This is a genomic window from Streptomyces sp. NPDC052052, from assembly GCF_040680455.1.
GTDB lineage: Bacteria > Actinomycetota > Actinomycetes > Streptomycetales > Streptomycetaceae > Streptomyces.
In genome coordinates this window covers 128,021-235,092 of record NZ_JBFAWU010000012.1, presented here as the reverse complement: position 1 = coordinate 235,092, position 107,072 = coordinate 128,021, and the positions used below count along the sequence as shown (strand labels likewise).

Here is a 107,072-nt window from a genome sequence, read left to right as displayed (position 1 = left end):
GTGGGGTGATGGCCTACCAAGGCGACGACGGGTAGCCGGCCTGAGAGGGCGACCGGCCACACTGGGACTGGCACCACCGGCCGTCTCCCGTGCGGGTCGTCCCTGCCCCGGCAGCACGGTTCTGCAAGGTCCCATACGGCCAGACGGCGCGGCCCCAGCTCGCAGTAGGCTTCGGCGCGAGAGCCGGAGCCCCTGACCGATGGGGACACACCTGCCGAGGAGCGCCCCGCATGAGCCTGACCCTGAGGACCATCAGCCGAGAGCAGCATCTGGCGTACATCCAGAATCTGCCTGCGGCGAGCCACATGCAGGTCCCGGCATGGGCCGATGTCAAGGCCGAGTGGCGCTCGGAGAGTCTGGGCTGGTTCGACAAGGACGGACAGCTCGTCGGCGCCGGTCTGGTGCTCTACCGGCAGCTTCCCAAGATCAAGCGCTATCTCGCCTATCTGCCCGAGGGCCCGGTCATCAACTGGTACGCCCCGAATCTGAACGAGTGGCTGCAGCCGATGCTGGCGCATCTCAAGCAGCAGGGCGCCTTCTCCGTGAAGATGGGTCCGCCGGTCGTCATTCGCCGTTGGGACGCGGCCGCCATCAAGTCGGGCATCCAGGACCCGGACGTCAAGCGTCTGCGGGACGTCGAGGCCACCCACATCGAGCCGCGCGCCTTCGAGGTCGCGGACCGGCTGCGGAAGATGGGCTGGCAGCAGGGCGAGGACGGCGGCGCCGGTTTCGGTGACGTGCAGCCCCGCTACGTCTTTCAGGTACCGCTGGCGAACCGGTCGCTGGAGGACGTCCACAAGGGCTTCAACCAGCTGTGGCGACGCAATATCAAGAAGGCCGAGAAGGCCGGCGTCGAGGTCGTCCAGGGCAGTTACGCGGATCTCGCCGAGTGGCAGCGGCTCTACGAGATAACGGCGGAGCGCGACCGCTTCCGTCCGCGTCCGCTGGGCTACTTCCAGCGCATGTGGACGGCGCTCAACAACGAGGACCCCAACCGGATGCGTCTGTACTTCGCCCGGCACGAGGGCGAGAACGTCGCGGCGGCGACCATGCTGATCGTCGGGGGGCACGTCTGGTACTCGTACGGCGCGTCCGCCAACCACAAGCGTGAGGTCCGGCCCTCGAACGCGATGCAGTGGCGGATGCTGCGCGACGCGTACGCCATGGGCGCCACCGTCTACGACCTGCGCGGCATCTCCGACTCGCTGGACGAGACCGACCACCTCTTCGGTCTGATCCAGTTCAAGGTGGGCACGGGCGGGCAGGCCGCCGAGTACCTCGGCGAGTGGGACTTCCCGCTCAACAAGCTGCTGCACAAGGCGCTGGACATCTACATGTCACGTCGCTGACACGCGTCGCCGACAGGCGTCGCCCGGTGACGAAACCGGCTTCATTGGTTTCAATGGGGACTCCGAGTCGGCGCAGCATCCGGCAGAGCCCTCCACGGGTTCCGCGGCCGGCGTTCCGACAAGCTCCGCACACTCCGACACCCCAGCCACCAGAAAGGTTCCGGACGGCCATGGCGCTCTCCCTCTACGTCGACACCGCGCGCTGGCGGGCGCACCAGAAATCCGTCCTCGACCAGTTCCCCGGCCTCGTCCCGGTCTGCAAGGGCAACGGATACGGCTTCGGTCACGAGCGGCTCGCCGACGAGGCCATCCGCTTCGGTTCCGACATGCTCGCCGTCGGCACCACCTATGAGGCGGCCCGCATCAAGGACTGGTTCAGCGGCGATCTCCTGGTCCTCACCCCGTTCCGCCGGGGCGAGGAGCCGGTGCCGCTGCCCGACCGCGTGATTCGTTCCGTGTCCTCCGTGGACGGGGTGCATGCCCTGGTGGGCGCGCGGGTCGTCATCGAGTGCATGAGCTCGATGAAGCGCCACGGAGTCAAGGAGGAGGAGCTCGGGCAGTTGCACGCCGCCATCGAGGACGTACGTCTCGAAGGCTTCGCCCTGCATCTGCCGCTGGACCGCGCGGACGGCTCCGACGCGGTCGAGGAGGTCATCGGCTGGATGGACCGGCTGCGTGCGGCCCGGCTGCCGCTGCACACCATGTTCGTCAGCCATCTGCGCGCCGAGGAGCTGGGCCGGCTCCAGCAGCAGTTCCCGCAGACCCGTTTCCGCGCCCGCATCGGTACCCGGTTGTGGCTGGGCGATCACGAGGCGACGGAGTACCGGGGCGCCGTCCTGGACGTCACGCGCGTCGCCAAGGGCGACCGTTTCGGCTACCGCCAGCAGAAGGCCGCTTCGGACGGCTGGCTGGTGGTCGTCGCGGGCGGTACGTCGCACGGCGTGGGGCTGGAGGCTCCGAAGGCCCTGCACGGTGTGATGCCGCGGGCCAAGGGAGTCGCCAGGGCGGGTCTGGCCACCGTCAACCGGAACCTGTCGCCGTTCGTCTGGGCCGGCAAGCAGCGCTGGTTCGCCGAGCCCCCGCACATGCAGGTGTCGATCCTGTTCGTCCCCTCGGATGCGCAGGAGCCCAAGGTCGGCGACGAACTGGTGGCCCATCTGCGCCACACCACCACCCAGTTCGACCGCCTGGTCGACCGGTAGTCCGACCGTCTCGTCGGCCGGTCACCACGCGCTGGGGCTCTTCCGGGGGCCCTGCCTCCGGAAGCGCCCGGCTCAGTCGACGGCCGGGTCATGCGGCGCGCCCCATTCCACCCGCGGTCCCTCGACCGCGGGTGCGGCGTGCCGCGCCGGATGGGCAGCCCGCCCCAGCACGAACACATCCTCGGCCCCATCGAGCACACCGCCGGACGGATCGTCGCTGCCGTCACGCCGTACGACGTCCCGTTCCGGCATGAGAACGTCCCGTACGACCACGGCGCAGAGGTACAGCGTGCCCAGCAGGTGCAGGGCGATCGCCAGGTGGTAGCCCTCCGCGGGCAGTCCCTGGTGCTTGTCCCCGCTCGTCGTGTACGCGAGGTACATCCAGATGCCCAGGAAGTACATGACCTCGCATGCCTGCCAGATCAGGAAGTCGCGCCAGCGCGGCCTGGCCAGGACGGCCAGCGGGATCAGCCACAGCACGTACTGCGGCGAGTAGACCTTGTTGACGAGGATGAAGGCGGCGACGACGAGAAAGGCGAGCTGCGCGAAGCGCGGCCTGCGCGGTGCCGTCAGCGTCAGCGCACCGACAGCGGCGCACAGCACGAGCGTCGCCAGGGTCGAGACGGTGTTGACGGTCGCGACCTCGAAGCTCTTTCCGGTGCGCTGGGTGATGATCAACCAGAACGAACCGAAGTCGATGCCCCGTTCCTCACTGAAGGTGTAGAACTTCTTCCACCCCTCGGGGGCGAGGACCATCACCGGCAGATTCACCACCAGCCAGGACATCGCCGCGCCGAGCGTCGCCGAACCGAACTCCCGCCACTTGCCCGCACGCCAGCACAGCACGAAGACCGGCCCCAGCAGGAACACGGGGTAGAGCTTGGCGGCGGTGGCGAGCCCGATGAGGATGCCGAACGCCAGCACCCGTCCCCTGGACCACATGAGCATCGCCGCAGCGGTCAGCGCGACAGCCAGCAGGTCCCAGTTGATCGTCGCGGTGAGCGCGAAGGCCGGCGCGAGGGCGACCAGCAGCCCGTCCCAGGGGCGGCGCCGGTGGGTACGGGCGACGCAGACGGCGATGACGACGGCGCAGATCATCAGCATGCCGGCGTTGACCATCCAGTACAGCTGCTCACGGTGCTGGAGGGATCCGCCCGGTGTCAGCCAGGACGCAACCTGCATGAACGCGCCCGTCAGGACGGGGTACTCCAGGTACTGCATGTCGCCGGGCAGCCGGTCGAAGTACGGCAGGAGACCGTCGGAGAAACCACGGGCGGCATACAGATGCGGGATGTCCGAGTAGCAGGCGTGGGTGTACTGCGAACCGGCGCCCCTGAACCACGCCCAGTTGTAGCAGGGCAGCTTCTGCACCATGCCCAGCGCGAACATCCCGAGGGCCACCAGCGCGACGACGGCCACGGGCGTCAGTGCCGTGCCGCCGATCCGCGACCGGCGCCCCGACCGGCCGCCGATGAGCTCGCTGCCGGCCTCGGCGACCTCGTCCTGGTGCGTGGGCCGTACGACGGGCAGTTCCCGGTGCACACTCGTGTCTTCTGCGCTTGGCATGCCGCACATCCTGCCGTACGGGGCTGTGGAAACGGCGAGGGCCGCCGCACCGTGTGGTGCGGCGGCCCTCAGGACGCGGCCGGTCTGCCCGGCCGGGCAGGCATCAGCCCGTCGAGCCCCCGAAGAGGCCACCGTTGCCGTTGCCATTGCCATTGCCGTTCCCGTTGCCGGGTGGCGAGGTGGATGTCGTCGGAGTACTGCTGGCCCCGTCGTTGCCCCCTCCGTTCGAGTTGCCGGAGTTGGTTCCGCCGTTGTCGCTCTGGCAGTTCCAGTCCCATGCGTTACAGGTGTCGCTGGGCTCGGGCTCGGGCAGGGACGGGCTCATCGTCGGCATCTCCGGCACCGTCGGGGACGGCGACGGCGACGCCGTCACGCTGGGCGTCGGCTTGGGGCTCGACGCGCCGCCGCCGTAGACCTTCTCACCGATCGGTGTCGCCTTCGGGAAGTTCTTGACCGGCTTGCCCGCCATGGCCTCGGACATGTAGTCGTGCCAGATCTGGGCCGGGAACGAGGCACCGTGGATCGTCTTCTCGCCACCCGTGCCGTACATCTTCTCGAACTTGCGATCCTTGTTCTTCTCGTCGTCGTCCAGTCGGTACATGCTGATGGCCGTGGACAGCTGCGGGGTGTAGCCGACGAACCAGGCCGACTTGTTGTCGTCCGTCGTACCCGTCTTGCCCGCCACTTCACGGCCGGTGAGCTGCGCGGGGGTACCGGTTCCGTGCTCGACGACGTTCTTCAGGACGTCGGTGACGTTGTCGGCGATCTCCGGGTCGAAGGCGCGCTTGGTGACGTCCTTGTGCCGGTAGATGGCCTTGCCCTCGTACTTCACCTCGGTGACCGAGTAGGGATCGCGCTGCTGACCGCTCGCGGCGAAGGTCGCGTACGCACCCGCCATACGGATCGCACTGGGTGAGGAGGTGCCGATGGAGAACGACGGCACATGGGAGTCCGCCATGCTGCTGTCGTCCTTGAGGCCGGCGGCTATCGCAACGTCCTTCACCTTGTCGGTGCCGACGTCCATGCCGAGCTGCACGTACGGGGAGTTGGCGGACCACTGCATCGCCTCACGAAGGGTGATGTTGCCCTTCGACTCGTTGCCGTCGTTGGTCTGCAGCCACTCCTTGCCGTTCTCGTCGGTCCAGACCGTGCCGTCGTAGTTCTTGATCTTCAGCTTGTTGTCGGCGTTGTAGATGCTCAGCGGCGAGACCTTCTGGCGCTGTGAGGCATCCTGGTCCGCGTCGAGCGAGGGATCGCGCTTGCCGTACTCCATCGCTGCCGCCAGCACGAACGGCTTGAAGGTCGAACCGACCTGCGCACCTGTGGGGTTGGCGTTGTTGGTGTAGTGCTTGGTCGCGTCCTGGCCGCCGTAGATGGCCACGATGGCACCGGTCTCGGGATCGACCGAACCACCGCCGAACTGGACGTGGGTGTCCGTCTCGGGGCGCTGCTTCTCATCGATCTTGGTGTCGTAGACCTTCTGGACCGCGGCGCTGAGCTGTTTGACCTTCTTGCGGTTGAAGGTGGTGTGGATCTCGTAGCCGCCCTGGGCGAGCTTCTCCGCCGTGATGCCCTGGTCGTTGTTGTTGAGGAAGTAGTTCTTGGCGAGGTCGACCAGGTAGCCGGTCTGGCCACCCAGCTGGGCGTTCTTCTTCGGCGGCTTGGGCATCGGGAACTCGGTGTACTTGGCGCGCTCCGTGGCCGAGAGGCGCTTGTCCTTCACCTCCTCGTCGAGGATCCACTTCCAGCGCTTCTTGGCCCGCTCGGTGTTCTTCGCCGCGGTCGCCTCTGCCTCATCGATCTCGGGGGCGCCGGCCGGGTCGTAGTAGGTCGCTCCCTTGAGCAGCGTGGCCAGGAACGCACACTCGCTCGGGTCGAGGTCCTTGGCGTCCTTGTTGTAGTACGTACGGGCCGCCGCCTGGAGCCCTGACGCGCCCCGGCCGTAGTAGGAGATGTTGAGGTAGTCGCGAATGATGTCCTTCTTGTCCATCTTGTTGGCGACCTTGAGCGTGATGAAGAGTTCCTCGAACTTCCGGCTCAGCGTCTGTTCCTGGGACAGGTAGGAGTTCTTCACATACTGCTGGGTGATCGTCGAACCGCCCTGGGTCTGGCCGCCGGTGGCCATGTTGTAGAACGCACGGGCGATGCCCATGGGGTCGATGCCCCGGTCGTGCTCGAAGGACTTGTTCTCGGCCGAGATGACCGCGTTCCGCATGGCCGCGGGAATCTGCTCGTAGCCGATGATCTGACGGTTGGTCTCGCCGCCGGTGGCGACCATCTGCGTGCCGTCGTCCCAGAAGTAGACGTTGTTCTGCGCAGTCGCGGTGTCCTTCACCTTCGGCGTGGCCACCATCGCGTACGCGATGCCGGCCAGACCCATGAGGAGGCCGAGGAACCCGATGCAGAGACCCGAGACCAGCTTCCACGACGGCACCCAGCGCCGCAGGCCGTACTTCCCGGCGCGCGGGTAGTCGATGAAGCGCTTCTTGACGGGCCGCTGGCTGCCGCGGCCACGCCCCCGGCCCGGGCCCTCGTATCCGCTGTCGCCTCCGCCACCGCGACGTCGGCCTCCTCCGCCGCCGCTGCCGCCCCGGCCCCCAGCGCCCCGCTGGGCGGCCCGTCTGGCCTCGGCCCGTCCGCCGTAGGGACGGTCCTCACCATACGAACCGGAGGGTGAACCGGACGTTACTCCGCGTGATGGAGCGGCGCGGCGTCCTGAGGACTGCTGGGCGGCTCGTCTGGCCGCTGCACGCCCACCGTCTTGCGGTTGCGGCGTTTTGCGACGGTGCTCGCTCATGGAACGACTACTCCTCGGGCAGGCAAGAACGCCTGGAAGCTGCAGTTGAGATCCGGTCTCCCGAATCGCGGACCCACCCTGCGACAGGCTCGTCCGCAGCGCATCCGACTAGTCCGCGAAGGCTGACGCGTACAGGCGTCTCACGGTTCCCGGTGGTCTGCATGCCGCACAGACTACGCACGGTCAAAACCCTCCTAGGACCGAACTTCACCTCAAACGACGCAAGTCGGTTCCTACGAATTCACGATGTGACGCCGTTCACGATGACTCCCCTTGTCGCAACGCGGCGGCCGATCTATCGTCATGATGTATCGACTCGATACATCAGCTCGACACAACGGCTCGGCGCAGGGCTTCACAGGAGCACCGGAAGAGAAGGAGGCGGAAATGAGCAGACGTTCAGGCATCCTCGAATTCGCCGTTCTCGGTCTGCTCCGTGAATCCCCCATGCACGGGTACGAGCTGCGCAAGCGCCTCAACACCTCGTTGGGGATCTTCCGCGCCTTCAGCTACGGCACCCTCTATCCCTGCCTCAAGACGCTGGTCGCCAACGGCTGGTTGATCGAGGAACCGGGAAGCTCTCCAGCCGCCCTTCCGCCCACGCCCGGCCGTGCGGTCGCACCTGCCTCCTCACTGGCCGGGCGTCGCGCCAAGATCGTCTACCGGCTGACCGCGGAAGGCAGGGAGCACTTCGAGGAACTGCTCTCGCACACCGGCCCCGACTCCTGGGAGGACGAGCACTTCGCGGCGCGTTTCGCCTTCTTCGGGCAGACGGAGCGCGAGGTCCGGATGCGCGTGCTGGAGGGTCGGCGCAGCCGGCTGGAGGAGCGCCTGGAGAAGATGCGTGCCTCCCTGGCCCGCACTCGCGAGCGCCTCGACGACTACACACTTGAGCTGCAGCGACACGGGATGGAGTCCGTGGAGCGCGAAGTGCGCTGGCTGAACGAGCTCATCGAGAGCGAGCGGTCGGGACGGGATCAGCGACGGTCCTCGCCCGGGAGCGAAGCTCAGCAGAACACCGCAGGAGAGACGGACGGCCTGCCCCGGCACCGGGGTGACACCCCGCCGGATCCGTCCGACGACCCCTCGAAGTGAGGTCCCCGCAGATCCGCGGGACTTCATCAGGAACATCCATTACACACAGGGAGCAACCGGAATGGGTTCGGTTCGCGTAGCCATCGTCGGCGTGGGCAACTGCGCCGCCTCGCTGGTCCAGGGCGTCGAGTACTACAAGGACGCCGACCCGGCCGGCAAGGTGCCTGGTCTGATGCACGTCCAGTTCGGCGACTACCACGTGCGGGACGTCGAGTTCGTCGCCGCCTTCGACGTCGACGCGAAGAAGGTCGGTCTCGACCTCGCGGACGCCATCGGTGCCAGCGAGAACAACACCATCAAGATCGCTGACGTTCCGAGCACCGGCGTCACCGTCCAGCGCGGCCACACCCACGACGGCCTGGGCAAGTACTACCGCCAGACCATCGAGGAGTCGGCCGAGGCCCCGGTCGACGTCGTCCAGGTCCTCAAGGACCGCGAGGTCGACGTCCTCGTCTGCTACCTGCCCGTCGGTTCCGAGGTCGCCGCGAAGTTCTACGCGCAGTGCGCCATCGACGCCAAGGTCGCGTTCGTCAACGCTCTCCCGGTCTTCATCGCCGGCACCAAGGAGTGGGCGGACAAGTTCACCGAGGCCGGTGTTCCGATCGTCGGTGACGACATCAAGTCCCAGGTCGGCGCGACCATCACGCACCGCGTGATGGCGAAGCTCTTCGAGGACCGGGGCGTCATCCTGGACCGCACGATGCAGCTGAACGTCGGCGGCAACATGGACTTCAAGAACATGCTCGAGCGTGAGCGCCTGGAGTCCAAGAAGATCTCCAAGACGCAGGCCGTGACCTCTCAGATCCGCGACCGCGAGCTCGGTGAGAACAACGTCCACATCGGCCCGTCGGACTACGTGGCCTGGCTGGACGACCGCAAGTGGGCGTACGTGCGCCTCGAGGGCCGCGCCTTCGGTGACGTTCCGCTGAACCTCGAGTACAAGCTCGAGGTCTGGGACTCCCCGAACTCCGCCGGTGTCATCATCGACGCCGTCCGCGCCGCGAAGATCGCAAAGGACCGCGGCATCGGTGGCCCGATCCTCTCCGCGTCCTCCTACTTCATGAAGTCCCCGCCGGTCCAGTACTTCGACGACGAGGCCCGCGAGAACGTCGAGAAGTTCATCAAGGGCGAAGTCGCCAACTGACGCGACCGGAAACGGTACGGCGACACGGCGGGGCGGCGTGCGGCAACGCGTCCGCCGCCCCGCGCACACGAGGGTCCCTGGGGCATCCACCCGGGGACCCTCGCCGTATGTGACCCTTGATCGCATGCCAGTCGTAGGTGATCTTCGCGTACTCCTGCGCCTTCGGAACTTCCGTCGTCTGCTCGCCGTACGGCTTCTCTCGCAGTCGGCCGACGGCGTCTACCAAGTGGCGCTGGCGGCCCACGTCGTCTTCTCCCCGGAGAAACAGGCATCTGCGGGGGCCATCGCCTCGACGATGGCTGTTCTCCTGCTGCCGTACTCGCTGATCGGTCCCTTTGCCGGTGTTCTGCTGGACCGCTGGCCACGCCGTCAGGTCTTTCTCTACGGCAATCTGCTGCGTGCCGCTCTCGCTTGCTGCACCGCACTCCTGATCCTCGGCTCCGCACCCGACTGGCTTTTCTACACCTCGGCCCTGTGTGTCACCGCGGTCAATCGCTTCGTGCTCGCGGGACTCTCGGCCGCACTGCCGCGCGTCGTCGACCGAGACCGGTTGGTTCTGGCGAATTCGCTCTCTCCGACCGCCGGCACGCTCGCTGCCACGGCCGGCGGCGGTATCGCCGTCATCGTGCGGGTGGTGCTCGCCGATTCCGATGCCGCGGTGGTGCTGCTAGGCGCCGCTCTCTACCTGGCTTCGGCGCTTACGTCCCTGAGCCTGGCCACCGGTCTCCTCGGACCGGATCCGGACGGGCCCCGCATACGCCTGGGAAAAGCCCTGACCATCACGGCACGAGGGCTGGCCGACGGGTTGCGTCATCTGGCGGAGCGGGGGCAAGCAAGCAAGGCACTGGCCGCCATGACCGTGATCCGCTTCTGCTACGGGGCACTGACGGTGATGGTGCTGATGCTGTGCCGGTATGCCTGGTCCGACAGCGAGTCCGAGGGCCTGGCGCTCCTCGGACTGGCGGTGGCCGTCTCCGGGGCGGGGTTCTTCATGGCTGCCCTGGTGACACCTTGGGCGGTGGGACGGCTCGGCCGGTTCCGCTGGATGGCGGTGTGCGCGGCGGCGGCCGCCGTCCTCGAACCCGCGCTGGGGCTGTGGTTCCTCCCCGTGCCGACACTCCTCGCGGCCTTCGTCCTCGGCCTCATCAGCCAGGGGGCAAAGATCGCGACGGACACGGAGGTGCAGACCTCGGTGGACGACGCCTTCCGCGGGCGGGTCTTCTCCCTCTACGACGTCTTGTTCAACGTGGCGTTCGTGGGTGCCGCCGCGGTTGTCGCCCTGATGCTGCCGCCTGATGGCCGCTCGTTCATCGTGGTGATCTGGGTGGCCGCGCTCTACGCAGTCGCTGCCGCGATGCTGTTCCGATGGAGCCGCTCCGACAGGGCGTTCTAGCGCATGTTTCGGCGGCGGGCCGTTTCACGTGAAACACGCCCCCTGCCACAACGGGGCGTGGTCATGTTTCACGTGAAACATGACCACTCCTTGCCTCGTGCTCCTGCCGCTCAGTTCTGTGCGGCCCACCACGCCCTGAGCTTCTCGACCGCCGCGTCATGCCCCAGTGGCCCATGCTCCAGCCGCAGCTCCAGCAGGAACGCATAGGCCTGGCCGATCACCGGACCGGGACCGACCCCCAGGATCTTCATGATCTCGTTGCCATCGAGGTCGGGCCGGATGGCATCCAGCTCCTCCTGCTCCTGCAGCTGCGCAATGCGCTCCTCAAGTCCGTCGTAGGTCCGTGAGAGAGCGGCCGCCTTGCGCTTGTTCCGCGTCGTGCAGTCCGATCGCGTCAGCTTGTGCAGGCGCTCCAGCAGGGGGCCCGCATCACGCACGTACCGACGCACCGCGGAGTCGGTCCACTCGCCGTCGCCGTAACCGTGGAAACGCAGATGCAGCTCCACGAGCTTCGAGACGTCCTTGATCATGTCATTGGAGTACTTGAGTGCCGCCATCCGCTTCTTGACCATCTTGGCGCCCACCACCTCGTGGTGATGGAACGAGACACGGCCGTCCTTCTCGAAGCGCCGCGTCCTCGGCTTGCCGATGTCGTGAAGGAGAGCAGCAAGGCGCAGAACCAGATCCGGGCCGTCCTCCTCCAGGTCGATCGCCTGCTCCAGGACAGTCAGCGAATGCTCGTAGACATCCTTGTGACGGTGATGCTCATCACTTTCCAGGCGCAGCGCCGGGAGCTCCGGCAGCACCTGCTGTGCCAGCCCCGTATCGACGAGCAGGGCCAGCCCCTTGCGGGGGTTGGCGGAGAGCAGCAGCTTGTTGAGTTCCTCCCTGACCCGCTCCGCGGACACGATCTCGATTCGCCCGGCCATTTCCGTCATCGCCGCGACCACGTCGGGAGCGACGTCGAAGTCCAACTGGGCGGCGAAGCGGGCGGCACGGAGCATGCGCAGCGGGTCGTCGGAGAACGACTCCTCGGGGGTGCCAGGAGTACGCAGCACCCGCTCGGCAAGGTCCTCCCGGCCACCGTGGGGATCGATGAAGTCCTTCTGCGGAAGGGCTACGGCCATCGCGTTGACCGTGAAGTCACGACGGACGAGGTCTTCCTCGATGGAGTCGCCGTAGGACACCTCGGGCTTGCGCGAGTTCCTGTCGTACGCCTCCGACCTGTAGGTGGTGACCTCGATCTGGTAACCGTCCTTCTGGATACCCACGGTGCCGAAGGCGATCCCGACCTCCCAGACCGAGTCGGCCCACGGCCGGACGATCTTCAGTACGGCTTCCGGGCGGGCATCGGTCGTGAAGTCCAGGTCGTTCCCGAGCCTGCCGAGAAGCGCGTCCCGGACCGAGCCACCGACCAGAGCGAGACTGAATCCGGCATCCTGGAAACGGTCGGCGAGGTCATCGGCGACCGGGGACACCCGCAGCAGTTCGCTGACTGCGCGGTGCTGCACCAGGGTCAGGGCACGGGAGCTGTCTTCTTTGGCGTTCGACACAACAGAAAAGGGTACGTGCCCGGACCGGCCCGGTCGCCCTGGTTTCATCCCGCTGCAAGACTCCTCCGATCATGGAGCGGACTCCGCAGCACGTCCCTGCCGCGCGCATCGTTACCATGCGGGGACGCAGCAACCGACAACCATCGACACCAGTAGACGACGAGGGACGGGTAGGCGCGTGGCCGAGGCGGCAGACAATCAGGGCATCGGTCCCTCTCCTGCACGCCGGTGGCTGCGGCGCACAGCTTCCCTGATCATCGGGGCACCCCTCGTGGCGGCTCTGCTGGCCGTACCGGCCGCTCCTGCCGCACAAGCCGGCGTGCCCGCCAAGACCCCCACCGGCTCCGAAACGGTCAAGGTCTCGCTGGACACCGTCTCTCCGAGTGCACCGGTGAAGGGCGACACGCTGACCGTCGCCGGCACCGTGACCAACAGGGGCAAGGACACGATCACGCAGGCGCAGGTCGATCTGCGGGTGGGTTCGAGGCTCTTCGGCCGGACGTCGATCGACACCGCTGCCCAGCGCACCGGCTATGTCCCCGGCGGCGACCCCGCCCCGCTCGGCGGCGCCTACACCGTGAAGTTCGCGAAGCTTCGTTCCGGCACAAGCCAGGACTTCACCCTGTCCGTCCCGGTCGACGAGCTGGACCTCGGTGACGACGGCGTCTACCAACTCGGTGTCTCCCTGACGGGACAGACGGCGCACGCTCCGTACGACCATGTCCTGGGGATCCAGCGCACCTTCCTGCCCTGGCAGGAGGAGGAACGTGACTCCAGGACGAAGATCACCTATCTCTGGCCACTCATCGCATCGGCCCATGTCACTGCCGAGACCAACTCCGACGATCAGCAGACACCCGTGTTCGCCGACGACGACCTGGCCGCCGAACTCGCTCCCGGCGGCCGCCTGGAGCAGATGGTCTCGCTGGGCAGTCAGCTGCCTGTGACGTGGGTCATCGACCCTGATCTGCTGGCCGGCGTCGACGCCATGGCGACGGGCTACCGCGTGAAGTCCGGTGACACCACCGTCACCGGCAAGAATCACGCCGTCGCCAAGAAGTGGCTCACCTCGCTGGAGGCCGCCGTCTCCGACAGCAAGGTCGTCGCGCTGCCGTTCGCCGACCCCGATCTGGCGTCCCTCGCGCATCGCGGCAAGAACGTGTCGGGCGCTCTCAGCCACCTGCAGACCGCCACCGAACTGGCCGGGTCAACGGTGCAGACCGTCCTTCATGTGAAGCCGTCGACCGACTTCGCGTGGCCTGTGGACGGGGCCATCGACCCGTCGATCGTCGACGTCGCCACCTCGGCCGGTGCCCACAAGGTGATCGCCCGCAGCGACAGCCTCGAGGAGACCGGCGGTCTGTCGTACACGCCGACCGCGGCCCGGCCGATCGGCGGCGGGACGACCGCGGTGGTCTCCGATGCCCGGCTCTCCACCGCCTTCGAGGGCGACATGTCGAAAGCCGGCAGCTCCACCCTGGCCGTGCAGAAGTTCCTCGCTCTGACCCTCGCCCTGTCCGAACAGGACACCGACGAGGAACGGAGCATCGTCGTCGCACCACAGAGGATGCCGACGGCCGCCCAGGCCCAGTCGATGGCCACCGCCCTGCACGCCCTCGACGACGGACGCTGGACGAAGCCCCTCGGGCTCGTGGAGGCGGCCGAGGCCAAGCCCGACTCGGACGCGACGACCACCATCCCGCGGTCGTCCCAGTACCCGAAGAAGCTTCGCAGCCAGGAGCTGCCCACCCAGGCGTTCCAGGACATCAAGTCCACCCAGGTGTCGCTCAACAACTTCCAGGTCATCCTCACGCAGCCCGAGCGGGTGGTGTCGCCCTTCGGCAACGCCGTCAACCGGTCCATGTCGACCTCGTGGCGTGGCAGGCCGCTGGAGGCCCAGCAGTACCGGGACTCGGTACGCACCTATCTGCAGAGCCTCGTCAACGAGGTACAGATCATCTCGAAGTCGGACGTCACCCTGTCCGGGCGCAGCGCCACGATCCCGGTGACCGTGCAGAACAGGCTGTTGCAGGGTGTGGACCATCTGGTCCTCCGGCTGAAGTCGGAGAACGCGACCCGGCTCAACTTGAACGACGGCGGTGCTGTGGCGGAGCGGCCGATCCGTATCGCCGCCGGGCACAGCCAGTCCGTGAAGTTCGATGCCGCGGCCAACGTCAATGGCCAGGTGCAGATGACCGCACAGCTCTACACCGAGGACGGCACGCCCTACGGCGGAGAGATGCACTTCACCGTGAAGGTCTCGGAGGTCACCCCGACCGTCCTGCTGGTGATCGCCGGCGGGCTGCTGCTTCTGGTCCTCGCGGGCATCAGGATGTACACCCAGCGCAAGCGGGCCAACGCCGATGGCACCGACGGTGACAACGGAGGTGAACCCGAGCAGCCGAGTGACCCGACTCCGGACACCAGTCCGGAAAGCAGGGCTCCATCGGACTCGGGTGAGAAAGTGGAACGTTGAGCAATGTCTGTCGTGGCCGGTCGGTCAGGGACGATGAGGTGGGGTTTCGATGAGCGCGCCGTACGACGGTGACCACGGTCAAGGTGCGGGCAGAGCCGGGTATCCCGGCGGGCCCCCACTGCCTCCCGGGCCTGACCAGATTCCGCCGGCTCCCGATCCGTACCTCCAGGCCGCGTACGACCACGACCCCTACCGGGCCCAGGATCTGTCCGTCCAGGACCCGGTGACCGAGGCGCTGTACGACCGCGCAGCACATCCACCGCCACCGCCGGGCACCTACCAGCAGCCCCAGCCGCTCTATCAGCAGCCGCCCGCGGCGCAGTACGCGCCCGATCCTCGTATCTGGGCTCAGACCCCTCCGCCGGAGCCCGACGGGCCCTCGCGGCACCTGCCTTACGGTGACGACCCGGCGACCACCCAGTTCGTCGGTGTGGACGATCTCGTCGGCGGTTCATACCAGGACCAAGAACAGCCGGATGCCTTCGCCCACCTGTTCCGGGACCAGGAGGGCCCGACGGGCTCCTCCCCCGTTCCGTCCGAGCCGACGCCGACCCCGGCGCCCGCACCGCCCAAATCTGGCGGCCGGGCCTCCGGCCTGCTGAAGTCCAGCGCGGTGATGGCGGCCGGCACGCTCGTGTCCCGGCTCACCGGATTCGTCCGCAGCCTCGTGATCACCGCCGCCCTCGGGGCGGCACTGCTCGGCGACAGCTTCACCATCGCGTACACCCTGCCGACGATGATCTACATCCTCACCGTTGGCGGCGGGCTGAACTCGGTCTTCGTTCCCCAGCTCGTCCGTTCGATGGAGGACGACGAGGACGGCGGCGAGGCGTATGCCAACCGGCTGCTGACGCTCGTGATGGTCGCTCTCGGTGTGATCGTCGCGATCGCCGTGTTCGCTGCCCCCTGGCTGATCCACCTGATGTCGCCGACGATCGCCGGGGACGCGGCCGCCAACAGTGTCGCGGTGACCTTCGCCCGCTACTGCCTGCCGACCATCTTCTTCATGGGTGTGCATGTCGTGATGGGGCAGATCCTCAACGCCCGCGGCAGGTTCGGGGCGATGATGTGGACTCCGGTCCTCAACAACATCGTCATGATCTTCACGTTCGGCATGTTCATCTGGGTCTACGGCACCTCCGCCGAATCCCGGATGGGTGTCCAGACGATCCCGCCGGAGGGTGTCCGGCTCCTGGGCATCGGCACCCTGCTCGGTCTTGTCGTCCAGGCCCTGGCCATGATCCCGTACCTGCGTGAGGCCGGCTTCCGCTTCCGCCCGCGCTTCGACTGGAAGGGCCACGGACTCGGCAAGACGATCAAGCTGGCCAAGTGGACCGTCCTGTTCGTCCTGGCCAACCAGGCCGGCGTCCTGGTCGTCACACAGCTCGCCACCTCGGCGGGCAAACTGTCCGGCAAGGACGGCACCGGCTTCCTCGCCTACTCCAACGCTCAGCTCATCTGGGGCATGCCGCAGGCGATCATCACCGTGTCGGTCATGGCGGCGCTCCTGCCGCGCATCTCCCGGGCCGCCCACGACAACGATCCCGGCGCCGTTCGCGACGACATCTCCCAGGGACTGCGGAACTCTGCCGTCGCCATCGTGCCGGTGGCCTTCGCGTTCCTCGCTCTCGGCCTGCCGATGTGCACCCTTCTGTACTCCTCCGCGGGGACCGAAGCCGCCCGTTCCATGGGCTTCATCCTCATGGCCTTCGGTCTCGGCCTGATCCCGTACTCCGTGCAGTACGTGGTCCTGCGCGGCTTCTACGCCTACGAGGACACCCGGACCCCCTTCTACAACACGGTCATCGTCGCCGCGGTCAACGCGGCCGCCTCGGCCCTCTGCTACGTGGTGCTGCCGGCCCAGTGGGCCGTGGTCGGCATGGCCGCCTCGTACGGGCTCGCCTACGCCGTCGGCGTGGGCATCGCCTGGCGGCGGCTGCGCAACCGGCTGGGCGGCGATCTGGACGGCGCCCACGTCGTGCGCACCTATGCCCGTCTGTGCCTGGCCGCCATCCCGGCAGCGGTGCTCGGTGGCGGTCTCGGTTTCGCCGTTCTCCTGGGCCTCGGCGAAGGTGCCTTCGGTTCCCTCGTCGCGCTGATCCTCGGTGGGGCCGTTCTGCTGGGGGTCTTCTTCGTCGCCGCCAAGCGGATGCGGATCGAGGAGATCAACGGCATGGTCGGCATGGTGCGAGGGCGGCTCGGGCGCTGACGATCATCGACTGCACAACCATCACCGCCCTCTGCGTGTCGTGCATTGCGCCGAAGTGTGGGCACAATTGGCGTGACTGTGCAGAGCTGCTGGCATCGCGCAACGGATGGGGAGGCAGGAACGACGGTGGCGGAACGTAGCACGGCTGCCGTCGACGTGGCCGACAACAGCGGGGATGAACCGCTGGCCGCCAAGGCGGACGAGGCCATGGCCGACGGGACGGCAGAAGCTCAGGACACAACGGGCACGGAGCCGCAGGACACGGACGGTGAGCGCACCAGCACCGAGGACGCCCTGCCCACCCCTGATCTGCACAGCGGACACAAACTCGCCAGACGCTACCGTCTCGAGGAGTGCGTCACCCGTCTGGACGGATTCAGCAGCTGGCGTGCTGTGGACGAGAAGCTGCGCCGCGCGGTGGGCGTCCATCTGCTCCCCGCCGATCACCCCCGAGCCCGCTCCGTGCTGGCCGCAGCCCGGTCCTCCGCCCTGCTCGGCGACCCGCGCTTCGTGCAGGTACTCGACGCGGTGGAGGAGGACGACCTCGTCTACATCGTCCATGAATGGCTCCCCGACGCCACCGAGCTCACCTCTCTGCTGGCCGCGGGGCCGATGGACGCGCACGACGCCTACCAGCTCGTCAGCCAGGTCTCCCAGGCCATGGCCGCCGCGCACCGAGAAGGTCTCGCGCACCTGAGGCTGACTCCCGGCGCGGTGCTGCGCAGCTCGACCGGGCAGTACCGGATCCGCGGCCTCGCGGTGAACGCCGCCCTGCGGGGTATCACCGCCGACCGGCCCCAGCGTGCGGACACCGAGGCCATCGGTGCTCTGCTCTACGCCGCGCTGACCCAGCGCTGGCCGTACGAGACGGACGCCTACGGACTGTCCGGACTGCCCAAGGGAGTGGGGCTGCTCGCCCCCGACCAGGTCCGGGCCGGTGTGCACCGCGGTCTCTCAGAGCTCGCCATGCGTGCGCTGGCCAATGACGGCGCCACGGCGTCCCGCCAGGAACAGCCGTGCACCACCCCGGACGAGCTGGCCAAGGCCGTGGCCGCGATACCTCGCATCCGTCCCCCGGAGCCCCTCTTCACGGCGCCTCCGGAGTACCGGCGCACGACCTACCAGCAGGGCACCTACGGACACCCGCCCGCAGGCCCCGGTGCCGCACCGCAACCCGTGATCGCCGCACCGCCGGCCCCGCTCCAGAGCCGTACGGGCAAGGCCCTCAAGTGGGTGGTGTCCGCACTGCTCATCGCCGCCCTGGGCCTCGGCAGCTGGCAGCTCGCCGAGACGCTCATCAACCGCAGCAAGGACTCGGGGTCCGACGACACCACACAGACCAGCCCGGCGAACGGCGACAACAAGCCTCCGGCCTCGACCGAACCACTGCGCATCGCCGATGCGACGGAATTCATGCCCAGCGGTTCGGGAATAAGCCAGAAGGAGGTCCCCCACGCGGTCGACGGCGACGCCGCCACCGCCTGGATCACCCCTCAGTACCTGGGCTATGCGAACTTTGGCAATCTCGCACCCCGCAAGGACGGCAGCGGCATAGTCGTCGACCTGGGCAGCGTTCAGGACGTCACCGGCATCAAGGCCCAGATGTTCCGCAGTGGACAGAAGGCCGAGGTGCTTGCAGCCGATGCCGGCGCCTCCGCTCCCTCGGCACTCTCGGACTTCCCTCAGCGCCTCACGAAACTGGAAACCGTGGGGACCGAACTGAAGAAGACCTGGGACAAGCCCGTACGGACGCGCTACGTCCTGATCCACATCACCGAACTGCCATCGGACGGAACATCCCATGGCTATCGGGGTGGGATCTCGGAGATCTCGGTACTCGGCTGACGGAGCAGGCCGGTGGGAGTCCATCCCACCGGCCTTTCGCGCTTGTCCGCCCGCTGACGGGCCTGCGATCCCTCTGGCGGACTGCGCATCTCCTGACCTCTGCCCCTGATCACTCGCATCGTGATAGACAGGCGCACCGCGACACACAGAGAGGGGGGAGGGGGAGGTGGCCGCCGAGCCGTCGGAACAACTCAGCGACTCAGACCTCCTCGCTCGCCATGTGGGCGGCGACGCCGACGCTTTCGGCGAACTCGTACGGCGCCACCGCAACCGGTTGTGGGCCGTGGCACTGCGCACTCTGGGAGACCGGGAGGAAGCCGCCGACGCCGTCCAGGACGCCCTGGTATCCGCCTTCCGAGCCGCCCATACCTTCCGCGGCCAGTCCGCCGTCAGCACCTGGCTGCACCGCATCACGGTCAATGCCTGCCTCGACCGGGCTCGCAAGGCGGCCACGCGCAAGACTTCACCGGTCGATGACACCCAACGCCTCGAGCGGCTTCTCGAGCCGCACGAGTCCGCCGAGGCGCCGGCAGAACGCCGGGACCTGCATCGCGAGCTTCTGGCCGCGCTCGCCACTCTCCCCGCCGAGCAGCGTGCCGCCCTGGTCCTGGTGGACATGCAGGGCTACCCCGTGGCCGAGGCTGCGAGGATCCTCGATGTCCCGACCGGAACCGTGAAAAGCCGCTGCGCGCGAGGCCGGGCCCGGTTGGCACCTCTGCTCACCCATCTCCGCAGCGAAGGCCCAGCCGATGAACCCGCCGCGGAAAGGAACCGAACATCGCGTGCGTCCGTCCCACCCGCATCGGGACCGAAGGATGCGGGGACAAGCGATCCTGCCGCAGTGAAGGGCGGAGGTGGGCAAGCATGACCTCAACGACCGACACCACCCGGCACCCGGATGTTTCGGAAATCTCCGACCTCACAGAAGGTCTGCTGTCGGCCCCGCATGCGGCAGAGGTGCGTGACCATGTGGCCGGCTGCGAGCTCTGCGGTGGTGTCCGGACCTCCCTCCTGGAGATCCGTGAACTTCTTGGCACTGTGCCTGCACCACAGGACATGCCCGAGGACATCGCGGGCCGTATCGACGCCGCGCTTGCCGCCGAAGCCCTCCATAACGCAGCACCGGATGGCGCGGCGCATGTTTCACGTGAAACAGAGCGCTCCGCAGTACGGGGGCCGGACGCAGACGCCGGTCCTCCCAGCCGCCGACCCGGCCGCCCCGAAGGACATCCCGGAGCGACCACCGGTCCCGGCCGCCGCCCCGGCCGCCGACCCGGCCGGCGCTCCCGACGCCGCGCGGTCGCACTCGGGGCCGTTCTCGGTGCAGCCATGGTCGCGGTGAGCGTTTTCATGATGCAGAACGTCCAGCCGTCCCAGGAGAGCTCCGCCGCTCTGAAGGCGGCGGACCATAGCTCCAGCTCAGCGGCAAAGGTCTCACCTCCCTTCTCGGAGTCCGCACTCAAGGGGCGGGTCCAGCGGCTTCTCCAGAGCACCGGCACGAAGCCATCGGGTTCAGACGGTGTCCTCGCCGAGGAGCAGACGCCATCCAGCGAGGCTGGATCGACTTCCCCGAGCGACTCCAGCGCCTCCGAATCCCCTCGAACATCCTTCACACCGACCGTGTCGGTCCCTGCCTGTGTGGAGCGGGGCATCGGGCGGAAGACTCCGGCCCTCGCCATGGAAGAAGGCACGTTCGACGGTGTGGACGCCCTTCTCGTCGTCCTGCCTCACCCTTCCGACCCGGCCCTCGTTCAGGCGTATGTCGTCGATGCGGCCTGCGTCCGACAGGAGTCCGCCCAGGAGTCCGTCGCCAAGGGAGAGCTACTGCTGACTCACACCTACCCACGCCCCTGAGAACGACGCCGGACGCCGTCCGGCACGTCGGGAATGCATCCCCCGTAGGATCCGTTGGGTGGGGTGAGAGTCGTTGAATCGGCCCCAGTAGACGTGGACAGTAGGCAGTCTGCAGAGACGAGGAAAGAACCCGTGAGCGACGTCCGTAATGTGATCATCATCGGCTCCGGCCCCGCGGGCTACACCGCCGCCCTCTACACCGCACGCGCCTCACTGAAGCCGCTGGTGTTCGAAGGCGCCGTTACTGCGGGTGGTGCGCTGATGAACACCACCGACGTGGAGAACTTCCCGGGCTTCCCGGACGGGATCATGGGCCCGGAGCTCATGGACAACATGCGCGCCCAGGCCGAGCGCTTCGGCGCCGAGCTCGTTCCGGACGATGTCGTCTCCGTGGAACTCACCGGAGACATCAAGACGGTCACCGATACGGCCGGCACGGTGCACCGCGCCAAGGCCGTCATCGTGACGACCGGGTCCCAGCACCGCAAGCTCGGGCTGCCCAACGAGGACGCCCTTTCGGGACGCGGCGTCTCCTGGTGCGCCACCTGCGACGGGTTCTTCTTCAAGGACCAGGACATCGCCGTGGTCGGCGGCGGCGACACCGCGATGGAAGAGGCGACCTTCCTCTCCCGCTTCGCGAAGTCGGTGACCATCGTCCACCGCCGCGACTCCCTGCGTGCTTCCAAGGCCATGCAGGAGCGCGCCTTCGCCGACCCGAAGATCACGTTCGCCTGGGACAGCGAGGTCGCCGAAGTGCACGGCGAGCAGAAGCTGTCCGGCCTGACTCTTCGGAACACCAAGACCGGCGAGACGTACCAGCTCCCGGTGACCGGTCTGTTCATCGCCGTGGGCCACGACCCGCGCACCGAGCTCTTCAAGGGCCAGCTCGACCTTGACGAAGAGGGCTACCTCAAGGTCGAAGCTCCTTCGACCCGCACCAACCTGACCGGTGTGTTCGGAGCAGGTGACGTCGTCGACCACACCTACCGGCAGGCCATCACCGCGGCCGGCACGGGCTGCTCGGCCGCCCTCGACGCCGAACGCTTCCTCGCTGCGCTCGCCGACGGCGAGAAGGCCGCTGCGACCACCGCCTGATCCACGCCCTACCCACCCCCCAAGAAGTTAAGGAGGTCGCCGTGGCCGGCGCCCTGAAGAACGTGACCGACGCTTCCTTCGACGAGGTCGTCCTGAAGAGCGACAAGCCCGTGCTGGTGGACTTCTGGGCCGCCTGGTGCGGTCCGTGCCGCCAGATCGCGCCCTCCCTGGAGGCCATCGCGGCTGAGCACGGCGACAAGATCGAGGTCGTCAAGCTCAACATCGACGAGAACCCTGACACGGCTGCCAAGTACGGCGTCATGTCCATCCCCACCCTGAACGTCTACCAGGGCGGCGAGGTCGCCAAGACCATCGTCGGAGCCAAGCCGAAGGCCGCGATCCTCCGCGACCTCGAAGGCTTCATCAGCGAATAGAGCCACGGTCCGCTGTTTCACGTGAAACGGGTCCGTCCCTCCGCGTAAGTTCCTGCGGTCGTTGCGCCCCCAGGGGGTGCAACGACCCCTCGGATTCACCCCGGGGATGGGCCCGTTTTCCGTACCCAGGGATGTCTCGAATCACAAGGGTCGCAGCGCCGGCTCCTTCTGGACAGCGCCCAACAACCGGTCCAGTGCCATCTCGACGTCCTCTTTCCAAGAGAGCGTCGTACGCAGCTCCAGTCTCAGCCGCGGGTGAACAGGGTGCGGTCGCACGGTCTTGAAGCCGACAGCAAGAAGATGGTTCGCGGGCAGTACGCAGGCAGGCTTCTCCCACCGGGCGTCGCCGAAAGCCTCGATCGCCTTGAATCCCCGACGCAGAAGATCCTTGGCGACGGTCTGCACCATGACCCGGCCCAATCCCTGCCCCTGGTAGCCGGGCACGATCCAGGCCGTTATCAGCTGCACGGCATCGGGAGAGACGGGACTCGTCGGAAACGCCGTCGAACGCGGTACGTAAGCCGGGGGTGCATAGAGCACGAAGCCCACCGGTACCTCGTCGACATAGACAACACGGCCGCACGATCCCCACTCCAGCAGGACAGCCGAAATCCACGCCTCCTTCTCCAGCTCGGGCGTTCCTGCCTTTACCGCAGCTTCCCCACTGACCGGGTCGAGCTCCCAGAAGACACATGAGCGGCAGCGTCTGGGGACATCAGAAAGGTTGTCCAGTGTGAGCGGTACGAGCCGACGCCCCATGAAGGCTGTTCCTCGCTTCCTTCGCCCGCCGCATCCCCTGCGGAGTCTGTGCACTCCCATCAAGGAGCAGGCCTCCGGTGAACCCTCGGACAGCCTCCAGGTCCAGCTCCGGTGTCGCTGGTCGGCTGTGGCTCACTGATCGCAGGCCCTTCCTTCATCGAGGTGACTCGAGCTGGATGTGCCCTACCAGAACGCATCGTATCCACCCAGACATGAGGCCGACAGCGAGAGAAAGCAAAGGGCGGGCTGTGTTCCGGTACCACGTGAACACAGCCCGCCTGCAATCCGTCCAGCAGGGATCAGCCTTCGTCGCTCTCGCCAGAATCCTCCGAGACGCCCCGATCCATCACGCGCCCCTCACCCGGTGCGAGGCTGCCGAGAATGCGGTTCAGATCCTCCATCGACGCGAACTCGACGACGATCTTTCCCTTCTTCTGTCCGAGGTCGACCTTCACCCTGGTCTCGAAGCGATCCGAAAGCCTGGAGGCAAGATCGGACAGTGCGGGAGAGACCCGGCCGCCGGCCCGGGGCCCCTTGCCCTTGGCGGTGCTCTTGGGCCGGGAGCCCATGAGGTGCACGATCTCTTCAACCGCACGCACCGAAAGCCCTTCGGCCACAATGCGATGCGCGAGCTTGTCCTGCTCCTCCGAGTCCTCCACGGGCAACAGCGCCCGAGCATGGCCGGCCGACAGAACCCCGGCAGCGATCCTCCGCTGCACCGGAGGGGACAGCTTGAGCAGGCGGAGCGTGTTGGAGACCTGCGGGCGAGAACGCCCGATCCGGTCCGCCAACTGGTCATGCGTGCACTTGAAGTCCCTGAGCAACTGGTCGTACGCAGCTGCCTCCTCCAACGGGTTCAGCTGAGCCCGATGGAGGTTCTCCAGCAGCGCATCCAGAAGAAGCTTCTCGTCGTCGGTGGCCCGGACGATCGCAGGGATCCGGTCCAGGCCCGCCTCACGACAAGCCCTCCAGCGCCGCTCACCCATGATGAGCTCATAACGCTCCGGCCCCGTCTTCCGCACCACGACAGGCTGGAGAAGACCCACCTCCTTGATGGAGGTCACCAGCTCGGCCAGTGCGTCCTCGTCGAACACCTCACGGGGCTGACGAGGATTCGGAGTGATGGAGTCGAGAAGTACCTCGGCAAAGTACGCCTCGGCAGTTCCCGTCTGCTCTGCGGCAACTCCGGGCTCCGATACAGGCGCACTCGGCTCCGGAACAACCTGAGCAGCCGTGAGGGTAGCCAGCTTCGCAGCAGCCACCCCTCGCTCTGCCGTCATGACAGACCCCACCCCAGGAGAGATCGGGCCCGCCCCCGTGGACGGCACCTGCTTCTCCTGCGGAGCGGCAGGGATCAGGGCACCCAGCCCACGACCCAGTCCTCTTCGACGCTCACTCACTGGATCCCCTCCGAAATGCTCTGCTGGTTGTTCCCGCGGCCCGTGCGGGCATGCTGGGCCTCGTACTGCACCCCGACACCTCGCAGGGCGATCTCACGCGCCGCTTCCAGGTACGACAGCGACCCGCTCGAACCCGGATCGTAGGTCAGCACGGTCTGCCCGTAGCTCGGCGCTTCGGAGATCCGTACCGAACGCGGGATGCTCGTACGCAGCACCTCCTTGCCGAAGTGGCTGCGCACCTCCTCCGCGACCTGCGAGGCGAGCCTGGTCCTGCCGTCGTACATGGTGAGCAGAATCGTGGACACATGCAGATCGGGATTGAGGTGTCCTCGCACCAGATCCACATTGCGCAACAACTGTCCCAGTCCCTCCAGTGCGTAGTACTCGCACTGGATAGGGATCAGCACCTCGGCCCCGGCGACCAGGGCATTGACCGTCAATAGACCGAGGGAGGGCGGACAGTCGATGAGGATGTAGTCCAGCGGCTGCTCATACGACTGGATCGCCCGCTGCAGTCGGCTTTCTCTCGCCACCAGCGACACCAACTCGATCTCCGCACCGGCGAGATCGATAGTGGCGGGGGCACAGAAGAGGCCCTCGACATCCGGAACAGGCTGCACCACCTCGGAGAGCGGCCTGCTCTCCACCAGGACGTCATAGATGGAGGGGACCTCGGCGTGGTGATCAATTCCCAGAGCCGTGGAGGCGTTCCCCTGCGGGTCGAGGTCGACCACCAGGACGCGCGCACCGTGGAGCGCCAGCGAAGCAGCAAGATTGACCGTCGTGGTCGTCTTGCCCACCCCGCCCTTCTGATTGGCCACCACCATGACGCGCGTCCGCTCAGGACGAGGCAGCCCTTCACCGGCGCGGCCTAGGGCCTCGACCGCCAGCTGGGCCGCGCGACCGATGGGTGTGTCATCCATCGGCGGTGGTGTTTCACGTGAAACACCCTCCCCCGCCGATTCGGTTCGGGGACCGGGGACCGGATCGGTCATCGGTCCCGCAATGTTGGCGTCGGACCGCAAGGATTCACTCTCCTCGACTTCAGGCTCGCAATGAGCAGAGCCTGCCATGCTTTCGGGGTCGTGAACCAGCGAGGCCCGCTCTTCTGTGGATGAATCCACTTCTGTGGAAAACTCCGTAGCCCTGACAGGCCTGCGGTGCCGCGGCGCGGCAGCCGCACGACCGCGGCCGATGATCCCCTGCAGCAGAGAGCGACGTTTCACGTGAAACACGATGCCCCTGCAGCCTAGCTACAGGGGCACGACACTCCGCACGGGGTACGTAAGCCTGCTTATCAGGCATAGCGACACCCACAGGTGCGAACTGTATGTAACGAGTCATTTCACAGCGTGACCAGAGGTGTCAGCGACGACGCCTCGAACGGCTCGTCCTCGCAGCCTTGGCCCTCTTCGCGGCAAACCTCACACCACCAGGGCTCTCCCCCACCACCACACGCACCACCGTGGACATCGGATCGACGACGCCCTCTCCGACGTGCAGCACCTCGGTCTCCACCACACCGAGCTTGCTCAGAGCCGCACGCGCACCAGCAATCTCCTCCTCGGCCGTATCACCCTTGAGCGCCAGCATCTCCCCGTAAGGGCGCAGCAGCGGAACCCCCCAGCCCGCCAGTCGATCGAGCGGCGCCACGGCCCGAGCCGTCACCACGTGAACCGGTTGAAGTGTCCCCAGGACCTCCTCGGCCCGGCCACGCACGACCGTCACGTGCTTCAGGCCCAGCAGTTCAACGACTTCCTGGAGGAAATTCGTCCGCCGGAGCAAAGGCTCCAGCAAAGTGATCTTGAGATCCGGACGTACCAGCGCCAGGGGAATCCCGGGCAGGCCTGCACCGGAGCCCACATCGCAGACCGTGACGTCATCGGGAACGACCTCAGCGAGCACCGCGCAATTCAGCAGGTGCCGCTCCCACAGCCGCGGCACCTCGCGCGGACCGATCAGCCCTCGCTTCACCCCCGCGTCCGCCAGCAGTTCCGCATACCGGACAGCCTCCGGGAAGAACTCACCGAAAACCTCCCGTGCCCCTTCGGGCGCCTGGGGAAGCTCTACCTCCGCCGTCACGGGAACCGTCCTTCCATACCGCACTACCGCACTGTGGGTGGCTGATTATCAGGCTGACAAAGATCGGCCCCGCCTGTGAACAGACGGGGCCGACAGAACAAGAGGTCCGGTCAGGCCGGGAGAACAACGACGAAGCGCTGCGGCTCCTCGCCCTCGGACTCGCTGCGCAGACCGGCGGCCGCCACCGCGTCGTGCACAACCTTGCGCTCGAACGGCGTCATCGGGTCCAGCTTCACCGGCTCACCGGAACGCTTGACCCGGTCCGCGGCCTTGGCACCCAGTTCGGCGAGCTCCGCCCGCTTCTTGGCCCGGAAGCCCGCGATGTCCAGCATCAGCCGACTGCGGTCACCGGTCTCCCGGTGCACAGCAAGTCGCGTCAGCTCCTGGAGCGCCTCCAACACCTCGCCATCGCGGCCCACGAGCTTCTGCAGATCACGAGCCGAGTCACTGATGATCGAAACCGCGGCCCGGTCGGCCTCGACATCCATGTCGATGTCGCCGTCGAGGTCGGCGATGTCCAGCAGACCCTCAAGGTAGTCCGCTGCGATCTCGCCCTCCTGCTCAAGGCGGGTCAAGGTGTCGCTGCCCTCAGCGGCCGTGGAGGTGGTGCCTTCCGTCACTGATGGACTCCTTCTTACTTCTTGGACGGGTGCTTGGGCCGCTGCTGGCCCTTGCCCTGTCCGGACTTGGCTTGGCGTGAGGAGCCGGACGCGGGCTTGCCCGCCGGCTTGGGCTTGGCTTCCTGCGATTCATCCGACTTCTGCAGAGATGCCTTGGAACCCGAATCGGAGGAGCCGGTCTCCTTGGCCCCCGCATGGGCACTGGTCTGACGCTGGGCCTTGGTCTGGCGCTTGGGCTGCTGCCGTCGCTGCGTTGCGGCCTCGGACTCGGCAAGAGCCGTATCGCTCTTGATCACGGTGCCGTCCTCCTGGGCCGCGAAGCCCTGCTTGGCCAGTCCCGTGATGAACTTCCGCTCGATGTCATTGCGATCCGGGCCCTTGGACACGATGCGCTTGATCGTATTGCGCCTGGTCCGGCCACGGACCTCACCGTGGGCGGTGACGCTCTTCAGCAGACGTCCCAGGTAGTTGTCCTGCGCCTTGCTGCCCGGTGTCGGGTTCTGGTTGATCACGTACATCTGCTGACCCATGGTCCAGACGTTGGTGGTCAGCCAGTACACGAGGACACCGACGGGGAAGTTGATACCCATGCCGGCGAAGATCAACGGGAAGACGTACATCAGCATCTTCTGCTGCTGCATGTACGGCGTCTTGACCGTCAGGTCGACGTTCTTCGTCATCAGCTGCCGCTGGGTGAAGAACTGCGACGCCGACATCAGCACGATCATGACCGCGGTGATGACCCGCACGTCGGTCAGCGAGGCACCGAGCGCCTGGACCTCCGCTTCGCTGTTCATGAACTTGGCAGCGAGCGGGGCACCGAAGATGTGTGCCTTCCGGGCGCTGTCGAGCAGCGGCTGGTCGATGACACCGATCGTCTTGCCCGAGGCGATGGCCGAGAGCACGTGGTACAGAGCGAAGAAGAACGGCGACTGCGCCAGGATGGGAAGGCACGAGGAGAGCGGGTTGGTTCCCGTCTCCTTGTACAGCTTCATCATCTCTTCGGACTGACGCTGCTTGTCGCTCTTGTAGCGCTCCTGGATCGCCTTCATCTTGGGCTGGAGCACCTGCATGTTCCGGGTCGACTTGATCTGCTTCACGAAAAGCGGGATCAGGCAGATCCGGATCAACACCACCAGGGACACGATGGACAGGCCCCAGGCCCAGCCCGTGTCATCGCCGAAGATCGCTCCGTACAAACTGTGGAACTGGACGATGACCCAGGAAACAGGCCAGGTGATAAAGCTGAACAGACTGGCAATCGTGTCCACTAATCAGGCTCCTTGAGCATTGGGCGAAGTCTCTGCGGCCGGGCTCGGGGGTCGGGAAACCCGCCCCCGGGGAGGCACATCAGCGGCGGAGTCCCCGCCCTTGCTGCCGCGCATGGCACCGCGCAGCAGTTCATGCCAGCGCGGACGTCTACGTGGTGGAACATGGTCCACACCGCCGGGTGACCACGGATTGCACCGCAGGATGCGCCAAGCAGTCAGCACAGTTCCCTTGATCGCTCCGTGCCGGTCGATCGCCGTATATCCATAGTGGGAACACGACGGGTAGTAACGGCAAACAGGCCCGAGTAGTGGGCTGATTGTCCACTGATACAACTTGATAAGAGCCAGCAGCGGGTACTTCATCGCGCGCCCCCTCCCAGCAGCCGCTGCAGAGCGGCGTCCAGGTCTCGGGCCAGCTGTTCATGGTGGGCGTCACCCGATCCGGGCAGCGCTCGTACGACAACCAGGCTACCGGGGGGCAGCAGGGCCAGCCGCTCGCGGACCAGATGGCGAAGCCTGCGCTTCACCGCTGTGCGCACAACCGCTCCCCCCACAGCTTTGCTGACGACGAAACCCGCACGCGGCGGGGGAGCATCCTCCCCAGTCACGTGCGGGTCCGTGGCACCGCTGCGTAGATGAACGACGAGGAGCGGGCGGCCGGCCCGGCGTCCTCGGCGTACCGCGGTCGCGAAGTCCTCGCGCCGCCTCAGCCGATTCTCGGTAGGCAGCACGTCATGACCTGTAAGCGATCAGGCGGACAGGTTGGCGCGACCCTTGCCACGGCGGGACGCGAGGATCGCGCGGCCGGCACGGGTACGCATACGCAGCCGGAAGCCGTGGGTCTTCGCGCGGCGACGGTTGTTCGGCTGGAAGGTGCGCTTGCTCACTAGGGGGCTCCAGAAATGACTCGTGTGTTGGCGGGACATCGCCTGGCTGTCACCGTGCGCCCACGAGAGACTCGCGTAAACGCCATAGTGCACCGCTTCACAATCACAGATCGTGATCTTTGCCCATCGGAGGCAGGCGGCAGCAGCCATCGACAACTCGACCTGGTCACGGTACGCGGGGCCACGCCATCCGGTCAAACCAGCTGTCCAGCACCCCCCGCCGTGCACAGGCTGTGGACAACAACTTGAACCACCGGGGTCGGCCTGACTACCGTGGCTGAACCCCGGTTCTTTTTCTTCCTGCCTGCCGGTCCTCACCCATCCCGACCCATACCGTCCCGAGAACCACACATTCGTGGGACCAGCGAGAGAGCGTGCCTTGTGGCTGATGTACCTGCCGATCTTGCCGCAGTGTGGCCACGCGTGCTGGAGCAACTCCTGGGCGAGGGCCAGCAGGGGATCGAGCCGAAGGACAAGCAGTGGATCGAGCGCTGCCAGCCGCTTGCGCTGGTCGCCGACACGGCCCTGCTCGCCGTCCCCAACGAATGGGGCAAGCGCGTACTGGAGGGCCGGCTCGCGCCGCTCATCAGCGAGACGCTGAGCCGCGAGTGCGGCCGTCCGATCCGCATCGCGATCACGGTCGACGACTCCGCGGGCGAGCCTCCGAACCCGCCCGCGCCTCCGATGCACCAGTCCCAGCAGCCTCAGCAACATCGCTACCCAGGGCCTCAGCACGACGAGCGTCAGCACAACGACGCATACGACGGATACGGTCACCGGCCTTCCGACGACGGCATACCGTCCGCTCGGCCCGCCTACCCCGACTACCAGCAGCAGCGGCCCGAACCCGGAGCGTGGCCGCGCACTCAGGGCGATCTGTCCTGGCAGCAGCCACGGCTCGGCGGGTTCCAGGACCGCGACTCGTCGGCGGAGCAGTGGCGCGAGCCCTACGGAGGCAGCCGCCCCCAGCAGCCGCAGCACGACTACCGGCCGCAACCGCCCGAGCACCAGGGCTACGAGCAGCAGCGCCCCGAGCGGCACGACCTGCAGGATCCCCAGTCGCAGCACCGCCAGGGCGGAGCCGGAACCGGACGGCCCGGCGGCGGCAGCGGACCGATGGGCGCACAGCCCGCTCCCGCGTCCGGTCCCGGCGAGCCGGCGGCCCGGCTGAATCCGAAGTACCTCTTCGACACCTTCGTCATCGGCGCGTCCAACCGATTCGCGCACGCCGCAGCGGTCGCGGTCGCCGAGGCGCCCGCCAAGGCGTACAACCCGCTCTTCATCTACGGGGAGTCCGGGCTCGGCAAGACCCATCTGCTGCACGCCATCGGGCACTACGCCCGGAGCCTCTACCCGGGTACCCGGGTGCGGTACGTGAGCTCCGAGGAGTTCACCAACGAGTTCATCAACTCGATCCGCGACGGCAAGGGCGACACGTTCCGCAAGCGCTACCGCGACGTGGACATCCTGCTGGTCGACGACATCCAGTTCCTGGCGAGCAAGGAGTCGACGCAGGAGGAGTTCTTCCACACCTTCAATACGCTCCACAACGCGAACAAGCAGATCGTGCTGTCCTCGGACCGGCCGCCCAAGCAACTGGTGACCCTGGAGGACCGGTTGCGGAACCGTTTCGAGTGGGGTCTGACCACCGACGTACAACCGCCTGAGCTGGAGACCCGGATCGCGATCCTCCGCAAGAAGGCGGTTCAGGAGCAGCTCAACGCCCCGCCGGAGGTACTGGAGTTCATCGCCTCCCGCATCTCACGGAACATCAGGGAGCTGGAGGGTGCGCTGATCCGGGTCACGGCCTTCGCGAGTCTCAACCGTCAGCCGGTGGACCTCGGGCTGACCGAGCACGTGCTGAAGGATCTGATCCCCGGTGGCGAGGACTCGGCGCCGGAGATCACGGCAGCGGCCATCATGGCGGCAACCGCGGACTACTTCGGCCTGACGGTGGACGATCTCTGCGGGACGTCGCGCAGCCGTGTGCTGGTGACGGCCCGACAGATCGCCATGTACCTCTGCCGGGAACTGACCGATCTCTCCCTGCCCAAGATCGGCGCACAGTTCGGCGGCCGTGACCATACGACGGTGATGCACGCGGACCGGAAGATCCGTGCGCTGATGGCGGAGCGACGCTCCATCTACAACCAGGTCACCGAACTCACCAACCGCATCAAGAACGGCTGACGCACGACCGGCAGAGCCTCCGCACGCATGGAGGAGGGCGCCTGGAACCCCACGAGGGTCGTCCAGGCGCCCTCCTTTGTTGCCCAGGGGATGCCGGGACCAAGGGGCGGGACGAGATCGTCGTCCCTGAGCTGCCCTGAGCTGCCCTGAGCTGCCCAGAGCTGCCCAGAGCTGAGCTGAGCTGCTCTGCCTCGATCTGCTCCGGGCTTCCAGGCTCTGGCCGGCGCTGCCCAAGGCTTGTCCGCGAGCCTTACGGAGAGTTCGCGAAGCCCTCCGGGTACCTCTGTGAACCCGCTCGATACCCGCCCCGTTGTGCTCTGAAGGCCGTCCCGTGCTTCGGATGCGCTCTCCAGACGCTGGTTCCAAGGCTTCGACGGAGCCGCGGTGTTCGAATACCTGGCGTCGGTGAGCAGTTCTCCACAGATCCAGCGACTTTTTCCCCTCCACAGCCTGGGGATCCAGAAGTTGTCCATATTGCTTCCACAGGGCCGACTGCCGATACTCCATCAGGCCAGGTCAAGACCCTGGGGATTTGTGGTCAACGATGATCCACAGCCTGTGGACAGAGACTTCATCCACAAGACCCCGCTCAGGTTGTCCACCAGCAACCCACAGCTGGGGTCACGTTGTCCCCAGCTTCTGCAGGCTTCTCCACACAGCTGTCCACTGTTCGGCAAGGGAACACCGCTCTTCACTGCGCCGAGTGAAAGGCGTCACACCATGAGGCTCGGTTGGGCTGTGGGGAACCTGGGTAAAGCTGGGGACAGCCCTGGGGAGAAACCCCTCCGTCCTGTGCATCGGGTGTGCAGAACTTTCGTGTGTCCACAGAAGTGCCAGGTTGTCCACGGGTTCCACCCACAGGGGCAGTGGACAAAAAATTGGGCTTGACCTGCGAAAATGACGTTATCCACGGTTTCCACAGGCCCTACTACTACTGCCACCTAGAGTTAGCCCGGAATTCGCTTCGAAGCAGGGGCTGTGCACAACTCGGCGCCGGAACTCTTCGAACCTCTTGTCGCGACTTGACCCCGAGCAGCACCGAGTGTCGGTGCCGTACGTCAGACTGGTCACCGGCGTCCCCCCTCCGTCACGGCGGGAGACCCGATCAGACGACGAAGGCCAGCAGGGCGAGCGAGCAACAGCAGGAGGCGGTTCCGGTGAAGATCCGGGTGGAGCGCGATGTACTCGCGGAGGCAGTGGCCTGGGTGGCCCGTAGCCTCCCGGCCCGTCCGCCGGCGCCCGTTCTCGCGGGCCTTCTGCTGAAGGCCGAGGACGGTGCCCTCAGCTTCTCCAGCTTCGACTACGAGGTCTCGGCCCGGGTCTCGGTGGATGCCGAGGTCGAGGAGGACGGCACGGTGCTGGTCTCCGGCCGCCTGCTCGCCGACATCTGCCGCGCCCTGCCGAACCGTCCGGTGGAGATTTCCACAGACGGTGTGCGTGCCACCGTGGTCTGCGGCTCCTCGCGATTCACACTCCACACCCTTCCTGTGGAGGAATACCCGGCGCTTCCGGAGATGCCGACCGCGACGGGCACGGTCCCGGGCGAGGTCTTCGCCTCTGCCGCCGCCCAGGTGGCCATCGCCGCGGGCCGTGACGACACGCTGCCGGTGCTGACCGGTGTGCGGATCGAGATCGAGGGCTCCACCGTCACCCTGGCCTCGACCGACCGCTACCGCTTCGCGGTCCGCGAGTTCCTCTGGAAGCCGGAGAACCCGGACGCCTCGGCCGTGGCTCTGGTGCCCGCGAAGACCCTGCTGGACACCGCCAAGGCGCTGACCAGCGGTGACACGGTGACTCTGGCGCTGTCCGGCTCCGGTGCCGGTGAGGGGCTGATCGGTTTCGAAGGCGCGGGCCGACGTACGACCACGCGACTGCTCGAGGGCGACCTGCCGAAGTACCGGACCCTGTTCCCCACCGAGTTCAACTCGGTCGCGGTCATCGAGACCGCCCCGTTCGTCGAGGCGGTCAAGCGTGTGGCTCTCGTCGCCGAGCGGAACACCCCGGTGCGGCTCAGCTTCGAGCAGGGTGTGCTGATCCTGGAGGCGGGTTCCAGCGATGATGCACAGGCTGTGGAGCGGGTCGACGCGGTGCTGGAGGGCGACGACATCTCGATCGCCTTCAACCCGACCTTCCTGCTGGACGGACTGAGTGCGATCGACTCCCCGGCCGCCCAGCTCTCCTTCACGACGTCCACCAAGCCCGCCCTGCTCAGTGGCCGCCCGGCCGTGGACGCGGAGGCGGACGAGGCATACAAGTACCTGATCATGCCGGTGCGCCTCTCCGGCTGACCCTCTCTGAGGTCCTGCGACGGCAGCTCCCGACGGGCGGACTCGGTGCCGAGCACGCCCGTCGGTCTGCCTCCGGCCGGGCGTAGGCTCGGCCTCGGGTACGAATCGGCACAACGCTTAAGGAATCTCTGATGGAGCTCGGTCTCGTCGGCCTCGGCAAGATGGGCGGCAACATGCGCGAGCGCATCCGCCGCGCAGGTCACAGCGTCATCGGTTACGACCGCAACCCTGACGTCTCCGATGTCCAGAGCCTCGAAGAGCTCGTGGGCAAGCTGAAGGGCCCCCGGGTCGTCTGGGTCATGGTGCCTGCCGGTGCGCCGACCCAGGCCACCATCGACGAGCTGGCCGGACTCCTCTCACCCGGTGACATCGTCGTGGACGGCGGGAACTCCCGCTGGACGGACGACGAGAAGCACGCGGTCGAGCTGGGCATCAAGGGCATCGGCTTCGTCGACTGCGGCGTCTCCGGCGGTGTCTGGGGCCTGGAGAACGGCTACGCGCTGATGTACGGCGGCGACGCCGAGCACGTGGCGAAGGTCCAGCCGATCTTCGACGCGCTGAAGCCCGAGGGTGAGTTCGGCTCCGTCCACGCCGGCAAGGTCGGCGCCGGACACTTCGCGAAGATGGTCCACAACGGCATCGAGTACGCCATGATGCAGGCCTACGCCGAGGGCTGGGAGCTGCTGGAGAAGGTCGACTCCGTCACCGATGTGCGTGAGGTCTTCCGTTCCTGGCAGCAGGGCACGGTCATCCGTTCCTGGCTGCTCGACCTGGCGGTCAACGCGCTGGACGACGACGAGCACCTCGAAAAGCTCCGTGGTTTCGCCGCCGACTCCGGTGAGGGACGCTGGACGGTGGAGGCCGCGATCGACAACGCGGTGCCGCTGCCCGCGATCACGGCGTCGCTCTTCGCGCGTTTCGCCTCGCGCCAGGACGACTCCCCGCAGATGAAGATGATCGCCGCGCTGCGCAACCAGTTCGGTGGCCACGCGGTCGAGAACAAGAAGTAACCGCAACGAGGAGCGGGCCGGACCGAGACGTCCGACCCGAACTACGGAGCACGGAGCAGGAAGCCGGGAAGGTCGGCGTACACCCATGCATGTCACGCATCTCTCGCTGGCCGACTTCCGCTCGTACGCCCGGGTCGAGGTGCCTCTCGATCCGGGCGTCACCGCTTTCGTGGGGGCCAACGGCCAGGGCAAGACGAATCTGGTGGAGGCCGTCGGCTATCTCGCGACCCTCGGCAGCCATCGCGTCTCCTCCGATGCGCCGCTGGTGCGGATGGGCGCGGAGCGGGCGGTCATCCGGGCCGCGGTGACCCAGGGAGAGCGTGCGCAGCTGGTCGAGCTGGAGCTCAATCCCGGCAAGGCCAACCGTGCGCGGATCAATAGATCGTCGCAGGTCAGGCCGCGGGACGTGCTGGGGATCATACGCACGGTGCTGTTCGCGCCGGAGGACCTCGCGCTGGTCAAGGGGGACCCCGGGGAGCGTCGGCGCTTCCTCGACGAGCTGATCACGGCGCGCGCGCCGCGGATGGCGGGGGTGCGTTCGGACTACGAGCGGGTGCTGAAGCAGCGCAACACCCTGCTGAAGTCGGCGGCGATGGCCCGCAGGCACGGCGGCCGGTCGATGGACCTGTCCACCCTCGATGTGTGGGACCAGCATCTGGGACGGGTGGGCGCGGAGCTGCTCGCGCAGCGGCTGGATCTGATCGCGGCCCTGCAGCCGCTGGCCGACAAGGCATACGCGGATGTCGCGCCCGGCGGCGGTGCCGTGACCTTGGAGTACCGCAGTTCGGTCGGTGCGGACGTGGCGCGGGCCCGCACCCGTGAGGAGCTCTTCGAGCAGGTGATCGCCGCGCTCGCGGACGTCCGGAAGCAGGAGATCGAGCGGGGTGTGACGTTGGTCGGTCCGCACCGCGACGATCTGCTGCTGGCGCTGCGGGGGATGCCGGCCAAGGGGTACGCGAGCCACGGTGAGTCCTGGTCGTACGCGTTGGCGCTGCGGCTGGCCTCGTACGATCTGCTGCGCAGTGAGGGCAACGAACCGGTGCTGGTGCTGGACGACGTCTTCGCGGAACTGGACGCGCGTCGTCGTGAACGGCTGGCGGAGCTGGTGGCTCCGGGTGAGCAGGTGCTCGTGACGGCTGCCGTGGACGACGATGTTCCGGGTGTCCTGACGGGGACGCGGTATGTGGTGTCCGCGGGTGAGGTGACGCGGCTGTGAGCGCCCGCGGTGAGACGTCCGGGTCTTCTTCCGGTGAGCGGCCGGCGACGGAGGGGAAGCCGCCGGAGCCGTCGGGCGTCGATCTGGCGCGGGTCGCGTTGCGCGCGGCGAAGGAGCAGGCGCGGGCACGAGGTGCTGCGGCGCAGCAGAAGAAGCAGGCCAGGCGAGGCGGTGGGCTGCGTTCGGGAGCGCGGGCGGACGGGCGTGATCCGTTGCAGCTGGGTGCCGCGATCAACCGCCTGATCACTGAGCGTGGCTGGGAGACGCCTGCCGCGGTGGGCGGGGTGATGGGGCGGTGGCCGCAGATCGTCGGTGACGACCTGGCCAATCACTGCGTACCCCTGCGGTACGACGAGGATCCGGACGAGCGGGTTCTGACGGTGCAGTGCGATTCGACGGTGTGGGCGACTCAGCTGCGGTTGCTGGCGCCTCAGCTGGTGGCCCGGCTGAACGCGGACCTGGGGCACGGGACGGTGCGGCTGATCAAGGTGTTGGGGCCGGGCGGGCCGCAGCGCAGGTACGGTCCGCTGCGGGCGCCGGGGAGCACCGGGCCCGGCGACACGTACGGCTGATCCCTCCGGTCGGTCCGACCTCTCCGAGCTGGTCTTTTGCCGGTCCACCGGGCCCGAGGGGGCTCTGTTCCGGGGCGATTCACCACCATTTGCCGTCTTCGAGGTGGCACCGTCCGCCGCTTCCTCGTTGTTCTGTACGGGTGATGGAGGGGTGCGGGTGGGGTGGGGTGTCCCGCACGGTAGCGGGAGGTTGACAGGTCGAAGCGCTCAATGCCCGCGTGAGCCTCTTGAGAGCCCTTCCTGAATATGGGGAGTCGTCAGGCTCTGGTTCAGGGCGGCACATGCGTACTCAGGTACCGGCAAGCCCCCATTCGTGTCAGTGCTACCGGTAGACTGGTGGGTAATCCCGCATATTCGCGGGAGTCGTCGATACAAGCCGAACGACGCAGCCGCTCCCGACTGTCCGGAGAACGGCCTGTGCTGTGCCAGAAAGGGCGCTTCGTGGCCGATTCCGGCAACCCCAACGAGAACAATCCGTCCACACCCGGTGAGATCGTCGAGGCGAACGCCTTGGACGAAGCATCGGCCTCCGGCGAGGTCAGCGCCTCGTACGACGCCAGCGCGATCACCGTCCTCGAGGGCCTGGACGCGGTCCGCAAGCGACCTGGCATGTACATCGGCTCGACCGGTGAGCGTGGCCTCCACCACCTCGTGTACGAGGTCGTCGACAACTCGGTCGACGAGGCGCTGGCCGGGCATGCGGACACCATCGACGTCACGATCCTCCCCGACGGCGGTGTCCGTGTCATCGACAACGGCCGCGGTATCCCGGTCGACATCGTGCCGTCGGAGAAGAAGCCGGCGGTCGAGGTCGTGCTGACCGTGCTGCACGCCGGCGGCAAGTTCGGCGGCGGCGGCTATGCCGTCTCCGGTGGTCTGCACGGTGTCGGTGTCTCCGTGGTGAACGCGCTGTCCTCGCGGGTGTCCGTCGAGGTCAGCCGGGACGGCTACCGCTGGAGCCAGGACTACAAGCTCGGTGTGCCGACCGCTCCGCTGGCCCGTAACGAGGCCACCGACAAGTCGGGCACGTCGGTCACCTTCTGGGCCGACGGGGACATCTTCGAGACGACCGAGTACTCCTTCGAGACCCTGTCGCGCCGCTTCCAGGAGATGGCCTTCCTCAACAAGGGCCTGACGATCAAGCTCACCGACGAGCGCGAGTCGGCGAAGGCCACCTCGGGTGCGGAGGTCGCCGAGGTCGCCGAGACCGCCGAGGAGAAGCAGGCCCGCTCGGTCACGTACCACTACGAGGGCGGCATCGTCGACTTCGTGAAGTACCTCAACTCCCGCAAGGGCGATGTCATCCACCAGTCGGTGATCGACATCGAGGCCGAGGACAAGGAGCGTCTCCTCTCGGCCGAGATCGCCATGCAGTGGAACACGCAGTACACCGAGGGCGTCTACTCCTTCGCGAACACGATCCACACGCATGAGGGCGGTACCCACGAGGAGGGCTTCCGCGCCGCGCTGACCACGCTGGTCAACAAGTACGCGCGGGACAAGAAGCTGCTGCGCGACAAGGACGACAACCTCACCGGTGACGACATCCGTGAGGGTCTGACGGCGATCATCTCGGTGAAGCTGGGCGAGCCGCAGTTCGAGGGCCAGACCAAGACCAAGCTGGGCAACACGGAGGCGAAGACCTTCGTCCAGAAGGTGGTCCACGAGCACCTCACGGACTGGTTCGACCGCAATCCCAACGAGGCGGCCGACATCGTCCGCAAGGGCATCGCGGCCGCCACGGCCCGGGTCGCGGCCCGCAAGGCGCGTGACCTGACCCGTCGCAAGGGGCTGCTGGAGAGCGCCTCGCTGCCGGGCAAGCTGAGCGACTGCCAGTCCAACGACCCGACGAAGTGCGAGATCTTCATCGTCGAGGGTGACTCCGCCGGTGGTTCGGCGAAGTCCGGCCGCAACCCGATGTACCAGGCGATCCTGCCGATCCGAGGCAAGATCCTGAACGTCGAGAAGGCCCGGGTCGACAAGATCCTGCAGAACACCGAGGTCCAGGCGCTGATCTCGGCCTTCGGTACCGGGGTCCACGAGGACTTCGACATCGAGAAGCTCCGCTACCACAAGATCATCTTGATGGCGGACGCCGATGTCGACGGTCAGCACATCAACACCCTGCTGCTGACGTTCCTCTTCCGTTTCATGCGTCCGCTGGTCGAGGCCGGGCACGTGTACCTCTCCCGCCCGCCGCTCTACAAGATCAAGTGGGGCCGGGACGACTTCGAGTACGCGTACTCGGACCGGGAGCGCGACGCCCTGGTCGAACTGGGCAAGCAGAACGGCAAGCGGATCAAGGAAGACTCGATCCAGCGCTTCAAGGGCCTCGGCGAGATGAACGCCGAGGAGCTGCGCGTCACCACGATGGACGTCGACCACCGGGTCCTCGGCCAGGTCACGCTGGACGACGCGGCGCAGGCCGACGACCTCTTCTCGGTGCTGATGGGCGAGGACGTCGAGGCGCGGCGCTCGTTCATCCAGCGCAACGCCAAGGACGTCCGCTTCCTCGACATCTGAGTCGGCCGTATCCGCAAGCCGCCGCTCGAAAGGACTTTGACCAGCAATGGCCGACGAGAACACCCCCGTGACACCCGAGCAGGAGCCCGCCGCCGCCGGCGTGGGCATGCGTGTCGAGCCCGTGGGGCTCGAGACGGAGATGCAGCGCTCCTACCTCGACTATGCGATGTCCGTCATCGTCTCGCGTGCGCTGCCCGACGTACGGGACGGCCTGAAGCCCGTCCACCGCCGGGTGCTGTACGCGATGTACGACGGCGGCTACCGGCCCGAGAAGGGCTTCTACAAGTGCGCCCGTGTCGTCGGAGACGTCATGGGTACGTACCACCCGCACGGTGACTCGTCGATCTACGACGCGTTGGTGCGACTGGCGCAGCCGTGGTCGATGCGCATGCCACTGGTGGACTCCAACGGCAACTTCGGTTCTCCGGGCAACGACCCGGCCGCCGCCATGCGGTACACCGAGTGCAAGATGATGCCGCTGTCCATGGAGATGGTCAGGGACATCGACGAGGAGACCGTCGACTTCCAGGACAACTACGACGGCCGCAACCAGGAGCCGACGGTTCTGCCGGCGCGCTTCCCGAACCTGTTGGTCAACGGTTCCGCGGGGATCGCGGTCGGTATGGCGACCAACATCCCGCCGCACAACCTGCGCGAGGTCGCAGACGGTGCGCAGTGGTACCTGGAGCACCCGGAGGCCTCCCAGGAGGAACTCCTGGACGCGCTGATCGAGCGGATCAAGGGCCCGGACTTCCCGACGGGTGCGCTCGTCGTGGGCCGCAAGGGCATCGAGGAGGCGTACCGCACCGGCCGTGGCTCGATCACGATGCGGGCGGTCGTCGCGGTCGAGGAGATCCAGAACCGGCAGTGCCTGGTCGTCACGGAGCTTCCGTACCAGACCAACCCCGACAACCTGGCGCAGAAGATCGCCGATCTGGTGAAGGACGGCAAGGTCGGCGGGATCGCGGACGTCCGTGACGAGACCTCGTCGCGCACCGGCCAGCGTCTGGTCGTCGTGCTGAAGCGGGACGCGGTCGCCAAGGTCGTCCTGAACAACCTCTACAAGCACACCGATCTGCAGACCAACTTCGGCGCCAACATGCTGGCCCTGGTCGACGGTGTGCCGCGCACCCTGTCGATCGACGCGTTCATCCGCCACTGGGTGACGCACCAGATCGAGGTCATCGTCCGCCGCACGAGGTTCCGTCTGCGCAAGGCGGAGGAGCGGGCGCACATCCTGCGCGGTCTGCTCAAGGCGCTGGACGCGATCGACGAGGTCATCGCCCTCATCCGGCGCAGCCAGACGGTCGAGGTCGCGCGTGAGGGCCTGATGGGCCTGCTGGAGATCGACGAACTCCAGGCGAACGCGATCCTGGAGATGCAGCTGCGCCGGCTGGCCGCGCTGGAGCACCAGAAGATCACCGCGGAGCACGACGAGCTCCAGGCGAAGATCAACGAGTACAACGCGATCCTGGTGTCGCCGGACCGGCAGCGGAAGATCGTCAGCGAGGAGCTCGCGGCGATCGTCGAGAAGTTCGGCGACGACCGGCGCTCCAAGCTGGTGCCCTTCGAGGGCGACATGTCCATCGAGGACCTGATCGCCGAGGAGGACATCGTCGTCACGATCACGCGTGGCGGCTATGTGAAGCGCACGAAGACGGACGACTACCGCTCGCAGAAGCGCGGCGGCAAGGGCGTGCGCGGTACGAAGCTCAAGGAAGACGACATCGTCGACCACTTCTTCGTGTCGACCACGCACCACTGGCTGCTGTTCTTCACCAACAAGGGCCGGGTGTACCGGGCGAAGGCCTACGAACTCCCGGACGCCGGCCGCGATGCCCGTGGCCAGCACGTCGCCAACCTGCTGGCCTTCCAGCCGGACGAGCGGATCGCCCAGATCCTGGCGATCCGTGACTACGAGGCCGCGCCCTATCTGATTCTGGCCACCAAGGCCGGTCTCGTGAAGAAGACCGCGCTCAAGGACTACGACTCGCCGCGTTCCGGGGGTGTCATCGCCATCAACCTCCGGGAGGTGGCCGATGGTGACGAAGGCACTCCCGACGAACTCATCGGCGCGGAGCTGGTGTCGGCCGAGGACGACCTGCTGCTCGTCAGCAAGAAGGCCCAGTCGATCAGGTTCACCGCCACGGACGAGGCGCTGCGTCCGATGGGGCGTGCCACTTCGGGCGTCAAGGGCATGAGTTTCCGCGAAGGCGACGAACTGCTCTCGATGAATGTTGTCCGGCCCGGTACGTTCGTGTTCACTGCCACCGACGGCGGGTACGCGAAGCGGACCCCCGTCGACGAGTACCGCGTCCAGGGCCGCGGTGGCCTGGGCATCAAGGCCGCCAAGATCGTGGAGGACCGCGGCTCGTTGGTCGGCGCGCTGGTGGTCGAGGAGTCGGACGAGATCCTCGCCATCACGCTCAGCGGCGGTGTGATTCGTACGCGAGTCAATGAAGTCAGGGAGACGGGCCGTGACACCATGGGCGTCCAACTGATCAACTTGGGCAAGCGCGATGCCGTCGTCGGTATCGCCCGTAACGCCGAGGCGGACCACGAGGCCGAAGAGGCCGAGGGGTCCGAGGACGCCGAGGCTGCGACGGCAGAGGCTGCCGAGAGCACGGTCGAGGGAGATGTCGAAGGCACGTCGCCTTCGGCCGGGGAGCACGAGGAGTAAAGCGTGAGTGGAGCCACGGGCGCCGGTTCGGCTGCTTCCGGAGCAGGAGCGCACGGTGCCCGTGGCCCCGCCACGGACTCCCAAGGGGGCACAGTGACGGACACCCGGGGGCCTCAGCCCCAGTACGAGGGCTACGCGACCGGGCCGTTGCCCGGTGAGCGCGAGCCCGCACCGGGGCAGGCGAGCGGGCCGTACCACCCGCCGCAGGCCTACCCCTCGCCCGCGGGCGGGCCCCAGGGCGGTCGGCCGTACGCCCCACAGGGCGGTACGCAGGAAGCCGGCGCCGCGCAGGGTGCCCGGCGACCGCGGACCGGTGCGCGGACCACTCCGCGTACCCGCAAGGCGCGGCTGCGGGTGGCCAAGGCCGACCCGTGGTCGGTGATGAAGGTCAGCTTCCTGCTCTCCATCGCGCTCGGCATCTGCACGGTGGTGGCGTCCGCGGTCCTGTGGATGGTGATGGACGCGATGGGCGTCTTCTCCACCGTGGGCGGCACGATCAGCGAGGCCACCGGTTCGAACGACAACAGTGGCTTCGATCTCCAGTCGTTCCTGTCGCTGCCGAGGGTCCTCCTCTTCACCTCGGTCATCGCTGTGATCGACGTGGTTCTGGCGACCGCGCTGGCGACTCTGGGCTCCTTCATCTACAACCTGTCGGCAGGCTTCGTGGGCGGCGTCGAGCTCACGCTGGCCGAGGACGAGTAGCGCGCAGGGTATCGATTTTGGGACTGGCCCCGACGTGCGCTAATCTTCAGAGGTCAGCGCGCAGCGCGGCGGGGCTATAGCTCAGTTGGTTAGAGCGCATCCCTGATAAGGATGAGGCCACAGGTTCAAATCCTGTTAGCCCCACAGTGACAGCAGAAGGCCCGGTATCTCCTCGGAGAGACCGGGCCTTCTGCGTGGGGTCGTGTGTGTGGCTGCGGTGGTGTGCGCCTGCGCGGGGAGGCGAGGGGGAGCCGCCTCGTGTTCCTGGTGTGCGGTGCCGCCCCATGGGGCTGCGTACGGCAGGGGACAGGCTCATGTCCTCGCACCGCGAGAGGTCCGGGCGCACGAAGAAGCCCCCGTGTCCGGTGCGAGACCGGTTCCGAGGGCTCGGTGCGTCAGGTGCGGGGCTCTCAGCAGGGCTTTCATGGCGGGAGGAGGGATCCGTCCCCCGCCCGGGCCCCGTGGGCGGCTCGGGTGGTGCCGCTGGTCTTCGCGGCGTCCGTCGTGTCTGCGGACAGATGCCGGGTGACGGGTGAGGAGCCGTGCGCCTCGGCGCGGATGCGCTGCTTCATCGTCGGGGGCAGTGCCCTGTCGCGGGGAAGGGTCCATCGCACCGACGGGGTGGACGCGGTGACCGGGGCGGCACCCGTGTGCTCCTGGTTCGTGGTGCTCGGCTCCGTGGTGCTTGCTTCGGTGGCCGCCGCCGGGGCGCTCATGAAGCCCAGTGCGGCGAGGAGTGCGAAGAGAGCGGTGACGAAGGCGGTCCAGATGTTCCTGGGCTTGAAGGTGCTCATGGCCCCTCGCTTTCGGGTGGTCCGGTTTGCGTACCTTTCTGATGATGTGTACTTAGTTCGTCAATGCAGGGACCGACGCCACCGATCCGAAGATCTTCTGATGAACACCACTCGTATGGTTCAACCGGTTTTGACAGGGCTCCGGGGGACGGCCGCCGCGGCTGGTTGCTTCGGCCGGGACGGCTCTCGCGAGCGGGCGGATGATCGCTCTGTACCGGGCGTGAGTTGGGCCGCAGGCAGGTCACCGAACGATATCGGCCGGTGTGTATAGTCGGGCGGCAGAAGTCCCCTACGTCAAGGAAAGACGAGGTCGCGCGGTGAAGAAGCTTCTCCTGGTCGCACTGGCCGCCATCGGCGGGCTCCTCGTGTACCGCCAGATCCAGGCGGATCGCGCCGAGCAGGATCTGTGGACGGAGGCGACCGACTCCGTGCCCGCAGGTTCGGGTGTGTGAGACAGAACAGCCTGATAACGGGCCCCGGTCGCTGAGCGGCCGGGGCTTCGTGCTGTCGCGGGACCGTGACGCCCGTTCTCGGGGGCACCGAAGCAAAGCCATGGCTTGCGGGAGCAAAACAGCCTGGTTCTCCGGTCGAGGGGACGCGCGGAGCAGTGTGGCGCCGGGGGCGCCGGCGCGCGGCGACGAGCCGGTCGGCCACGCCACCATGCGGGTGCCGCGGCCAGGAAGCCCGACAAGCGGGGCCATTCGAGCGGCGTCCAAGACAGCAGCGGTACGGGCGGGGCAGGATGGACGGGCATCGCGGCCGCTGCCGGGGCGGGCGCCGTGGTGAGCGCGACCGCGGGGCTCGTGTTCCTGCCCGGGCGTCGCGGGCGGGCCGCACCGACGACGAGGGGGAAGCGCGTGATGAGGCAGCCCAACAGGGGCCGGGTGGCGCTGGCCGCGGTCGCGGCGATGTGTGCGGCGGCGGTGCTGCCGGGGCAGGCGCACGCGCAGGGCGAGGGTGCCGCGTACACGTTCGAACCCGGGGCGAAGAAGGTCAGTGGTGCGGAGATCAGCACCGAGGCGTCGGCGCTCACGCCCGGATCGGTCTACCGGAGCTCGATCGAGCCCGGCGAGAAGCTCTATTACCGCCTGGACCTCGACGCGCGGACGAACGCCTACGTCTCGGTGGTGGCCGTGCCCAGGGACGGCGGCCAGGTCGCCTACGGGGACGGGATCTCGGTCAGTATCAGGGACAGCACGGACCGGCAGTGCAGTCAGGAGGACGCCCGGTTCAGGTCGGCGGAGTTCCCGCGGCCGATCGCGGCGTACGCCCACCGGATCGTGGCGGCCAACAGCAGCACCTGCCAGGAGGCCGGGACGTACAACGTCCTGATCGAGCGGGAGAGCAAGGCCACGTCGTCGCCCGGTGCATGGGATCTGGAGCTGCGCCATGTGTCGGAACCGCAGCTGAAGACGCCCGGTTCCCTGCCGACCCGGGCGCCGGAGGACTGGCCGTCGGCCTCCCCCGAGCCGCCCACCGCCGCCCCGCAGAAGCAGAAGCGGTCGGGCGGGAGCAGTTACTACGACGCGACCAGCCTGGACACCGGTGAGTGGACCGACGACATCGCGCCGGGGCAGACCCGCTTCTACCGCGTGCCGGTGGACTGGGGCCAGCAGATCTTCGCCACCGCCGCCCTGAGCAACAGCACGGCCTCCGACGAGTACGTCGGCAACGCGCTGGCGATGTCCCTGGACAACCCGGCCCAGGGCCATGTCGACGACGCGTTGCCGCTGTCCTACGCCGGCAAGCCGGCCTCGGTGTCGCTGGATCCGCTTCCTCCGGTGGCGTACGAGAACCGTTACGACTTCAGTGACAGCGTCAGCGCCATGCGGTTCGCCGGCTGGTACTACCTGTCCGTGTCCCTCAGCCCGAAGATCGCGAACTCCTACGGCGACACGGCGATTCCGCTGACTCTCCGGATCGACGTCGAGGGGCCGGCCGGGAAGACCCCGTACACCGGGGACACCGGGATCTTCTCGGTCACGCAGGACGACAAGGACATGGCGAGGAACGGCCTGAGCGGCCCCGAGGCGGCGGCCGGGAGCGACACCCTGCGGATGGTGGTCGGCGTGACCGGGATCGGCGTGGGGACGGTGCTGGTGCTCGGGCTCGGGGTGTGGACTCTGCTGGCACGGCGTCGCGTGGCGACCGCTGCGGCGGCCCCGACCGGTACGCACGGTCCGCTCACGGGCGGCCCGGCGGACGGCGGTGGGACGCCGTACGGAGGATCGCCGCAGGCCTGGTAGCCGAAGGGGCCGCCGGGTACGACCGAGGGCTCCCGGCGGGCGGGTCAGCCCCGGGCCAGCGCCCAGATGCCCACGGTGAAACTGATCAGCGCCACCACCAGGACCGGGACCGCCACCTTCCGGGGCGGTCCCGGACGCGTCCGCGGGGCCGGTGTGGGAACGGCAGAGAAGTGCGGGGCCGGTCCTGTCCCGGGCGGGGCGGTCTGCGGCTGCCCGGTGGTGTACGCGCGGGTGGGAGCCGGTTCGTGCTGCACGGCGGCCATGGGGGCCTGTGAGAGGTCCGTCGCGTGGAAGGGGGCGGCTGTGTGCGCCGGGAGCGGAGCGGGGGGCGCGGCCGGTTGCACCGGGTGGGGCAGTGACGTGGGTTGCTGCGGAGGCGGAGGGAGATGGAAGCTGCCCGTCTCCGACATCGAGGTCGGCGGCTGGGTGTAGGGCTGCTGGACCGTCGGCCCGGTAGGCGTGTTCGGTTCGGCCGGCCGCGGGGACGCGATCGGCCCGTCGGGACCGAAACCGGCGGGCAGCGGCCCGAGTTGGTCGAAGACCTCCACCGGCTCGTCCTCGGCGCCGGGGTCCGGCAGCATCTCGACCGCGGCCGTCAGCGCCTTGCGCGCGCCGGTGGCGGTACGGAACCGGGCCTGCGGATCGGGTTGCAGCAGCCCCGCCAGGACCTGCCACAGCGGCTCCGGAATCCCCTCCGGGGCACCGGGAGTGCCGTACGCGGCGAAGTGTTCGATGAGGGCCTGCGCGTCGGGCTTCCTGCCCTGCAGCAGATACAGCGCGACGAGGCCCACCGCGAACAGGTCGGCGGGGAAATCGGGTTCCGCGCCCATCATCTGCTCGGGTGCGAAGTAACCGGGCGTTCCGACCACGTAGTTGGTCTCGGTGAGCCGCGGCTCACCCTTGCGCATGGAGATGCCGAAGTCGGACAGGCGCAGATGCGGCCGTCCCGTTCCGGTGGCCTCCATGAGGATGTTGGCGGGTTTGATGTCCCGGTGCACGACGCCCTCCGCGTGCACCGTGGACAGGCCGGAGAGCAGCTGGTCGAGCAGCGTGCAGACGAACCGGGGAGGCAGCGGTCCGTAGTCACCGATGACATGCGCCAGCGAACCACCGCTCACCAGGTCCATGGTGAACAGCACCTTGTCGTCGTCCGCGGCCCAGCTGGCCGGGGCCAGCACATGCGGATGCTCGATCCGCAGCGCCTGCTCGCGGACGAAGCGCAGCAGTGTGTGCGCGTCGCTCTGCTGGAGGACCTTGGCTGCCACGTAACGGCGGCGCCGGTGGTCCCAGGCGCGCCAGACGGCGCCGACCCCACCACGTCCGATCGGATCGATCAGTTCGTACCGACCGGCGAAGACCTCACCCATTGCGCTGCGCCCGCTCCCAGTTCCGGTTCCGGCTCGTGCTCGGCTCTCGGGGGGTCAGTGACCTGATGCCCCGACGGGTCCCAGTGCCGTGGCCGGCACTAGTTCTGGTGTCCTTCGTAGTGCGCCACCGCGTCGGCGGTGCGCCCCGCGCCGTACACCCTGAGGAACTCTGCCAGTTCCGGATGGGTCGGGGCGAGGGAGTCGGCGGCATCGATGATGTCACCGGCGGCCGCGACCGATCGCAGCAGCGACTGGATCTCACGCACCACCCGACGGACGGTCGGGGCGCCGCCGGTACGGGAGGTCTGACCGGAGCTGGTGAGGACGGAGCCGCCCTGGGACTTCTTGATCTCCTCCATGCGTGCGGCGGCCTCTCCGGCGCTGACACTGCCGTCGGCGGCCTGACCGGCCAGTTCCTGGAGGGCCTGGACGCGCTGGACGACCGCGGGGTTGCCGATCTTGGCCCGCTGGCCGCTCATCAGCTGGGAGAGCATGGGGGCGGACAGCCCGAGGACCCCGGCGAGCCGGGCCTGGTTCAGACCGAGATCGTCTATCAGCCGGCGGAAGAGCGCGCCGAGAGGTTCTCCGTACCAAGTGCGCTGAAGCTCCCTGGCTCTTGCCGTTGCCTCTTGCTGAGCTACATCCATGGCGTCTCCCCTTCGCTGCGGCTTCGCTGCTGCGAACCTCGCCGAGCATCTTACGGAGCGTGGTCGCCGACGGGGAGCCCCCATCTTTTTGCAAGATTCCCGGGAGTACCCGGTACTCTGGTCTGCGGCGGTCACCGAGGCGTCAAGGCGTTCGGTGGTGCCCGCTTTTCGGGGCCTTAGCTCAGTTGGTAGAGCGCTGCCTTTGCAAGGCAGATGTCAGGAGTTCGAATCTCCTAGGCTCCACAGACGCCAGAACGGGCGCCGGAAGACCTCAGGGTCCTCCGGCGCCCGTTCTGCCGTACGTACGGGAGCTTGTTCAGCCGCGGTCGTCGAGATCGGTGCCGTCCACCTCGTCCGGGCCTTCCGTGCCCTTGGTCTCCGTGCCGGTCTGCCTGGCCCGGCCCTCCGGGTCGAGCGGGGAAGGCCCGCTGCCGTCGACCGAGGACGTCGGCGACTGGTCGGAGACCTCCGTGGGGGCGGGCGGTTCGACCAGCCAGTCCGGGTTGGCCTGCTTGTCCCACCACCTCCAGGCGGCGTAGCCGGCGGCCACCGCGATGCCGACCACGGCGAACTGCTTGAAGAACCGGCCGGCCGTCGCCCGACGCTCGTGCTTCCTGGCCAGCTGCCGGATCTCCTGCGCGGTGACCGGGCTGCGCAACGCGGCCAGCGCCGCGGCGCTGCGGGCCGAGGCCTCCTCGGCCATGGGCTGGGCGACGGCCATCGCCTGTTCGACGCGCGGCACGGTGAAGTCCGCGGCGGTGCGGGCGGCCCGGCGGGTGCGGAGCGCGGCGCGCTGGGCGGCCTCGTCGACCCTGGGGGGTACATGGGTGCGGGCCAGCTCGATCCGCGGTGCGAGATGGGTGTCGTATCGGACGCGGGCCTGCCGGGCGGCCTTCGACATCTTCGGCGCCAGCCGCGCGCGGGCCTCGCACGCGAGAAGAGCGGCTTGGTCCTTGGCCGAGTCGGCGTAGGGCGCCACCACTTCCGCGGCGTGCTGCACGCTTTCCTTCGCCGAGTCGGTTGCGGCGCGCACGCTGTCGATGCGGGTCACGGGATCCTCCTCCTTGGTGGCGGGTGGATACTCCGCCTTTCCACCCATTTCGAGATCATGCCTGCTGGACGCCCGTCCGGCATGCGGGGCGGGCATACGGGTCATTCAGATGATCAGTGAGGTATTCAGGTCATGTGGTTCAAGGGGAGCTTGCCGACGACAGTGCCGCGGTCAGCCCGCGCCGGTTCGTCACGCGCTTGGACGCATTTGTTCCTGCGGGGAGCGGCACCCCGGGCCTTCGGGGAAGTCGCGGACGGGCGGGACGGTACGGCCCCGGCGAGGGGGGAGGCGGATGGGGCAGGAAGGTGAGCGAGGTGCGTCGGCCGTGGCGGCCGGGCGCCGGAGTGGACGGTCCGTGCGAGGATCGGTGGACCTCACGGAAGACTTACGGAAGGCAGATCGTGGCTGAGCAGCTTTACGCCACCTTGAAGACCAATCAGGGCGACATCGAGGTCCGGCTCCTGCCGAACCACGCGCCCAAGACGGTCAAGAACTTCGTCGAGCTCGCCAAGGGCGAGCGCGAGTGGACGCACCCCGGGACCGGCAAGAAGTCCACGGACCGGCTGTACGACGGCACCGTCTTCCACCGGGTCATCAGCGGCTTCATGATCCAGGGCGGCGACCCGCTGGGCAACGGCACCGGTGGTCCGGGATACGAGTTCGCCGACGAGTTCCACCCCGACCTCAGCTTCAACAAGCCGTACCTGCTGGCCATGGCCAACGCCGGCCCGGGGACGAACGGCTCGCAGTTCTTCGTCACGGTTGCGCCGACCGCCTGGCTGACCGGCAAGCACACCATCTTCGGCGAGGTCGTCGATCCCGCCAGCCAGAAGGTCGTGGACGCCATCGCGGCCACCGCGACCAACGCGCGCACCGACCGTCCGCTGCAGGACGTCGTGATCGAGTCGGTCGTCGTCGAGAACCGGTGACCGCCGCAGTCGTCGTATGACCGCGCTCTGATTCCCTTTCCGGGAACCAACCCCCCTGCTCGTCCGTACTGGTTACATAACGGACGAGCAGGGCCGTGTTGTGCGTGCTGCCGCCACGACGAGCACCGAGGGGACCGGTAAGTGATGGGACCGATGGACCAGCAGCCGCCGGGGGACCAGGACCGGTCCGCCGCGGCGGACGGCGCACTCGCCTGCTACCGCCACCCGGGTCGTGGGACACACATCCGCTGTACCCGCTGCGACCGCCCGATCTGCCCGGAATGCATGGTCAATGCCTCGGTCGGGTTCCAGTGCCCGGACTGCGCCCGCCAGGGAGCCGGTACGGGGCACGGACCGGGTGCCGCCCGGCCGCGCACGATCGCCGGTGCGGCTGTCACGGCCGACCCGCGGCTGATCACCAAGATCCTTCTCGGTATCAACGTCGCCGTGTTCATCGCTGTCTGGGCGAACAGCGCGCTGATCGATGATCTGATGCTGATCGGCCGTGCCACGTTCCACTACGGCGGTCCGCTGGAGGGCGTGGCCGAAGGCCAGTGGTACCGGCTGGTGACGTCGATGTTCCTGCACCAGCAGGTGTGGCACATCCTCTTCAACATGCTGGGGCTGTGGTGGCTCGGCGGTCCGCTGGAGGCGGCCCTCGGCCGGGCCCGCTACCTCTCGCTCTACCTGCTCTCCGGTCTGGCGGGCAGCGCTCTCACCTACTGGCTCGCCGCACCGGTCCAGGGCTCGCTCGGAGCCTCCGGAGCGATCTTCGGCCTGCTGGGGGCCACCGCCGTGCTGATGCGCCGGCTCAACTACGACATGCGTCCGGTCTTCGTGCTCCTCGCGGTGAACCTGGTCATCACCTTCAATCCCTGGGGCGGGATCGCCTGGCAGGCGCATGTCGGCGGTCTGATCGCCGGCACGCTGATCGCGATCGCCATGGTGCACGCCCCTCGCGAGCGGCGGACGCTGGTCCAGTTCGGGGCCTGTGCCCTGGTCCTGGTGGCGGTGATCGCCGTCGTCGTGGCCAGAACGGCCGCACTGACCTGAGCCGAGACCGTCCACACCCCTTCCCGGGGGCTTGGTGGGGGCTTTCTCGGTCAGCTGTCCACAGTGGGTGCCGGATCTTGTGCATTCTGCGGGAACAACCGTGCCCCTTGTCGCTGAGCTGGGGCTTTCCAGCAGCGACAAGGGGCATACCCTCCTCGAACGGAGGAGGTGGCAGTCACATCGGTGTCAACAACCGGTGAGTTATCCACAGATCGTCTGACCTTTTCCCCTGCCTGTGGATAACGCTGTGGGTAACCAGTGTCACGGCACCGGGGCAAGGGCTGCCGGACCAGGCCGTGCCGCGGGGATCACCTTCCCTGCGGTGCTACTTCCACTGCGTGGAGACACCGAAGCCGCCGGCGATGAAGCCGAAGCCGACGACGATGTTCCAGTTCTTCAGCGACGAGATCGGCAGATCGCCGTCGGTCACGTAGAAGACGACGATCCAGGCCAGACCGATCAGGAAGAGCGCCAGCATCACGGGCGCCACCCAGCTGCGGCTGGTCAGCTTTATGTTGGTTGCCTGCTTCGCCGGAGGCGGCGTGAAGTCGGCCTTCTTGCGGATACGTGACTTCGGCACGAGGAACTCTCCTGTCGATGCGCTGCGTGACCGCGCAGGGAACTGTGGCTGGCGCCGGGGGTGGGCGCGAGGGGGAATGTTGCCTCCCCGGGGCGTCCGTTAGCGTAGTGCTTCCGTGGCGCCGAAGGAGATAAGGGTACGTTGAGCAATTCTGCCGACTTCCCCCGAGGACCGGTCCGGCGCATCTTCCGGCACCCGGCCAGAGTGCTCACCGCTGCCGTCTTCGCCCTCGCCGGCCTGATCTTCGTCACCAGCGCCAACACGGCCAAGGGCACCAACCTCCGCACCGACTCCTCGCTGCTGAAGCTCTCCGACCTCATCCAGCAGCGGAGCGGCAAGAACGCGCAGCTGGACGAGGCCAACGCATCCGTGCGCGAGGACATCGACGCGCTCGTCCGCCGCGACGACGGCAGCACCGAGGCGGAGACCGCCCGGCTCAAGGAACTGGAACGGGTCGCGGGCACCACGAAGATCACCGGCCGGTCCGTGTCCGTGACGCTCAATGACGCCCCGTCCAACGCCACCGCCAACCCCGGCTACCCCGATCCGCAACCGAATGACCTGGTCATTCATCAGCAGGACCTGCAGGCGGTCGTCAACGCCCTCTGGGCGGGCGGCGCCCGGGGCATCCAGGTCATGGACCAGCGGCTGATCTCCACCAGTGCGGTGCGCTGCGTCGGCAACACCCTGATCCTCCAGGGCCGCGTCTACTCCCCGCCGTACAAGATCACCGCAGTCGGTGATCCGGACGAGCTCAAGCAGGCGCTCGACGACTCCCCGGCGATCAGCAACTACCTGCTCTATGTGAAGGCATACGGCCTCGGCTGGAAAGTCGACGAGCACGAGGCGGTGACTCTTCCCGGTTACTCGGGCACAGTGGATCTCCACTATGCGGAGCCCGGGGACTAGCACGCTTCTGTGGGGAGGCCGACGAGGTGCCGTTACGACTGGTCGTGAGGACGTTCAGCGAACTCTGCATCACCATCGGCGTCCTGATCCTGCTCTTCGTGGTGTACGTCCTGTTCTGGACCGGTGTGAAGGCCGCCGGTGCGACCGAGGGGCAGATCGATGCCCTGCACGACCAGTGGGCGCAGGAAACGGTGACCACGCCCACCCCCGCGCCGCGAACCTCCCCCGAGGCCGCGGACCCCGCCCCCGCCGCGGCGTACCGCGACGGCAAGCCGTTCGCGATGCTGTACATACCCCGCTTCGGCAAGGGCTGGGAGTGGCCCGTCCTGGAGAACACCCGGGTCAGGACCCTGCAGAAGGGGATCGGCCACTACAGCGGGACCGCCCGCCTCGGTGCGACGGGCAATTTCGCGTTGGCCGGACACCGCCGCACGTACGGGGATCCGTTCAAGGACTTCCCGAAGCTGCGACCGGGGGATGCGGTGGTGCTGACGGACGGGACGACGTGGTTCACGTACCGCATCGACAGGAAGCCCTACCGCACGGTGCCGAGCGACACCCGGGTCATCGACCCGGTGCCCCGCAAATCCGGCTACCACGGGCCCGGCCGCTATCTGACCCTGACCACCTGCGACCCCGAATGGGGCAGCAGCCACCGGTTGATCGCCTGGGCGCACCTCGACGCCACCCAGCCGGTCACCGAGGGCAGGCCGGCGGCTTTCCACAGCTGACCCCTGCTGCCGCCCCCGGCCCTTTAGTCTGGTCCCGTACCGAATGGAGGGGACAGCATGTACGGCTGGATCTGGCGGCATCTGCCGGGCAACGCATGGGTGCGTGCGCTCATCTCGCTCGTGCTGGTGCTGGCCGTCGTCTACGCGCTTTTCCAGTACGTCTTCCCATGGGCGGAACCACTGCTTCCGTTCGGTGACGTGACCGTTGACGGCTCGACCGGATCGGGGGCAGGCCAGTGAGCGCCCGCATCCTCGTCGTGGACAACTACGACAGCTTCGTCTTCAACCTCGTCCAGTACCTCTACCAGCTCGGTGCCGAGTGCGAAGTGCTGCGCAACGACGAGGTGACCACCGCACACGCCCAGGACGGCTTCGACGGCGTGCTGTTGTCACCCGGCCCCGGTACTCCTGAGCAGGCGGGGATCTGCGTCGAGATGGTGCGCCACTGCGCGGCCACCGGCGTCCCGGTCTTCGGCGTCTGCCTCGGGATGCAGTCGATGGCGGTGGCCTACGGCGGTGTGGTGGACCGCGCTCCGGAGCTCCTGCACGGCAAGACCTCGCTGGTGACCCACGAGGGCACGGGCGTCTTCACCGGTCTGCCGTCCCCCTTCACCGCGACCCGCTACCACTCGCTCGCCGCCGAACCCGACACGGTTCCGGCGGAACTGGAGGTGACGGCGCGCACCGCCGACGGCATCATCATGGGGCTGCGCCATCGCGAACTCCCGGTGGAGGGCGTGCAGTTCCACCCGGAGTCGGTGCTGACCGAGCACGGCCACCTGATGCTGGCCAACTGGCTGGCCCAGTGCGGCGACGCAGGAGCCGTCGCGAGGTCGACGGGGCTCGCGCCGGTGGTGGGCAAGGCCGTCGCGTGACCGCACTCCGCCCGGAACCCGACGCGGGACCGGACGGCCCGTACGGGCAAGGAGCGTATGAGGCCGCGGGTGCGTTCGAGGCGGCGGTCGATCAACTGGCGGATCCGCTGAACGATCCGCTGCCGGGGCAGCATGCCTCGCCGTGGTTCCGGACGGGCAACATCCCGTTGCGGGAGCGGGTGGAGGGGCAGCAGCGAGGACGAGGGCTGCACCGGGCGCCGGAGCAGTCGGCGCCGCCCTCGGTACAACGGCCGGCGCAGCCGTCACCTGGGGCGCAGAGGGCCGAGGAGACCCCGCCGGAGTGGTACGACCCGGAGGGCTTCGAACGGGACTGGTACGGGCAGCAGGAGCCCGCGCACGCACACCGGGCGCAGGCCGCCCCTGCTTCCTCCCCGCCCTCCCCGCCCTCCTCGTCCTTCCCGCCTCTCGACGAGACGATCGGTCTGCATACGGCGGATGCGAGGCTCCTGGCCGGCCGGGCGACGTCGGCCCGGCCGCCGGATCCCGGTCCGGAGCCGGTGTACGAGCCGACGCCGGAGCCGGTGTACGAGCCGACGTCGGAGCCGGTGGGCGATGCGGAGAGCTTCGGGGAAACGGACACGGAATCCGGGAGGGCCGAACCGGAACCCCGCACCGGTGGCCGTGCGGAGCGTCGGCGCGCCGCCAAGAGAAGCGGCCGTCGGCGCCCGGCAGCACAGCCGCAGAGCCCGGCGCCGGCCGCGAAGCCGATGTCACGCGTCGAGGCGCGGCGTGCGGCGCGTGCGGCCAAGGACAGCCCGGCCGTCGTCGCCAGCCGGGTCGTCGGAGAGCTTTTCATCAGCCTTGGCGTGCTGATGCTGCTCTTCGTCACGTACCAGTTGTGGTGGACGAACGTGCGCGCCGACCAGTACGCCGGCAAGGAGACACACAAGATCCAGGACGGCTGGGCGAAGGGCGACCGCAATCCGGGCGTGTTCGAGGCGGGCCAGGGATTCGCCATCATCCACATCCCCAAACTGGATGTCGTCGCTCCGATCGCCGAGGGCATCAGCAAGGAGAAGGTCCTGGACCGCGGCATGGTCGGTCACTACAGCGAGGGCACGCTGCGCACCGCGATGCCGTCGGCCAAGCAGGGAAACTTCGCGCTGGCGGGCCACCGCAACACGCATGGTGAACCGTTCCGCTACATCAACCGGCTGCGCCCCGGTGACCTGATCGTGGTCGAGACCCAGGACGCCTACTACACGTATGAGGCGACGAAGACCCTGCCCCAGACATCGCCCTCCAATGTCTCGGTGATCGGCCCGGTACCGTCCGGTTCGGGATTCACCGGGCCCGGCCGTTACATCACGCTGACGACCTGTACGCCGGAATTCACGAGCACGTACCGATTGATCGTCTGGGGCAAGATGGTCGACGAACGACCGCGCAGCAAGGGGAAGCCCGACGCGCTCATGGGCTGAAACATCATCACGACAGGGACGGGTGCGGTGACAGCGAGGACCGAGCACGAAGAGCGGGTCGACAGGCCCGCGCTCCCGCAGCGGCGCGGCGGACGTCATCATGTCGCGAACGTCATCAGTGTCTTCGGTGAACTGCTGATCACCGCGGGCCTGGTGCTGGGGCTCTTCGTCGTCTACTCCCTCTGGTGGACCAATGTGCTCGCCGACCGGGAGGCCACCAAGCAGGGCCACACCGTCCGCGACCGCTGGGCGGACGGACCGGGCGAGCTGGACACCAAGGACGGCATCGGCTTCCTGCACGTTCCGGCGATGAAGAACGGCGAGGTGCTGGTCAAGAAGGGCACCGACACCGAGAACCTCAACGACGGCATCGCCGGTTACTACACCGAGCCGGTGAAGTCGGCTCTTCCCTGGGACAAGCAGGGCAACTTCACCCTGGCGGCACACCGCGACGGGCACGGCGCCAAGTTCCACAACATCGACAAGGTGAGCACCGGGGACGCGATCGTCTTCGAGACCCGGACCACCTGGTACGTCTACGAGGTCTTCAAGGAGCTCCGTGAGACGTCCAAGTACAACGTCGACGTCCTGCTGCCGGTACCGAAGGGATCGGGAGCGAAGAAGCCCGGCCGCTACATCACGTTGACGACCTGCACGCCGGTCTACACCTCGAAGTACCGCTACATCGTGTGGGGCGAGCTGGTGCGTACGGAGAAGGTGGACAAGGACCGTACGAAGCCGGCGGAGCTGCGTTAGCCGATCGGACGCCGGGCCCGAAGTCGCGAGCGAATGCTGTGGCTTCGGGCCCTCCGCTTTCCCGGCGCACCCGAGCACCGGCCCTCCGCTTTCCCGGCGCACCCGAGCACCTGCGATCTGCGGTCGCCGACGCGGTGCCGAACACCACACGGCCCGACGGCAGCAAAGGGCCCCGGTCACCGTCGCGGTGCCGGGGCCCGATGGGTGGTGCGATCGGCCTCAGTGCCCGTTGTTACCTGTGGTCGTGAGGATGATGGGAGTGTTCGCCGGGTCCACCTGGGCACCCGGCTGAGGGTTGATTCCGGTGACCATGGCGTTGTCGTCCGGAGAGCTGCCCGTCGCGAACTGGATGTTCGTGAAGCCGAGCTGATTCAGAGTCTGCCTGGCGTCGGAGACCTTCTTGTTCATGACGTCGGGAACCTGGGCCTGAGGCTGCTGCGGCCCCTTCGAGACCGTCAGGACGATCTGAGCGGTCAGCGGTTGCATCGAGTTGGGTTCCGGGGTCTGCCTGATGACCGTGTTGGCCGTCTTGTCCGAGTCCTCCTCGGCCTTGGAGACGTTCTTGAAGCCCATGGCGTTGAGCACGGCCACCGCGTCGTCGTAGTTCCGGTCGGTCAGGTCCGGCACCTCCCGGCTGGCTTCCTTGGCGACCGTGATCGTGACCTCGGAGTTCTTCTCGGCCTTCGACCCGCCCTGCGGGTTCTGCTCGATGACCGTACCGGCGGTCTTGTCGGACGACTCGACCGCGTTCACCTTCACCGTGAACCCCTTGTCCTCCAGCTCCTTGCGGGCGGTCGCCTCGGTCTTCTCCACGATGCTCGGCACCTCGACCTTCGGCGCACCCGTGGAGACGACGACCGTGATGGTCTCCTTCTGGGACATCTGGTCGTCCGAGGTCGGGGTCTGGCTGCAGATCTTGTCCTTGGGCTGGTCCTCGCAGGGTTCACGCGCGCCGATCTTGAGGACGACGTCGGCGTTCTCCGCGAGTTTTTGTGCTTCCGCCACGGTCGAGCCGACCATGTTCGGCACATCGACCTTGTCGTTGCTGTCGCTGGCGCTGAACACCGCCCGGCCGATCAGGATCGCGCCGATGAGCACCAGGACGCCGGCGGCGACCAGCAGGATCGTCGAGGTGTTGTTCTTCTTCTGGCGGCGGCGGTCCGGGCGGTCGTCGTAGCCGTAGCCGCCGTCGTCCGGGTTGACCGGAGGCAGCATGGACGTCGGCGCGCCGTTCTGGTCCGCGGCGCGCAGGGCGGTGGTCTGCTGGTCGCCGTACCCGTCGTAGCCGCCGTAACCCGGCATACCCATCGCCGCGGTGGCGGCGACCGGCCGGCCGTCGAGGCAGGCCTCGATGTCGGCGCGCATCTCGTCGGCCGACTGGTAGCGGTAGTCGGGGTCCTTGACCAGGGCCTTCAACACGATCGCGTCCATCTCGGGCGTGATCTCGGGGTCGAAGGTGCTGGGCTTCTGCGGCTCCTCCCGGACGTGCTGGTAGGCAACCGCGACGGGCGAGTCCCCGACGAACGGCGGCCGGACCGTCAGCAGCTCGTAGAGCAGGCAACCGGTCGAGTAGAGGTCGGAACGCGCGTCGACCTGCTCACCCTTGGCCTGCTCCGGGGAGAGGTACTGGGCGGTGCCGATCACGGCCGCGGTCTGGGTCATCGTCATACCGGAGTCGCCCATGGCGCGGGCGATGCCGAAGTCCATGACCTTGACCTGGCCGGTGCGCGTCAGCATGACGTTCGCCGGCTTGATGTCGCGGTGGACGATGCCGGCGCGGTGCGAGTACTCCAGCGCCTGGAGGATGCCCACGGTCATCTCCAGAGTGCGCTCGGGCAGCAGCCTGCGGCCGGAGTGCAGGAGCTCCCTGAGCGTCGACCCGTCGACGTACTCCATGACGATGTACGGGATGGAGACCCCGTCGACGTAGTCCTCACCGGTGTCGTAGACGGCGACGATCGCCGGGTGATTCAGCGAGGCGGCGGACTGGGCCTCACGGCGGAACCGGGCCTGGAAGGACGGGTCGCGGGCCAGGTCGACCCGCAGCGTCTTCACAGCTACGGTGCGGCCGAGCCGGGTGTCGTGTGCGAGGTAGACCTCAGCCATGCCACCACGGCCGAGCACCGAGCCCAGCTCGTACCGGCCGCCGAGGCGACGCGGCTCTTCCATAACTGTTCCAGCCCTCTCCGTCAGTCCGGACCGCACCGGCGTGTGGTCCGGCGGTGTGCTGCTCGCGCATACGCTACCGGCCCGGCGCCACCCGATCGGCCCGGAGCCCGGACCTGATATCCGACCGGTATACCCACGCGCAGGTACGGCCGTCGATGTGACGGCTATCACCTCTTGCTGTTGATGACCGCCTTCATCACAGCCTTCGCGATCGGGGCGGCCAGACCGCCACCGGAGATGTCGTCCCGGTTGGCCTGGCCGTCCTCGACGACGACGGCGACGGCGACCGGGGAACCCTTGTCGGTCTTGGCGTAGGAGATGAACCAGGCGTACGGCTTCTCGCTGTTGTTCAGGCCGTGCTGCGCGGTACCGGTCTTGCCACCGACCGTGACGCCGTCGATGAGCGCGTTGGTTCCCGTGCCGTTCTTGACCACAGTCTCCATCATCTGCTGGAGCTTCTGCGCGTTCTCGGCCGAGAGCGGCTGGCTGAGCTGTTCCTTCTCATGGGTGTAGATGGTGTCGAGACTGGGCGCCTGGCGTTCGGCGATCATGTACGGCTGCATCAGCTTGCCGTCGTTGGCGACCGCGGCGGCGACCATGGCCATCTGGAGCGGGGTGGCGCGGTTGGAGGCCTGCCCGATACCGGCCATGGCGTTCTGCGGCTGGTTGTCCTTGGGGTAGACGCTGGCGTCGGCGCGCACCGGGGTGAAGATGTCCTTGTTGAAGCCGAACTTGTTGGCCTGTTCGATCATCTTCTGGTTGCCGAGGTCATCGCTGATCTTCCCGAAGACGGTGTTGCAGGACCACCGCAGTGCCTCCCGGAGTGAGGCGTTCTCGCAGGGGATGTTGCCCTCGTTCTCCAGGTTGCCGGTGGTCAGCGGGAGGCGCCAGGGAAGCGGCGACTTGGTGGGCTCGTCGATGCTGGTGTACAGCCCGTTCTCCAGCGCGGCCGCGGCGGTGACGACCTTGAACGTCGAGCCCGGCGGGTAGGTCTCGCGCAAGGCCCGGTTGAGCATCGGCTTGTCCTTGTCCGTCGAGAGCTTCTTCCACGCCTTGGAGTCCGCCTCGGAGTTGCCCGCGAAGGCCGAGGGGTCGTAGGAAGGGGTGCTGACGAGAGCCAGGATGGCGCCGGTCTGTGGGTCGAGCGCGGCGACGGCGCCCTTCTTGTTCCCCAGTCCCTCGAAGGCGGCCTTCTGGGCGGCGCCGTTGAGGGTGGTGACGACATTGCCGCCCTGCTTCTTCTCACCGGTGAACATCGACAGGGTCCGGTTGAAGAAGAGCCGGTCGTCGTTGCCGGTGAGGATGCCGTCCTCGAGCTTCTCGAGGAAGTTGGCGTCGAACGCCTGCGAGGAGTACCCGGTGACGGGTGCCCACATGGGGCCGTTCTTCCAGACGCGCTTGTACTTGAAGTCGCCGACCTTGGTCTCGACCGAGCCGGTCACCGGATTGCCGTCGACGATGATGTTGCCGCGCTCGTGCGCGTAGCGCTCGATGCGTACGCGGCGGTTCTCGTCACGGCTGTTCAGCTCGTCCGCACGGACGTACTGGAGGTAGTTGGTCCGCACGAGCAGGGCGAGGATGAGGACCCCGCAGAAGATCGCGATCCGGCGGAGGGGCTTGTTCACGGTCGGACCACCTGGGTCATCTCGGCGTCGGAGGACGGGGCGGGGGCCGGCGCGGGGCGGCGGGCGGTGTCGCTGATCCGGATCAGAATGGCGATCAGCGCCCAGTTGGCCAGTACGGACGAACCACCGTAGGCAAGGAATGGCATGGTCATACCGCTCAGCGGGATGAGCCCCATGACACCGCCGGCCACCACGAAGATCTGGATGGCGAAGGCCCCCGACAGCCCGATGGCGAGCAGCTTGCCGAAGGGGTCACGGGCGGCCAGTGCGGTGCGGACGCCCCGCTCGATGATCAGGCCGTAGATCAGCAGGACGGCCATCATTCCGGCCAGGCCCAGCTCCTCGCCGACGGTGGAGAGGATGAAGTCGGCGTTGGCGGCGAAGCCGATGAGATCGGAGTTGCCCTGGCCCCAGCCCGTTCCGAGTGTGCCGCCGGAACCGAACGACATGATGGCGTTCGAGATCTGCTCGCAGGCTCCGTTGGTCGCGTAACAGGAGAACGGGTCCTGCCAGGCCGTCACACGGGCCTGTACGTGTGGCTCGAAGGACGCCACGCCCACCGCACCCACCGCGGACATCAGCAGACCGAAGACGATCCAGCTGGTCCGCTCGGTGGCGACGTACAGCATGACCACGAAAAGGCCGAAGAACAGCAGTGAGGTGCCGAGGTCGGTCTCGAAGACCAGGATCAGAATCGACAGCGCCCAGATGGTGATGATCGGTCCGAGGTCGCGTCCGCGCGGCAGGTACAGCCCCATGAAACGACGGCTGGCCAGTGCCAGTGCGTCACGCTTCACCATGAGGTAGCCGGAGAAGAACACCGCGATCAGGATCTTGGCGAACTCTCCCGGCTGGATCGAGAGCGGGCCGAGACTGATCCAGATCTTCGCGCCGTTCACGGCCGGGAAGAACATCGGCAGGATCAGCAGGATCATCGCCGTGACCATCGAGATGTACGTGTAGCGCTGGAGAATGCGGTGGTCCTTGAGGACCATCAGCACCGCGACGAAGAAGGCAACACCGATTGCCGAGTACAGCAACTGCTTGGGGGCGTCGGGGCTGTAGGCGCCGTACAGGACCTCCGCACGCTGGATCAGCCTCGGCGACTGGTCCAGCCGCCAGATCAGCACCAGCCCCAGGCCGTTGAGCAGGACGGCGAGCGGAAGCAGCAGCGGGTCCGCGTACGGTGCGAACTTGCGCACCACGAGATGGGCGACGCCGCCGAGCAGGATGAGCCCGCCGCCGTATCCGAACATGCCGGACGGGAGCGATCCGTCCATGGCGAGCCCGACGTTGGCGTAGGCGAAAATCGAGATGGCGATGGCGAAGCCCACCATCATCAGCTCGGTGTTGCGGCGGCTCGGCGCGTCGATCGCGCCGATCGTGGTCGTATTGGTGACAACGCTCATGGTGCTGAAGGCCCCCTACGGCTTTACTTCTTGCCGCACTGCGGGACCAGCTTCTTCTCTTCCTCCGAGAGGCTGGGACCAGGAGTGGGACTCGCGGTGGTCGACTTGTTCTTGGCGGCGTCCGAGTCCGTGCCGCTGGCCTGGCTCTCGTCGGCGGCGGCCTTCTCGGCCGCGCGTCGCTGGGCGTCCTTCTTGCAGGCGGACGCCTGGAGGGCGAGTTCACCGATCTTGTCGCGCGCGGCGGCGAGATTGCCTTCGGCGATGGTCGCCTCGACCCGCTTGCGCTGGTAGGGCGGGAGGTACTTGAGTTCGATCTCGGGGTGGTCCTTCTCGACCTTCGAGAGCGAGATCCATGCCAGGTCCTGGCCGATGCCGCGGAACAGCGCGACGTTTTCGTTGTTCGCGCCCACGTAGAACTGGTTCTGGGTCCAGCGGTAGCCGCCGTAGAGACCGCCCCCGACGATGGCGAGCGCGAGCACGGTGTACAGAGACCTCTTGAGCCACCTGCGGCCGCCGCCGGGCTTGACGAAGTCGTCGTCGGTGTACGCGTCGAAGGAGCCGTGCGGCATTCCGCCGTAGCCGTCGTCGCCGCTGCCGGGCGGGCCGAAGCTGCCCGCGGGCGGCGGCACGGGCCGGCCGAGGCCGGCCGCTCGTCCGGCGGGGGTCTGCATGGCGCCGCCGTCGTTCAGCTGGGCGGCCGGGTTCTCGGCGACCGCACCGACGACGACCGGGGTGTCGTTCAGCTGCCCGGCGAGGGTGTCATTGCTGTCGACGTCGAGGACGTCGGCGACGATGCAGGTGATGTTGTCCGGGCCGCCGCCGCGCAGAGCGAGCTGAATCAGCTCCTGGATGGTCTCCTGGGGGCCCTGGTAGCTGGCGAGGGTCTCCTCCAGCGTCTGGTGGGAGACGACGCCGGAGAGCCCGTCGGAGCAGATCAGGTAACGGTCGCCGACCCGGACCTCGCGAATGGAGAGATCCGGTTCGACGTGATCGCCACTGCCCAGCGCACGCATCAGAAGGGCGCGCTGCGGATGGGTGGTGGCCTCTTCCTCGGTGATCCGGCCTTCGTCGACCAGCCGCTGCACCCAGGTGTGGTCCTGGGTGATCTGGGTGAGGACGCCGTCGCGCAGCAGGTACGCGCGGGAGTCGCCGACGTGGACGAGACCGAGGCGCTGGCCGGTCCAGAGGAGAGCGGTGAGCGTGGTGCCCATGCCCTCCAGCTGGGGGTCCTCCTCGACCATCATGCGCAGCTGGTCGTTGGCCCGCTGCACCGCGGTGCCGAGGGACGTGAGGATGTCCGAGCCCGGCACGTCGTCGTCGAGCTGGACGAGTGTGGAGATCACCTCGGAGCTGGCGACCTCGCCGGCTGCTTGGCCTCCCATGCCGTCGGCAATGGCGAGAAGACGCGGGCCGGCGTAACCGGAATCCTCGTTTCCTTCCCGGATCATGCCCTTGTGCGATCCGGCGGCGAAGCGCAGGGAAAGACTCATGCGCACCTCTCCCGTCGGCTCGGGGTACAGCCGGTCTCGAGCCACACTGCCCACCCTCCGGTCGGGAGCCGGGCCGGGTCCGTGTGGTGGACGGCCGCGGCTCGCTCGCTCCGCTCGCTCATTGTCGTACTACTTCCGCAGCTCGATGACGGTCTTGCCGATGCGGATCGGCGCGCCCAGCGGAACAGGTGTCGGGGTGGTGAGTCGGGTCCGGTCGAGATAGGTGCCGTTGGTGGACCCGAGATCCTCGACGATCCACTGGCCGTCACGGTCGGGGTAGATCCTGGCATGCCTGCTGGACGCGTAGTCGTCGTCCAGGACGATTGTTGAGTCGTGGGCCCTGCCCAGAGTGATGGTCTGGCCCTGGAGGGCCACCGTGGTGCCGGTGAGGCTGCCCTCGGAGACGACCAGCTTTGTGGGTGCCCCCCGGCGCTGGCGGCCGGGTTGCTGGCGTTGCTGCGGCGGTGCCGCCGCGTTCTGGCGCGCCTGTGACGGCCGTCCGTCGGCCGTGGACCGGCGTGAGCCGCGCTGTGTGACACGCGTTCCGAACAGGTCGCTGCGAATGACCTGGACGGCCACGATCACGAACAGCCACAGAACAGCCAGGAAACCTAGCCGCATGACCGTCAGGGTCAGCTCTGACATTGCCCCCGCTTCACCCTTCGGCTTGCCGGTAAACGATGGTGGTGCTGCCCACGACGATCCGCGAGCCGTCGCGGAGCGTAGCGCGGGTGGTGTGCTGCCCGTCCACCACGATGCCGTTGGTGGACCCGAGGTCCTGGATCGTCGAGGGCGTTCCGGTCCGGATCTCACAGTGCCGACGCGATACGCCGGGGTCGTCGATCCGCACGTCGGCGTCGGTGCTGCGTCCCAGCACCAGCGTCGGGCGGGAGATCTGATGGCGTGTGCCGTTGATCTCGATCCAGCGCCGCACCTGCGCGTTCGGCAGGGAGCCGGGGCCGGCCGGCGGGTGGCGGTCGACACCGGGTGTGCCGTGCCTGCCGGCGCCCGGCGGCGGTGACGCCGGCATCGGCGGGGCGGAGCTGGGCGGGTAGCCGTAGCCGCCGGAGGGCTGCGGAGACCGCCCTCCCTGGCCCGGGTAGGGGGACTGACTGTGCTGCCCGGGCTGACCCTGCTGGCCCTGGTGCTGTGACGAACTCGATGCCAGGGTGCGGCTGCGTACGCGGTAGAGCCCGGTGTCGAGGTCGTCGGCCTTCTCCAGGTGGACCTTGATGGGGCCCATGAAGGTGTACCGCTGCTGCTTGGCGTAGTCGCGGACCAGCCCGGAGAGTTCGTCGCCCAACTGGCCCGAGTACGGGCTGAGACGCTCGTAGTCCGGGGTGCTGAGCTCGACGATGAAGTCGTTCGGGACGACGGTCCGCTCACGGTTCCAGATCGTCGCGTTGTTGTCGCACTCGCGCTGGAGGGCTCCCGCGATCTCGACCGGCTGGACCTCGGACTTGAAGACCTTGGCGAAGGTGCCATTGACCAGACCTTCGAGACGCTGCTCGAAACGCTTCATGACTCCCATGGGGCACCTCCTCCGTTGTAGTCGTCCCTGTACTGCTTACTGATCGTATCCACGCCTCGGGGAATCGGCTGGTTCCCCTTGTCTGCCCTGTGGATAAGTGTCACCTCCCACACGGATCGTAGAGGCGGCTTCCGGACAGTGTCCCGCACCTGGGATGCACTGAGGAGGAGTGGGGGCGGCCGTTCGGCGTTCCCGGTTCCCGCCTGATGCCCGGTGAAACAACGGATGTGAATCCACCCTCTCCAGCGTGCTAATCTTCCGGATGTCGCCAGGCGCTCACACCAAACGGTGAGAGAATCTGGAAACACCACTCTTGCGCGAGTGGCGGAACGGCAGACGCGCTGGCTTCAGGTGCCAGTGTCCTTTGGGACGTGGGGGTTCAAATCCCCCCTCGCGCACAAGGAAGAAGCCCCACGGACCAACGGTCCGTGGGGCTTCTTCGTTCCCGGGACTGGTTTCACGTGAAACGCCGGGTTCAGGCTGTCTCGCAGGATTATGGGGCTGGTGTGAACCTTGTGAGGCTTTCGTTCCCTGTGAGGATTTCGCGGGTTGGGGGCCTGTGGGAGGCTGTGAGATTTCTCGACCCTCCATGGCTTATGGGGGTCCGCGTCCGGTGTCCGGTCAGTCCTGTGGGGTGATCGTGCCTGTGTTTGCCCGGTTGTAGCGCAGCAGGTACTCAGCGAAATCGGCGAGATCGTCCGTCGTCCAGTCCCCGAGGCGTTCCTGATAGGCGGAGCGGCGGCTGGCCTGGGTCGAGGCGAGCGCCGTGATTCCGGCCTCGGTGGGGTGCAGTACCTGGATGCGGTGGTCGTCCGGGTCCGGGTGGCGCTCGACCAGCCCCAGCTTCTCCAGGGTGCCGATCTGCCGACTGACCGTCGATTTGTCCAGCATGTAGTGCGCGGCCAGATCTGTCGCGCGGCAGCCGTTCTGGTCGTTGATGTGCGACAGCAGTGTGTACGAGACCAGGGACAGCTCCGGGTGGAGGCGGGCTGCCACGGACCGCGCGCGACGTGCGAAAGCGGTCAGTTCGCGCTGGATGACATTCAGCGACTCTTCGCGCCTCTCGGTGGCGTCTGGCACTGATTCACCTTCCGTTTCGCCTTCCTCTCCTTCAGTTGTATAGTACAACCGAATTAAGAGTTGTAAAAGCCAACTACTGGAGTGTTCCGAATGTCGTCAGGCCCGAGTGCGGCCGCCGGTTCCACCGCCGCCGCTCTGCGTCATGTGCTGAGCCATTTCGTCACGCCGCTGGTGATGTGCGTCGGGATGGGGCTCGCCTACCTCGGGGCGTTCCACGCCCCTGAGCCGCACGATCTCCGGGTGGACGTGGTCGGCTCGGGGACGAGCGCGCAGGTGCTCGCGCAGACGCTGCAGGACAAGGGCGACGGGGCGCTGATCGTGCGAACGGTTCCCGATCGCGCGACGGCGGAGAAGCATCTCGGGACCCAGGAGAGCTACGGCGCCTACCTCCCGGGGAAGCACCCCGAACTGCTGGTGGCCGGCGCGTCCTCCGGCACCAGCGCCACGGTCGTGGAGGAGATCTTCACCAAGGTTGCCGCCGGGCAGGGTGATCCGCTCAAGGTGACGGACACGGCACCGACCGCCGACGGGGATCCGACCGGCCAGGGCATCTTCTTCCTGCTGGTCGCGATCAGCATCGGCTCGTATGCGTCGGTCGCGGTGATCGGCGGTGCCGGTGCGGTGCTGGCGCTGCGGATCAGGGCGGCGCTGACGGTCGCCGTTTCTCTCGTGGTGAGCCTGATCGGCGTGGCCTTCGCCGGTCCGGTGTTCGGCCTCGTCGACCACGGTTTCGGCGGTCTCTGGGCGATGGCCTGGCTCTACTCGCTGGGCATTCTGCTGATCGGCGTCGGGCTGCACGTCTTCCTCAAGCGATGGACGACGCTCGGCATGATGGTGCTCTTCGTGATGCTCAACTTCACCACCTCCGGCGGCATCTTCCGGCCGGAGTTGCAGCCCGGAATCTTCGGCGCGCTGCACTCCTTCTGGAACGGCGCGGGCTTCGTCGAGGGTGTACGCAGCCATGTGTACTTCGGCGGACACGCACTCGGCAGGCATGTGCTGGTGCTCGCACTCTGGTGCGTGGTGGGTCTCGCGGTGATGGGTGCGGCGGGGTTGGCCGAGGGGAAGCGGCGGAAGGCCGCCGAGACGTCCTCGGCCGGGAGCATCGGCGCCTCCGAGGCGGGGGGAGCGCAGGAGGCCGGGGGAGCACAGAGAGAGGGACGACACGTCGGGGACGGGGCACGGGCCGGGGCGGACGGCACGGAGGAGCTGGAGGAGGAACTGGAAGAGACCGTCGGCGTCTGACCGGGGCTGAGGGGCGTCCGGCCGGAACCGGGGTGGCCGACCGGGGCGGTGCGGCGTCCGGTCGGGGCCCGCGCGGACGCCGAGCGTGGCGGAGCAGTGTCCGAGTGAGCCGCAACGGGGGTTGCCCACAGGCTGCGAGATGCTGCGGAGAGGCCGCGCAGTGAGTTTTCCACAGGGGGAGACGCCCTCTGGCGGGCGGCGGTACCTTCATCGCAATTGATCTGCGACTGGGCATGGGGCCGGGGTGCAGGGCGATGTGGGGAGGTTGCGCCATGGGGGCAATCGAAGCTGCAGGGCCGGTTCAGCGGGCCGTGGCGGACGATCTGCGCATTCCGGTCGTACCCGGATTCGCGCCCAGGGTGACCGTGGCGGGCCGGGGCCCGCAGCAGTCGCCCAGGCAGGCGGGCAAGGCACTGCGGGAGAGGGTGCCCAGGATCTCCCACACCGTCCTCGACCTTCCGGCCGGGCGGCCCGATGCCGTGCGGGCGATCCAGGAGTCGAGCCGGGGCAGGGTGCCCGAGCTCGCACCGATACGCGTGGGGCGGATTGCCGCGACGCCTTTCGCGTTCCTGCGCGGTTCGGCCGGTCTGATGGCCCATGACCTGGTGGGCACGCCGGTCAGCGGGGTGGGGGCCCAGCTCTGCGGCGACGCACACGCTGCCAATTTCGGGTTGTACGGCGATGCCCGGGGCAGTCTGGTCATCGACCTGAACGATTTCGACGAGACCGTGTTCGGCCCCTGGGAATGGGACCTCAAGCGCCTCGCCACGTCGCTGGTGCTTGCGGGGCGCGAGGTCGGGGCGGACGAGGACACCTGTCGCCAGGGCGCGTACGACACGGTGGGTGCCTATCGGCGGACGATGCGGCTGTTGGCCAGAATGCCTGTGCTCGACGCCTGGAACGCCATCGCGGACGAGGAGTTGGTCTCGCACGCGGATGCGCGGGATCTGCTCGGCACTCTGGAGCGGGTCTCGGAGAAGGCCCGCCGCAACACCAGCGCCCGTTTCGCGGCCAGGTCCACCGAGGGTTCCGGGGACGGTGGGCGTCGCTTCGTGGACGCGCCGCCGGTGCTGAGGCGGGTTTCGGACCAAGAGGCGGCGGCGGTGGCGTCGGGATTCGGCAGCTATCTGGGCACGATCCCGGAGGACCTCCTGCCTCTCCTCGCCCGGTACGCGATCCACGATGTGGCCTTCCGGGTGGTCGGCACCGGGAGCGTCGGCACCCGCTCGTACGTGGTCCTTCTGCTGGATCACCGTGGAGAACCCTTGGTGCTCCAGGTGAAGGAGGCGCGGCCCTCCGTGCTGGCTCCCCACCTGCCGAAGGTCGGGTTCGATGTGCCGGAGGTGGCACATGAGGGGCGCAGGGTGGTGCTCGGGCAGAAGTGCATGCAGGTCGTCAGCGACATTCTGCTGGGGTGGACGACCGTGGAGGGGCGTCCGTTCCAGGTGCGGCAGTTCAGGAACCGCAAGGGCAGTGTGGACCCGGCAGCCCTCGCGGCAGATCAGTTGGACGACTACGGCCGCATGACCGGCGCGCTGCTGGCGCGGGCCCATGCGCACAGCGCCGATCCGCGGCTGATCGCGGGCTACTGCGGCAAGAGCGAAGAGCTGGACGAGGCGGTGGCGGCGTTCGCGGTGACGTACGCGGACCGCACGGAGGCGGACCACGCGGAGCTGGTCCGGGCCATCGCGGCGGGACGGATAGCCGCCGAACGGGACGTGTGAGAGGCGTTGCGCCCACCGCGCGTCCCCGGTGCACGGACGGTGGCCATACGCTGGACGGGTGACCGACGAAGCCGCTGGGGTGCCGACCACCCGGAACGAAGACGACCGGCAGGACAACGACCGGCAGGACGCGTCCTCCGAGCAGCAGGTGCAGGATGCGCAGCACGGAGGGCCGGCCGGGGCCGGATCGGAGACCGGTGTCGCTGCCGGGGCCGATGACGAGGCCGGTCGGACTGTCGGGAGGACCGCCGAAGGGGATCGGCCCGAGGCTCGGCTCGCGAAGGCCGTGCGGGTGGCGGAGCAGGCGCTGATCGAGTTCGAGATCGCGGTGGAGACCTTCCGGGTGGAGGTCGAGAACTTCTCCCGGCTGCACCACCAGAAGCTCGGGCCGATGTACGCCCGCCTCGATGAACTCGACGCGCAGATCGCGGAGGCGCGGGCAGCCAGGACCGGTGACCCCGAGGATCTCCGTAGGGCGCAGGAGGCCCGGGCGGTCGTGATGCCGATGCCGGGTGTCGACGAGCTCTTCCACGACTGGATCGACTCGGACGGACTGTCCCCCGAGGCGGCGGCGATGCTGACCGAGCAGCCCGTCCGACCCCCCAAGCGGATCCGGCCGACCGAGGAGGCGCGCAAGCTCTACCGAGATCTGGCCCGCAAAGCCCACCCGGACCTTGCGCCGGACGAGACGGAGCGGGTGCGCCGCGAGGAGTTCATCACCCGCGTCAACGCCGCTTACGGCCGCGGGGACGAGGCGCTGCTGATGGAGCTGGCACAGGAGTGGGCGGCGGGACCGGTGACGCCGGAGGTGGAGCTCAGCGAGAGCGAGGAACTCCACGCACGGCTGGACTGGTTGACCCAGCGCAAGGAGCTCCTGACGGTGCTTGCCAAGGAACTCGAGGAGAGCGCGATCGGTGCCATGCTGCGCATGGCTCCTGACGATCCGGACCGGCTGCTCGACGAGATCGCCGATCAGTTGCTGGGCGAGGTCGCTCGGCGTGAGACGGAGCTGGCGGGCCTGGTGCAGTAGCGTTCCGGGTGACTCTGGAGCGTACGTACGAGAGAAGGCATGACCCATGAATTTCGCCCCGCTGCCCTCGGTGGATGTCGCGGCGGTTCCGTCGGACGGATTGGTGCTGGACGTCCGGGAGGACGACGAATGGGCGGCCGGGCATGCCGAAGGTGCTCTGCACATCCCGATGAGTGACTTCGTGGGCCGCTTCGGTGAACTCACGGAGGCTGCCGAGGACGGGCGGCGGGTGTACGTGGTGTGCCGGGTCGGTGGCCGTTCTGCCCAGGTCACGCAGTACCTGGTGCAGCAGGGCATCGACGCCGTGAACGTCGACGGCGGGATGCTCGCCTGGGACGGTGCCGGACGTCCGATGGTCACCGACGACGGAAGCCCTGCATTCGTGCTCTGAGCCATTAGTGCTCTGAGCCCGGGTGGCTGCCCGGCCGCTGGCGCATTCGGCTGCCGGTGCGTTCGGCTGTCGGCCTGCCCCGGCCGAGAAACTGGTCGGCCATCTCCACGGGCGCGGGGTCGGGGCGTCAGCCGAGGGGGTGCGCGGCGAGGAGGTCGCCCAGCGCCTCCTCGTGTGCCGCCGCAGGGCCGAGGGAGAGTTCGATCTGCTTCGCCCAGGCGTGGAAACGGTGCAGCGGGTACTCGGTGTCCGCGCCGAAACCGCCGTGCAGATGCTGTGCTGTCTGCACGACCCGACGGACGCCCTCCGAGGCCCAGATCTTCGCCACGGCAACGTCGGCCTCAGCGGGCAGCGCACCGTCGGCCCCGGTCGAAATCCGCCAGGCAGCTTGCCAGAGAGTCGCTTCCATCGCCCGCAGGTCGATGTAACGGTCCGCGGCCTGTACGGCGACGGACTGGAAGGTCGCGATGGGGAAGCCGAACTGTTCGCGCTTGCCGGTGTATGCGCTCGTCATGGCGAGCACAGCCTCGCCCAGGCCCGACGCGAGGGCACAGGTCCCGGTGGTGAGCAGGGAACGCAGCCATTCCCAGGCCCCGGCGGCGTCGATCAGCGCCCAGTTGTCGAGGTGTACCGATTCCAGACGCACCTCGGAGAACGACTCTCCGCTGGTGGAGACCTGTTCGGCCAGAGTGACGCCGTCGTCGGTGGGCCGAATCAGGGCAATGACGGCCCGGTCCACGCCCGTATGGGCGGGAACTGCGATCCAGTCCGCGGTCTGCGCCCACGGCACTCCTGACTGCACCCCGTCGAGCACCCAGCCACCCGCGTCGCCGGCGGTGTTTCCGGGGCTGTCCACGGGCCCTTCGCCGGATCCGGCGAAGCGTTCTTCACCAGGTACTTCGCCGAGCCGGTCGCTCGGTGCGGGGCCCACACGGCGGGCGGTGACGGCGAGCTCGGCCGGATCGTGCCCCGTGCGGCCGTTGGCCCCGACGGTGAGCACCAGCTCGCCCCGGCCGACCCGGGGCAGCAACTCGGCGGCCAGGCCCGCGTCGCCGTAGCGCTGCAGGGCCATCGCGACCGCGCACGTCTCCAGCAGGGGTACCCGGGCGAGCACCCTGGCGGACTCGCGCAGCACCAGGCAGAGCGCGACAGGATCGAGTCCGGCCCCGCCGTGCTCCGGCAGGAGCGTCAGGCTCAGCAGATCGCCTGCCGCGAGTCCGCTCCACAGAGGGCGGTCGATGTCCTCGGCCACCACGCCCGGTACGAGAGCGGGGCTGGGCACGCCGTCGGGTGCAACCCCCGAGAAGACCGCTCTCGCCGCTTCGGTGGCTGCCTGCTGTTCCTCGGTGAAGGTGAAGTCCACTGCCTCGGCCTCCCGCGAACCGCTTTTCCCTTACCCGGATGTGACGGACCGTCAAGATAGAACAGGTTCCAGGAGAAGGGAACAGGAGGAATCGCGGACAGGTGGGTGAACGCCGGGGCGCGGCGAGGGAGCCGGGCGGTCAGCGATCGAAGTCGAGCTGCACCTCCGGAGTGATCGGATGCGACTGGCACGCCAGGACATAGCCGGCGTCCGTCTCTTCGGGCTCCAGCGCGAAGTTGCGATCCATTCGTACCTCGCCCTGGACCAGGAACGCGCGGCAGGTTCCGCACACGCCACCCTTGCAGGCGTACGGCGCGTCGGAGCGGCTGCGCAGCACGGTCTCCAGCAGCGATTCGCCCTCCTGTACCGGCCAGGTACCCGAGCGGCCGTCCAGGGTCGCGGTGAGGCTGCTGTGAGCAGGTGTGTTGACCCGGGCGCGAGCGGGTGTGCCCTCACCGTCCTCCACGTGGAAGATCTCCTGATGGATGCGGTTCCGGTCGACACCCAGGCCGTGCAGCGAGCGTTCGGCCGCCTGCACCAGTCCGAACGGCCCGCACAGATACCAGCCATCCACCTCCGCCACCGGTAGCAGCGCGGGCAGCAGCTCGCTGATCCGGTCCTCGTCCAGCCGGCCGGACGGGAGACCTGCCTGCTGTTCTTCCCGGGACAGCACCGTGACCAACTGGAACCGGTCCGGGTAGCGGTCCTTGAGATCGGCGACCTCGTCCAGGAACATCGTCGAGACCGCCGTACGGTCGCTGCGGATCAGGCAGAAACGGGCATCGGGCTCCCGCTCCAGCAGCGTCGCTGCGATCGACAGCACGGGCGTGATTCCACTGCCTCCGACGATCGCCGCGAAATGGCCGGAGCGCGGGGTGAGCACGAAGCGACCCATCGGGGGCATCGCCTCGACCAGGTCACCGGCGGAGAGTTCCTTCAGCGCGTATGTGGAGAACACACCGCCGTCGACGAGCCGAATCCCCACCCGCAGCACCGGATCCGCCGGTTCCTCGGTGGCCGGTGAGCAGATCGAGTACGAGCGGCGGATCTCCTCGCCGTCGACGCTGTGGCGCACGTTGAGGTGTTGGCCGGGCTTGTGGCGGAAGGTCTCACGCAGTTCGGCCGGAACGGCGAGGGTGACAGCCACCGAATCGTCCGTGAGCCGTTCGATCGCGCGGACCCGGAGCGGATGGAACATCTACAACTCCTTGAAGTGGTCGAACGGTTCGCGACATGTCACACAGCGGCGCAGCGCCTTGCACGCGGTGGAGGAGAACCGGCTCAGCAGCTCCGTATCGGTCGAGCCGCAGTGCGGGCAGCGGACGGAGAGTGTGAGGGGTACAGGACCGCTCGCGGCCGATGCGGCGGTGTGCGGGCGTGGGGGTGCGATACCGAACTCGGCCAGCTTGCGACAGCCTTCCGCGCTGATGTCGTCCGTGGACCAGGGCGGCGAGAGCACGGTGACCACGGAGACGTCCGTCATGCCGCGGTCGTGCAGCACCCGCTCGATGTCCGCGGACATGGTCTCGATCGCCGGGCAGCCGGTGTAGGTGGGGGTGAGACGGACGGTGACCTTGCCGGGCCCGCGTACGTCCACGCCCCGGAGCACCCCCAGCTCGTCCAGGGTCAGCGCGGGCAGTTCGGGATCGGGCACGGAGCCCGCCAGTCGGCGCAGCTCCTCTTCGAGGAGCTTCTCGGTCACCATGACGCCCCCGGGTGGCTGCGATGCAGGTGCTGCATCTCGGCGATCATCCGCCCGAAGGGTTCGGTGTGGATGCCCTGGCGTCCCGCGCCTGCCGTCCATGCTCCGGATTGCGGGCCGGTCGGCGTGGTCAGTGTGGCCTGCCCCAGTACGGCGGTGACGGACTCGAGCCAGCCGCTGTGCAGCGACTGCCAGTCGATCTCCACGCCTTCGACGGGCTGGAAGAGCTCGCCGGTGAACCGCCACAGGGCGTCGACACCGCGCTGCATCCGTTCGTGGCTCTCCGCCGTGCCGTCGCCCAGCCGTAGCGTCCAGTGCTCCGCGTGGTCCTGGTGGTAGGCGACCTCCTTGACCGCCTTCCGCGCCAGTGCCGCGAACGTGCTCTCGCCCGCCGCCAGCTTTTCGTGGAGCAGTCGTTGGTAGGTGGAGAAGTAGAGCTGGCGGGCGATGGTGTGGGCGAAGTCGCCGTTCGGCTGCTCGACCAGCTGGACGTTGCGGAAGGCCCGCTCTTCGCGCAGATACGCCAGCTCGTCCTCGTCCCCGACGAGGGAGAGCAGCACCCGGGCCTGTCCCAGCAGGTCCAGGGCGATGTTGGCCAGGGCGACTTCCTCTTCCAGCACGGGGGCATGGCCTGCCCACTCCCCGAGCCGGTGCGAGAGCACCAGTGCGTCGTCGCCCAGGGCGAGAGCCGCGGTCACAGGTGCTTCACCCCTTCCGGGATCTCGTAGAAGGTCGGGTGCCGGTAGGGCTTGTCGCCGGCAGGTTCGAAGAAGGAGTCCTTCTCGTCGGGTGAGGAGGCGGTGACCTGTGCGGACGGGACGACCCAGATGGAGACGCCCTCGGAACGGCGTGTGTAGAGATCGCGTGCGTTGCGCAGGGCCATGTCCGCGTCCGGGGCGTGCAGGCTGCCCGCGTGGGAGTGGGACAGTCCGCGGCGTGAACGCACGAACACCTCCCACAGTGGCCATTCGGTCGAGTTGCTCATGCTGTCGCCTCCCCGTTTCTTATCGGCTTGTGCTTCTCGGCGTAGGCCGTTGCCGCGGCCCGTACCCAGGAGCCCTCCTCGTGCGCCCGGCGGCGCTGGGTGAGGCGCTGCTCGTTGCACGGGCCGTTGCCCTTGAGGACCTCCTGGAACTCCTGCCAGTCGATCGCCCCGAAGTCGTGCTGCCCACGCTCGTCGTTCCACCGGAGGTCCGGGTCCGGGAGGGTGAGCCCGAGCGCCTCGGCCTGCGGGACACAGATGTCCACGAAGCGCTGCCGCAACTCGTCGTTGGAGTGCCGTTTGATCTTCCAGGCCATCGACTGGGCCGAGTGGGCCGAAGAGTCGTCCGGCGGGCCGAACATCATGAGGGACGGCCACCACCAGCGGTTCACCGCGTCCTGCGCCATTTCGTGCTGCGCCGGTGTTCCGCGGCTGAGGGTGAGCAGCAGCTCGTAGCCCTGACGCTGATGGAAGGACTCCTCCTTGCAGATGCGGACCATCGCCCGGGCGTACGGGCCGTAGGAGCAGCGGCAGAGCGGAACCTGGTTGGTGATCGCGGCACCGTCCACGAGCCAGCCGATCGCACCGACGTCCGCCCAGGTCAGCGTCGGGTAATTGAAGATTGATGAATACCTCTGGCGGCCGGCGTGGAGCTTGTCGAGCAGTTCCTCGCGACCGGCTCCCAGAGTCTCCGTGGCGCTGTACAGATAGAGCCCGTGGCCGGCTTCGTCCTGCACTTTGGCCATCAGGATCGCCTTGCGGCGCAGCGAGGGTGCTCGCGAGATCCAGTTGGCCTCGGGCTGCATACCGATGATTTCGGAGTGGGCATGTTGGGCCATCTGCCTGATCAGTGACGCGCGGTACGCATCCGGCATCCAGTCGCGTGGCTCGATGCGCTCGTCCGCCGCCACCGAGGCATCGAATGCCGACTGCAGATCCTCGTCCACCCCTGGGGGCTTGCCTTGTCCTGCCTGCGCCGTCTGGTCCGCAGTCACTGCCGTCATCCCGGACTCCCTACCGACCGACCGATCGTTCGGTTCACTGTCTTCAATGGTGAGTCGGCGGCCCGTAGGGTGTCAACCCTGTGGATAACTCACCGGGGATCGGCGGGGATCGGGGCGGGATGGATTCGTACAGCGAAAGTGGTGTCGGGAGCGGGAGCGGGAGCGGGAGCGGGAGTGCCGGGTCGGGGGCCGGCCGGCCCGAGGAGGTGCTCTCCGGAGTCGGCCCCGGAGGTTCGGGGGGTTCGGAGGCCGATCCGGCACCCCACGGTGGCATGGCCTCCCTGTCGCGTCCGTATCAAATCGTCGCCATGGGCGCACTGTCGGTGATCGGTCTGGTCGCCTGTGCTCAGCTGGCCATGGTGTTCTTGCACGTCGCGCCCTCGAACACGCTGACCAAGCAGCATGGCGAAGCGGTCGACGAGTGGATCTATCCCGAGTTCGAACAGAACTGGAAACTCTTCGCCCCGAACCCGCTTCAGCAGAACGTGGCCGTTCATGTGCGAGCAGAGATAGCCGGCGGCACCGAAGGCCGCCACACCACTGGCTGGATGAGCCTCTCCAGCGAGGACGGCAAAGCGATACGTGGCAATCCGATCCCCAGCCACATCCATCAGAACGAGCTCCGCCGAGGCTGGGACTTCTATCTCAACTCCCACGACGACCAGAACCAGGCGAACGGCCTGCGCGGCCGGCTCTCCGAGCGTTACATCCGCCGCATCGCCATGCTGCGCCTGAGTGAACACGACTACGGTGGCACCGTCGAGCGCATTCAGATCCGATCCGAGGTGCGCTCCGTCGCGGCGCCCGCATGGAGCGAGGAGAAGATCGGCACGAAGCCGACCTACCGGGTGCTGCCCTGGTGGACCGTGACCTCTGCCGACCTTCCCGAGAACGCCAGGGGGGCGAACAAGTGAGGACGTCCGCCTTCGACCACAAGCTCGCCCACGGCATTCAGCGCATCACCTCCGCAGCTCTGGGCCCGTACCAGAGTGCCGTCATCCGGATCGGTTTCTCCGCCACTTTTCTGCTGTTCCTGCTCCGCGAACTGCCGCACCGCCACGAGCTGTACGGTCCGGACGCACCGTGGCGCTGGGACATGGCACAGCAGCTCATATCGGGCAATCAAGCCTTCACCGTGCTCATGTGGTCGGACAGCACGATCTGGTTCGAGATCGTGTACGGGGTTGCTCTGCTCTCCGCGGCGCTGTTGATGATCGGCTGGCACACCCGGGCCATGTCGGTCCTCTTCATGGTCGGTGTTCTCTCCCTGCAGAACCGCAGCATTTTCCTGGGTGACGGTGGCGACAACGTCATTCACCTGATGTCGATCTATCTGGTGCTGACGCGCTGTGGGCAGGTCTGGTCATGGGACGCGCGGCGCGCGGCGCGTTCGGTGCGTTCGGTCCGTGCAGACCGTCCGACGGACGCGGGCACCGAGGCGGGCATCGGCGCAGGGGCGGGCACGGAGCCCGACGCGGAGGACGACGGTCCGCGTCGTTCGGTACGGGGAGACGCGGCCGGCCCGATTCTCTGGGGGGTGCTCGGCCTGGTGCTGGTCGTGGCCACCTTCACGGACGGCCTCGGCGGCACCTGGTGGCTGCCCGTGCTCTTCTGGGTCCTCTGGGTCGGTCAGGGCGCCTGGTGGGCCGTGAACCGGCGCGCGCCGCACAGTGAAGCGCGCACCCTGTTCGATGTCATCGCCAATCTCGCCCACAATGCGACTCTCGTCGTGATCATGGCTGAGGTCTGTCTGATCTACGCGACGGCAGGGTGGTACAAGATCCAGGGGTCGCGGTGGCAGGACGGCACTGCGCTGTACTACGCGCTCCGGCTCGACTACTTCATGCCCTGGCCCGGACTGTCGGACATCCTGGCGTCCAGCGGGATCATGGTGATGCTGCTGACGTACGGCACGGTCATCGTTCAGGTCGCTTTCCCCTTCACCCTGTTCAACCGCCGGGTCAAGAACACCTTGCTCGTCCTCATGATGTGCGAGCACGCGGGTATCGCCGTGGTGCTCGGGCTGCCCTTCTTCTCGATGGCGATGATCGCCGCAGACTCCGTCTTCCTGCCCACCGTCTTCCTGGTGTGGCTCGGCGGCCGGGCGACCCTCGGACGGGACCTGCTGTTCTCGCGGTTCTCGCGCAGGGGCAAGGTGCCGGGGCAGCGGCGTGCGGTCGATGACGAGGAGGCCCTGCACCACAGAGACGACGGGGGCCATACGCTCGTCGGGTGAGCAGTGAGAGCGGCAGAAGTGGCAGCACAGGCAGTATCGCGGGTACCGGCGGGCGATCGCCGATCGAGGATTCGTCGGCGCGTGAACCTATCGTTGGCGCCGCGTCGGCGACGGAGCCCCTGCAGTACGACGACGGATTCGGGGCGGAGATCGGCGTCGGGCCACATCCGCTTCCCTGGCCGGTGGGCGACCGGTACGACCCCGAGCTGTTGGCGCACGGCGACCGGCGCAACGTGGGCGACGCCTACCGGTACTGGACACGGGAGGCGATCGTCGCCGATCTGGACCTGCGGCGGCACGACTTCCATGTGGCGGTCGAGAACTGGGGCCACGATTTCAATATTGGCTCCGTTGTGCGTACGGCGAACGCCTTCCTCGCCAAGGAGATCCACATCGTGGGGCGGCGGCGCTGGAATCGGCGTGGTGCGATGGTCACCGACCGGTACCAGCATGTGAGGCACCACCCCGACACGGAATCGCTGACCGCGTGGGCGGGGGCGGAGGGACTGCCGATCATCGGGATCGACAACTTGCCTGGGGCCGTGCCGCTGGAACGGACCGAGCTGCCGCGGCGGTGTGTGCTGCTCTTCGGGCAGGAAGGGCCCGGACTGACCGAGGAGGCTCGCGAGCACGCGGAGATGGTGTGCTCCATTGCGCAGTTCGGATCGACGCGGTCGATCAACGCGGGAGCCGCGGCCGCGATTGCCATGCATGCATGGGTGCAGCGCTATGCGGAGATCCCGGAGGCGGGGCGGGAGCCCGGGGCCGGGAGCGGCCCGGGACTCTGAGCGGGCGGGGTGGGCGAAGGCGAGACGTGGGGGGCGCGGTCGCCTGCCGAGCCCGTGCCCGGCCCTGGCCCTTCCCTCTGCCTTGTCCGGGCCGCTCCCTGTCCTGTCCGAGGGAGCGGCCCGGACTCCGCCCCGAACGCGAAGAGAGCAGAGGCGCCCGGGGCATGGAAGGGTCTACGCCTGGCGGCGGACTTCCACCATACGGAACCGGTTTGCGACGAAGGCTCCGTCGCACAGCGCCGCGTTCGCTGCCGGATTGCCGCCCGAGCCGTGGAAATCGGAGAACGCCGCGGTCTGGTTGACGTATACCCCGCCAGTCAGGTTCAGCGAGAGCTGGGCCGATTCCTCCAGGCAGACGTCTTCCACCGCGCGCTCCACCTCAGGTGAGGTGGAGTAGGCGCCTACGGTCATCGCGCCCTTGTCGCGGATCGTGCGGCGGAGCAACTCCACGGCGTCGGCCGTCGAGTCGACCGCTACCGCGAAGGACACCGGTCCGAAGCACTCCGACAGGAAGTGCTCCTCGTCATCGGGCTTGGCGCTGTCCAGTTTCACGACGGCAGGGGTGCGGACCACGGCGTCGGGGAAGTCGGGGTTGACCACCTCTCGAGAGCGCAGGGCGACTTCACCCAGTTCCTCGGCCGCCTCGAGACGCGCCTTCACGTCAGGGTTCACCAGGGCGCCGAGCAGTCCGTTCGCCCGGGCGTCGTCGCCCAGCAGACCGTCGACCGCGGCGGCGATGTCCTCGATGACCTCGTCGTAGGTCTTGTCGCCGGCGTCGGTCGTGATGCCGGCGCGGGGGATCAGCAGGTTCTGCGGTGTGGTGCACATCTGGCCGCTGTACAGGGAGAGCGAGAACGCCAGGTTGGCGAGCATTCCCCGGTAGTCGTCGGTGGAGTCGAGGACGATGGTGTTGACCCCGGCCTTTTCCGTGTAGACCTGGGCCTGGCGGGCATTGGCCTCCAGCCACTCGCCGAAGGCGGGGGACCCGGTGTAGTCGATGATCTTGATCTCGGGGCGCAGGGCGAGGGTCTTCGCAATGCCCTCGCCAGGCCGTTCGGCGGCCAGGGCGACCAGGTTGGGATCGAAGCCCGCCTCGACCAGCACGTCGCGGGCCAGCTGGACCGTGAGCGCCAGCGGAAGCACGGCGCGTGGATGGGGCTTGACCAGGACAGGATTTCCGGTGGCCAGGGAGGCGAAGAGCCCCGGATAGCCGTTCCACGTGGGGAACGTGTTGCAGCCGATCAGGAGCGAGATGCCGCGGGGTGCCGCGGTGAACGACTTGTGCAGCCGGAGCGGGTCGCGCTTGCCCTGGGGCTTGGACCAGTCGGCGTTCTGCGGCGTGCGGATCTGCTCCTCGTACGCATAGGCCACCGCCTCCAGGCCGCGGTCCTGGGCGTGTGGGCCGCCCGCCTGGAACGCCATCAGGAAGGCCTGGCCACTGGTGTGCATCACGGCCTGGCCGAACTCATGGGTCCTGGCGCTGATCCGAGCCAGGATCTCCAGACAGACCAGTGCCCTCGTCTCGGGTCCTGCCGCCCGCCAGGCGGCCATTCCCGCGCGCATGGCCGGAATCAGGACGTCCGGGTCGGCGTGCGGATACTCGACGCCCAGCTCCGGGCCGTACGGAGAGGTCTCTCCGCCGGTCCAGCCGTCGGTGCCCGGTTGGCCGAGGTCGAGCCGGGTGTGCAGGACGGCGTCGAAAGCGGCCTTGCCCTCGGCGGCGCTCAGGCTGCCAGGGGCGCCTCCCTCGCCGTACGCCTTCGGATGCTCGGGGTGCGGGGACCAGTAGGCGCGCGCACGGATCGCGTCGAGGGCCTGGTCGAGCGTGGGGCGGTGCTTCTCGGACAACAGGTGCGGGGAGAGCTCGGCGGCCATGACGGACCAACTCCTCATCGAGCTGGGCAGGGACGGGCGGACAGAGTTAGAGTAACCGAACGATCGGTCGGGACAAGGGGGCCCGCCAAACCTGTGGACAACTCGTAGGGGAGGATCGCGGACATGACCACGGCCAAGCGGGACACGTACACCCCGGAGACCCTGCTCACCGTCGCCGTCCGTGTCTTCAACGAGCGCGGCTACGACGGCACGTCCATGGAGCATCTCTCCAAGGCGGCAGGCATCTCCAAGTCCTCCATCTACCACCACGTCGCGGGCAAGGAGGAACTGCTCCGCCGTGCGGTGAGCCGGGCACTGGACGGACTCTTCGGAATCCTCGACGAGCCGGGAGCGACGCAGGGGCGCGCGATCGAGCGTGTCGAGTACGTCACCCGCCGTACCGTCGATGTGCTGATAGCCGAACTTCCTTATGTGACACTGCTGTTGCGCGTGCGGGGCAATACGCAGACCGAACGCTGGGCCATGGAGCGGCGCCGTGAGTTCGACCACCGGGTGACCGAGCTGCTCAGGGCGGCGGTCAAGGACGGCGATCTCCGCTCCGACATGGACATACGGCTGGTGACCCGGCTGCTCTTCGGGATGGTCAACTCCCTGGTGGAGTGGTATCGGCCGCAGCCGGACGGCGGTGTCGACGAGGAGCGACTCGCGGACACGCTGGTCCGAGTGGCTTTCGAGGGGATGCGGTCCAACCGCTGAGTCGCTGAGCGGTTGGCGGCCGGACGGGTCCGGAGCTCGTTCGCCGGCGTGGTCGCTGCCCTGCGTGCTCCCGGTATCGCGTCCGTTGCCGTGCTGCTCGTGGTGCCGTCCCCGCTCTGTCCGGTTTCCGTCAGGTCAGCTCCGTGGGCCTGGTCGGGCCCAAAGCCAGGTCCGTTTCCTCGAACACCAGAAGAGTGCGAGTGGAGAGCACCTCGGGGATGGCCTGGATTCGGGTCAGGACCAGCTCGCGCAGCGACCTGTTGTCCTGTGTGTGCACCAGGAGCAGGACATCGAAGTCGCCGCTGACCAGTGCGATGTGGGTGGCCCCCGGCAGTGCCTGGAGCTGCTCGCGCACGGTGCGCCAGGAATTCTGGACGATCTTGAGTGTGATGTACGCGGAGGCGCCCTGGCCCGCCCGCTCATGGTTCACGCGCGCGCTGAAACCGCGGATCACGCCGTCGTCGATGAGCCGGTTGATTCGGGCATAGGCATTGGCCCGGGACACATGGACGCGATCGGCCACCGACCGTATCGAGGCACGGCCATCCGTCTGGAGCAGTCGCAGGATGTCATGGTCGATGGCGTCGAGCGGCCGCGCGGGCGGCAGCCGGCCGGGTTCCTCGTCCCCGGCGGCCATTTGTTCAGCTGACATGCGCCCGTGCCTCCCTGTCCTGGACGACCTGTCCCCATCCCAGGCTGTGGAGAACCGTTTGTCCACAGGCTGAAGGTGCCTGTAGCCAAAATGCGCCCGCGACCGAACAATCGGTAGGTGAGGCACACCACATCCGCGCCTCGTGCAGTCTCGACATTTCGATGTATTTCGAACCCTGTCGGCGCCGGATCATCCTCCGATGCCCTCGTACGCCGCTCGAAACCCTTGATGCCAGGAGGTGCTTGTCATGACGGTCCAAGAGCTGCCCGGCGCGGCTGCTTACCGGCCCACGCCGCCCCCGGCCTGGAAGCCGCTCACCGATCCCGCGCCGCTGCTCCCGGACCCCGAGCCGTACCGGGTGCTCGGTACGGACGCCGTGGCCGATGCCGACCCCGAGCTGCTGCTGCGTCTCTACGCGGAGCTGGTGCGCGGCCGGCGGTACAACGCGCAGGCCACCGCACTCACGAAACAGGGCCGGCTCGCCGTCTACCCGTCGAGCACCGGGCAGGAGGCCTGCGAGATAGCGGCGGCGCTGGTGCTGAAGGAGCGGGACTGGCTGTTTCCCAGCTATCGCGACACGCTGGCGGCCGTGGCGCGTGGCCTGGACCCGGTCGAAGCACTGACCCTGCTCCGCGGCGACCGACACACCGGATACGACCCGCGCGAGCACCGCATCGCCCCCCTCTGCACCCCCCTTGCCACGCAGCTGCCGCACGCGGTGGGTCTGGCGCACGCGGCACGCCTCAAGGGCGACGACGTGGTGGCGCTGGCCATGGTCGGGGACGGCGGGACCAGCGAGGGCGATTTCCACGAGGCGCTGAATTTCGCGGCGGTCTGGCGTGCCCCGGTCGTCTTCCTCGTGCAGAACAACGGCTTCGCGATCTCCGTACCGCTGGCCAAGCAGACTGCGGCTCCGTCCCTGGCGCACAAGGCCGTGGGATACGGAATGCCGGGGCGGCTGGTGGACGGCAATGACGTGGCCGCCGTGCATCAGGTCCTCGGCGATGCGGTGGCACGGGCCCGGAGCGGTGGCGGTCCGACGCTCGTCGAGGCGGTGACGTACCGCCTGGATGCCCATACGAACGCCGACGACGCCACGCGCTACCGAAGCGACAGTGAAGTGGAGGCGTGGCGTGCGCACGATCCGATCCTGCTTCTGGAACAGGAGCTGACCGGGCGGGGACTGCTCGGTGAGGATGCGATGAGGGAGGCGCACGCGGCCGCGGAACGGATGGCGGCGGCCTTGCGCGAGCGGATGAACACCGACCCGGTGCTGGACCCGATGGCTCTCTTTTCCCATGTGTACGCGGAACAGACCACGCAACTGCGGGAGCAGGCCGCCCGGTTGCGTGTCGAGCTGGAGGCCGGGCAGGACCGGCACGGCCACGAAGGCGTGGAGGAGGGGCGATGACCACCGCAGCGGCACCGGCCGAAGAACCCAGGGCGAAGGCCCGACCCGCCACCATGGCGCAGGCCCTCGGGCGGGCGTTGCACGACGCGATGGCGGAGGACCCGGCGGTACACGTTCTCGGCGAGGACGTGGGCACGCTCGGCGGGGTGTTCCGGATCACCGACGGTCTGACGAAGGAGTTCGGCGAGGACCGTTGTACGGATACCCCGCTGGCCGAGGCGGGCATCCTCGGCACGGCCGTCGGCATGGCGATGTACGGGCTGCGGCCCGTGGTGGAGATGCAGTTCGATGCCTTTGCCTACCCGGCCTTCGAGCAGCTCCTCAGCCACGTCGCCAAGATGCGGAACCGGACGGGCGGAGCCATGCCTTTGCCGATCACGGTCCGGGTGCCGTACGGCGGCGGGATCGGCGGGGTCGAGCATCACAGTGACTCCTCGGAGGCGTACTACATGGCGACGCCCGGCCTCCACGTCGTCACGCCGGCGACGGTCGAGGACGCGTATGGACTGCTGAGGGCGTCGATCGCCTCCGACGACCCTGTGGTCTTCCTGGAACCCAAGCGGCTCTACTGGTCCAGGGCCGACTGGTCGCCGGACGCGCCGGTGGCCGTGGAGCCCGTCGGGCGGGCTGTCGTCCGACGGCCCGGGCGCAGTGCCACCCTGATCACGTACGGGCCCTCGCTGCCGGTCTGTCTGGAGGCCGCTGAAGCAGCCGTCGAAGAGGGCTGGGACCTCGAAGTGGTCGATCTGCGCTCGCTGGTGCCGTTCGACGACGAGACCGTCGCGGCTTCGGTCCGGCGCACCGGACGCGCCGTCGTCGTCCATGAGTCCTCCGGTTTCGGCGGTCCGGGCGGCGAGATCGCGGCCCGGGTCACCGAGCGCTGCTTCCACCATCTGGAGGCTCCGGTGCTGCGGGTCACCGGGTTCGACATTCCGTATCCGCCGCCGATGCAGGAGCGGCACCACCTGCCGGGCGTGGACCGGGTGCTCGACGCGGTGGCCCGCCTGCAGTGGGAGGCGGAGAGCTGATGCCCCAGGTATGCGAGTTCAAGCTGCCGGATCTCGGCGAGGGACTCACCGAGGCGGAGATCGTGCGCTGGTTGGTGGAGGTCGGTGATGTCGTCGCCATCGACCAGCCGGTCGTCGAGGTGGAGACGGCCAAGGCGATGGTGGAGGTGCCGTGCCCGTACGGGGGCGTGGTGACCGCACGGTTTGGTGAGGAGGGTACGGAACTGCCGGTCGGGGCACCGCTTCTGACGGTGGCTGTGGGGTCCGGGGCGGATCTGGGAGTCATGGGGCCGGTGGGGCCGGGGTCGGACGCGAGGCCAGGCACTGGTTCCGGGGCGGAGGCGTCGACGGGAGGGCCGGACGGCTGCCCTGACAGCGCGGGTTGCGGTTCCGGGGAGACGGAACAGTCGGGCAAGTCGGGGAACGTACTGGTCGGGTACGGGACCGGTGCACCGGCAGCGCGCCGCCGGAGGGTCCGTCCCGAAGCGTTGGCGACGCCTGGTGCCGCACAGACGGCTGGGGCGTCCGGGGCGGCTCCGAATGTGGTGCAGGGGCCGGTGGCCGTCGTCTCCCCGCTGGTGCGGAAACTGGCGAGGCAGCATGATCTCGATCTGCGGCAACTCACCGGATCCGGCCCTGACGGGCTGATCCTGCGGTCCGACGTCGAGTCCGCGATCAAGGCGTCGGCAGCGGGGGCTGCGGTGTCCGCCCAGGCCCCGACCGCGGTCCCGCCGGCACCGGAGCCGATTGCGGCAGTGACCTCGCCTTCACAGGTGCGGTCGGCGTTGGCCGAGAGGGCTGCGGGGCCGGCAGTGGAGCGGATCCCGTTGCGCGGTGTGCGGGGCGCGGTGGCCGACAAACTGGCCCGCAGCCGGCGGGAGATCCCCGATGCCACGTGCTGGGTGGATGCCGACGCCACCGAACTCATGGCGGTCAGGTCCGCGATGAACCGTGCCGGTGGTCCGGCCGCCGGACCCAAGGTGTCGGTACTCGCCCTGCTGGCACGTATCTGTACCGCTGCGCTGGCCCGATTCCCCGAACTCAATTCCGTGGTGGATCCTGAGGCGCGGGAGATCGTGCGGCTGCCCGAGATCCATCTCGGGTTCGCCGCCCAGACCGAGCGGGGGCTGGTCGTGCCCGTCGTCCGGGACGCGCAGGCCCGGAACACGGAGTCGATCGGGGCCGAGATCGCCCGGCTGACCGAGGCTGCCCGGACCGGGAGAATCAGCCCGGCGGAACTGACCGGCGGGACGTTCACGCTGAACAACTACGGGGTGTTCGGGGTCGATGGCTCGACGCCGATCATCAACCATCCGGAGGCGGCGATGCTGGGCGTCGGCCGGATCGTCCCGAAGCCGTGGGTGCACGGGGGCGAGCTGGCCGTACGCCAGGTCGTCCAGCTCTCGCTGACCTTCGACCATCGGGTCTGCGATGGCGGTACGGCAGGTGGCTTCCTGCGCTACGTGGCCGACTGCGTGGAACAACCGGCTGTGCTGCTGCGCACGTTGTAGGAGGAAACGGTCGCGGGCTCCCGTTTCCTGCGCTGGATCCGCGGGATTCGAGGAGGGGGAGGATCGACGGGAGGCTGCGGCCCGCATACTCGGATGCATGACCGTGTATGACGCAATCGTCCTTGCCGGAGGGGCTGCCAGGAGGCTCGGCGGCGCCGACAAGCCCGGAATCCGGGTCGGTGGGCGTGCGTTGCTCGACCGGGTGCTCGCGGCCTGCGCCGGCGCCTCGACCGCCGTGGTGGTGGGCGGGCGGCGCCCCACGGTACGCACAGTGACCTGGACGCGCGAAGAACCACAGGGCGGTGGCCCGCTGGCCGCCCTCGGGGCAGGGGTGCGGCACACCGAGGCGGAATGGGTTGTCGTGCTCTCCGCCGACCTCCCGTTCCTCGGGCCGAGCACGGTCGGAGCACTCCTGGCCGCCGCCGGTGACGGGACGGGGGACGGGGCTCTGTGCACGGATCGGGACGGTCGCGACCAACCTCTCGTCGCCGTCTATCGCGGGGAATCGCTGCGCCGCGAACTCGCGCTGCTCGCCACCGAGCACGGCGACCTGTCCGGGCTTCCTCTGCGGTTGCTGACGAACGAGCTCGACCTGGTCCGGGTGGAGGCCGATCCTCTCGCCTCCTTCGACTGCGACACCTGGGAGGACATCGCGTCGGCCCGTGCCCGGATCAGAGAGCATGGGACCGTGCTGGACGAATGGATCACCGCAGTCAAGACCGAACTGGGCATCGAGCTGGACGTCGACACCGATGTCCTGCTGGATCTCGCCCGTGATGCCGCTCATGGCGTCGCCCGCCCCGCCGCACCGTTGACGACCTTCCTGGTCGGGTACGCGGCGGCGAAGGCGAGCGCTGACAGCGACGGCCAGGAGGCAGTGGCCGAGGCCGCCCGCAAGGCCACCGCGCTCGCCCTTCGGTGGGCGGATGAGAACGAGACGCAATGACAGCTCATGACGGCAGGTCCGACCGGGATCCCGCGGCCGACGCGGCGTCGAAGAGCGGTGGGCCTTCGGCGGCCCCCTCGCCTTCGGTGGCCGACTGCTCCTCGGTTATCGATTCTCCTTCGGTGGCCGACTGCTCCTCGGTGGTCGATTCTTCTTCGGTGGCCGACTGGTCCTCGGTGATCGACTCGCCTCCGGCGGGTCCCTTCGCGCCGACGATCGACCGTCCTCCGACGGCGGACCGAGGACGGAGTCCCAAGGAGCTTCGGGCCTCCGAGGAGGACCTGGCTTTCGAACAGGCCCTCGCCCTGGTCGGGCGTCAGTCATCGAGCCAGTCCGGCTCCACCCGCCGCTCGCGGCCCTCGGACCAGTCCCACGCCGCGGACCAGTCCCATGCCGAGGGCCGGTCCCATGCCGAGGGCCGGTCCCACGCCGAGGGCCGGCCCCGCGCCGAGGATCCCTCCCACCGCGCCGGCTCCCGCTCCTCGGAGCAGGAGGAGCAGGAGCCCACCGACCGGCCCCACTGCGCCGAAAAGCCCGCGCGAGCAGCTCAGCCCATGCCCTCGACGCCGAGCCGGGGCACCGGCCGGCCCCACGGAAGCGACCGGCGCGGACGGGCGACGCCCTGGCGGGAGGCGCGCGCTCTCGCGGCACGATCAGGCCGTGACGCTCCTGCCCGTACCCTGCGGCTTCCGCTGGACCAAGCGCTCGGTCATGTCATTGCCGAGCCCCTGATCGCACTCACCGATCTGCCGTCGTTCGACACCTCCGCCATGGACGGCTGGGTCGTCACCGGACCGGGGCCGTGGATCATCCGCGAAACCGAAAGGGCCGGAAACGACGGGAAGGGCTCCGAGGCCCCGGGCACAGGCCGGCGTCCGGGCCGGGACCTGGGCATCCTCGCCGGGCACAGCGCCCTCGCCGCGCTTCCCGACGGCGAAGCCGTACGGATCGCCACTGGCGCTCGCATCCCGATGGACGCCAATGCCGTCATCCGCAGCGAACATGCCCGCGTGGACGAGGCCAAGGGGCTGCTTCATGCGAAGCAGCAGGTGCATCCCGGGCAGGACATCAGGCCTTGCGGTCAGGAATGCCGCTCCGGGGACCAGCTCCTTCCCGCCGGAGTTCTGGTGACACCCGCTGTCCTGGGGCTTGCCGCGGCCGCGGGGTACGACGAACTCGTCACCGTTCCCCGCCCCCGCGTCGACGTCCTCGTCCTCGGCGACGAACTGCTGACCAGCGGCCTGCCGCAGGACGGACTGATCCGCGACGCGCTCGGCCCGATGATCGGCCCCTGGCTGCGCGCGCTGGGCGCCGAAGTCTCCGCGCCGCAGCGTCTCGGTGACGACGCGGCGGCTCTCCGGCGTGCCCTCACCACCTCCGACGCCGACCTGGTCATCACCACCGGGGGTACGGCCGCGGGTCCCGTCGACCACGTCCACCCGGTCCTCGCCGAGATCGGGGCCGAGCTGCTGGTCGACGGCGTCGCCGTCCGCCCCGGTCACCCGATGTTGCTGGCCAGGCTCGGAGCGGAGAACGGGGAGTCGGGCCCTCATCTGGTCGGACTGCCCGGCAACCCGCTGGCCGCCGTCTCCGGGCTCCTCACGCTCGCCGAGCCCCTGCTCCGTGGGCTGGCGGGTCACACGCCCCGGGCGCCGCACCGGGTGCCCGTACGCCACGAGGTGCACGGGCACCCGCATGACACCCGCCTGGTGCCCGTCGTCCGTCGTGGAGGCGGGGCGGGCGGCGCAGGCTATGCGGGCCGTGCGGGCGGCACCAGGAACGGCATGGGCACCCCCGGAGCCCCCGGAGCCCCCAGAGACACGGGAACCGGCACCGGTGCCGAGTACGTCATACCGCTGCGCTACAACGGTCCGGCGATGCTGCGGGGGATTGCCGCGGCGGACGGGCTGGCCGTCGTGCCACCGGGCGGGGTACGGTCCGGCACCGAGGTGGAGATCCTCGATCTGCCGTGGGCCTCGGCGACGCCGTGGACGGAAGGGTGTTTCACGTGAAACTTCCCGGCCATGATGCGATGGCCAGGCATGCCGACGAGTATGTCGCACCCACACGGGTGTCGCTCCCGCGCAGGGTCACCGAAGGGCCGGCGCGGCAGGTCGCCAAGCGGCTGATGATGGCGTTGATGGTGCTTGCCGTCACGGTGCTGATCGTCTGGCTCGACCGTGGCGGCTATCACGACGCCGCCGACGGCAAGGTCGGCCTGCTGGACTCGGTGTACTACGCGACGGTCACCCTCTCCACCACCGGCTACGGCGACATCACCCCGTACGGGGACGCTGCCCGGCTCACCAATGTGGTGCTCGTGACACCGCTGCGGGTGCTCTTCCTGATCATCCTGGTCGGCACCACTCTCGAGGTCCTCACCGAACGGACCCGGGAGGATTTCCGGCTGAAGCGTTGGAGAACCAACTTGCGTGACCACACCGTTGTCGTGGGCTTCGGCACCAAGGGCCGATCAGCCATCCAGACCTTGCGGGCCACCGGCCTGAAGAAGGAACAGATCGTCATCGTCGACCCGGCGACCAAGGTGATAGAGATCGCCAACGCCGAGGGCTTCGTGGGTGTGGTCGGTGACGCGACACGCAGCGAGGTCCTGCTGCGGGCCGAACTCCAGAAGGCGCGTCAGATCATCATCGCCACCCAGCGCGACGACACGGCGGTGCTGGTGGCCTTGACCGCGCGGCAGCTCAACCGAGGTGCGAAGATCGTCGCCGCGGTGCGCGAGGAGGAGAACGCTCCGCTGCTCCGTCAGTCCGGTGCGGACGCCGTGATCACCAGTGCCAGTGCGGCGGGCCGGCTGCTCGGTCTCTCTGTGCTCAGCCCCAGCGCGGGCACGGTGATGGAGGACCTGATCCAGCAGGGCAGCGGGCTCGATCTCGTCGAGCGGCCGGTGATAAAGGCCGAGGTAGGGAAGAGCGTCCGGGAGACCGACGATCTCGTGGTCAGTGTGCTGCGCGGACATCGGCTGCTCGGATACGACGATCCGGCCGCCAGCCCCCTGCAGTTGACGGACCGCCTGATCACCATCGTGCGTGCCACGAATGAGCCACCGCTGACCCCTCCGCCCACGGGCACGCCACTGCCGTAGCCGGGCCGCGCGCAACCGGTCGCGGTGAGCTCCCGCGGACCGGCAGGGCAAGCCGGTGTCGTGCGCCGGGCCTCGTGCCTCCGGTGTCGCGGGCCGGGCTGCGCCGCCGGCCCAGCCCGGCCCAGCCCGGCCCGCCTCCATGGACGCGGCCCGCCGCACAGGTTGTCCCGAGGCCTGCCGTCGCGACGACATCGTCCGGGACATCCCACGGAGTAGCCTCGCCGCCATGTATGCGATCACGATTCCTGAACCCGGTGGCCCCGAGGCGCTCGTATGGGCCGAGGTGCCGGATCCGGTGGTGGGCGAGGGCGAGGTTCTCGTCGACGTCGTGTCCAGTGCGGTCAATCGCGCCGACGTGCTGCAGAGGCAGGGGTTCTACAACCCGCCCCCCGGCGCATCCCCGTACCCGGGCCTGGAGTGCGCGGGCCGCATCACCGCGCTCGGGCCCGGCGTCACCGGCTGGGCGGTCGGCGACGAGGTGTGTGCGCTCCTGGCGGGCGGCGGCTACGCGGAGAAGGTTGCCGTGCCCGCCGGCCAGTTGCTGCCCGTACCGGACGGGGTCGATCTGACTCGGGCCGCGGCGCTGCCCGAAGTGACGGCCACCGTCTGGTCGAACGTCTTCATGGTGGCCCATCTGCGCCCCGGTGAGACGTTGTTGGTGCACGGCGGATCCAGCGGCATCGGCACGATGGCGATCCAGCTCGCCAAGGCCGTGGGTGCGCGAGTCGCGGTGACCGCGGGCGGACCGGAGAAGCTGGAGCGCTGTGCGGAGCTCGGGGCCGACATCCTGATCGACTACCGGGAGCAGGACTTCGTCGAGGAGCTGCACAAGGCGACGGGCGGGGTCGGTGCCGATGTCATCCTCGACATCATGGGCGCGAAGTACCTGGACCGGAACGTGAAGGCACTTGCCGTCAACGGCCGACTGGCCATCATCGGTCTCCAGGGCGGCGTCAAGGGCGAGTTGAATCTCAGTGCCCTACTGAACAAGCGGGCCGCCATCACCGCGACCTCCCTGCGCGGCCGTCCCCTTGCCGAGAAGGCCGCCATCGTCGCCGCCGTACGCGAGCACGTCTGGCCGCTGATCGCCGACGGCGTCGTACAGCCGATCGTGGACCGCACGCTGCCGATGTCGGATGCTGCCGAGGCGCACCGGGTGCTGGAGTCCAGTGGGCACATCGGGAAGGTGCTCCTGCAGACGCCCGTGGACTGATTGTTCCGGGAGCGGTCACGGGTTCCGCCGGTGACCGCATGTCAGTAGCCCCCTCACCCCTCAACCCCCCCTCACCCCTCAACCCCCTTACTCCTCCGCAACCTCAGCACATACAACGGTGCCCGGCACACAGGTCGTCGACCCTGTGCGCCGGGCTTTGGCGTTGTCGCTGAGTGACTGATGTACACGCACCGGAGGGGGAGCGGCCGGCTCTCAGGGCGTACGGCCTGGTGCCGGTGACAGGACTAGAGGTACGGGCCCGACCGGATGGCCCCGCCCTGGTCCGCGCCGCCCTCTTCCTCGTGCCCGCTCCCCGGCGGGAGGGCACGCCGCATCTGCTCCAGCTGGGCTCGTGCCGCCATCTGCTGGGCGAAGAGCGCCGTCTGGATACCGTGGAAGAGACCCTCCAGCCAGCCCACCAACTGAGCCTGTGCGATCCGGAGTTCCGCCTCGGAGGGCACCGAGTCCTCGGTGAACGGCAAGGAGAGCCGTTCCAGCTCCTCCACCAGCTCCGGCGCGAGACCGTCCTCCAGCTCCTTCACGGAACCTGCGTGGATCTCCTTGAGCCTGACCCGGCTCGCCTCGTCGAGAGGAGCCGCTCTGACCTCCTCCAGGAGCTGCTTGATCATGCTGCCGATGCGCATGACCTTCGCGGGCTGTTCGACCATCTCCGTCACTGGGACCTCACGCGACTCGTCGTCAGCGCCACCGCCGCCGATCGCCATGCCGTCCTGCCCCACCACGAGGACTTGGGGGTGCTCCTGCGACCGTTCATTCCTCGGCATCTCCATGGCGTCATTGTCTCCCACACCTGCCGTACAGGACGGTGGTGCCCCCGTAAACGGTTGATCCACCGCCTGTGGTGGCATCGAATCGGTCGGTGAGTCCGTGAGCGGCGGGTCCTGTGCCGGCGTCCTGTGTCCGGTGTCAGACCGGGCGGCGCATGCGGAGGGCCAGGAAGCCCAGCCCCAGCCCTATCAGCGTGATTCCGGCCCCCAGCGACACCCGCTGCACCCGCTCCACGGCCGGTGCACCGAGGGCCCGGGAGGCCGGCCGGCCGGGCTCGGGGAAGGGGCTCGCCGCCGGTGTCACGGCTGTCGCCGGCCCCGGATCGGTCGCCGCGGGCTGCGTGTCGGGGTCGTCGAACGCGCTGTCATCGGGTGCGGGCTCACCGGCAGGAAGCTGTCGTCCGGGCCGGGCCCGCCCCTCGCCGGCCAGGCGCCCGGCGAGCGGAGGCTGCGCCTCGGAGGCCGGGGTCCCGGGGTCCGAGGCGGAGGAGCTGGGGGAGGGGGAGGCCGAGAGCGGTGCGGAGACCGGAGCGGCGGACGGAGGCTGAGCCGGGGACGCGGGGGCGGCCGGACTCTCGCCCGGAGAGGGCGTTATGTCGCCGTCGGCATCGTCGCCCGCGTCATCGCCCGTATGGCCCGTGTTGCCCGTGTCGTCTCCCGGGGAAGGGGTGGCCGGACTGCTGTCCGAGGGGGAGGCCGTCGGTGCGGTCGAGGGTTCGGCCGAAGGAGTGAACGAAGCCTTGCCCGTCGGATCGGCACCCGAGGTGGCGGACGGCGGGGTCGAGGACGGCGGGGCGGCGGAAGACGGGCCGGAAGGCCCGGCCGGTGGGGTCAGGGGCGGAACCGTCGGAGTGCTGACCGTGCCCGGTATTCCGCCGGGAGTGCGCCGGTCCGCATGCGCCACGCCGGTGGCGCTCCCCAGCGTCGCGCCTGCCGTCAATATGAGGCAGGCCACGCACCTCGTGGGCCGGGAGGGGAGAAGTCCGAGAGCCATGAGGTCAGCGTCACATGTGGCGATATGTCCGGCATCTCGGGTCTACCGGCACCTCGGATGCAGCGGATACCCGAAGTCGCCTCACGGTTCGCTGTCACCCGCACGGCCCCACACAAGGTCCTACGCACGGCGCCACACGCGACGCCACACGCGCGCTGCCCTGCACACACGCCCATGGAGCGTCGCCCGCCCGCGGCACGCGCACCGGGCCCACGGCCCGCCCGGCCGTCCCTCAGGTCAGCCCGCCCGCATCCCCATCAGGCCCGCGGCCGGTGTCAGGCCGCTCGTCGCGATCAGGCCGGGTCGCCCGTCGCGATACGCAGCTCGAAGTGGGCTCCGGTCTTGGGAACCGCGGTACCCGCGGAGGGGAACTGGTCGATGACCTGGTCCTCCGCGTAGGTGTTCCCCGGCACCTCGATCTGCTTGATCGTCCATCCCGCCGCGGCCGCGCACGCCTTCGCGGAGAGGATGTCCTTGTAGATGAAGCTCGGGGCGTCGACCTTGTTCGGGTCGTCGTTGTCCTCCATGGCGTCCGTGCAGTCCTCGGTGTCCATCGTCCGGTTCCGCTCCGGATCCTTGTGCTCGCCCGCGGCCGGCGATGCGCTCGCGGAGTTGCCGCCCGAACCCGTGCCGTCCTTCAGCGAGAGAACCGCGATCAGTCCGCCGATGGCGATCAGCGCGACCACGATCGAACCCACGACCACCGGCATGTTCCGCTTGGAGCCGCCCCCGCCGGAGCCGGACTGCGACGCGACCGCGTACGGCGGCGGGGTCTGCATCGGGGACATCGGGGCCGGGTTCTGGTACGCCGGGGCCGCCTGGGGATAACCGTACGAAGGTGCCGGTGCCGGGGTCGGCGGACCGTACGGGCCCGGCTGGGCGCCGGAGTGGTACGGGCCCGGCTGGTAGGGCGTCTGGACGCCGTGCGGCGTCGCGGTGGACTGGTCGACCGGCGGGAAGACCGCCGAGCCGACGCCCGAGCCGCTGTTCGACGGTGCACCCGCGACGATCACCGGGGCACCCGTCTGCCCGCTCGCGCTCAGCACGCGCGCGATCTCGTCCTGCATCGCCGCGGCGCTGGGGAAGCGCTCGTTCGGATTCTTCCTCAGTGCGCGGGCGACGAGCGCGTCCATCGCCGGGGTGATCGACCGGTTGATGGTGGAGGGCGCGACCGGCTCCTCCTGGACGTGCGCGTACGCGATGGCGAGCGGGGAGTCCGCATCGAACGGGAGGCGCCCGGTCAGCAGCTGGAACAGCATGATGCCGACCGAGTACAGGTCGGAGCGGGCGTCCACCCCACGGCCCAGGGCCTGCTCGGGGGAGAGGTACTGCGGAGTGCCGACGACCATGCCGGTCTGCGTCATCGACGTGACGCCCGACTGCATGGCGCGGGCGATGCCGAAGTCCATGACCTTCACGACACCGCGCCTGGTCACCATCACGTTGCCGGGCTTGATGTCGCGGTGGACCAGGCCCATCTCGTGGCTGGTGTCCAGCGCGGCCAGCACGTCGGCGGTCACCTTGAGCGCCTTGTCGGCCGGCATCGCGCCGTGGTCGCGGATGTCCGCCTGGAGAACGGAACCGAGCGGTTGCCCCTCCACGTACTCCATGACGATGTACGGCATCAGCGCGCCGCCGAGCTCGTCCTCGCCGGTGTCGAAGACCGAGACGATGTTGGTGTGCTGCAGTTTGGCCACGGCCTGCGCCTCGCGCCGGAACCGCTCACGGAAGGACTGCTCGCGGCCCAGCTCGGTGTGGAGCGTCTTGATCGCGACCTGGCGGTCGAGCGCGGAGTCGTACGCCAGGTATACGGACGCCATCCCGCCCTCACCGAGCAGGTCCCGCAGCTGGTAGCGGCCGCCGGCGATCGAACCGCCCGCGTAGCGGCCATGGGCGCCGTGTGCGCCGTCCTGGCTCATGACGTGCTTCCCCCCTCGGCGCGCGCCCGGCGCGGTGAGACCCGTGACGCGCCAAGTCTGCCTGAGGGGTACGACACGTCAAGCCAGGTGCCCGTTCCGTGACCCTCGGCACAGGAAGCGTCCTTGAAGCGTTACAGGAAGAGCATGGAAAGTGCGCGGAAGGCACACCGGTCGATCGGATGACCCGTCCCTTTGGAGGGACGGCAGGTACGAGAGAGGCTGTAGCGTGACGGAGCAATGCAGCTAGACACCGTGAGAACGCGCGGATGCGCGGACACATACGACGGCGAGGACTGATGGCACCCGAACCCGAAGCAAGCGGCGGCGGAGTTTCGGATGGCACCGACTCCTGGGGCATCGGCGGCGTCGTCGGTGATGGTCGTTACCGGATGACCCACCGGCTCGGCCGGGGCGGCATGGCGGAGGTATATGCGGCGGAGGACATCAGACTGGGGCGCACGGTCGCGGTGAAGCTCCTGCGGTCCGACCTTGCCGAGGACCCGGTCTCCAAGGCCCGGTTCACACGCGAGGCCCAGTCCGTCGCGGGTCTCAACCACCACGCGATCGTCGCCGTGTACGACTCCGGCGAGGACGTCGTGGGCGGGCAGACCGTCCCCTACATCGTGATGGAGCTCGTCGAGGGCCGCACCATCCGTGATCTCCTGCTCAGCGCCGAGGCGCCGCCGCCCGAGCAGGCACTGATCATCGTCTCGGGAGTGCTGGAAGCCCTCGCGTACTCGCACCAGCACGGCATCGTGCACCGTGACATCAAGCCCGCCAACGTGATCATCACCAACTCTGGCGCGGTCAAGGTGATGGACTTCGGTATCGCGCGTGCCCTGCACGGTGCGCAGTCGACGATGACGCAGACCGGCATGGTCATGGGCACGCCGCAGTACCTCTCTCCCGAGCAGGCGCTGGGCAAGGCCGTCGACCACCGGTCCGACCTCTACGCCACCGGCTGCCTGCTCTACGAACTCCTGGCGCTGCGGCCCCCGTTCACGGGGGAGACGCCGCTCTCCGTGGTGTACCAGCATGTGCAGGACATGCCGGTCCCGCCGTCCGAGGTGCTGGACGCGGTTCCGCCCGAGCTGGACGGGCTGGTCATGCGCTCGCTCGCGAAGGACCCGGACGACCGGTTCCAGAGCGCCGAGGAGATGCGCGGCCTCGTCCAGTACGGCTTGCAGATGCTCCAGGTGCAGGGTGGCCACACGGGTACGTGGAACACCGGCCCGGTCGCCCCGCACGAGGCCGGCCACACCCCGGCCATGGGCATGCCCGGGGGCACGATGGCGATGAGCCGTCCGCAGCACGGGGACACCTCGCAGGGGCCGATCCTGCCGCCGATGAACCCCGACGACGGGGGCTACGAGGGCGGACACCACGGCGGGGGCGGCCGCGGCAAGCTGTGGCTGTTCGTCGTGCTCGCGCTGATCGCGATCGTGGCCGGTGTCGCGATAGCGGTCAACGCGGCGAACAACTCCGGGGAGCAGCCCACCACGCCACCGGTCTCGACCTCCAGTTCGCCGGAGCCGTCGAAGACCTCGTCCTCACCGAGCGACGAGCAGACCGGGGAGACCCGGCAGCCGGACAACTCCACCGGCAACCAGCAGCAAAGGCCGTCGTCGGACTACTACTCCCCGTCGGCCACCCCGAGCGACACCTACGAGCCTCCGACGACCGAGCCGTCCGGACCGGCCACCGACGGCGGCACGGGCACGACGGACGGCGGTACGAGCACGACGGACGGCGGCACCGGCACCACGGACGGCGGCACGGGCACGACGGACGGCGGCACCGGCACCACGGACGGCGGCACGGGCACGACCGAAGGCGGCACCACGGGTTCGGCCTCCGGAACCAACGCGGGTGCGGCCGGTTCGGCCGGCACCACCGGCACCACCTCGTAACCCGGTGGGTGCGCGGGACGGTCTCACCCCGTGAACGCCTCGCACACCGCCTCGTACTCGCGCGTCCACCAGACCGCCAGGGCCGACACCGCAGGGAACTGCGGGTCGGCCCTTCGGTCGTGCAGGCAGTACCGCCAGCGCAGTATCCAGAAGTCGTTGAGCCTCTCCCACCACACCCGGTGCACCGCCGCGGCCAGTTCCGCCGGCCCCGCCCCGGCCGCCCGCCGGTAGGCCCCGGCGTACGCCCGTACCTTGTCCAGTTCCAGCTTCCCGGCCGGCTGGACGAAGAAGATCGCCGCGGCCCGTACCGCCTCCTCCGCGCGCGGCTGGATGCCCAGCCGGTCCCAGTCGAGGATCGCGACCGGATCGGTGTCCCGGTAGAGGACGTTCAACGGGTGGAAGTCGCCGTGCACCCAGCTGGTGGCCGGGACGCAGGGGGTGGGCGGTCTGCGGTCGGCGTGCCGTTCCAGCAGGATGCGCCGTTCCAGCAGGCGGTGTTCGGCCAGTTCGTCGAAGGAGTCCCGCCGTCGGCGCCGGCGGGCGGCCGTCAGCAGGTCCTCGATGAGCACGAAGGTGTCGGCGGGGTCGGGGCTCCGGCAGCCGCCGGACCGTCCCGCGGGTCCCGTGGCCGTCTCCATGACCTGTTCCAGCCCGGTGTGCACGGCGCCCAGCAGCGCGCCCAGCCGTCGTGACTGGGCGGTGGTGAGCTGGTCACCGGCCCGGTGCAGCCCGTCGACCCAGGGGTGCAGGGCGTAGCACCGGCCGCCGATCTCCGCGACCGTGCCGCCCTCGGTGTCCTCCACGGGCGGGGCGACGGGCACCCCGAGAGACTGCAGCCGCTGGGTGGCGCGGTGCTGGCGGACGATCGTGGCGCGGTCGCCGGTGGAGTCGTCGAGATGATGCTTGAGGAAGTAGGAGCCGCGGGTGGTGGAGACGCGATAGCCGTGGTTCAGCAGGCCCTGGGCGACCGGCTTGCAGAGGAGGGGCTCACCGGCGTCCGGATAGCGGCGCAGCACCTCGCCCACCGGAGGTACGGGCGGACCGGGCTCGGCCGAACGGGGCCGGGGCGGGCACAGCACCTCGTCGGCCGGCGGAGCAGACGGAAGGGTTACAGATGAGCGCGGCACTCGCCAGATGTTAGATCACGCTGCGTGGTTGAACGGCTGACTTGCGTGAAAGCTCAGAGTGTGCACGGAGGCGAAGTGCGGCGCGATCGCGAGATGGGCCGGGGCGAACGGCTCGCCGTTCACCTGCACGGGAGCGGGACCGAAGAGCTCCTGCTGCTCGGGCGTCGGACGGAAGATCTCGGCGGGGCCGGTGAACTGCACGGACCACCCGTAGTCGTCGTCCCCGGCAGCCGCGGCGTCGAGGTTGTCCGCCCCGTACGCGACGACCGCGCCGTCGCAGGCCTCGTGGTAGCCGAGGCCCGCGTGCATCCGCAGGACGACGCGGCCGTCGATCACGAGGTGCCGGGCCACCGCGAGTATCGGCAGGGCGCGCATGCTCGTCGCCAGCCGGCCGTACCGGACGCGGCCGATCAGTTCGATCGCGGGGACTTCCTCAGGAGGCATGTCCCTCACTCTTCCCCACCGGGGAGGCCGCAAAAAGAGGCGGCGGCCCCGGTTGGTCCGGGACCAAAGTCCTGAAGATCGCCGAAGGGCGTCGGCGCCGGGCCGATGCCCCGACCGGCGCCCCGGCCCACTCCCCGGCCGGTCCACCGTGCGGTGCCCGGCCCGTTCCGTCCCGCCGTCGTGCGGTGCTCAGCTCTGCTGTGCCTGCAGTCTGGCCACGTACGCGGCGGCCTGCGAGCGCCGTTCCATGCCCAGCTTGGAGAGCAGGCTGGAGACGTAGTTCTTGATGGTCTTCTCCGCGAGGTGCATGCGCTGGCCGATCGCCCGGTTCGTCAGTCCCTCGCCGATCAGATCGAGGATCTTGCGCTCCTGCTCGGTGAGGCCCGCGAGCTTCTCGTCGCCCCGGGGCTTCTTGCCGTCGCGCAGCCGTTCCAGGACCCGGGCCGTCGCCACCGGGTCCAGCAGCGACTTCCCGGCCGCCACGTCCCGGACCGCATTCAGCAGTTCGTTACCGCGAATCGCCTTCAGCACGTATCCCGAGGCGCCCGCCATGATCGCGTCGAACAGCGCCTCGTCATCGGCGTAGGAGGTCAGCATCAGACAGGCGATGTTCTCGTCCTCGGAGCGGACCTCCCGGCAGACCTCCACCCCGCTCCCGTCCGGCAGCCGCACATCGAGCACCGCCACATCGGGCCGCGTCGCGGGAATGCGGACCAGCGCCTCCGCCGCCGTGCCGGCCTCGCCGACGACCTCGATGTCGTCCTCGCCCGAGAGCAATTCATGGACTCCGCGCCGGACCACTTCATGATCGTCCAACAGAAAAACGGTAATTTTTCCTTGTTTATGCACAAAACGAAGTCTCACACATTCACCTCTTCCCTGCCGCCGAACGGCGGGATAACGTGCCGTTGTTCCGGCGGCCTGCGAGGCCGTTCCCAAGGCTGTGACCAGCGAGAGTTCCCGACTTTCTCGATTTACTTGGAAATCCAAGCAAAATCGCAGGTCAGGAAGGGTTTCGCAGTTATGCGACCTACTGGGTAACGTGCTTTCGGCAGGGCGCTCGCCGGGGCACCTGTCACGCCTGTTCCCGGATCGAGCGGCACCCACCCCGTGCACGGGTCCGGAAACAGGCGAGCCGCACTGGATTCCCGGCAGACCCCGGGGGCCGGACCGACGGAGGAGCACACACGTGACCGTGGAGAGCACTGCCGCGCGCACACCGCGACGCAGCAGCAAGCGGACCAGCGCCGTGAAAACGCCCGCTAAGACACCCGTCAGTACGCCACAGAGTTCCGAGCCGGAGCTCGTGCAGCTGCTGACGCCCGAGGGCGAGCGCGTGGAGCATCCGGACTACCGGATCGACCTGACCCCCGAAGAGCTGCGCGGTCTGTACCGGGACATGGTCCTGACCCGCCGCTTCGACGCCGAGGCCACCGCTCTGCAGCGCCAGGGCGAGCTGGGCCTGTGGGCCTCGCTGCTCGGCCAGGAGGCCGCCCAGATCGGCTCCGGCCGGGCCCTCGACGACGACGACTACGTCTTCCCGACCTACCGCGAGCACGGCGTCGCCTGGTGCCGCGGTGTCGACCCGACGAACCTGCTCGGGATGTTCCGGGGTGTGAACCACGGCGGCTGGGACCCGAACAGCAACAACTTCCACCTGTACACGATCGTCATTGGTGCGCAGACCCTGCACGCCACCGGCTACGCCATGGGCGTCGCCAAGGACGGCGCGGACTCGGCCGTGATCGCGTACTTCGGCGACGGCGCCTCCAGCCAGGGAGACGTCGCCGAGTCCTTCACCTTCGCCGCGGTCTACAACGCCCCGGTCGTCTTCTTCTGCCAGAACAACCAGTGGGCGATCTCCGAGCCGACCGAGAAGCAGACCCGCGTCCCGCTGTACCAGCGTGCGCAGGGCTTCGGCTTCCCGGGCATCCGGGTCGACGGCAACGACGTACTCGCCTGCCTGGCCGTCACCAAGTCGGCACTGGAGCGGGCCCGCCGGGGCGAGGGACCCACGCTCGTCGAGGCGTTCACCTACCGCATGGGCGCCCACACCACCTCCGACGACCCGACGAAGTACCGGGCGGACGAGGAGCGGGTCGCGTGGGAGGCCAAGGACCCGATCCTGCGGCTGCGCACCTACCTGGAGAAGCAGCAGGCCGCCGACGAGGCGTTCTTCACCGCGCTGGACGAGGAGAGTGAAGCCCTCGGCAAGCGGGTGCGCGAGGCGGTGCGGGCGATGCCCGACCCGGACCCGATGTCGATCTTCGACCACGTCTATGCCGACGGGAACCCGCTCGTCGACGAGGAGCGCGCCCGCTTCGCGGCGTACCAGGCATCGTTCGCCGAGGAGGGCAACTGACCATGGCCATGGAAAAGATGACCCTCGCGAAGGCGCTCAACGAGTCGCTGCGCAAGGCCCTCGAAACCGACCCCAAGGTCCTCATCATGGGTGAGGACGTCGGCAAGCTGGGCGGAGTCTTCCGGATCACCGACGGACTCCAGAAGGACTTCGGCGAGGACCGGGTGATCGACACCCCGCTCGCCGAGTCCGGCATCGTCGGCACGGCGATCGGTCTGGCCCTGCGCGGTTACCGGCCGATCGTGGAGATCCAGTTCGACGGCTTCGTCTTCCCGGCGTACGACCAGATCGTCACCCAGCTCGCGAAGATGCACGCCCGGGCGCTCGGCAAGATCAAGATGCCCGTCGTCGTGCGGATTCCGTACGGCGGTGGCATCGGCGCCGTCGAGCACCACAGCGAGTCCCCCGAGGCCCTGTTCGCGCATGTCGCGGGTCTGAAGGTGGTGTCGCCCTCGAACGCGAACGATGCCTACTGGATGATGCAGCAGGCCGTCCAGAGCGACGACCCGGTCATCTTCTTCGAGCCGAAGCGCCGCTACTGGGACAAGGGCGAGGTCGAGACCGACTCCATCCCCGGCCCGCTGCACCGGGCCGTGGTGGCACGCACCGGCTCGGACCTCACGCTCGCCGCGTACGGCCCGATGGTGAAGGTCTGCCTGGAGGCCGCCGCGGCCGCCCAGGAGGAGGGCAGGTCGATCGAGGTCCTGGACCTGCGCTCGATGTCCCCGATCGACTTCGACACCATCCAGAACTCGGTCGAGAAGACCCGCCGCCTGGTCGTCGTCCACGAGGCACCGGTCTTCTACGGTTCCGGGGCCGAGATCGCGGCCCGGATCACCGAGCGCTGCTTCTACCACCTGGAGGCACCGGTGCTGAGGGTCGGCGGCTATCACGCCCCGTACCCGCCGGCGCGGGTGGAGGAGCACTACCTGCCCGATCTCGACCGAGTGCTCGACGCCGTCGACCGTTCGCTGGCGTACTGAGGACTGGGACGTGACAACGATGACCGACACTGTGGACGCCACCCGCTTCCGTGAGTTCAAGCTGCCCGACGTGGGCGAGGGACTGACCGAGGCCGAGATCCTCAAGTGGTACGTACAGCCGGGCGAGACCGTCACCGACGGCCAGGTCGTGTGCGAGGTCGAGACGGCGAAGGCGGCCGTGGAGCTGCCGATCCCGTTCGACGGAGTGGTGCACGAGCTGCGCTTCCCCGAGGGCACGACCGTCGACGTCGGCCAGGTGATCATCTCGGTGGACGTGGCGCCGGGCAGCGGTGACGCCGCCCCGGCCCCGGCCGCGGCTCCCGAGCCGGCCGCGGAGCCGGAGGCCCCCAAGGGCCGTCAGCCCGTCCTGGTGGGGTACGGCGTCGCCGAGACCTCCACCAAGCGACGCGCCCGCAAGGGCGCCGGGACACCGGCGCCCGCCGCCGAGGACACGGTCCGCGCCGGGATGAACGGCCACGGCCCCGCCGCCGTCCGGGAGAGCCGGCCGCTCGCCAAGCCGCCGGTGCGCAAGCTGGCCAAGGACCTGGGCATCGACCTGACGACGGTCGTGCCGACCGGCGAGGGCGGGATCATCACCCGCGAGGACGTGCACGCGGCCGCCGTGCCCGTGCCCGCCCCGGCGGAGCCCTCCGTCGTCCCCGCGCCGGTGCCGGCCGCCCCGGCCCCCGAGGCACCGGCCGTCGTCGCCGGTGAGCGGGAGACCCGGGTCCCGGTCAAGGGCGTACGGAAGGCCATCGCCCAGGCGATGGTCGGCAGCGCCTTCACGGCGCCGCATGTCACGGAGTTCGTGACCGTCGACGTGACGCGCACGATGAAGCTGGTGGCGGAGCTCAAGGAAGACAAGGACATGGCGGGAGTCCGGGTCAACCCGCTCCTGATCATCGCCAAGGCGCTCCTCGTCGCGATCCGGCGCAACCCGGACATCAACTCCGCCTGGGACGAGGCGAACCAGGAGATCGTGCGCAAGCACTACGTCAACCTGGGCATCGCCGCCGCCACCCCGCGCGGTCTGATCGTGCCGAACATCAAGGACGCGCACGACAAGACCCTGCCGGAGCTCGCCGAGGCACTGGGCGAGCTGGTCTCCACGGCACGGGAGGGCCGGACGTCCCCCGCGGCCATGGCGGGCGGCACGGTGACGATCACCAACGTCGGCGTTTTCGGCGTCGACACGGGTACGCCGATCCTGAACCCTGGCGAGTCCGCGATCCTCGCGGTCGGTGCGATCAAGCTCCAGCCGTGGGTCCACAAGGGCAAGGTGAAGCCCCGTCAGGTCACCACACTGGCCCTGTCGTTCGACCACCGCCTGGTCGACGGCGAGCTCGGCTCCAAGGTCCTGGCGGATGTCGCCGCGATCCTGGAGCAGCCGAAGAGGCTGATCACCTGGGCCTGATGGCCGTCCGGAACGCACGAAGCGGGCCTGCGCGGAGATTTCTTCCGCGCAGGCCCGCTTCCGTGTCGGGTCGGGTCAGCCGGTGGGGGCCAGGATCACCCAGGCCGCCGCGGCCGGTGCCGACCGGGTGTCGTCGGCGTACACGGCGGTCACCCGGTAGAAGTGGGTGGTGCCGGTCGGGGCGGTGGTGTCCGTGTACGTCAGGTCCGTGACGGGGGAGGCGGTCAGCTTCTCGTACGCGTCCGTGGCCCGGTTCCACCGCTCGACCAGGTAACCCGTCGCATCGGCGACCGTGTTCCAGGACAGGTCAACCGCGCCGGCGGTGCTGCTCCGGGTAGCGGTGAGCGTGAGCAGGGGGTCCGCCGGGGTCTCGACGGACGGGGTCAGGTCCAGCTCGTTGACGATGACGATCTGGGCGTCCCGCGTGTACTGGAAGCTGGAGTTGTCGGAGGTGTCCTGGGGGTCGATGAAATAGCACCGCTCCTCGCCGTCGGGCAGCCGCTCCTCGGTGTAGGAGGTGGTGTCCGGGCCGAGGTAGGCGATCGCGTAGGCGTAGCAGACCTGCTGCTCCTCGTCGCCGACCAACTCTCCTCGGTACACCACGTACCGCGCGAGGTCGGTCTCGGTGTTGGCGTTCCAGCGCAGCGCGATGCCGTACTCGGTCGGCTCGGCGGTGAGCCCGGTGACCGCCGCGGGCGGTGTCAGGTCCCGGGCGAGGGTGGTGACGGTGGAGGGGGCGGAAGGCAGTGACTCCCTCCCGGTCTTGTCGTACGCCTTGATCACGTAGTGGTAGGTGGTGCTGCCGGCCGGTGAGGTGTCGGTGCAGGTGTACTGGAGCCGCCCGTTGTCGAGCCTCGTGTAGCTGGTGGCGCACCGGACCGGCTCGGTGGAGGTGTCCACGGGGAGCGTCTCGGAACGGTAGACGTGGAAGCCGTCGATGGCGCCGTCGGTGTCGGGATCGGTCGTCCAGGTGACGGTCGCGCGGTTGATTCCCGGCGTCGCGGCGATGTCCTGCGGTGCCGCGACCGGACGGGAGGCCGCAGCCGCGGGGTTGGCCGTGTATGCGGAGGTACGTCCGGCGCCGTCCACGGCGGCCACCCGGTACGTCCACTTCTCGGAGCGCTTCACCGTGGTGTCGGTGAAGGTCGTGGCGGTGGTGGTGCGGACCAGGTCGTCGCCGTTCGGGTTCTCGCGCAGCACGCGGTAGCGGACCGCGCCTGGAACCGGCTTCCAGGTCAGCGTGATCCCGGTGTCGGTGCCCTTGGCGGCGAGGTCGGCCGGCGTGGTGACGGCGATGGTCGTCACCGGCTGGTCGGCGCTGCCCTTCGAGGTGTTCCCGGCCTTGTCGTAGGCGCGGACCTCGTAGTAGTACGTGGCGCCGGCCACGGGCGGGAGATCCGCGTAGGACGTCGCGGTGGTCGTCTTGACGTGGGTGAAGGTGCTGCTGCCCTTGAGACGGCGGTAGACGCGATAGCCGGCGAGGTCCATCTCCTTGTTCGCGGACCAGGTCACCTTGGCTTTTGCGGTGGCGTTGTCGAGGACCGCCTTCACGCCGACCGGGGCGAGCGGTTTCACCTTGTCGACGGAGGCCGAAGTCCTCGGTGCGTAAACGAACTTGACGTTCGCCGAGCCGGTCCAGTTGACGAAGTCGACGCGCAGGGAGTGCTTCCCGGCAGGGATGGTGACGTTGACCGTCTTCTTCTGGGTGGTGGAGACGTTCTTCCAGATGTTGACCTTACGCACCCCGTCGACGTACACGCGGATGCCGTCACGGGTCGCCACGGTGAGGGCGAAGGGTCCGCCGGAGCCGAAGTCCCGGGTCAGGGACCAGCGAACGCCGAAGTTGTCCTTCGGCAGGCCGGAGGCGGGGGCGCCGGTGCCCCAGTTCTCGTCGATGACCGAGTCGCAGTCGGTCTTCTTCGGCGTACCGGAGAACGACGTGTTCGCGAAGAACTGCCGCTTGAACACCGGAGAGGTGCAACTGGTCGCCGCAGCAGCGGGCGTGGCACTCACGGCGGTGAGCAGACTGCAGGAGGTAGCGGCGACCGACAACGCGGCGATGCTGCGGAGCCTCCCACGAGGAATGGTGGTCAATGTGTGCGTTGCCCTTTCAGGCCGAATGGCGGGGGAGTGACCCCGGCCGGGTGCGGGGAAGGGGCCCGCCGTACCGTACGGCGGGCCCCTCCTGGCGACCCCGGGAGCGAGGGAGGGGACTACTTCTTGAAGGAGTAGTCCATGATCTTCTTCATGTCCGCGGAGCGGTTGGCCGCGCTCGAGGAGGCGAGCACGGTGCCGATGACCGTCTTGCCGTTGCGGGTTGCGGCGAAGACCAGGCAGTACTTGGCCACCGCGCCGGAACCGGTCTTCACGCCGATCGCACCGCTGTAGCTGCTGAGCATCGTGTTGGTGTTGGACCACGACATGTAGCGGTAGCCACCGGACTTCGTGGTGACCTTCTGCTTGGTCGACTTGGTCTTCACGACCGTGCGGAACGTGGAGTTCTTCATCGCGCTGCTGGCGAGCTTCGTCAGGTCGCGCGGCGTCGAGTAGTTCGACCCGCCGCCTATGCCGTCGAACGAGTCGAAGTGGGTGTTCGTCAGCCCGAGGGTCTTGGCCTGGCTGTTCATCTTGCCGATGAAGGACTTCACGCGGGCGGCGCGGGTGGTGCCGGAGCCGAACTTGTCGGCCAGCGCGTACGCGGCGTCGCAGCCGGACGGCAGCATCAGACCGTACAGCAGCTGGCGGACCGTCACCTTGTCGCCCACGATCAGATGGGCCGAGGAGGCGCCCTTGGAGACGATGTAGTCGCTGTACGCCTTCTGGATCGTGACCTTGGAGTCCAGGTTGAGGTTCTTCTGCGACAGGACGACCTTGGCGGTCATGATCTTGGTGGTGGAGCCGGTGGAGCGACGGGTGTCCGCGGCCTTGCTGTACAGGGTCTTCGCGGTGCCGTTGTTCATCACGTAACCGCCCTTGGCGGTGATCGTGGGGGCCGTCGCGGCCTGTGCCGTGGAGGCGAACACGGTGCCCGCGATGAGGGCACCCGCGGTGAGAGCCACAGTGGCAGTGGCGGAGGCGCGGTTTATGACCTTAATGCCGATTTTCAACTTAAATGCTCCAAATGCCCCTGGAATGCGGTCACATGAGGGTGCCGCTGGAGGGTCAGACTCATGGGAGTGCGGGATGGATGTACTGCGTCCCGGGGGAATTCTGGTCCGGCGGTTCCCGGTCGGGCGTGCCCCGGCGGTGGGTGGCGTCGACTGCCGCGCGTCGCGTCGCGGAGGCTGCGGCGGGCCCGGGGTGGGCGAGGGATCCGTCCGGATCGCGGACAGGTTTCATGATGCACGCATCTTGTATCTATGCTGTATGCATGTCTGCCGCGCCCCCCGTTGCCGAGCCCCCTGCGAAGTCCGCCGTCACGTCCGCCGCGAAGTCGGCTGCGAAACCCTCCGCCAAGCAGCCCCCGGCCGCCGAGCGGGTCTACACGCACATCAAGGACGCGGTCCTGGAGCGCCGGTACGAGGGCGGCACGCTCCTCACCGAAGGTGATCTCGCCCAGGCCGTGGGCGTCTCCCGTACGCCGGTGCGCGAAGCGCTGCTGCGGCTGGAGGTCGAGGGGCTGATCAAGCTGTACCCGAAGAAGGGCGCCCTCGTCCTGGCCGTCTCCGCACAGGAGATCGCCGACGTGATCGAGACCCGGCTGCTCGTCGAGGAGTTCGCGGCCCGCAAGGCGGTGCCCGCCCCGGCCGGGCTGATCGACCGGCTCGAAGAACTTCTCGACGAACAGAGGCGGTTGGCCGCGGCCGGGGACCTGGCCGCGGTGTCCGCGAAGGACCGCTGCTTCCACGCCGAGATCGTGCGCAACGCGGGCAACGACATCCTCTCGCGCCTCTACGACCAGATGCGCGACCGGCAGTTGCGGATGGGCGTCGCCGTGATGGAGGCGAACCCGGAGAGGATCGCCGACAACATCGGCGAGCACGGCGAACTGCTGGAGGCGATCAGGACCGGCGACGCGGACCGTGCCGCCCAGGTCGTGCGGCGCCATGTCAGCCGGGTCAAGGTGCTCGTCAGGGGTGAGGACCGGTGAGTTCTGCCGCCGCTCCCACCCTGCCCCTGCCCGGGGACCCGCCCGGCGGCCGACGTGCCGTCCGGGTCTGGGGCATCGGCGTCGCCGTCTACTTCGTCGCCATCATCTTCCGCACCAGCCTGGGTGTGGCCGGACTCGACGCCGCCGACCGGTTCCACGTCAACGCCTCGGCGCTCTCCACCTTCTCCATCCTTCAGCTGCTCGTCTACGCGGGCATGCAGATACCGGTCGGCCTGATGGTCGACAGGCTCGGCACCAAGAAGGTCCTCACCCTCGGGGCCATCCTGTTCACCCTGGGACAGCTGGGATTCGCGCTCTCCCCCTCGTACGGCATGGCACTGGGCTCCAGGGCGCTGCTCGGCTCCGGCGACGCGATGACGTTCATCAGCGTGCTGAGGCTCGGCACCCGCTGGTTCCCGGCCCGGCGCGGTCCGCTGGTCGGGCAGGTCGCCGCGCTCTTCGGGATGGCGGGCAACCTCGTCTCGACGCTTCTCATCGCGCGGGCCCTGCACGGACTGGGCTGGACCACCACCTTTGTCGGCAGCTCCTTCGCCGGGGTGATCGTCCTCGTGCTCATGCTGCTGTTCCTGAAGGACCACCCCGAGGGCTACGAACCGCCCCCCGCCGAGCACGCGGGTGCCGCCTACGTGCGCCGGCAGATCGCCGCCTCCTGGCGGGAGCCCGGCACCCGGCTCGGGATGTGGGTGCACTTCACCACGCAGTTCCCCGCCATGGTGTTCCTCCTGCTGTGGGGACTGCCGTTCCTGGTGGAGGCAGAGGGGCTGAGCCGGTCCACCGCCGGTGAGCTGCTCACCCTGGTGGTCCTCTCCAACATGGTGTTCGGGCTGGTCTACGGGCAGATCATCGCCCGCCACCACGCGGCCCGCGCCCCGCTCGCCCTCGGCACCGTCGTCATGACGGCCCTGCTCTGGGCCTCGGTCCTCTGCTACCCGGACGACCACGCCCCGATGTGGCTGCTGATCGTCCTGTGCGTGGTGCTCGGCTCATGCGGTCCGGCCTCGATGATCGGCTTCGACTTCGCACGGCCCGCCAATCCGCCGGAGCGCCAGGGCACCGCCTCGGGCATCGTCAACATGGGCGGATTCATCGCCTCGATGACCACGCTGTTCGCCATCGGTGTGCTGCTGGACGCGTCCGGGGACGACTACCGGATCGCGTTCGCCTCGGTCTTCGTACTGCAGGCGCTCGGCGTCGTGCAGATCCTGCGGCTGCGCAACCGGGCCGCACGCCGCGAACGGGACCACCATGTGATCAGCCGCGTGGAAGCCGCGCACGTGCCCG

At 68.4% G+C, this 107,072-nt stretch carries 91 protein-coding genes and 3 tRNA genes (1 of these 94 cut by a window edge); 54 read left to right on the top strand and 40 right to left on the bottom strand.

The annotated features are described in order from the left end of the window. Positions 1–230 precede the first annotated feature (230 nt). A complete protein-coding gene (locus tag AB0L71_RS17215) occupies positions 231–1,349 on the top strand; it encodes a peptidoglycan bridge formation glycyltransferase FemA/FemB family protein (protein WP_365243314.1) in 1,119 nt (372 codons plus the stop codon). A gap of 170 nt (positions 1,350–1,519) precedes the next feature. Next, the gene (locus AB0L71_RS17210; protein ID WP_365243312.1) at positions 1,520–2,551 is read left to right on the top strand and encodes an alanine racemase; all 1,032 of its coding nucleotides are present in this window, start codon (positions 1,520–1,522) and stop codon (positions 2,549–2,551) included. Positions 2,552–2,623: 72 nt separating this feature from the next. Here the strand turns inward: AB0L71_RS17210 and AB0L71_RS17205 are convergent, their stop codons facing one another. Continuing rightward, positions 2,624–4,117 carry a glycosyltransferase 87 family protein gene (locus AB0L71_RS17205; RefSeq protein WP_365243310.1) on the bottom strand — a complete coding sequence of 498 codons (1,494 nt, stop codon included), beginning with the start codon at positions 4,115–4,117 and terminating at the stop codon, positions 2,624–2,626. 103 nt (positions 4,118–4,220) lie between these two features. Beyond that, positions 4,221–6,914, bottom strand: a complete 2,694-nt coding sequence (locus tag AB0L71_RS17200) for a transglycosylase domain-containing protein (protein WP_365243308.1) — start codon at positions 6,912–6,914, stop codon at positions 4,221–4,223. A gap of 387 nt (positions 6,915–7,301) precedes the next feature. Between AB0L71_RS17200 and AB0L71_RS17195 the strand changes: the two genes are divergently transcribed. From AB0L71_RS17195 to AB0L71_RS17185, 3 genes are all read left to right on the top strand, one after another. Next, positions 7,302–8,009 carry a helix-turn-helix transcriptional regulator gene (locus tag AB0L71_RS17195; protein WP_365243306.1) on the top strand — a complete coding sequence of 236 codons (708 nt, stop codon included), beginning with the start codon at positions 7,302–7,304 and terminating at the stop codon, positions 8,007–8,009. A gap of 61 nt (positions 8,010–8,070) precedes the next feature. After that, the gene (locus AB0L71_RS17190) at positions 8,071–9,153 is read left to right on the top strand and encodes an inositol-3-phosphate synthase (protein WP_365243304.1); all 1,083 of its coding nucleotides are present in this window, start codon (positions 8,071–8,073) and stop codon (positions 9,151–9,153) included. A gap of 124 nt (positions 9,154–9,277) precedes the next feature. Further along, positions 9,278–10,546 (top strand): MFS transporter, encoded by a 1,269-nt coding sequence (locus AB0L71_RS17185; protein WP_365243302.1) that lies wholly within the window; start codon positions 9,278–9,280, stop codon positions 10,544–10,546. A 110-nt stretch (positions 10,547–10,656) separates the two neighbouring features. Here the strand turns inward: AB0L71_RS17185 and AB0L71_RS17180 are convergent, their stop codons facing one another. Next, positions 10,657–12,099 (bottom strand): CCA tRNA nucleotidyltransferase, encoded by a 1,443-nt coding sequence (locus AB0L71_RS17180; protein WP_365243300.1) that lies wholly within the window; start codon positions 12,097–12,099, stop codon positions 10,657–10,659. A 178-nt stretch (positions 12,100–12,277) separates the two neighbouring features. Between AB0L71_RS17180 and AB0L71_RS17175 the strand changes: the two genes are divergently transcribed. The 7 genes from AB0L71_RS17175 (at position 12,278) to trxA (ending at position 21,952) form a co-directional block, all read left to right on the top strand. Continuing rightward, positions 12,278–14,575, top strand: a complete 2,298-nt coding sequence (locus AB0L71_RS17175) for a DUF6049 family protein (protein WP_365243298.1) — start codon at positions 12,278–12,280, stop codon at positions 14,573–14,575. Between the two features lie 49 nt (positions 14,576–14,624). Continuing rightward, positions 14,625–16,784 carry a murein biosynthesis integral membrane protein MurJ gene (gene murJ, locus AB0L71_RS17170; protein WP_365243296.1) on the top strand — a complete coding sequence of 720 codons (2,160 nt, stop codon included), beginning with the start codon at positions 14,625–14,627 and terminating at the stop codon, positions 16,782–16,784. Positions 16,785–16,910: 126 nt separating this feature from the next. Continuing rightward, on the top strand, positions 16,911–18,629 hold the full coding sequence (locus tag AB0L71_RS17165; RefSeq protein ID WP_365243294.1) for a serine/threonine protein kinase: 1,719 nt from the start codon (positions 16,911–16,913) through the stop codon (positions 18,627–18,629). 166 nt (positions 18,630–18,795) lie between these two features. Further along, positions 18,796–19,497, top strand: a complete 702-nt coding sequence (sigM, locus tag AB0L71_RS17160; RefSeq protein ID WP_365243292.1) for an RNA polymerase sigma factor SigM — start codon at positions 18,796–18,798, stop codon at positions 19,495–19,497. A 752-nt stretch (positions 19,498–20,249) separates the two neighbouring features. After that, entirely contained in the window at positions 20,250–20,483 is a 234-nt protein-coding gene (locus AB0L71_RS17155; RefSeq protein WP_365243290.1) for a hypothetical protein, read from the top strand. A gap of 132 nt (positions 20,484–20,615) precedes the next feature. Continuing rightward, positions 20,616–21,578 carry a thioredoxin-disulfide reductase gene (gene trxB, locus AB0L71_RS17150; RefSeq protein WP_365243288.1) on the top strand — a complete coding sequence of 321 codons (963 nt, stop codon included), beginning with the start codon at positions 20,616–20,618 and terminating at the stop codon, positions 21,576–21,578. A 41-nt stretch (positions 21,579–21,619) separates the two neighbouring features. After that, positions 21,620–21,952, top strand: a complete 333-nt coding sequence (gene trxA, locus AB0L71_RS17145) for a thioredoxin (RefSeq protein WP_365243286.1) — start codon at positions 21,620–21,622, stop codon at positions 21,950–21,952. Positions 21,953–22,093: 141 nt separating this feature from the next. Here trxA and AB0L71_RS17140 read toward each other — a convergent pair whose 3' ends face one another. The 9 genes from AB0L71_RS17140 to rpmH form a co-directional block, all read right to left on the bottom strand. Further along, entirely contained in the window at positions 22,094–22,711 is a 618-nt protein-coding gene (locus AB0L71_RS17140; RefSeq protein WP_365243284.1) for a GNAT family N-acetyltransferase, read from the bottom strand. 299 nt (positions 22,712–23,010) lie between these two features. Then, positions 23,011–24,111: a ParB/RepB/Spo0J family partition protein gene (locus AB0L71_RS17135; protein WP_365243282.1), complete on the bottom strand. Its 1,101-nt coding sequence runs from the start codon at positions 24,109–24,111 to the stop codon at positions 23,011–23,013. Further along, positions 24,108–25,184, bottom strand: a complete 1,077-nt coding sequence (locus AB0L71_RS17130) for a ParA family protein (protein WP_365243338.1) — start codon at positions 25,182–25,184, stop codon at positions 24,108–24,110. Before AB0L71_RS17130 ends, AB0L71_RS17135 begins: the two co-directional genes overlap by 4 nt. A gap of 292 nt (positions 25,185–25,476) precedes the next feature. Further along, positions 25,477–26,193 (bottom strand): 16S rRNA (guanine(527)-N(7))-methyltransferase RsmG, encoded by a 717-nt coding sequence (gene rsmG / locus AB0L71_RS17125; RefSeq protein WP_365243281.1) that lies wholly within the window; start codon positions 26,191–26,193, stop codon positions 25,477–25,479. A 110-nt stretch (positions 26,194–26,303) separates the two neighbouring features. Beyond that, complete coding sequence (locus AB0L71_RS17120; RefSeq protein WP_365243279.1) at positions 26,304–26,813, bottom strand: R3H domain-containing nucleic acid-binding protein; 510 nt, start codon at positions 26,811–26,813, stop codon at positions 26,304–26,306. Between the two features lie 14 nt (positions 26,814–26,827). Next, complete coding sequence (gene yidC / locus AB0L71_RS17115) at positions 26,828–28,084, bottom strand: membrane protein insertase YidC (RefSeq protein WP_365243277.1); 1,257 nt, start codon at positions 28,082–28,084, stop codon at positions 26,828–26,830. A gap of 3 nt (positions 28,085–28,087) precedes the next feature. Beyond that, on the bottom strand, positions 28,088–28,447 hold the full coding sequence (gene yidD / locus AB0L71_RS17110; RefSeq protein WP_365243275.1) for a membrane protein insertion efficiency factor YidD: 360 nt from the start codon (positions 28,445–28,447) through the stop codon (positions 28,088–28,090). Continuing rightward, positions 28,444–28,815 (bottom strand): ribonuclease P protein component, encoded by a 372-nt coding sequence (gene rnpA / locus AB0L71_RS17105; protein WP_365243273.1) that lies wholly within the window; start codon positions 28,813–28,815, stop codon positions 28,444–28,446. The genes yidD and rnpA overlap by 4 nt, the downstream gene beginning before the upstream one ends. Positions 28,816–28,833: 18 nt before the next feature. Next, complete coding sequence (gene rpmH / locus AB0L71_RS17100) at positions 28,834–28,971, bottom strand: 50S ribosomal protein L34 (RefSeq protein WP_030930485.1); 138 nt, start codon at positions 28,969–28,971, stop codon at positions 28,834–28,836. Between the two features lie 381 nt (positions 28,972–29,352). Between rpmH and dnaA the strand changes: the two genes are divergently transcribed. The 9 genes from dnaA to AB0L71_RS17055 all read left to right on the top strand — a co-directional run bounded on the left by dnaA (position 29,353) and on the right by AB0L71_RS17055 (position 42,296). Beyond that, positions 29,353–31,161 (top strand): chromosomal replication initiator protein DnaA, encoded by a 1,809-nt coding sequence (gene dnaA, locus AB0L71_RS17095; RefSeq protein ID WP_365243270.1) that lies wholly within the window; start codon positions 29,353–29,355, stop codon positions 31,159–31,161. 1,157 nt (positions 31,162–32,318) lie between these two features. After that, on the top strand, positions 32,319–33,449 hold the full coding sequence (dnaN, locus tag AB0L71_RS17090; RefSeq protein ID WP_365243268.1) for a DNA polymerase III subunit beta: 1,131 nt from the start codon (positions 32,319–32,321) through the stop codon (positions 33,447–33,449). Between the two features lie 131 nt (positions 33,450–33,580). Further along, positions 33,581–34,459 carry a phosphogluconate dehydrogenase (NAD(+)-dependent, decarboxylating) gene (gene gnd, locus AB0L71_RS17085; RefSeq protein ID WP_365243267.1) on the top strand — a complete coding sequence of 293 codons (879 nt, stop codon included), beginning with the start codon at positions 33,581–33,583 and terminating at the stop codon, positions 34,457–34,459. A gap of 85 nt (positions 34,460–34,544) precedes the next feature. Further along, positions 34,545–35,675, top strand: a complete 1,131-nt coding sequence (gene recF / locus AB0L71_RS17080) for a DNA replication/repair protein RecF (protein ID WP_365243265.1) — start codon at positions 34,545–34,547, stop codon at positions 35,673–35,675. After that, on the top strand, positions 35,672–36,247 hold the full coding sequence (locus AB0L71_RS17075) for a DciA family protein (protein ID WP_365243263.1): 576 nt from the start codon (positions 35,672–35,674) through the stop codon (positions 36,245–36,247). Before recF ends, AB0L71_RS17075 begins: the two co-directional genes overlap by 4 nt. Before the next feature lie 417 nt (positions 36,248–36,664). Then, the gene (gene gyrB, locus AB0L71_RS17070) at positions 36,665–38,770 is read left to right on the top strand and encodes a DNA topoisomerase (ATP-hydrolyzing) subunit B (RefSeq protein WP_365243261.1); all 2,106 of its coding nucleotides are present in this window, start codon (positions 36,665–36,667) and stop codon (positions 38,768–38,770) included. A 46-nt stretch (positions 38,771–38,816) separates the two neighbouring features. Then, positions 38,817–41,450 (top strand): DNA gyrase subunit A, encoded by a 2,634-nt coding sequence (gene gyrA / locus AB0L71_RS17065; protein WP_365243259.1) that lies wholly within the window; start codon positions 38,817–38,819, stop codon positions 41,448–41,450. A gap of 93 nt (positions 41,451–41,543) precedes the next feature. Next, positions 41,544–42,152, top strand: a complete 609-nt coding sequence (locus AB0L71_RS17060; protein ID WP_365243257.1) for a DUF3566 domain-containing protein — start codon at positions 41,544–41,546, stop codon at positions 42,150–42,152. Positions 42,153–42,222: 70 nt separating this feature from the next. Beyond that, positions 42,223–42,296 (top strand) — tRNA-Ile (locus AB0L71_RS17055). Positions 42,297–42,574: 278 nt separating this feature from the next. Here the strand turns inward: AB0L71_RS17055 and AB0L71_RS17050 are convergent. After that, the gene (locus tag AB0L71_RS17050; RefSeq protein WP_365243255.1) at positions 42,575–42,946 is read right to left on the bottom strand and encodes a DUF6344 domain-containing protein; all 372 of its coding nucleotides are present in this window, start codon (positions 42,944–42,946) and stop codon (positions 42,575–42,577) included. Positions 42,947–43,263: 317 nt separating this feature from the next. Here AB0L71_RS17050 and AB0L71_RS17045 point away from each other — a divergent pair, with 317 nt between their 5' ends. Both AB0L71_RS17045 and AB0L71_RS17040 read left to right on the top strand, forming a co-directional pair. Next, a complete protein-coding gene (locus tag AB0L71_RS17045) occupies positions 43,264–43,398 on the top strand; it encodes a DLW-39 family protein (RefSeq protein ID WP_003958712.1) in 135 nt (44 codons plus the stop codon). Positions 43,399–43,806: 408 nt separating this feature from the next. Continuing rightward, on the top strand, positions 43,807–45,192 hold the full coding sequence (locus AB0L71_RS17040; RefSeq protein ID WP_365243253.1) for a hypothetical protein: 1,386 nt from the start codon (positions 43,807–43,809) through the stop codon (positions 45,190–45,192). 44 nt (positions 45,193–45,236) lie between these two features. Here AB0L71_RS17040 and AB0L71_RS17035 read toward each other — a convergent pair whose 3' ends face one another. Both AB0L71_RS17035 and AB0L71_RS17030 read right to left on the bottom strand, forming a co-directional pair. Further along, on the bottom strand, positions 45,237–46,559 hold the full coding sequence (locus tag AB0L71_RS17035; RefSeq protein ID WP_365243252.1) for a protein kinase: 1,323 nt from the start codon (positions 46,557–46,559) through the stop codon (positions 45,237–45,239). A 98-nt stretch (positions 46,560–46,657) separates the two neighbouring features. Continuing rightward, positions 46,658–47,206 (bottom strand): DNA-binding protein, encoded by a 549-nt coding sequence (locus AB0L71_RS17030; protein WP_365243250.1) that lies wholly within the window; start codon positions 47,204–47,206, stop codon positions 46,658–46,660. A 170-nt stretch (positions 47,207–47,376) separates the two neighbouring features. Here AB0L71_RS17030 and AB0L71_RS17025 point away from each other — a divergent pair. After that, a tRNA-Ala gene (locus AB0L71_RS17025) sits at positions 47,377–47,449 on the top strand. A gap of 73 nt (positions 47,450–47,522) precedes the next feature. Here AB0L71_RS17025 and AB0L71_RS17020 read toward each other — a convergent pair. Next, positions 47,523–48,257, bottom strand: coding sequence for a DUF5324 family protein (locus tag AB0L71_RS17020; protein ID WP_365243248.1), 735 nt, complete (start codon positions 48,255–48,257; stop codon positions 47,523–47,525). Positions 48,258–48,658: 401 nt separating this feature from the next. On the opposite strand from AB0L71_RS17020, the gene AB0L71_RS17015 reads away from it, so the two are divergent. Together AB0L71_RS17015 and AB0L71_RS17010 are read left to right on the top strand one after the other, a co-directional pair. Continuing rightward, complete coding sequence (locus AB0L71_RS17015) at positions 48,659–49,186, top strand: peptidylprolyl isomerase (protein ID WP_365243246.1); 528 nt, start codon at positions 48,659–48,661, stop codon at positions 49,184–49,186. Positions 49,187–49,339: 153 nt separating this feature from the next. Further along, complete coding sequence (locus AB0L71_RS17010; protein ID WP_365243336.1) at positions 49,340–50,239, top strand: rhomboid family intramembrane serine protease; 900 nt, start codon at positions 49,340–49,342, stop codon at positions 50,237–50,239. Positions 50,240–50,564: 325 nt separating this feature from the next. Here AB0L71_RS17010 and crgA read toward each other — a convergent pair whose 3' ends face one another. After that, on the bottom strand, positions 50,565–50,819 hold the full coding sequence (gene crgA / locus AB0L71_RS17005; protein ID WP_365243244.1) for a cell division protein CrgA: 255 nt from the start codon (positions 50,817–50,819) through the stop codon (positions 50,565–50,567). A 141-nt stretch (positions 50,820–50,960) separates the two neighbouring features. Between crgA and AB0L71_RS17000 the strand changes: the two genes are divergently transcribed. Genes AB0L71_RS17000 through AB0L71_RS16975 form a run of 6 tightly spaced genes read left to right on the top strand, consistent with a single transcriptional unit; the run spans position 50,961 to position 55,532 of the window. After that, positions 50,961–51,728, top strand: coding sequence for a DUF881 domain-containing protein (locus AB0L71_RS17000; protein ID WP_365243242.1), 768 nt, complete (start codon positions 50,961–50,963; stop codon positions 51,726–51,728). Between the two features lie 26 nt (positions 51,729–51,754). After that, entirely contained in the window at positions 51,755–52,459 is a 705-nt protein-coding gene (locus AB0L71_RS16995) for a class E sortase (RefSeq protein ID WP_365243240.1), read from the top strand. Positions 52,460–52,516: 57 nt separating this feature from the next. Beyond that, positions 52,517–52,699 carry a hypothetical protein gene (locus AB0L71_RS16990; protein ID WP_365243239.1) on the top strand — a complete coding sequence of 61 codons (183 nt, stop codon included), beginning with the start codon at positions 52,517–52,519 and terminating at the stop codon, positions 52,697–52,699. Continuing rightward, the gene (locus AB0L71_RS16985) at positions 52,696–53,334 is read left to right on the top strand and encodes an aminodeoxychorismate/anthranilate synthase component II (protein ID WP_365243237.1); all 639 of its coding nucleotides are present in this window, start codon (positions 52,696–52,698) and stop codon (positions 53,332–53,334) included. The genes AB0L71_RS16990 and AB0L71_RS16985 overlap by 4 nt, the downstream gene beginning before the upstream one ends. After that, entirely contained in the window at positions 53,331–54,776 is a 1,446-nt protein-coding gene (locus AB0L71_RS16980; RefSeq protein WP_365243235.1) for a class E sortase, read from the top strand. Before AB0L71_RS16985 ends, AB0L71_RS16980 begins: the two co-directional genes overlap by 4 nt. A gap of 27 nt (positions 54,777–54,803) precedes the next feature. Beyond that, positions 54,804–55,532: a class E sortase gene (locus AB0L71_RS16975; RefSeq protein WP_365243233.1), complete on the top strand. Its 729-nt coding sequence runs from the start codon at positions 54,804–54,806 to the stop codon at positions 55,530–55,532. Between the two features lie 219 nt (positions 55,533–55,751). Here the strand turns inward: AB0L71_RS16975 and pknB are convergent, their stop codons facing one another. From pknB to AB0L71_RS16945, 6 genes are all read right to left on the bottom strand, one after another. Beyond that, the gene (gene pknB / locus AB0L71_RS16970; RefSeq protein ID WP_365243231.1) at positions 55,752–57,701 is read right to left on the bottom strand and encodes a Stk1 family PASTA domain-containing Ser/Thr kinase; all 1,950 of its coding nucleotides are present in this window, start codon (positions 57,699–57,701) and stop codon (positions 55,752–55,754) included. 167 nt (positions 57,702–57,868) lie between these two features. Next, positions 57,869–59,326, bottom strand: a complete 1,458-nt coding sequence (locus AB0L71_RS16965) for a penicillin-binding transpeptidase domain-containing protein (protein ID WP_365243229.1) — start codon at positions 59,324–59,326, stop codon at positions 57,869–57,871. Further along, positions 59,323–60,735 carry an FtsW/RodA/SpoVE family cell cycle protein gene (locus tag AB0L71_RS16960; protein WP_365243227.1) on the bottom strand — a complete coding sequence of 471 codons (1,413 nt, stop codon included), beginning with the start codon at positions 60,733–60,735 and terminating at the stop codon, positions 59,323–59,325. The genes AB0L71_RS16965 and AB0L71_RS16960 overlap by 4 nt, the downstream gene beginning before the upstream one ends. A 23-nt stretch (positions 60,736–60,758) precedes the next feature. Then, positions 60,759–62,225: a PP2C family serine/threonine-protein phosphatase gene (locus AB0L71_RS16955; protein WP_365243225.1), complete on the bottom strand. Its 1,467-nt coding sequence runs from the start codon at positions 62,223–62,225 to the stop codon at positions 60,759–60,761. Between the two features lie 129 nt (positions 62,226–62,354). Further along, positions 62,355–62,870 (bottom strand): FHA domain-containing protein, encoded by a 516-nt coding sequence (locus AB0L71_RS16950; protein ID WP_365243223.1) that lies wholly within the window; start codon positions 62,868–62,870, stop codon positions 62,355–62,357. Positions 62,871–62,880: 10 nt separating this feature from the next. Then, the gene (locus AB0L71_RS16945; protein ID WP_365243221.1) at positions 62,881–63,756 is read right to left on the bottom strand and encodes a DUF3662 and FHA domain-containing protein; all 876 of its coding nucleotides are present in this window, start codon (positions 63,754–63,756) and stop codon (positions 62,881–62,883) included. Positions 63,757–64,071: 315 nt separating this feature from the next. On the opposite strand from AB0L71_RS16945, the gene AB0L71_RS16940 reads away from it, so the two are divergent. Next, a tRNA-Leu gene (locus tag AB0L71_RS16940) sits at positions 64,072–64,154 on the top strand. Between the two features lie 223 nt (positions 64,155–64,377). On the opposite strand, the gene AB0L71_RS16935 is transcribed toward AB0L71_RS16940, so the two are convergent. Beyond that, positions 64,378–64,836 (bottom strand): MarR family winged helix-turn-helix transcriptional regulator, encoded by a 459-nt coding sequence (locus AB0L71_RS16935; protein WP_365243219.1) that lies wholly within the window; start codon positions 64,834–64,836, stop codon positions 64,378–64,380. Between the two features lie 90 nt (positions 64,837–64,926). Here AB0L71_RS16935 and AB0L71_RS16930 point away from each other — a divergent pair, with 90 nt between their 5' ends. The 4 genes from AB0L71_RS16930 (at position 64,927) to AB0L71_RS16915 (ending at position 69,226) form a co-directional block, all read left to right on the top strand. Further along, the gene (locus tag AB0L71_RS16930; protein WP_365243217.1) at positions 64,927–66,081 is read left to right on the top strand and encodes a hypothetical protein; all 1,155 of its coding nucleotides are present in this window, start codon (positions 64,927–64,929) and stop codon (positions 66,079–66,081) included. A 272-nt stretch (positions 66,082–66,353) separates the two neighbouring features. Further along, positions 66,354–67,805: a DUF2252 domain-containing protein gene (locus AB0L71_RS16925; protein WP_365243215.1), complete on the top strand. Its 1,452-nt coding sequence runs from the start codon at positions 66,354–66,356 to the stop codon at positions 67,803–67,805. A gap of 58 nt (positions 67,806–67,863) precedes the next feature. Further along, positions 67,864–68,835, top strand: coding sequence for a J domain-containing protein (locus AB0L71_RS16920; protein ID WP_365243213.1), 972 nt, complete (start codon positions 67,864–67,866; stop codon positions 68,833–68,835). A 46-nt stretch (positions 68,836–68,881) separates the two neighbouring features. After that, positions 68,882–69,226: a rhodanese-like domain-containing protein gene (locus tag AB0L71_RS16915; protein ID WP_365243212.1), complete on the top strand. Its 345-nt coding sequence runs from the start codon at positions 68,882–68,884 to the stop codon at positions 69,224–69,226. A 127-nt stretch (positions 69,227–69,353) separates the two neighbouring features. Here the strand turns inward: AB0L71_RS16915 and AB0L71_RS16910 are convergent, their stop codons facing one another. The 6 genes from AB0L71_RS16910 to paaA all read right to left on the bottom strand — a co-directional run bounded on the left by AB0L71_RS16910 (position 69,354) and on the right by paaA (position 74,277). After that, positions 69,354–70,589, bottom strand: a complete 1,236-nt coding sequence (locus AB0L71_RS16910) for an acyl-CoA dehydrogenase family protein (RefSeq protein WP_365243210.1) — start codon at positions 70,587–70,589, stop codon at positions 69,354–69,356. Positions 70,590–70,728: 139 nt separating this feature from the next. Then, entirely contained in the window at positions 70,729–71,787 is a 1,059-nt protein-coding gene (locus tag AB0L71_RS16905; RefSeq protein WP_365243208.1) for a 2Fe-2S iron-sulfur cluster-binding protein, read from the bottom strand. Continuing rightward, positions 71,788–72,294 (bottom strand): 1,2-phenylacetyl-CoA epoxidase subunit PaaD, encoded by a 507-nt coding sequence (gene paaD / locus AB0L71_RS16900; RefSeq protein WP_365243206.1) that lies wholly within the window; start codon positions 72,292–72,294, stop codon positions 71,788–71,790. It lies immediately after the preceding gene. Then, on the bottom strand, positions 72,288–72,989 hold the full coding sequence (gene paaC, locus AB0L71_RS16895; RefSeq protein ID WP_365243204.1) for a 1,2-phenylacetyl-CoA epoxidase subunit PaaC: 702 nt from the start codon (positions 72,987–72,989) through the stop codon (positions 72,288–72,290). The genes paaD and paaC overlap by 7 nt, the downstream gene beginning before the upstream one ends. After that, the gene (gene paaB, locus AB0L71_RS16890; protein ID WP_365243202.1) at positions 72,986–73,276 is read right to left on the bottom strand and encodes a 1,2-phenylacetyl-CoA epoxidase subunit PaaB; all 291 of its coding nucleotides are present in this window, start codon (positions 73,274–73,276) and stop codon (positions 72,986–72,988) included. The genes paaC and paaB overlap by 4 nt, the downstream gene beginning before the upstream one ends. Then, positions 73,273–74,277: a 1,2-phenylacetyl-CoA epoxidase subunit PaaA gene (gene paaA / locus AB0L71_RS16885; protein WP_365243200.1), complete on the bottom strand. Its 1,005-nt coding sequence runs from the start codon at positions 74,275–74,277 to the stop codon at positions 73,273–73,275. Before paaA ends, paaB begins: the two co-directional genes overlap by 4 nt. 119 nt (positions 74,278–74,396) lie before the next feature. On the opposite strand from paaA, the gene AB0L71_RS16880 reads away from it, so the two are divergent. The 3 genes from AB0L71_RS16880 (at position 74,397) to AB0L71_RS16870 (ending at position 77,301) form a co-directional block, all read left to right on the top strand. After that, a complete protein-coding gene (locus tag AB0L71_RS16880) occupies positions 74,397–75,191 on the top strand; it encodes a DUF5819 family protein (protein ID WP_365243198.1) in 795 nt (264 codons plus the stop codon). After that, the gene (locus AB0L71_RS16875) at positions 75,188–76,513 is read left to right on the top strand and encodes an HTTM domain-containing protein (RefSeq protein ID WP_365243196.1); all 1,326 of its coding nucleotides are present in this window, start codon (positions 75,188–75,190) and stop codon (positions 76,511–76,513) included. Before AB0L71_RS16880 ends, AB0L71_RS16875 begins: the two co-directional genes overlap by 4 nt. 62 nt (positions 76,514–76,575) lie before the next feature. After that, positions 76,576–77,301 carry a TrmH family RNA methyltransferase gene (locus AB0L71_RS16870; protein WP_365243334.1) on the top strand — a complete coding sequence of 242 codons (726 nt, stop codon included), beginning with the start codon at positions 76,576–76,578 and terminating at the stop codon, positions 77,299–77,301. A 174-nt stretch (positions 77,302–77,475) separates the two neighbouring features. Here the strand turns inward: AB0L71_RS16870 and paaN are convergent, their stop codons facing one another. Next, on the bottom strand, positions 77,476–79,176 hold the full coding sequence (paaN, locus tag AB0L71_RS16865; protein WP_365243194.1) for a phenylacetic acid degradation protein PaaN: 1,701 nt from the start codon (positions 79,174–79,176) through the stop codon (positions 77,476–77,478). Between the two features lie 123 nt (positions 79,177–79,299). On the opposite strand from paaN, the gene AB0L71_RS16860 reads away from it, so the two are divergent. After that, positions 79,300–79,893 (top strand): TetR/AcrR family transcriptional regulator, encoded by a 594-nt coding sequence (locus AB0L71_RS16860; protein ID WP_365243192.1) that lies wholly within the window; start codon positions 79,300–79,302, stop codon positions 79,891–79,893. A gap of 130 nt (positions 79,894–80,023) precedes the next feature. Here AB0L71_RS16860 and AB0L71_RS16855 read toward each other — a convergent pair whose 3' ends face one another. Next, positions 80,024–80,530: an Lrp/AsnC family transcriptional regulator gene (locus tag AB0L71_RS16855; protein WP_365243332.1), complete on the bottom strand. Its 507-nt coding sequence runs from the start codon at positions 80,528–80,530 to the stop codon at positions 80,024–80,026. Between the two features lie 262 nt (positions 80,531–80,792). On the opposite strand from AB0L71_RS16855, the gene pdhA (AB0L71_RS16850) reads away from it, so the two are divergent. From pdhA (AB0L71_RS16850) to AB0L71_RS16820, 7 genes are all read left to right on the top strand, one after another. Beyond that, complete coding sequence (gene pdhA / locus AB0L71_RS16850) at positions 80,793–81,956, top strand: pyruvate dehydrogenase (acetyl-transferring) E1 component subunit alpha (RefSeq protein ID WP_365243190.1); 1,164 nt, start codon at positions 80,793–80,795, stop codon at positions 81,954–81,956. Continuing rightward, positions 81,953–82,984, top strand: a complete 1,032-nt coding sequence (locus AB0L71_RS16845) for an alpha-ketoacid dehydrogenase subunit beta (protein WP_365243188.1) — start codon at positions 81,953–81,955, stop codon at positions 82,982–82,984. Before pdhA (AB0L71_RS16850) ends, AB0L71_RS16845 begins: the two co-directional genes overlap by 4 nt. Next, the gene (locus tag AB0L71_RS16840) at positions 82,984–84,474 is read left to right on the top strand and encodes a dihydrolipoamide acetyltransferase family protein (protein ID WP_365243186.1); all 1,491 of its coding nucleotides are present in this window, start codon (positions 82,984–82,986) and stop codon (positions 84,472–84,474) included. The genes AB0L71_RS16845 and AB0L71_RS16840 overlap by 1 nt, the downstream gene beginning before the upstream one ends. A 97-nt stretch (positions 84,475–84,571) precedes the next feature. Continuing rightward, positions 84,572–85,420 (top strand): NTP transferase domain-containing protein, encoded by an 849-nt coding sequence (locus AB0L71_RS16835; RefSeq protein WP_365243184.1) that lies wholly within the window; start codon positions 84,572–84,574, stop codon positions 85,418–85,420. Continuing rightward, complete coding sequence (locus tag AB0L71_RS16830; RefSeq protein ID WP_365243182.1) at positions 85,417–87,432, top strand: molybdopterin-binding protein; 2,016 nt, start codon at positions 85,417–85,419, stop codon at positions 87,430–87,432. The genes AB0L71_RS16835 and AB0L71_RS16830 overlap by 4 nt, the downstream gene beginning before the upstream one ends. Next, positions 87,390–88,526, top strand: coding sequence for a potassium channel family protein (locus AB0L71_RS16825; protein ID WP_365243180.1), 1,137 nt, complete (start codon positions 87,390–87,392; stop codon positions 88,524–88,526). The genes AB0L71_RS16830 and AB0L71_RS16825 overlap by 43 nt, the downstream gene beginning before the upstream one ends. Before the next feature lie 226 nt (positions 88,527–88,752). Then, positions 88,753–89,739, top strand: coding sequence for an NAD(P)H-quinone oxidoreductase (locus tag AB0L71_RS16820; RefSeq protein WP_365243178.1), 987 nt, complete (start codon positions 88,753–88,755; stop codon positions 89,737–89,739). A 245-nt stretch (positions 89,740–89,984) separates the two neighbouring features. Here AB0L71_RS16820 and AB0L71_RS16815 read toward each other — a convergent pair whose 3' ends face one another. The 3 genes from AB0L71_RS16815 to AB0L71_RS16805 all read right to left on the bottom strand — a co-directional run bounded on the left by AB0L71_RS16815 (position 89,985) and on the right by AB0L71_RS16805 (position 93,440). Next, a complete protein-coding gene (locus AB0L71_RS16815; RefSeq protein WP_365243177.1) occupies positions 89,985–90,530 on the bottom strand; it encodes a bacterial proteasome activator family protein in 546 nt (181 codons plus the stop codon). 136 nt (positions 90,531–90,666) lie between these two features. Continuing rightward, positions 90,667–91,521, bottom strand: a complete 855-nt coding sequence (locus AB0L71_RS16810; RefSeq protein ID WP_365243175.1) for a hypothetical protein — start codon at positions 91,519–91,521, stop codon at positions 90,667–90,669. Between the two features lie 293 nt (positions 91,522–91,814). Next, entirely contained in the window at positions 91,815–93,440 is a 1,626-nt protein-coding gene (locus AB0L71_RS16805) for a protein kinase (RefSeq protein WP_365243173.1), read from the bottom strand. Positions 93,441–93,736: 296 nt separating this feature from the next. Between AB0L71_RS16805 and AB0L71_RS16800 the strand changes: the two genes are divergently transcribed. Beyond that, complete coding sequence (locus AB0L71_RS16800; protein WP_365243171.1) at positions 93,737–95,350, top strand: protein kinase; 1,614 nt, start codon at positions 93,737–93,739, stop codon at positions 95,348–95,350. Positions 95,351–95,373: 23 nt separating this feature from the next. On the opposite strand, the gene AB0L71_RS16795 is transcribed toward AB0L71_RS16800, so the two are convergent. The 3 genes from AB0L71_RS16795 to AB0L71_RS16785 form a co-directional block, all read right to left on the bottom strand. Next, entirely contained in the window at positions 95,374–96,366 is a 993-nt protein-coding gene (locus tag AB0L71_RS16795) for a phosphotransferase (RefSeq protein ID WP_365243330.1), read from the bottom strand. A gap of 126 nt (positions 96,367–96,492) precedes the next feature. After that, positions 96,493–96,921 (bottom strand): pyridoxamine 5'-phosphate oxidase family protein, encoded by a 429-nt coding sequence (locus tag AB0L71_RS16790; protein WP_365243169.1) that lies wholly within the window; start codon positions 96,919–96,921, stop codon positions 96,493–96,495. Between the two features lie 189 nt (positions 96,922–97,110). Beyond that, complete coding sequence (locus AB0L71_RS16785) at positions 97,111–97,770, bottom strand: response regulator transcription factor (protein ID WP_365243328.1); 660 nt, start codon at positions 97,768–97,770, stop codon at positions 97,111–97,113. A gap of 340 nt (positions 97,771–98,110) precedes the next feature. On the opposite strand from AB0L71_RS16785, the gene pdhA (AB0L71_RS16780) reads away from it, so the two are divergent. Genes pdhA (AB0L71_RS16780) through AB0L71_RS16770 form a run of 3 tightly spaced genes read left to right on the top strand, consistent with a single transcriptional unit; the run spans position 98,111 to position 101,680 of the window. Then, positions 98,111–99,283 (top strand): pyruvate dehydrogenase (acetyl-transferring) E1 component subunit alpha, encoded by a 1,173-nt coding sequence (gene pdhA / locus AB0L71_RS16780; protein WP_365243167.1) that lies wholly within the window; start codon positions 98,111–98,113, stop codon positions 99,281–99,283. Positions 99,284–99,285: 2 nt separating this feature from the next. Next, positions 99,286–100,266, top strand: a complete 981-nt coding sequence (locus AB0L71_RS16775; protein WP_365243165.1) for an alpha-ketoacid dehydrogenase subunit beta — start codon at positions 99,286–99,288, stop codon at positions 100,264–100,266. A gap of 10 nt (positions 100,267–100,276) precedes the next feature. Beyond that, complete coding sequence (locus AB0L71_RS16770) at positions 100,277–101,680, top strand: dihydrolipoamide acetyltransferase family protein (RefSeq protein WP_365243163.1); 1,404 nt, start codon at positions 100,277–100,279, stop codon at positions 101,678–101,680. Positions 101,681–101,755: 75 nt separating this feature from the next. On the opposite strand, the gene AB0L71_RS16765 is transcribed toward AB0L71_RS16770, so the two are convergent. Beyond that, a complete protein-coding gene (locus tag AB0L71_RS16765; RefSeq protein ID WP_365243161.1) occupies positions 101,756–103,693 on the bottom strand; it encodes a PA14 domain-containing protein in 1,938 nt (645 codons plus the stop codon). Between the two features lie 200 nt (positions 103,694–103,893). Then, positions 103,894–104,787 carry a D-alanyl-D-alanine carboxypeptidase gene (locus AB0L71_RS16760; RefSeq protein ID WP_365243159.1) on the bottom strand — a complete coding sequence of 298 codons (894 nt, stop codon included), beginning with the start codon at positions 104,785–104,787 and terminating at the stop codon, positions 103,894–103,896. Between the two features lie 263 nt (positions 104,788–105,050). Between AB0L71_RS16760 and AB0L71_RS16755 the strand changes: the two genes are divergently transcribed. After that, positions 105,051–105,770, top strand: coding sequence for a GntR family transcriptional regulator (locus AB0L71_RS16755; protein WP_365243157.1), 720 nt, complete (start codon positions 105,051–105,053; stop codon positions 105,768–105,770). Continuing rightward, positions 105,767–107,072, top strand: partial view of an MFS transporter gene (locus AB0L71_RS16750; protein ID WP_365243155.1) — the 5' portion only. The gene runs 5 nt beyond the window's last position; only the first 1,306 of its 1,311 coding nucleotides appear in the window; its start codon is at positions 105,767–105,769; its stop codon lies beyond the right edge, outside the window. The genes AB0L71_RS16755 and AB0L71_RS16750 overlap by 4 nt, the downstream gene beginning before the upstream one ends.

What these genes read in the sequence shown, in the direction of transcription:
- AB0L71_RS17215 (WP_365243314.1), top strand. Translation starts at nt 231, where the DNA reads ATGAGCCTGACCCTGAGGACCATCAGCCGAGAGCAGCATCTGGCGTAC.
- AB0L71_RS17210 (WP_365243312.1), top strand. Translation starts at nt 1,520, where the DNA reads ATGGCGCTCTCCCTCTACGTCGACACCGCGCGCTGGCGGGCGCACCAG.
- AB0L71_RS17205 (WP_365243310.1), bottom strand. Translation starts at nt 4,117, where the DNA reads ATGCCAAGCGCAGAAGACACGAGTGTGCACCGGGAACTGCCCGTCGTA.
- AB0L71_RS17200 (WP_365243308.1), bottom strand. Translation starts at nt 6,914, where the DNA reads ATGAGCGAGCACCGTCGCAAAACGCCGCAACCGCAAGACGGTGGGCGT.
- AB0L71_RS17195 (WP_365243306.1), top strand. Translation starts at nt 7,302, where the DNA reads ATGAGCAGACGTTCAGGCATCCTCGAATTCGCCGTTCTCGGTCTGCTC.
- AB0L71_RS17190 (WP_365243304.1), top strand. Translation starts at nt 8,071, where the DNA reads ATGGGTTCGGTTCGCGTAGCCATCGTCGGCGTGGGCAACTGCGCCGCC.
- AB0L71_RS17185 (WP_365243302.1), top strand. Translation starts at nt 9,278, where the DNA reads ATGCCAGTCGTAGGTGATCTTCGCGTACTCCTGCGCCTTCGGAACTTC.
- murJ (WP_365243296.1), top strand. Translation starts at nt 14,625, where the DNA reads ATGAGCGCGCCGTACGACGGTGACCACGGTCAAGGTGCGGGCAGAGCC.
- AB0L71_RS17140 (WP_365243284.1), bottom strand. Translation starts at nt 22,711, where the DNA reads ATGGGGCGTCGGCTCGTACCGCTCACACTGGACAACCTTTCTGATGTC.
- AB0L71_RS17130 (WP_365243338.1), bottom strand. Translation starts at nt 25,184, where the DNA reads ATGGCAGGCTCTGCTCATTGCGAGCCTGAAGTCGAGGAGAGTGAATCC.
- yidD (WP_365243275.1), bottom strand. Translation starts at nt 28,447, where the DNA reads ATGAAGTACCCGCTGCTGGCTCTTATCAAGTTGTATCAGTGGACAATC.
- gnd (WP_365243267.1), top strand. Translation starts at nt 33,581, where the DNA reads ATGGAGCTCGGTCTCGTCGGCCTCGGCAAGATGGGCGGCAACATGCGC.
- recF (WP_365243265.1), top strand. Translation starts at nt 34,545, where the DNA reads ATGCATGTCACGCATCTCTCGCTGGCCGACTTCCGCTCGTACGCCCGG.
- gyrA (WP_365243259.1), top strand. Translation starts at nt 38,817, where the DNA reads ATGGCCGACGAGAACACCCCCGTGACACCCGAGCAGGAGCCCGCCGCC.
- AB0L71_RS17050 (WP_365243255.1), bottom strand. Translation starts at nt 42,946, where the DNA reads ATGAGCACCTTCAAGCCCAGGAACATCTGGACCGCCTTCGTCACCGCT.
- AB0L71_RS17040 (WP_365243253.1), top strand. Translation starts at nt 43,807, where the DNA reads ATGAGGCAGCCCAACAGGGGCCGGGTGGCGCTGGCCGCGGTCGCGGCG.
- AB0L71_RS17035 (WP_365243252.1), bottom strand. Translation starts at nt 46,559, where the DNA reads ATGGGTGAGGTCTTCGCCGGTCGGTACGAACTGATCGATCCGATCGGA.
- AB0L71_RS17030 (WP_365243250.1), bottom strand. Translation starts at nt 47,206, where the DNA reads ATGGATGTAGCTCAGCAAGAGGCAACGGCAAGAGCCAGGGAGCTTCAG.
- AB0L71_RS17010 (WP_365243336.1), top strand. Translation starts at nt 49,340, where the DNA reads ATGGACCAGCAGCCGCCGGGGGACCAGGACCGGTCCGCCGCGGCGGAC.
- AB0L71_RS16990 (WP_365243239.1), top strand. Translation starts at nt 52,517, where the DNA reads ATGTACGGCTGGATCTGGCGGCATCTGCCGGGCAACGCATGGGTGCGT.
- pknB (WP_365243231.1), bottom strand. Translation starts at nt 57,701, where the DNA reads ATGGAAGAGCCGCGTCGCCTCGGCGGCCGGTACGAGCTGGGCTCGGTG.
- AB0L71_RS16960 (WP_365243227.1), bottom strand. Translation starts at nt 60,735, where the DNA reads ATGAGCGTTGTCACCAATACGACCACGATCGGCGCGATCGACGCGCCG.
- AB0L71_RS16955 (WP_365243225.1), bottom strand. Translation starts at nt 62,225, where the DNA reads ATGAGTCTTTCCCTGCGCTTCGCCGCCGGATCGCACAAGGGCATGATC.
- AB0L71_RS16950 (WP_365243223.1), bottom strand. Translation starts at nt 62,870, where the DNA reads ATGTCAGAGCTGACCCTGACGGTCATGCGGCTAGGTTTCCTGGCTGTT.
- AB0L71_RS16945 (WP_365243221.1), bottom strand. Translation starts at nt 63,756, where the DNA reads ATGGGAGTCATGAAGCGTTTCGAGCAGCGTCTCGAAGGTCTGGTCAAT.
- AB0L71_RS16930 (WP_365243217.1), top strand. Translation starts at nt 64,927, where the DNA reads ATGTCGTCAGGCCCGAGTGCGGCCGCCGGTTCCACCGCCGCCGCTCTG.
- AB0L71_RS16925 (WP_365243215.1), top strand. Translation starts at nt 66,354, where the DNA reads ATGGGGGCAATCGAAGCTGCAGGGCCGGTTCAGCGGGCCGTGGCGGAC.
- AB0L71_RS16915 (WP_365243212.1), top strand. Translation starts at nt 68,882, where the DNA reads ATGAATTTCGCCCCGCTGCCCTCGGTGGATGTCGCGGCGGTTCCGTCG.
- AB0L71_RS16905 (WP_365243208.1), bottom strand. Translation starts at nt 71,787, where the DNA reads ATGTTCCATCCGCTCCGGGTCCGCGCGATCGAACGGCTCACGGACGAT.
- paaD (WP_365243206.1), bottom strand. Translation starts at nt 72,294, where the DNA reads ATGGTGACCGAGAAGCTCCTCGAAGAGGAGCTGCGCCGACTGGCGGGC.
- paaB (WP_365243202.1), bottom strand. Translation starts at nt 73,276, where the DNA reads ATGAGCAACTCGACCGAATGGCCACTGTGGGAGGTGTTCGTGCGTTCA.
- paaA (WP_365243200.1), bottom strand. Translation starts at nt 74,277, where the DNA reads ATGACGGCAGTGACTGCGGACCAGACGGCGCAGGCAGGACAAGGCAAG.
- AB0L71_RS16880 (WP_365243198.1), top strand. Translation starts at nt 74,397, where the DNA reads ATGGATTCGTACAGCGAAAGTGGTGTCGGGAGCGGGAGCGGGAGCGGG.
- paaN (WP_365243194.1), bottom strand. Translation starts at nt 79,176, where the DNA reads ATGGCCGCCGAGCTCTCCCCGCACCTGTTGTCCGAGAAGCACCGCCCC.
- AB0L71_RS16860 (WP_365243192.1), top strand. Translation starts at nt 79,300, where the DNA reads ATGACCACGGCCAAGCGGGACACGTACACCCCGGAGACCCTGCTCACC.
- AB0L71_RS16855 (WP_365243332.1), bottom strand. Translation starts at nt 80,530, where the DNA reads ATGGCCGCCGGGGACGAGGAACCCGGCCGGCTGCCGCCCGCGCGGCCG.
- pdhA (WP_365243190.1), top strand. Translation starts at nt 80,793, where the DNA reads ATGACGGTCCAAGAGCTGCCCGGCGCGGCTGCTTACCGGCCCACGCCG.
- AB0L71_RS16845 (WP_365243188.1), top strand. Translation starts at nt 81,953, where the DNA reads ATGACCACCGCAGCGGCACCGGCCGAAGAACCCAGGGCGAAGGCCCGA.
- AB0L71_RS16840 (WP_365243186.1), top strand. Translation starts at nt 82,984, where the DNA reads ATGCCCCAGGTATGCGAGTTCAAGCTGCCGGATCTCGGCGAGGGACTC.
- AB0L71_RS16835 (WP_365243184.1), top strand. Translation starts at nt 84,572, where the DNA reads ATGACCGTGTATGACGCAATCGTCCTTGCCGGAGGGGCTGCCAGGAGG.
- AB0L71_RS16830 (WP_365243182.1), top strand. Translation starts at nt 85,417, where the DNA reads ATGACAGCTCATGACGGCAGGTCCGACCGGGATCCCGCGGCCGACGCG.
- AB0L71_RS16820 (WP_365243178.1), top strand. Translation starts at nt 88,753, where the DNA reads ATGTATGCGATCACGATTCCTGAACCCGGTGGCCCCGAGGCGCTCGTA.
- AB0L71_RS16815 (WP_365243177.1), bottom strand. Translation starts at nt 90,530, where the DNA reads ATGGAGATGCCGAGGAATGAACGGTCGCAGGAGCACCCCCAAGTCCTC.
- AB0L71_RS16810 (WP_365243175.1), bottom strand. Translation starts at nt 91,521, where the DNA reads ATGGCTCTCGGACTTCTCCCCTCCCGGCCCACGAGGTGCGTGGCCTGC.
- AB0L71_RS16805 (WP_365243173.1), bottom strand. Translation starts at nt 93,440, where the DNA reads ATGAGCCAGGACGGCGCACACGGCGCCCATGGCCGCTACGCGGGCGGT.
- AB0L71_RS16800 (WP_365243171.1), top strand. Translation starts at nt 93,737, where the DNA reads ATGGCACCCGAACCCGAAGCAAGCGGCGGCGGAGTTTCGGATGGCACC.
- AB0L71_RS16790 (WP_365243169.1), bottom strand. Translation starts at nt 96,921, where the DNA reads ATGCCTCCTGAGGAAGTCCCCGCGATCGAACTGATCGGCCGCGTCCGG.
- AB0L71_RS16775 (WP_365243165.1), top strand. Translation starts at nt 99,286, where the DNA reads ATGGCCATGGAAAAGATGACCCTCGCGAAGGCGCTCAACGAGTCGCTG.
- AB0L71_RS16755 (WP_365243157.1), top strand. Translation starts at nt 105,051, where the DNA reads ATGTCTGCCGCGCCCCCCGTTGCCGAGCCCCCTGCGAAGTCCGCCGTC.